Annotated in this window: 84 protein-coding genes, 2 tRNA genes and 1 other RNA gene (1 of these 87 running past the window's edge); 48 read left to right on the top strand and 39 right to left on the bottom strand. The window is 30.9% G+C overall.

Annotated features, from left to right (window positions below; translation table 4 throughout):
* Positions 1-179: the 3' end of a hypothetical protein gene (locus OF377_RS02815; RefSeq protein ID WP_263836370.1), read on the top strand. 3,046 nt of this gene lie to the left of the window's left edge; the window shows 179 of its 3,225 coding nt (coding positions 3,047-3,225); its start codon lies beyond the left edge, outside the window; it ends in the stop codon at positions 177-179.
* A gap of 97 nt (positions 180-276) precedes the next feature.
* Here OF377_RS02815 and OF377_RS02810 read toward each other — a convergent pair.
* From OF377_RS02810 to OF377_RS02770, 9 genes are all read right to left on the bottom strand, one after another.
* Positions 277-352: transfer RNA gene (locus OF377_RS02810), tRNA-Ala, on the bottom strand.
* A 1-nt stretch (position 353) separates the two neighbouring features.
* A tRNA-Ile gene (locus OF377_RS02805) sits at positions 354-430 on the bottom strand.
* A 128-nt stretch (positions 431-558) separates the two neighbouring features.
* On the bottom strand, positions 559-2,343 hold the full coding sequence (locus tag OF377_RS02800; protein WP_263836369.1) for an ABC transporter ATP-binding protein: 1,785 nt from the start codon (positions 2,341-2,343) through the stop codon (positions 559-561).
* Positions 2,333-4,138 (bottom strand): ABC transporter ATP-binding protein, encoded by a 1,806-nt coding sequence (locus OF377_RS02795; protein ID WP_263836368.1) that lies wholly within the window; start codon positions 4,136-4,138, stop codon positions 2,333-2,335. Before OF377_RS02795 ends, OF377_RS02800 begins: the two co-directional genes overlap by 11 nt.
* Positions 4,066-4,503: an SsrA-binding protein gene (gene smpB / locus OF377_RS02790; protein WP_263836367.1), complete on the bottom strand. Its 438-nt coding sequence runs from the start codon at positions 4,501-4,503 to the stop codon at positions 4,066-4,068. Before smpB ends, OF377_RS02795 begins: the two co-directional genes overlap by 73 nt.
* Positions 4,504-4,575: 72 nt before the next feature.
* Positions 4,576-7,116, bottom strand: coding sequence for a DNA topoisomerase (ATP-hydrolyzing) subunit A (gene gyrA / locus OF377_RS02785; protein ID WP_263836366.1), 2,541 nt, complete (start codon positions 7,114-7,116; stop codon positions 4,576-4,578).
* Positions 7,117-7,133: 17 nt separating this feature from the next.
* Positions 7,134-9,083 carry a DNA topoisomerase (ATP-hydrolyzing) subunit B gene (gene gyrB, locus OF377_RS02780; protein WP_263836365.1) on the bottom strand — a complete coding sequence of 650 codons (1,950 nt, stop codon included), beginning with the start codon at positions 9,081-9,083 and terminating at the stop codon, positions 7,134-7,136.
* Positions 9,084-9,105: 22 nt separating this feature from the next.
* Positions 9,106-9,333 carry an RNA-binding S4 domain-containing protein gene (locus OF377_RS02775; protein WP_263836364.1) on the bottom strand — a complete coding sequence of 76 codons (228 nt, stop codon included), beginning with the start codon at positions 9,331-9,333 and terminating at the stop codon, positions 9,106-9,108.
* A 98-nt stretch (positions 9,334-9,431) separates the two neighbouring features.
* Positions 9,432-10,577, bottom strand: coding sequence for a DNA polymerase III subunit beta (locus tag OF377_RS02770; protein WP_263836363.1), 1,146 nt, complete (start codon positions 10,575-10,577; stop codon positions 9,432-9,434).
* Positions 10,578-11,009: 432 nt separating this feature from the next.
* Here OF377_RS02770 and pth point away from each other — a divergent pair, with 432 nt between their 5' ends.
* Positions 11,010-11,573 carry an aminoacyl-tRNA hydrolase gene (gene pth, locus OF377_RS02765; RefSeq protein WP_263836362.1) on the top strand — a complete coding sequence of 188 codons (564 nt, stop codon included), beginning with the start codon at positions 11,010-11,012 and terminating at the stop codon, positions 11,571-11,573.
* Entirely contained in the window at positions 11,545-12,792 is a 1,248-nt protein-coding gene (gene tilS, locus OF377_RS02760) for a tRNA lysidine(34) synthetase TilS (protein ID WP_263836361.1), read from the top strand. The genes pth and tilS overlap by 29 nt, the downstream gene beginning before the upstream one ends.
* Here tilS and mnmA read toward each other — a convergent pair.
* On the bottom strand, positions 12,785-13,918 hold the full coding sequence (mnmA, locus tag OF377_RS02755; RefSeq protein ID WP_443080798.1) for a tRNA 2-thiouridine(34) synthase MnmA: 1,134 nt from the start codon (positions 13,916-13,918) through the stop codon (positions 12,785-12,787). The genes tilS and mnmA overlap by 8 nt on opposite strands.
* 78 nt (positions 13,919-13,996) lie before the next feature.
* On the opposite strand from mnmA, the gene OF377_RS02750 reads away from it, so the two are divergent.
* Both OF377_RS02750 and OF377_RS02745 read left to right on the top strand, forming a co-directional pair.
* Entirely contained in the window at positions 13,997-14,887 is an 891-nt protein-coding gene (locus OF377_RS02750; RefSeq protein WP_263836359.1) for a DUF6856 family protein, read from the top strand.
* Between the two features lie 128 nt (positions 14,888-15,015).
* Entirely contained in the window at positions 15,016-15,627 is a 612-nt protein-coding gene (locus OF377_RS02745; protein WP_263836358.1) for a class I SAM-dependent methyltransferase, read from the top strand.
* Positions 15,628-15,871: 244 nt separating this feature from the next.
* Here OF377_RS02745 and OF377_RS02740 read toward each other — a convergent pair whose 3' ends face one another.
* The 4 genes from OF377_RS02740 to dnaK form a co-directional block, all read right to left on the bottom strand.
* Entirely contained in the window at positions 15,872-16,234 is a 363-nt protein-coding gene (locus OF377_RS02740; RefSeq protein ID WP_263836357.1) for a hypothetical protein, read from the bottom strand.
* An 85-nt stretch (positions 16,235-16,319) separates the two neighbouring features.
* On the bottom strand, positions 16,320-17,036 hold the full coding sequence (gene rlmB / locus OF377_RS02735) for a 23S rRNA (guanosine(2251)-2'-O)-methyltransferase RlmB (protein ID WP_263836356.1): 717 nt from the start codon (positions 17,034-17,036) through the stop codon (positions 16,320-16,322).
* On the bottom strand, positions 17,036-18,343 hold the full coding sequence (gene cysS, locus OF377_RS02730) for a cysteine--tRNA ligase (protein WP_263836355.1): 1,308 nt from the start codon (positions 18,341-18,343) through the stop codon (positions 17,036-17,038). The genes rlmB and cysS overlap by 1 nt, the downstream gene beginning before the upstream one ends.
* A 96-nt stretch (positions 18,344-18,439) precedes the next feature.
* Positions 18,440-20,245, bottom strand: coding sequence for a molecular chaperone DnaK (gene dnaK, locus OF377_RS02725; RefSeq protein ID WP_263836354.1), 1,806 nt, complete (start codon positions 20,243-20,245; stop codon positions 18,440-18,442).
* A gap of 383 nt (positions 20,246-20,628) precedes the next feature.
* On the opposite strand from dnaK, the gene OF377_RS02720 reads away from it, so the two are divergent.
* Positions 20,629-21,372, top strand: a complete 744-nt coding sequence (locus tag OF377_RS02720) for a TIGR01906 family membrane protein (RefSeq protein ID WP_263836353.1) — start codon at positions 20,629-20,631, stop codon at positions 21,370-21,372.
* 119 nt (positions 21,373-21,491) lie between these two features.
* On the opposite strand, the gene OF377_RS02715 is transcribed toward OF377_RS02720, so the two are convergent.
* Both OF377_RS02715 and OF377_RS02710 read right to left on the bottom strand, forming a co-directional pair.
* Positions 21,492-22,274 (bottom strand): SDR family NAD(P)-dependent oxidoreductase, encoded by a 783-nt coding sequence (locus tag OF377_RS02715; RefSeq protein WP_263836352.1) that lies wholly within the window; start codon positions 22,272-22,274, stop codon positions 21,492-21,494.
* Positions 22,261-24,024: a ribonuclease J gene (locus tag OF377_RS02710; protein ID WP_263836351.1), complete on the bottom strand. Its 1,764-nt coding sequence runs from the start codon at positions 24,022-24,024 to the stop codon at positions 22,261-22,263. The genes OF377_RS02715 and OF377_RS02710 overlap by 14 nt, the downstream gene beginning before the upstream one ends.
* 184 nt (positions 24,025-24,208) lie before the next feature.
* On the opposite strand from OF377_RS02710, the gene OF377_RS02705 reads away from it, so the two are divergent.
* Positions 24,209-25,045, top strand: coding sequence for an HAD family hydrolase (locus tag OF377_RS02705; RefSeq protein WP_263836350.1), 837 nt, complete (start codon positions 24,209-24,211; stop codon positions 25,043-25,045).
* Between the two features lie 2 nt (positions 25,046-25,047).
* A complete protein-coding gene (locus OF377_RS02700; RefSeq protein ID WP_263836349.1) occupies positions 25,048-25,206 on the top strand; it encodes a hypothetical protein in 159 nt (52 codons plus the stop codon).
* Here OF377_RS02700 and OF377_RS02695 read toward each other — a convergent pair.
* Entirely contained in the window at positions 25,196-25,945 is a 750-nt protein-coding gene (locus OF377_RS02695) for a hypothetical protein (RefSeq protein ID WP_263836348.1), read from the bottom strand. The two genes, OF377_RS02700 and OF377_RS02695, sit on opposite strands and share 11 nt — an antisense overlap.
* A gap of 72 nt (positions 25,946-26,017) precedes the next feature.
* Between OF377_RS02695 and rlmH the strand changes: the two genes are divergently transcribed.
* Positions 26,018-26,494, top strand: a complete 477-nt coding sequence (rlmH, locus tag OF377_RS02690; RefSeq protein WP_263836347.1) for a 23S rRNA (pseudouridine(1915)-N(3))-methyltransferase RlmH — start codon at positions 26,018-26,020, stop codon at positions 26,492-26,494.
* A 2-nt stretch (positions 26,495-26,496) separates the two neighbouring features.
* Here rlmH and OF377_RS02685 read toward each other — a convergent pair whose 3' ends face one another.
* From OF377_RS02685 to OF377_RS02670, 4 genes are read right to left on the bottom strand one after another with little or no spacing between them, the layout of a single operon-like run.
* Positions 26,497-26,715, bottom strand: a complete 219-nt coding sequence (locus tag OF377_RS02685) for a hypothetical protein (RefSeq protein WP_263836346.1) — start codon at positions 26,713-26,715, stop codon at positions 26,497-26,499.
* A gap of 13 nt (positions 26,716-26,728) precedes the next feature.
* Positions 26,729-27,094 carry a PTS transporter subunit EIIB gene (locus tag OF377_RS02680; RefSeq protein ID WP_263836345.1) on the bottom strand — a complete coding sequence of 122 codons (366 nt, stop codon included), beginning with the start codon at positions 27,092-27,094 and terminating at the stop codon, positions 26,729-26,731.
* Positions 27,095-27,104: 10 nt separating this feature from the next.
* Entirely contained in the window at positions 27,105-27,899 is a 795-nt protein-coding gene (locus OF377_RS02675; RefSeq protein WP_263836344.1) for a hypothetical protein, read from the bottom strand.
* Positions 27,900-27,901: 2 nt separating this feature from the next.
* The gene (locus OF377_RS02670) at positions 27,902-28,282 is read right to left on the bottom strand and encodes a Spx/MgsR family RNA polymerase-binding regulatory protein (protein WP_263836343.1); all 381 of its coding nucleotides are present in this window, start codon (positions 28,280-28,282) and stop codon (positions 27,902-27,904) included.
* Between the two features lie 65 nt (positions 28,283-28,347).
* Here OF377_RS02670 and trpS point away from each other — a divergent pair, with 65 nt between their 5' ends.
* Together trpS and OF377_RS02660 are read left to right on the top strand one after the other, a co-directional pair.
* Complete coding sequence (gene trpS, locus OF377_RS02665; protein WP_263836342.1) at positions 28,348-29,355, top strand: tryptophan--tRNA ligase; 1,008 nt, start codon at positions 28,348-28,350, stop codon at positions 29,353-29,355.
* Positions 29,356-29,413: 58 nt separating this feature from the next.
* Positions 29,414-30,277, top strand: coding sequence for an HAD family hydrolase (locus OF377_RS02660; protein ID WP_263836341.1), 864 nt, complete (start codon positions 29,414-29,416; stop codon positions 30,275-30,277).
* A gap of 32 nt (positions 30,278-30,309) precedes the next feature.
* Here the strand turns inward: OF377_RS02660 and OF377_RS02655 are convergent, their stop codons facing one another.
* From OF377_RS02655 to OF377_RS02620, 8 genes are all read right to left on the bottom strand, one after another.
* Positions 30,310-30,882: a hypothetical protein gene (locus OF377_RS02655; RefSeq protein ID WP_263836340.1), complete on the bottom strand. Its 573-nt coding sequence runs from the start codon at positions 30,880-30,882 to the stop codon at positions 30,310-30,312.
* A 67-nt stretch (positions 30,883-30,949) separates the two neighbouring features.
* Positions 30,950-34,237 carry a hypothetical protein gene (locus OF377_RS02650; RefSeq protein ID WP_263836339.1) on the bottom strand — a complete coding sequence of 1,096 codons (3,288 nt, stop codon included), beginning with the start codon at positions 34,235-34,237 and terminating at the stop codon, positions 30,950-30,952.
* Positions 34,230-37,223 (bottom strand): M60 family metallopeptidase, encoded by a 2,994-nt coding sequence (locus OF377_RS02645; protein WP_263836338.1) that lies wholly within the window; start codon positions 37,221-37,223, stop codon positions 34,230-34,232. The genes OF377_RS02650 and OF377_RS02645 overlap by 8 nt, the downstream gene beginning before the upstream one ends.
* 14 nt (positions 37,224-37,237) lie before the next feature.
* Positions 37,238-37,900 (bottom strand): GntR family transcriptional regulator, encoded by a 663-nt coding sequence (locus OF377_RS02640; protein ID WP_263836337.1) that lies wholly within the window; start codon positions 37,898-37,900, stop codon positions 37,238-37,240.
* 91 nt (positions 37,901-37,991) lie between these two features.
* Positions 37,992-38,642 (bottom strand): MPN555 family protein chaperone, encoded by a 651-nt coding sequence (locus OF377_RS02635; RefSeq protein WP_263836336.1) that lies wholly within the window; start codon positions 38,640-38,642, stop codon positions 37,992-37,994.
* Between the two features lie 131 nt (positions 38,643-38,773).
* Positions 38,774-40,777 carry an excinuclease ABC subunit UvrB gene (gene uvrB / locus OF377_RS02630; RefSeq protein ID WP_263836335.1) on the bottom strand — a complete coding sequence of 668 codons (2,004 nt, stop codon included), beginning with the start codon at positions 40,775-40,777 and terminating at the stop codon, positions 38,774-38,776.
* On the bottom strand, positions 40,770-43,172 hold the full coding sequence (gene secA, locus OF377_RS02625) for a preprotein translocase subunit SecA (RefSeq protein WP_318032050.1): 2,403 nt from the start codon (positions 43,170-43,172) through the stop codon (positions 40,770-40,772). Before secA ends, uvrB begins: the two co-directional genes overlap by 8 nt.
* 16 nt (positions 43,173-43,188) lie before the next feature.
* Positions 43,189-44,091, bottom strand: a complete 903-nt coding sequence (locus OF377_RS02620; protein ID WP_263836334.1) for an ABC transporter ATP-binding protein — start codon at positions 44,089-44,091, stop codon at positions 43,189-43,191.
* Between the two features lie 135 nt (positions 44,092-44,226).
* On the opposite strand from OF377_RS02620, the gene tyrS reads away from it, so the two are divergent.
* From tyrS to rpiB, 4 genes are all read left to right on the top strand, one after another.
* Positions 44,227-45,474 carry a tyrosine--tRNA ligase gene (gene tyrS / locus OF377_RS02615; protein WP_263836333.1) on the top strand — a complete coding sequence of 416 codons (1,248 nt, stop codon included), beginning with the start codon at positions 44,227-44,229 and terminating at the stop codon, positions 45,472-45,474.
* Between the two features lie 14 nt (positions 45,475-45,488).
* Positions 45,489-45,582, top strand: an RNA gene (gene ffs, locus OF377_RS02610) — signal recognition particle sRNA small type.
* Positions 45,583-45,680: 98 nt separating this feature from the next.
* Positions 45,681-46,304: a uracil phosphoribosyltransferase gene (upp, locus tag OF377_RS02605; protein WP_318032049.1), complete on the top strand. Its 624-nt coding sequence runs from the start codon at positions 45,681-45,683 to the stop codon at positions 46,302-46,304.
* Between the two features lie 2 nt (positions 46,305-46,306).
* A complete protein-coding gene (gene rpiB, locus OF377_RS02600; protein WP_263836332.1) occupies positions 46,307-46,765 on the top strand; it encodes a ribose 5-phosphate isomerase B in 459 nt (152 codons plus the stop codon).
* A gap of 61 nt (positions 46,766-46,826) precedes the next feature.
* On the opposite strand, the gene rpmB is transcribed toward rpiB, so the two are convergent.
* The gene (gene rpmB, locus OF377_RS02595) at positions 46,827-47,024 is read right to left on the bottom strand and encodes a 50S ribosomal protein L28 (protein ID WP_263836331.1); all 198 of its coding nucleotides are present in this window, start codon (positions 47,022-47,024) and stop codon (positions 46,827-46,829) included.
* Positions 47,025-47,303: 279 nt separating this feature from the next.
* On the opposite strand from rpmB, the gene OF377_RS02590 reads away from it, so the two are divergent.
* From OF377_RS02590 to gatB, 29 genes are all read left to right on the top strand, one after another.
* Positions 47,304-48,953: a DAK2 domain-containing protein gene (locus OF377_RS02590; RefSeq protein WP_443080797.1), complete on the top strand. Its 1,650-nt coding sequence runs from the start codon at positions 47,304-47,306 to the stop codon at positions 48,951-48,953.
* 14 nt (positions 48,954-48,967) lie between these two features.
* Positions 48,968-49,975 (top strand): phosphate acyltransferase PlsX, encoded by a 1,008-nt coding sequence (plsX, locus tag OF377_RS02585; protein ID WP_263836329.1) that lies wholly within the window; start codon positions 48,968-48,970, stop codon positions 49,973-49,975.
* Positions 49,956-50,669, top strand: a complete 714-nt coding sequence (rnc, locus tag OF377_RS02580) for a ribonuclease III (RefSeq protein WP_263836328.1) — start codon at positions 49,956-49,958, stop codon at positions 50,667-50,669. The genes plsX and rnc overlap by 20 nt, the downstream gene beginning before the upstream one ends.
* A gap of 148 nt (positions 50,670-50,817) precedes the next feature.
* Positions 50,818-51,087, top strand: coding sequence for a 30S ribosomal protein S15 (gene rpsO, locus OF377_RS02575; RefSeq protein ID WP_263836327.1), 270 nt, complete (start codon positions 50,818-50,820; stop codon positions 51,085-51,087).
* A gap of 119 nt (positions 51,088-51,206) precedes the next feature.
* Entirely contained in the window at positions 51,207-52,688 is a 1,482-nt protein-coding gene (gene lysS, locus OF377_RS02570) for a lysine--tRNA ligase (protein ID WP_263836326.1), read from the top strand.
* Between the two features lie 10 nt (positions 52,689-52,698).
* On the top strand, positions 52,699-53,544 hold the full coding sequence (locus OF377_RS02565; RefSeq protein ID WP_263836325.1) for an alpha/beta fold hydrolase: 846 nt from the start codon (positions 52,699-52,701) through the stop codon (positions 53,542-53,544).
* Entirely contained in the window at positions 53,544-54,212 is a 669-nt protein-coding gene (gene tmk, locus OF377_RS02560; protein ID WP_263836324.1) for a dTMP kinase, read from the top strand. Before OF377_RS02565 ends, tmk begins: the two co-directional genes overlap by 1 nt.
* 9 nt (positions 54,213-54,221) lie before the next feature.
* Positions 54,222-54,950, top strand: coding sequence for a DNA polymerase III subunit (locus OF377_RS02555; protein ID WP_263836323.1), 729 nt, complete (start codon positions 54,222-54,224; stop codon positions 54,948-54,950).
* A gap of 9 nt (positions 54,951-54,959) precedes the next feature.
* Positions 54,960-56,279 carry a tRNA uridine-5-carboxymethylaminomethyl(34) synthesis GTPase MnmE gene (gene mnmE / locus OF377_RS02550; RefSeq protein ID WP_263836322.1) on the top strand — a complete coding sequence of 440 codons (1,320 nt, stop codon included), beginning with the start codon at positions 54,960-54,962 and terminating at the stop codon, positions 56,277-56,279.
* Positions 56,280-56,281: 2 nt separating this feature from the next.
* Positions 56,282-57,079, top strand: coding sequence for a TatD family hydrolase (locus OF377_RS02545; protein WP_263836321.1), 798 nt, complete (start codon positions 56,282-56,284; stop codon positions 57,077-57,079).
* A gap of 120 nt (positions 57,080-57,199) precedes the next feature.
* Positions 57,200-58,714 carry a BMP family lipoprotein gene (locus OF377_RS02540; RefSeq protein WP_263836320.1) on the top strand — a complete coding sequence of 505 codons (1,515 nt, stop codon included), beginning with the start codon at positions 57,200-57,202 and terminating at the stop codon, positions 58,712-58,714.
* A gap of 437 nt (positions 58,715-59,151) precedes the next feature.
* Positions 59,152-60,591 (top strand): BMP family lipoprotein, encoded by a 1,440-nt coding sequence (locus OF377_RS02535; protein ID WP_263836319.1) that lies wholly within the window; start codon positions 59,152-59,154, stop codon positions 60,589-60,591.
* Between the two features lie 49 nt (positions 60,592-60,640).
* The gene (locus OF377_RS02530; protein WP_263836318.1) at positions 60,641-62,203 is read left to right on the top strand and encodes an ABC transporter ATP-binding protein; all 1,563 of its coding nucleotides are present in this window, start codon (positions 60,641-60,643) and stop codon (positions 62,201-62,203) included.
* A complete protein-coding gene (locus OF377_RS02525; protein ID WP_263836317.1) occupies positions 62,196-64,370 on the top strand; it encodes an ABC transporter permease in 2,175 nt (724 codons plus the stop codon). The genes OF377_RS02530 and OF377_RS02525 overlap by 8 nt, the downstream gene beginning before the upstream one ends.
* Positions 64,370-65,335 (top strand): ABC transporter permease, encoded by a 966-nt coding sequence (locus tag OF377_RS02520; protein WP_263836316.1) that lies wholly within the window; start codon positions 64,370-64,372, stop codon positions 65,333-65,335. Before OF377_RS02525 ends, OF377_RS02520 begins: the two co-directional genes overlap by 1 nt.
* A 239-nt stretch (positions 65,336-65,574) precedes the next feature.
* The gene (locus tag OF377_RS02515) at positions 65,575-65,799 is read left to right on the top strand and encodes a heavy-metal-associated domain-containing protein (RefSeq protein WP_263836315.1); all 225 of its coding nucleotides are present in this window, start codon (positions 65,575-65,577) and stop codon (positions 65,797-65,799) included.
* 9 nt (positions 65,800-65,808) lie between these two features.
* Entirely contained in the window at positions 65,809-67,980 is a 2,172-nt protein-coding gene (locus OF377_RS02510) for a heavy metal translocating P-type ATPase (RefSeq protein WP_263836314.1), read from the top strand.
* 258 nt (positions 67,981-68,238) lie between these two features.
* Positions 68,239-69,834: a Vmc-like lipoprotein signal peptide domain-containing protein gene (locus OF377_RS02505; RefSeq protein WP_263836313.1), complete on the top strand. Its 1,596-nt coding sequence runs from the start codon at positions 68,239-68,241 to the stop codon at positions 69,832-69,834.
* Positions 69,835-70,018: 184 nt separating this feature from the next.
* Entirely contained in the window at positions 70,019-70,483 is a 465-nt protein-coding gene (rpsF, locus tag OF377_RS02500; RefSeq protein ID WP_263836312.1) for a 30S ribosomal protein S6, read from the top strand.
* A gap of 42 nt (positions 70,484-70,525) precedes the next feature.
* Positions 70,526-71,017, top strand: coding sequence for a single-stranded DNA-binding protein (locus tag OF377_RS02495; RefSeq protein WP_263836311.1), 492 nt, complete (start codon positions 70,526-70,528; stop codon positions 71,015-71,017).
* 29 nt (positions 71,018-71,046) lie between these two features.
* Positions 71,047-71,283, top strand: a complete 237-nt coding sequence (rpsR, locus tag OF377_RS02490; protein ID WP_263836310.1) for a 30S ribosomal protein S18 — start codon at positions 71,047-71,049, stop codon at positions 71,281-71,283.
* An 82-nt stretch (positions 71,284-71,365) separates the two neighbouring features.
* Positions 71,366-71,809 (top strand): 50S ribosomal protein L9, encoded by a 444-nt coding sequence (gene rplI, locus OF377_RS02485; protein WP_263836309.1) that lies wholly within the window; start codon positions 71,366-71,368, stop codon positions 71,807-71,809.
* A complete protein-coding gene (locus tag OF377_RS02480) occupies positions 71,809-73,338 on the top strand; it encodes a DnaB-like helicase C-terminal domain-containing protein (protein ID WP_263836308.1) in 1,530 nt (509 codons plus the stop codon). Before rplI ends, OF377_RS02480 begins: the two co-directional genes overlap by 1 nt.
* A gap of 18 nt (positions 73,339-73,356) precedes the next feature.
* Positions 73,357-75,135, top strand: coding sequence for a hypothetical protein (locus OF377_RS02475; RefSeq protein ID WP_263836307.1), 1,779 nt, complete (start codon positions 73,357-73,359; stop codon positions 75,133-75,135).
* Positions 75,099-75,743, top strand: coding sequence for a uracil-DNA glycosylase (locus OF377_RS02470; RefSeq protein ID WP_263836306.1), 645 nt, complete (start codon positions 75,099-75,101; stop codon positions 75,741-75,743). Before OF377_RS02475 ends, OF377_RS02470 begins: the two co-directional genes overlap by 37 nt.
* Positions 75,744-75,768: 25 nt before the next feature.
* Entirely contained in the window at positions 75,769-76,806 is a 1,038-nt protein-coding gene (locus OF377_RS02465; RefSeq protein ID WP_263836305.1) for a hypothetical protein, read from the top strand.
* A gap of 17 nt (positions 76,807-76,823) precedes the next feature.
* Entirely contained in the window at positions 76,824-77,096 is a 273-nt protein-coding gene (locus OF377_RS02460) for a hypothetical protein (RefSeq protein WP_263836304.1), read from the top strand.
* On the top strand, positions 77,086-78,519 hold the full coding sequence (locus OF377_RS02455) for an amidase family protein (RefSeq protein WP_263836303.1): 1,434 nt from the start codon (positions 77,086-77,088) through the stop codon (positions 78,517-78,519). Before OF377_RS02460 ends, OF377_RS02455 begins: the two co-directional genes overlap by 11 nt.
* A complete protein-coding gene (gatB, locus tag OF377_RS02450) occupies positions 78,512-79,942 on the top strand; it encodes an Asp-tRNA(Asn)/Glu-tRNA(Gln) amidotransferase subunit GatB (protein ID WP_263836302.1) in 1,431 nt (476 codons plus the stop codon). The genes OF377_RS02455 and gatB overlap by 8 nt, the downstream gene beginning before the upstream one ends.
* 512 nt (positions 79,943-80,454) lie before the next feature.
* Here gatB and OF377_RS02445 read toward each other — a convergent pair.
* The 9 genes from OF377_RS02445 to OF377_RS02405 form a co-directional block, all read right to left on the bottom strand.
* Entirely contained in the window at positions 80,455-82,452 is a 1,998-nt protein-coding gene (locus OF377_RS02445) for a hypothetical protein (protein WP_263836301.1), read from the bottom strand.
* A gap of 75 nt (positions 82,453-82,527) precedes the next feature.
* Positions 82,528-86,448 carry a DNA-directed RNA polymerase subunit beta' gene (gene rpoC / locus OF377_RS02440; protein WP_263836300.1) on the bottom strand — a complete coding sequence of 1,307 codons (3,921 nt, stop codon included), beginning with the start codon at positions 86,446-86,448 and terminating at the stop codon, positions 82,528-82,530.
* A 17-nt stretch (positions 86,449-86,465) separates the two neighbouring features.
* On the bottom strand, positions 86,466-90,788 hold the full coding sequence (rpoB, locus tag OF377_RS02435) for a DNA-directed RNA polymerase subunit beta (RefSeq protein WP_263836299.1): 4,323 nt from the start codon (positions 90,786-90,788) through the stop codon (positions 86,466-86,468).
* Between the two features lie 106 nt (positions 90,789-90,894).
* On the bottom strand, positions 90,895-92,325 hold the full coding sequence (gene pyk, locus OF377_RS02430; RefSeq protein ID WP_263836298.1) for a pyruvate kinase: 1,431 nt from the start codon (positions 92,323-92,325) through the stop codon (positions 90,895-90,897).
* Positions 92,326-92,346: 21 nt separating this feature from the next.
* The gene (gene eno, locus OF377_RS02425) at positions 92,347-93,654 is read right to left on the bottom strand and encodes a phosphopyruvate hydratase (RefSeq protein ID WP_263836297.1); all 1,308 of its coding nucleotides are present in this window, start codon (positions 93,652-93,654) and stop codon (positions 92,347-92,349) included.
* Positions 93,655-93,716: 62 nt separating this feature from the next.
* A complete protein-coding gene (locus OF377_RS02420) occupies positions 93,717-94,604 on the bottom strand; it encodes a hypothetical protein (RefSeq protein WP_263836296.1) in 888 nt (295 codons plus the stop codon).
* Positions 94,605-94,716: 112 nt separating this feature from the next.
* On the bottom strand, positions 94,717-96,189 hold the full coding sequence (gene gpmI / locus OF377_RS02415) for a 2,3-bisphosphoglycerate-independent phosphoglycerate mutase (protein WP_263836295.1): 1,473 nt from the start codon (positions 96,187-96,189) through the stop codon (positions 94,717-94,719).
* A complete protein-coding gene (locus OF377_RS02410; protein WP_263836294.1) occupies positions 96,182-96,928 on the bottom strand; it encodes a triose-phosphate isomerase in 747 nt (248 codons plus the stop codon). The genes gpmI and OF377_RS02410 overlap by 8 nt, the downstream gene beginning before the upstream one ends.
* A gap of 97 nt (positions 96,929-97,025) precedes the next feature.
* Entirely contained in the window at positions 97,026-97,517 is a 492-nt protein-coding gene (locus OF377_RS02405) for a ferritin-like domain-containing protein (RefSeq protein ID WP_263836293.1), read from the bottom strand.
* A 153-nt stretch (positions 97,518-97,670) separates the two neighbouring features.
* Between OF377_RS02405 and hpt the strand changes: the two genes are divergently transcribed.
* The 4 genes from hpt to OF377_RS02385 form a co-directional block, all read left to right on the top strand.
* Positions 97,671-98,201, top strand: coding sequence for a hypoxanthine phosphoribosyltransferase (hpt, locus tag OF377_RS02400; protein ID WP_263836292.1), 531 nt, complete (start codon positions 97,671-97,673; stop codon positions 98,199-98,201).
* On the top strand, positions 98,194-99,492 hold the full coding sequence (locus tag OF377_RS02395) for an adenylosuccinate synthase (protein WP_263836291.1): 1,299 nt from the start codon (positions 98,194-98,196) through the stop codon (positions 99,490-99,492). Before hpt ends, OF377_RS02395 begins: the two co-directional genes overlap by 8 nt.
* 1 nt (position 99,493) lies before the next feature.
* Positions 99,494-100,918 (top strand): adenylosuccinate lyase, encoded by a 1,425-nt coding sequence (gene purB / locus OF377_RS02390; protein WP_263836290.1) that lies wholly within the window; start codon positions 99,494-99,496, stop codon positions 100,916-100,918.
* Between the two features lie 331 nt (positions 100,919-101,249).
* A partial coding sequence (locus OF377_RS02385) for a hypothetical protein (RefSeq protein WP_263836289.1) occupies positions 101,250-115,343 on the top strand: 14,094 nt, incomplete at its 3' end.

The following is a 115,343-nucleotide window of genomic DNA, read 5'->3' as shown; positions in this document are numbered from 1 at the left end:
CAATTAAAATGGATAACTTTGGTTTAATAATTAAATCAATTAATAAACAAAAATACGGTTTAAACACCTTTATTAATTTAGAGGTTCAAATTGTTCCACAGCTTTCTAATTTAGATAATTCAAATAATTATTCAAAAGAAAGTAGAACATTCCATATTAAATTACTTAATAACAACTAATACAAAATAAAAAGAACCACTTGTCTATATGACTGTTTTTTGGTTCTTTTTTTAATTGAATAAAAAAACTAACCCAAAGGTTAGTTTTGAAAGTTAATGGTGGAGACGAAGGGGGTCAAACCCTCGACCTCCTGAGTGCAAATCAGGTGCTCTATCAATTGAGCTACGTCCCCATGGTGGAAGTAAATGGACTCGAACCATCGACCTCACCCTTATCAGGGGTGTGCTCTAACCAGCTGAGCTATACTTCCAAATACACCATATTATTATAGTGTATTTTTTGTTAAAAAACAAGTATTTTTCTATTTTTTGTTAATAGAACATTTTAATACTTATCCAATAATTATATAATATTCCTTAATTTCTTTGTTATTAAAATCTAGTTGTTTGCTTTAAAAAGTGCCTGATAACTTTTGTTTGTTGCTAGCAAGCTTTGGTGCGTCCCAACGCCAACAATTTGTTTGTTGTTAATCATTACAATTTTATCAGCATCAATAATTGTTGATAAACGGTGAGCAATTACAATTGCTGTTTTATTTTTAATTAATTTTTCCATTGCCAATTGAACGAGTTTCTCTGTTTGCCCATCAATGTTTGATGTAGCTTCATCCAGAATAATAATCGGAGCATTACGCAACATCGCGCGAGCGATTGTAAGCAATTGTTTTTGACCATTTGATAAACCATGTTTTTCATCAATAATCGTATCATATCCATTTTCTAAATCAATAATAGTTTGGTGAATACCTACTGATTGGCATATTTCTTCAATTTGATTCATCGTTGCTTCGGGTTTAACAATTAAGAAATTATCTTTAATTGAACGCTTAAACAAATATGGTTCCTGTAAAACACTAGTTAAATATTGGCGAACGGAGTCACGTTTTTTATTCAATATTGATTCATTGTTAAATAAAATGTCCCCTTGATTTGGGTCGTAAAAACGCATAATCAAACTAATTAGTGTTGTTTTTCCACTACCAGTTGGACCAATAATTGCTGTTTTCTTATTCTTAGGAATTACAAGATTAATATCCTTTAGGACATCATCATCCTTATATTTAAAAGACATATTTTTTATTTTAATCTCAATTCCACCGTCATTATTAATTTTTAATAACATTGACTCATCTTTTTCTTTTGGCATTGATAATAACTCATAAATCTTAAAAAATGCAGTTTTTCCACTAATTGTATTTGGTGCTATTTGCACAACATCTGTCACGTATTGACCTCATAAAATAGTACTAAAAGACAAAGTTACTAATGGTGCAAAATTTGGCACTTGCTGAATAATACCATTAATTGATTGCTGAATGAAATTACTCATAAAACCTGATGGCAAATGTACATTGTGCATTGTAAATAACAAATAACTAAATGCTATCGATGCGACCATTAAGCGGTTTGCCGCAACACTTAAAGGAAATGGTAATATACTTAAGAATTCCGAATTAATTCATGTTTTTTGAATATTATTAATTTTGTTTTTATATTCGTTTATAAAATATTTTTTAGCATTGTAATCATTAATGGTGTTTCTTGTTCGAATCATTTCTTCTACATAATCATTAACTTGCCCTGTTACGTCACGAGTTTTTTTCTTATAAAGATATGCCTTTTTAAAGATGATCAAACTAGGTAGCATAATTATCCCATAAACAGCGATAGATATTAGCATTACATATGGGTTAATTACCATTAGTGCAATTCCGAACCCAATTCCACCAATAACAAGTGCATTCATTTTTTCATAATACATAGTCAGTGAATTTTTAATCATTTGCGGATCCGTTAGTGCTTTTGTAAATAATTCTCCTGGTTTATTTTGTTCGAAAAAACTAATACTTAATAATTTTAATTTTTGATTAATCGTCATAGCTAAATCATTTTCGATTTTGTGTGCAACCTTATTGGATAGAAACATAATCCCAATATCAAATAAGGTCATTAGCAGATAACACATAATCGCAAAACCAAGAAAATACAAAAAGAAATATTCAATATTCAAAGCGTAGTTAGTCATTGTTGTCTGCATCAAAAATGCAGATCCAACATATCCAAGAATGTATAAAATTGTTAAAAAAGTTATTCCTAAAAAATATTTTTTATAATCTTTAAAATAAAACTTTATTAGGATACGGTTAATTTGTTTATTGTTCATAATTCTGCACCACATTGTAACTTTGTGTTTCATACATTTCTTGGTAAAATGGACAAGTTGCTAATAAAGTTGCACTATTTCCGAAACCAACAATTTTACCTTCATCAAGAACCAAAATTTTATCACAATCTTCTACATTGTTAATACGTTGAGAAACGATGATTTTTTGTTCAAAATTATCTAATGTTTTTAAACCATCCATAAATGCCTTTTCAGTTAACACGTCTAGTGCGCTTGTTGCATCGTCAAGAATCAATAAACTAGCATGTTTGCTAATCGCTCGAGATAATGCAATTCGCTGTTTTTGCCCACCCGATAAATTTGTTCCTTTTGTATTAATGACTGTGTTTTCTTTGTTTTTCAATAATGAAACAAAATTATAAGCTTGTGCTATTTGCAAATTCTTGATAAATTTTTCTTTGTCATAAGACACATCACCCATGCAAACATTATTTTTAATGCTATCGTTAATTAATGTAGGTCGAGCATCACAGTATGAATACTGATGTTTTCAGTATTCATAATTAATTTCTTTTAGATCGGTACCACCGATTTTAACAACTCCGCTTGTTGGTTGGAGTTTATGGGTTAATAAATATAATAACGTTGTTTTTCCAGAACCCGTTTTTCCAATAATACCCAGTGTTTCGTTTGCAGACAAACTAAAACTAATATTCTCTAACACTTTTTTATTTTGATCAGGATAACTAAATGATACGTTTTCAAATACAATTGATTTGTTCTTAACATTTTTTACACCAATATAATCAATTTTGGGTTGATAACGTAATAAACTATTTACCCGATTAAAATTAATTAATGAACGCATAAACATTTGTAACGATCCTGATGTAATGAAAATTCCTAAAACTAAAATATTAGTTGCCTGAAAAATGGGATAAATATTTTGGTAGGGTACTTTTGGTTGTGCATAAAACATAATCACTAAAATAATAGGTTGAATAATAAATGATAATTTAGTGATCAAAACAATTAGCAAAAATAATAATCTAAAACTTTTTTCCGAATGTTTTTTATAATTGTTTCATTGATTTTTTAAATCATTTAAAAAGAAACTTTGTAATACAAAATTCTTAATTGTTTGATAACCATTTGTATAATCCGTTGTCAAACTAATTACCTTGTTATTTTCTCTTGTCATTATTTCGAAACCTTGTCTAATTCAACGAAAGAAAATTGCTTCAATCCCAAAAATTAACAACATAAAAGAAAAAATTGTTAATCAAACACTATATGTTTGATAACTGATAATAATTAATGCAACAAATCCACCAATTAAATAAACAATACCGATTAGCAATCCTCTTGTTAAAGCACGCACTCCATCCTGGATTCGTGCTGTATCGTTAATTGTGATTGTTAGTAGTTTTTCTTCGCTAAAATAACTTTCATCCGCCTTACTAAAATCAAGTGTTTTATTTAAAATACTTAGCTGCAAACTCTTAGTTAAATTAACATCTACAAGGACAGATAAATAATTTCCTAGCATAGCTAATATTGCTCAAATAATCACAAGCGTAAGCATAATTAAAGAATTAATTAATAAATTGCTTTGACCGTTGTCTTGTAAATTTGAATCAAAACTATTCTGCATAGCTTTCATTACAATCGGTGATACCACCATTACACCCACTTGAATTAAATTTAAGAAAACAACAATTGCAATTAATCATTTTGAACGCTTATTAAGCGTGTTCCAGATTAATGAGAAAAGACGTGTTTTTTGATTTCCCGATTTTGATCTTGTTTTTTTAGATCCAAACGTTTGTCCCATAATTTTTTTCCTTTTCCTAGACCAACTAAAATTTTAATCTTGTTGTTTTTAAAATAAAGCTTTATTGGCACGAGATTAATTCTTTCAGTTTTTTGCCAATGTGCAAATTTAATAATCTCGTTTTTATGTAATAATAATTTCCTTTTACGTAGCGGATCATGTTCCTTGTGTTGAGCAAAATGATACATAGCAACGTGCATTTGGTAGATATAAGCTTCATTGTTTTTAATCATAATATAGGCTTCATTAATAGATGCATCATTGTTAATAATTGATTTTACTTCACTTCCCATTAAAGCTATTCCTACTTCAATAGTATCTGTAATCTCATAATTCCGATACGCATTTTTATTAGCAACATTCATTGATTTTACCCCCAAATATACAAACAAATTAACTTAACTTCCGTTAAGTTAATTTGTTGTTCTTTATTTAAATTATGCCGAAATTATTTCTTCACTTGTTTCTTGTATATTTTCGGTTTCTTCTAAATCGCCTTCGTCGTCCGTTTTTTTAAAGACAGTAATTGATTTAATTGCTTCTTTTTTCTCATGATCTAAATTAATCAGTTTCACTCCTGAAGTATTACGTGATTGTACGCTAATACCTGCAATTGGAATCCGAATTACCTTATTCGCATTTGTCATAATTAATAAATCTTCATCATTATTTACTAATTTAATCGCAACCAATGCTCCTGTTTTTTCGTTAACATTTAACGTTAACACACCTTTAGTTCCCCGGTTAGTAACATTGTAATTTTCAACACTTGTTAATTTCCCAATACCATTCGCCCCTACTGCGAGTACGAAATCACCTTGGGATAACAAACCAGCTTCAAGGACAAATTCATCATCAGTCAAACTAATCCCTTTAACACCAGCCGTATTTCGCCCCATCATCCGAACTCTTTCTAAGTCAAAACGCACAACTTTTCCGTTACTCGCAGCAATAAATAAATTATCATTTTCTCCTGCTTGTAAGACTGCAACTAGTTTGTCATTTTCGTTTAGTTTAATAGCGATTTTACCACGTGTTGGGATATTTGCATATTCTTTCAAATCGGTTTGTTTAACAATTCCTTTAGAAGTAGTAAAAACTAAAGAACCTTGTTCATAGTTATTAATTGCAATAAAAGTTAAAATGCGTTCTTGTTTTTCGATTTGTAAGAAATTTAAAGCCATAACTCCTTTTGCTGTACGTGAACCTAATGGAATTTGGTGACCTCGAATACGATACACTTTTCCATAATCTGAAAATAATAAAATATCTTTATGGGTGTTTGCGATTATAATTTTTTCCACATCATCGTCATCGTAAGTTTTAGCACCAATAACTCCTACGCCACCCCGGCGTTGAGCACGGTATGTATCAACATTTAAACGTTTAAAGTATCCACGTTTTGACATTGTAATCACAATATCTTCTTGAGGAATTAAATCTTCTTCCTTGATTGATGAACTAATTCCATAAACAATTTCACTTCGGCGTTCGTCACCAAATTTTTCAACCAAATAATCAAGGTATTCAACAATAATACTTACCTGACGATCGTAATTGCTTAAAATGTCCTCTAAATCAGCGATAATTGCTAATAACTCAGCGTGTTCTTTTTTAAGTTTATCAATATTTAATCCTGTCAATGAACGAAGTTTCATTTCCAGAATTGCACGTGCCTGAATTTCACTTAAATCAAATGTTTTTTGTAATGTAGTCATCGCAACATCATCATCGTTTGATTGCTTAATAATCCTTACAACATCATCAATATTATTAACTGCAATTACCAAACCATCCACAATATGGATTCTGTCTTTCGCTTTATTTAAATCAAATTTCGTTCGACGAACTAAAACATCAATTTGGTGTTCAAAGTAATATTTAATTAATTCTAATAAATTTAAAATTTTTGGTTCGTTATTAACTAACGCTAAATTATTAACACTAAAATTTGTTTGTAACGGTGTTTGTTTGAATAATTTATTAATTAAAACTTCTGGAATAACATCACGTTTTAGTTCAATCACAATTCTAATTCCATCACGCGACGATTCATCACGTAAATCAGAAATCTCATCAACTTCCTTATTGGTTACTAATTCCACAATTTTTTCAATTAATGTTTGCTTGTTCACCATATAAGGAATTTCTGTAACAATTATTGCTTGTTTTCCATGTGATAATTCCTCGATTTCGTATGTACTACGAATCGTTACTGAACCACGACCTGTTGCAAAATAATTATTAATTCCATCATCCCCGTAAATTAAACCACCAGTTGGAAAATCTGGTCCTTTAATTACAGTTTTTAATTGATCTATACTAACATCATGATTCAAAGCGTACATTTTAATCGCTGCACACACTTCAGTTAAATTATGAGGCGGCATATTTGTGGCCATACCCACCGCAATTCCAGTCGTTCCGTTGACTAATAAATTAGGAAAACCTGATGGAAGAACGGTTGGTTCTGATTCTGAACCATCATAGTTTGGTGCAAAAGCAACCGTTTCTTTATCGATATATTTTAATAATTCATTGGCAACTCTTGATAAACGAGCCTCTGTATAACGCATTGCAGCTGGTGAATCACCATCTATTGAACCAAAATTACCGTGACCATCAACTAGTAAATAACGTAGTGAAAATTCCTGTGCCATTCGCACAATTGTCGAGTAAACTGCACTATCCCCATGTGGATGATACTTCCCAATAACATCCCCAACCCAACGAGCTGATTTCTTATAAGGTTTATCATGTGTCATTCCGTTTTCATACGCTGCATATAACGCACGACGATGTACTGGTTTTAAACCATCCCGCACATCCGGTAATGCACGTGATACAATAACTGACATTGCATAGTCAAGAAATGACGTTTTAACTTCCTTAACAATTTGGTGATCAATTATTTTAGATACGGATAATTGTTCACGAATTTGTTCGGTTGTTAAACGACTTTTTTTAGTTTTTTTCATTGTTGACCCTCTCTTGATTAAGCATCAATATTCTTAGCATATTTAGCATTTTTAGCAATGAAATCTTTTCTTGGCAAAACATCATCACCCATTAGTAAAGAGAATGTTTTATCAGCTTCTGCCGCATCTTCTACATCAACCTTTAATAACATACGGTTTTTTGGATCCATAGTTGTTTCTCATAATTGTTCAGGGTTCATTTCTCCCAACCCTTTGTAACGTTGCAGATTAAAACGCGTTGTTCCAATCGTTTTTTTAATTTCATCTAGCTCTTTTTCTGTGTAGGCATAAGTTACTTTCTTACCATAACTAACTTTGTAAAGCGGTGGTTGAGCAATATAAACATTTCCTTTTTGAACCAGCTCTAGCATATAACGATAAAAGAACGTAAGTAATAAAATTCGAATATGTGAACCATCGACATCCGCATCGGTCATAATGATAATTTTGTTATAACGTAATTTCTCGTAATTAAATTCAGTTCCAATTCCTGCGCCGATTGCAGTAATCATATTTTGAATTTCTTCATTTCCAAAAATCTTTTCAATTTTTGCTTTTTCAACATTAATAATTTTCCCTTTTAAAGGTAGAATCGCTTGATATTCTCGTTCTCGTCCAGTTTTTGCAGAACCACCGGCTGAATCCCCTTCGACAATATATAGTTCAGTCACTGATGAATCACGATTTGAACAATCAGCCAGTTTTCCCGGTAAAGAATTTGATTCGAATGGAGATTTTCTACGTGTAGCTTCTCTCGCTTCGTTAGAACGACGCCGTGATTCTGCTGCAATTTTTGCTTTATTAACAATAATTTTTGCTTCATCTGGGTTTTCATTCATAAACTTCTCAAAAACACTTGATGCAACATCATTTACAAATGGACGAACTTCACTATTTCCTAGTTTTTTCTTAGTTTGACCTTCGTATTGTGGATTTGGGTGTTTTATCGAAACAATCGCTGTTAACCCTTCAACTACGTCGTCCTTCGTAAATTTTTCATCTTCCTTGATGAATTTTTTATCCAGTGCATAACGATTAATAATTTTAACAATTGCTAATTTAAAACCTTCTTCATGTGTTCCACCTTCTGTAGTGTTAATGTTGTTACAAAATGAATGTACAGATGGAGTGTATGAAGTGCTATATTGGAAAGCGAGATCACAAATTACATCATAAGTTTCATCACCATTATGCGCTTTAACAGTTCGTTCTTCTTCACCGAAAACTACCGTTTCAAACAATGGTGTTTTTTGTTCATTCAGATCCTTGATGTACTCAATTAATCCACCTTCAAACAATCACTCTTCTTTTGCGTTAGTAACTTCTGATTCAAATTGAATTCGAATTCCTTTATTTAAGTAAGCTAACTGCTTAAGCCGGCTAATGATTTTCATCTCATCTCAGTCATTTTTTTCCATAATGGTGAAATCAGGAAAAAATTCAATTGTTGTTCCGTGTTCTTTTTCATCATTTTCTTTAATAACACGCAATGGCTCAACAGCATGACCACCGTTCAAAAATTGTACATAGTGTACCGAGTGGTTTTTATTAACTCATACTTCGAAAGATTCACTCAACGCGTTTACACACGATGCACCAACACCATGCAACCCTCCAGACATTTTGTACGCATCATTATCAAATTTTCCACCAGCATGCAAAACAGTTAAAACAGTTTCAACACCTGATTTACCTGTTTTTTCGTGAATTCCTACTGGAATCCCACGACCATCATCTTCCACGCGAATTGCATTGTCTTTAGTAATTGTAACCCGTACATAACTTGCATATCCACCCATAGCTTCATCAATTGAGTTATCCACTATTTCTCAAATTAAATGATGTAATCCCTCAGATTGTGTACTTCCGATGTACATCCCAGGTCGCTTACGTACAGCTTCCAAACCTTCTAGAACTTTAATACTTGACGAAGTGTAATCAATTTTTTGTTGTTTGTCCTCAGTCATTTGATACCCCTAACTCTAATTTTTAGTTATCTGCACTTTGTGATAACACGATTTGAAATACTTGATCATCGATCAGAACTTTATCATAATCATAAAGTTTACGACCGCGACGTTCATCATGTTCGTTATTAACTAAAACTCGGTTGTGCATTAAAAAAAATTTAACCTCTGAGCCAGAACTAACGAAGTTTGCTAGTTTTAAAAATTGACCTAAGGTTATGTATGGTGTGTTTATTAAAACTTTTTTCATTAAAAATCTATTTTCTTCTAGATAACAAAAAATTATATTTGTGTAAATATACTTTTATTATATCATGGTGCTTAATTTTTAATATATATAAATATATATTATTCCTTGATTAATGAAATAATTTGCTTAAAATCAGGATCTTTTTCATCAACAAAGACAATAATATTTTTATTTTTATCTTTGTTGATAATAATTTCATCATGACTAAAACTTTTAAGTACACTCGCTAAAATCATTGGATTAATTTTAACACTCACATCGCTATCCGTATAATTTGAGATTTCAACTTGCTCTTCGAGATTTCCGATTTCATAAGTTTGGAATTTTAGAAAAGCATAATTTCCTTTAATTTCCATAGACATCTTAGGTTTTTTTTCTTGAGTCATAATAATCATTCCACGCTCAATTACTTCTAAGAAACTTTGTTTTGAGAAACTAATTTTAAATTCTAATAAATTTTCTGGAACGTCAAAAAGGCTTGTAATTTTTGGGTATTCTCCATCAATGGCCTTAGTTAGTAAAAATGCATCATTAAAAGCGAAAACAAGATTTTTGTCTTTCATATATAAATTAATTTCGGTATTATTGTTTGCGTTATTTTTTAAAACATCCAAAACAATCCGCATGGTTTGATAACTAACAATAAAATTGTATCCTTGTCTATCAAATGGTTTATTTAACATTGCTGCTCGAATTTTATCCGTTCCCAAAATAGTTATTTTACCTTCAGTTGTTGTTGTATTAATATTCACCCCAGCAAAACTTAGCATTTTTTCTGTTCCATTTAAATTCGGAATCACAGGTAATATTTTATTGTTAATTTCATTAAAAATTTGACTCGATAAATTAACTTGCTCGTAGTTTGCTAAATTTAAATCAAACATAGGAAAAGACTGTAAATCAATTGTGTTAATTTGTGTTTCGAAGTTTTTGGTTTTAATAATTAATGTATTATTATCAACAAGGCTTAAAATTATTTTTTCGTCTTTAACTTTATTAATTAACCCATAAATAATTTTTGCATTTACCAACAAAGCAAAATCATTACCATCAGTTTCAAAGTCATCTTTTGGAATATAAAAAAAACTTGATATTTGGGTATTTGTTGCTTTAACTTCAATTTTATTGTCTTTTAAACGTATCATCACTCCATTTAAAAATTGGTTTAGAGCGTTTAGATTTGCGATCGTCGTGTTAAATTTAATCGCTTGTATGAAAATTTTAGTTTTAATGATTAATTGCATATTACATCCACCTTGCTATATACTACTAATTTTATTATGAATATTTTACTTATTAATAATATTTACCCAGAATACCAAATTTTTATAGCTATCGTTAATTTTTTTGATTAATATATTATTTTATTAATATTTAATTTATTATTCACTATTACTATTATTATAGGCTCTGTCTAAAAGTCAATAACTCATTATAAAGCCAATTCATCAGGGTTTTACGAATAAAAGAATGTCTATAAGTGTTCGATAACACTGTTGAAACATAGTCAAAGAATGATTAAAACTTTTAATAAAATTTATTGAAAATACCAATTATAAACAAGAAAATAATTTTTTTCTCCGGCAAATTGTTTTTCTAAATTTTAATTAATTGCGAAAAATAACAAAAAAGTTTAAAGTATATAAATAAATAACTAATTTAAGGATATTAAACTGATGGATAAATATTTAATAGTGGGACTAGGGAATCCTGGTTCTAAATACACACATACCAGACACAATATTGGTTTTGTTTGTCTAGATTATCTTTTGGATACTTTGGATTTGAAGATTACAGATCATAAATTTAATGGTGATTTCACAAAAACGATTCTAGATAACAAAGTTGTTTATTTTGCTAAACCGACAACTTTTATGAATCTAAGTGGTGAATTTGTCAGTAAATTTATTAATTTTTATGAAATTCCCAGGGAGAATGTTTTAATCATCTATGATGACGTTGATACCAAAGTTGGTTTTTTTAAGATGCGTTTAAAAGGTACTTCAGGTGGACAAAATGGAATGAAAAACATTTTGTTACATTTTCCTAATAATGAATTGAAACGAATACGTGTAGGAATTGACAAGATGAAGACTGGTGATTTAGCAAATTATGTTCTTTCTCGTTTTAAACGCGAGGAATTCGCTCTTATCCAACCGGTTATTAACAAAATAACAAAAGCAGTTTTACAATGACTTAGAGGTGATAGTTTTGAAAAAGTTATGAGCACAAATAACTAATTGATTTAAGCCAAAGATGTATGCTGCAGGGGTTTCTGGTGGCCCTGATTCAATGGCTATGCTAGACATGTATAAAAAACAAATTAAGGTTGTTTGTCACGTTAACTACCATATGCGTTCAGAAGCGGATGACGATATGCAAATTGTGATTGATTATTGCAACCGATTTAAAATCAAATATGAAGTTTTACATGTTAATGAGGAGGTTTTAAAAAAATTTAATCATATTAATAATTTTCAAGCAAAAGCACGAGCTATTCGCTATGCATTTTTTGCTGAAATCGCTAATCAATACGGACTTAATGGTGTAATGATTGCTCATAACCAAGATGATTTCTTAGAAACAGCGTATATGCAAAAACAACGTAATTCTAAATCACTGTTTTACGGAATTCGCTCAAAAATAATTATTAACAATACTCTGATCTATCGTCCAGTTTTACAATTGCGTAAATCAGCGCTTTTACGTTATTGTATTGAACAAAACATTCCCTACGGAATTGATAAAACAAATTTTAAGGATATTTATGAACGAAATCAGGTCAGAAAGACAATTGCAAGTTGGGATCATGCTAAAATATTTGCATTTCAAAAAGAAATTAATCGCTATAACAAAACTCACGAAGCACAAAGTATTGTAATTGATAATACATATGCTATTTGATCGAAAAAATTATTTGATTATGATTTTTTTAAAGTTCAATCGGACACATTACAATATTATTTACTTTTTTATTTTCTAAACGAAAATAAAATTACAAATGTAAGCGAAAACAAAATTACTGGTTTAATTGAATTTTTGAATAAGAAAGACATTGCTAATAAGCAATACCGTTTAACAAACGATTTGTTTTTAACTATTAATAAAGAAAGCAATTTAGAAGTAATTATTGACCCAAAAACTGATCAATCTTTAATTGAAACATTTATCGATAATAACGAGCGAGATTACCATGAAATTTACCAAAATAAATTTATTGAATTCAAGGATAAACATTACCCATTAGCATTCTATTTATCTTTAAGTGATCATGAAAAATATCAACTAATCAAGGAATGATTAGTTGATATTGGTATTAAAGAACCTACAGATTATCATATTTTTCCATTAAAAATTTTTATGGATCAAAAACCCGCACCAAATGTGAAGTATAAAATTAATGATGAATTATTTATTTTTATTAACCAAAATGGATATTTTAAAGTAGCAACTAGTTAATTAACTGGTTGTTTTTATAAACTTCCGCAATTACTCCGCCGCCAAGACAAATTTGATCTTGATAAAAGACGGCATATTGTCCTGGAGTAATTGCTCGAGCATCTGGATATTTAATCATAATTTCGTTATTTTCTAAAAAAATAATATTTTCAAGATCGATCAAAGCTTGACGATGACGAAAACGAACTTGCAAAGGTAAATGTGGTTGAAAGTTTTGGTTTCAATTTAAATTAGTAATTTTTGCTTGATTAGAATTTAAATATTGGTCTTCTAGTTCGCTTGGTGCAACGTAAATGATTTTATTTTGTAAATCTTTTTTGCAAACAAACATTTTTGCCTTTTGGCCACCAAGATGTAAACCCTTATTTTGGCCGATAGTATAATACATTGTTCCAATATGATTTCCAATTTTTTTGTTGCTAGTAATATCGATGATATCTCCAGGTTGGTTAGGAATATAGTTGTTCATAAATTGGACAAAATTTCGCTCACCGATAAAACAAATTCCAGTTGAATCCTTTTTATTAAATGTTTTCAAACCATGTTCTTTAGCAATTGTTCGCACTTCTTGTTTTGTTAAATGACCAATAGGAAACAAAACGTTTTGTAGTTGATTTTGATTTAAATTGCATAAAAAATATGTTTGATCCTTGTTTTCATCAACTGCACGCAATAATATTGAACCGTTATCAGTGTGCTTTATTTGAGCGTAATGTCCCATCGCAATGAAATCACAATCAAAATGTTTTTTGGCATAATTTAAAAAAGAATCAAATTTGATATATTGGTTACATAAAATATCAGGATTGGGTGTACGGTTATTTTTGTATTCATTTAAAAAATGAGCGAATACATTGTCTCAATATTCATTGATGAATTCGACTGTATGGAACTCGATTCCAATTGTTTCTGCAACTTTTTGAGCGTCCAATAAATCTTTCTGATTATCACAACCATGGGCCTGTTGAGAAACAAAATTTAATTCTTGATTAACACTAGCATCTCAATTAGTCATAAACAAACCAATGACATGATAACCTTGTTGTTTTAACAAAAGTGCTGTTACAGATGAATCGACCCCACCACTTAATCCTACAACAACTTTTTTTGGTTTAGTTAACATAATATATCCTTGATTATATTCTTATATTTATATATATTATAATAATATAATGGACTCGTCTATTAATATTTAAGGAGTTTTATGAAAAAAGGAATTTTAATATCGACTGCTGTTTTAGCAGCGGTTGCCGGGATTGTAACAACAACATCTTTTGTAGTTTTAAAGAGCAAAACAACAAACTATGCAAAGTTCTTAAATCCCAACACCGTTGGTCAACCTTTGGTTTTTACATCTTTAAAAAATACAAAAGCAACATTGCATGAAGTGATTTTAGGGACAAATAAAATTAATAATGGCAACTATGTTTTATACATTGGAACACAAGCGAATATGCAACATTTAAATTTTATTTATGATAATGAAATCAATAATATCAGTAGCATTCAGTCTTTGAAAAACAATCCCTATTTAAAATTTAATGGTGCATTAAGTAAGGTTTTGAAAAATTTACAAGAATATAAGGATGAATATGATAATCCTCCGCAAATTGTTAGTCTAATCGATGTTATCAATGATGATGTTTTTAAACAAGAACAAACTTATAAAGAAACATATGAACGTTATAGTCAATCATCGATCGCTACGGAGAAGCGTTGAGCAAACAACGCAAGTGCAACTTATGTTTTTGATCCGCAAGCATCTTACCAAGATATAGATAAAAAAACCGTTTTCTATCGTCAAGACAACCAAGCATATTTAATGCGTGAAACTTTAAATTATTTAAAGGATTTTATTGGTGCGAATGAAATTAGTGATTTAAATAATCCCGAAAGCCCTGGAATCATTCTTTTTTATCGAAAAAACCAAATTAAACCACAAGTTTATAATTTATCAAAACCAAAACAAAACTCACAACAACCAAGTCAACCAAATAGTTATCCAAACGGAAAAATGCCTTGAAATTCAAATAATAAAGCTTTTGGTGGTGAATTTAACGCTGCTGTGGGCTCAATTTACCAAAAATCTGAATAACCCATTTAAAAACAAGTTCAATTATAGGTATTGAACTTGTTTTTTGTTTGCTATCTGGTTGCGTTGGTTATTTACATTCTTTAGAATTAAAATGTTTGTCAAAATAAAAAAACAAGGAGTAAATATAAATGAGTAATTCAGGAAAGAAGAACGAATCATATGGGAATCCAACAAATAATGAAGAGGGTTACAATATTTTAGTTGATATGAATCAACATCATAAGCCGATGGCTGATTGAGCTTTCCAACATATTGAAATTAATTCAAATGATATTGTTTTAGAAGTTGGTTGTGGTGGTGGAGCGAATATTAAACGCATTGCTACGATCGCAAAATTAGTTACAGGTATTGATATCTCTGAAATGTCAATTAAGGTAAGTAAAGAAGTCAATGAAGAATTGATTAAAAATAACCGAGTAAAAGTTTTTCAAACATCAGTCGAAGATTATAAAGCACCTGATGCTTCATATTCATTAGTCACAGCTTTTTCAACAATTTACTTTTGAAAAGATAGAAAAAAAGCTTTTAGCAATATTTTTGATTCACTAAAAAGAAATGGTTTTTTTAAAATTATTATGTCCGGAATTGAAACAATGTCTAAGTGAACAAGTGTTCCAGGTTTAAAATTAGTTGATCAATATGAATTATTAAAGGAATTAGTCGAAGCTGGGTTTAATGAAGTTAAAATCACACGTAACCCGAACGAAAACTGATTAGTAGTTTCTGCTCATAAAATATAACAAGTTTAAACAAAATAATAAACGAGAAATTTAACATAAAAGTTGTAAATAATCTCTAAAAATAAAATTTTTTATACTATTTTTGAAAAGAGAAATACACTTAAATATCATTGTGTATAAACTAGTAGTTAATTTTAAAATAGAGTTTATATAAAAAACCAACAGCAAGAATTGCTATTGGTTTAAATAAAATAAAAACTAACTTCACAATATGAACTAGTTATATGAATGAATAGTTGAACAACTATTCATTTTCTTTTGTTCTTAATTCCTTGATTTGAAATTCGATATCACTAATTTTACTTTCGATATTCTTGATTTGTGTTTCTAATTTTGTGATTTCGTTACTAATGTTTTTAACATTGCTTTCGCTGATTAAAACTTGATCCTTAAAGGGCTGCAGACTAATTATGTTGGCATTTGGCGTGTTCGCTTCTTGATTATAATTATTTCGGGCTGTCATTAACATGCTTTCAGCGGTCGTTAAATATGATTTTTTAGCAACCATAATTTTCTTTAATTCTTTTAAAGATAATCTTTTTGCAAGAGCAATAAAACTTAATTTTTGAATTTCTGTATCAAAACTATATGAAACTCGTTTGGACATTAATATAACCTCGTTAATAGTATATATTAATTATTAAATAATAAAATTCATGAAAATACTTATTTACAGCACCTAATTATTTGATTTATTTTTTAACATTACGTGTGATATATGATAATAAGATACCCGTTGCAACAGACACGTTTAGTGATTGGACATGTCCAGACATCGGAATATAAACCTGCTGATCAGCGTTTTTAATCACCAGTGGTGATACCCCCTTATTTTCATTACCCATAATAATAACTGTTTTTTGAGGATAATCTATTTGATCAAAAATTTGTGCTTTAGCATTTAGTGCGCTTGCATAAACTCAATAGCCGTTTTCTTGTAATATTTTAATTGATTGATTAAGATTGGTTACACTAATTAAATTTAGGTAATTAATTGCCCCCATACTAGTTTTGATAACAAGTTCGTTAATGTTTGTTTGATTGTTTTTTTTATAAATAACACCATTAACACCAAAAGCATCTGCACTCCGTAGAATTGCACCAAAATTGTGGGGATCCTGGATTTCATCTAGCATTAGAATTACACTTTGTGAATTATTATATTTTTTGATAAAGGTATTTAAATTAATTTCTTTAAATATTTGTTCACTCTCGAATGCAAAATGTTGATGGTTTAATGTTTTGTCGAATTGATTAAACCATTGCTTACTAACCATCTCATAGGGAATTTTATTTTCCTGGAGTAATTTAATGATTGTTTGATCGAAAAAAGCACAAAAAACTTTTTTAACTTTTTGATGGCTATTAATGGCATCTAATAGCGCTTTTTTTCCAAAACTATACTGCATTATAAAAGACCAATCTTAATTAAAATGGCACGAACTTGATCTGCTTGTTCATAATCTTTATCGGTTACTAATTGGCTTCATTTTTTTAATAATGCAATGTTTTCAGATGTGTGTAAATTTGTAAATTCAATTCCAAAGATTGATAAGCAATAATTTAGTTTTTCAAAAACATTAACCAATTGATGGAAATCATTTTGTTTTAATAAAATATTCGCTTCCTTAAGTAAATCAAATATTACTTTAACACAATTTGCTAGGTTTAAATCATTGACAATTTCGTTATCAAATTTATCAAAATTACTTAATTTATTTATTTCCAAAGAAACATCATTTAAACATAATTTGTTTCTTATTCTAATTAAAACTTCTTGAATTTTTTTGATATCATGTTCACATTGTTTTAGAGTTTCGTCTGAAAAGTTTAAGGGTTGAGAATATTTAGTTTGGTAAAAAAATCAACGTATTGCTTGGTATGAATATTTTTCTAACAAATCTTTCATTAAAATAAAATTATTTAATGATTTAGACATTTTTTCATTTTCAATATTAACTAATCCGAAGTGTAATCAAATTTTTGCAAGATTTTTATTATATAACGCATTATTTTGCGCGTTTTCATTTTCGTGGTGCGGAAATTTTAGATCCATACCGCCACCGTGAATACTAATTTGTTGGCCCAAATATTTGTTGATTAAACATGAACATTCTGTATGTCATCCTGGGCGGCCTGAACCTAATTTAGAATTCCAAACGATACCTTTATTTGTTATTTTTCACAAAATGAAATCATTTGGATTACGCTTGTTTTCAACATTTAGTACTCGTTTGCCATTAATATTTTCATCAATTTTAATTTTTGATAATTGCCCATAATTTTCAACAGATGATGTATCGAAATAAATATCCTGATTTACATAGTACGCTTTATCTTTCGCTAGTAGATTTTCGATATAATTGATAATTTCATCCATATGTTCAGAAACTTTAGGATTAAACATAGGTAGGGTATTTAATTGTTTTTTAATTTTTAAATATGCTTGAAAATAAGTTTCCGAAACATCAAGCTCTTTTAGATTATTTTCAAGAGCATAATTGATGATTTTATCATCGATATCGGTGATATTCAAAACGTATTTAACGTTTTTATTTTTAGTTAGTAAATAACGATACAATACATCCATTGAGATTAACGGTCGCGCATTTCCGATGTGGATATGATTATAAACAGTGGGACCACAGTTATAGATCGTAATTTGATCATCATCAAGAGTTTGTAACTGATTAGTGTATGAATCGAATAATTTCATTGTATTCCTAATTTCTTTTTTTAGTCATTGTAATTAATTATAGATAAAAAATGTTCCCTATTAAATAGGAAACATTTTTGGCAAATATTTTATTAACTATTTTTTATCAGTTTCTTCGTTTACTTTTGCTTCTGTCACTTCATCATCTTTGCTTGCTGTGTTAGAGTTATTTGCTGCTTGTTGAGCAAATTGTGCTGCTTGTGATAATAAAGTTTTAATTTCATTAACTTTTTTTTCTAAATTTTCAAAATCTTCGCTGTCTTTATATTTTTTTAAAGCAGCAATTTCTTCTTCAAATTTTGTTTTTTGTTCAGCTGGGAATTTTTCGTCTTTTGTAATTGTTTCTAATTGGTTAATTAGAGCGTCAGCCTCGTTAATTAATTCACGTTCTTTTTTAACTTTAGCATCTTTTTCTTTGTTATCTTCTGCTTCTTTAACCATTCGTTGGATTTCGTCTTCACTTAAACCTTGAGCATCTTTAATTGTTGTCATTGTTTCTTTTTGTGTTTTTAAATCCTTTGCAGTAACCGTGATAATACCATTCGCATCGATGTTGAATTTAATTTCGATTTGAGGAGTTCCCCGCGGAGCTGGTTCAATTCCTGAAAGTTCAAATTGGCCTAGGAATTTGTTGTCATTAGCCATTGGTCTTTCCCCTTGGAAAACACGTACATCAACTGATGGTTGGTTATCAGCGGCTGTTGAGAATACTTGCGCTTTTGAAACGGGTATCTTTGTATTTCTTGGAATTAAAGGAGTTGCCACACCACCCATTGTTTCAATTGATAAAGTTAATGGTGTAACGTCTAATAGCAAGATATCATCGATATCACCAGCTAATACCCCTCCTTGGATTGAGGCACCAAGTGCAACAACTTCATCTGGATTTAATGAACGGTTAGGTTCTTTATTTGTTAATTCTGCAACTAATTTTTGAACTGCAGGAATTCTTGTTGAACCACCAACTAATAAAACTTGGTCGATTTCACTTAAACTAATTTTTGATTCCTTGATTGCATCTAAAACAGGTTTTTTTAGACGTTCTACTAAATGAGCGGTTAATTTGTCAAAAGTAGCACGATTTAATTCGCGTTCAAAGTTTACTGGATTTTGATTTTCATCCATCGCGATGAAAGGTAATGAAATTACAGTTGAGTTAACACCTGAAAGCTCAATTTTCGCTTTTTCCGCAGCATCTTTTAAACGTTGTTTAGCCATTGTGTTGTTTGTTAAATCGATATTGTGATCTTCAACAATTGATTTTAATAATCAATTAATAATTACTTCGTCAAAGTCATCTCCACCTAATTCATTATCCCCTGATGTTGAAAGAACTTCAAATGTTCCATCTGCCATATCAAGAATTGAAACATCAAATGTCCCACCACCAAGGTCAAATACTAATACTTTTTGTTCTTTATCAAGTTTTTCAATCCCATAAGCAAGCGCAGCAGCAGTTGGTTCATTGATGATCCGAGCAACTTCTAAACCAGCGATCACTCCTGCGTTTTTTGTTGCTTGACGTTGAGCATCATTGAAGTAAGCGGGTACAGTAATCACAGCCTTCTTAACTGTTGTTCCTAATTTCTTTTCTGCATATTCTTTAATGTAAGTTAAAATTTTTGCTGAAATTTCTTCTGGTGTATAATCTTTATCGATGATTTTAACCTTTTTATCTGTTCCCATTAAACGTTTGATTGATGAAATTGTATTGGGATTTGTAATTTGTTGACGCTTTGCAGCATCTCCAATAATTACTTCCCCTTTTTTAAAAGAAACAACTGAAGGAACAGTTCGTTTTCCTTCGGGAGTTTCAATAACTGTTGGGTTGTTGTCATGGTAAACAGCAACACATGAATTTGTTGTACCTAAATCAATTCCTAAAATTATTTCTTTAGCCATAAATTTAATTTCTCCTTTTGATTAAACTAAATAAATTATAACATAAAATTAGCAAATAAGAACTAAGAGTGCTAAAAAAAATAAATTAACGGTTTCTGTTTTTAAAACAGATTGTAATATAATTTTTAAAGTAGATTAAAACAAATTAAAAACGGTTTGTTTTATTTTACTAACTATGAGTTATTTTTTATATATCAGTGGCTATAGTATATATTAAAGAATTAGTAGTTATTTAAAAGGAAATAGATTTGGTATCTATTAGATTTTTAAAAAAAGTAGCACAACTGTTTTTGTGCTACTTTTTTATTTATATATAAATTTATTTATTTAAATTAATAAAGCTATTTTAAACATTATAGTTTTATTTAATTTATAATTCATTTATGAATACAAAAGTTATAGTCCAACGAAATATTAAAACAAACAAAATTATTTTAAGTACCTTAACAGCAGTTTTTATTGTTATTTTAACAATTAGCTTTGCTGTCTTAGTGCCGATTGTTTTTGAACCTTTTTATTACTTGCACATTAAACCTTATCATTTAGAAGATGTATACCTAAACAACGGTCGCCAATTAAACTACAATGAAATTAAAATTGTTTATGATAAATTAATCAGATATTTGTTGTCTTTTCAAAAATTTGATTTGTCACCGTTAGAATCATCAGTTAACGGTGAGGCACACTTTGATGATGTGCGAAAATTGTTTTTAGCAACTTTTATCTTGTTCTTTTTAAGCCTTATAGGATTAATTACATTAATTATTCTTAATAAGAAATATGCAATTAAAATTCCCTGGATCAATATTGGCTTTTATTCGTTAATGATTATTTTTGTTATTATCATTATTATTGTCGCAATCGCTGCAAGTGATTTTGAAAAAGCATTTGAAGTTTTTCATAAAATTTTCTTTCCCGGTAAGAGTAATTGAAATTTTGCACCTAATAAAGATGAGATTATTAAGTATTTACCACAAGAGTTTTTTATGAATGCAGCAATTACTATCTCTTTTTTTCTAATTAGTCCATGAGTCATTTTTGTTATTTTAAAAATCATTTTTGATGTTAAGAAGCACAAACAAAAACAACAAGCCAAACAAAAAATGAATAAACAGTTAACGCATTAGTTTTCGTAAAAAACACCATAATGGAACCTATGGTGTTTTTTAAATTTAAAATGATTAATTAGTAAACTGAAAAGATATGGTTGCTTAAAATGCTTAAACATTAAACTTTTTATTAATAATTATTTCTTGATAAATTTCTTACTAAGAACTTTATGAACCAAATTTGGTCACAAGTTATTTAATTTAATGGCGAATCATAGTTTCTTGGGAACTATGATTCGATCTTTTTGTTTTTCAATTGCTTTTATAATTTGTTGAGCAATTAACAAAGGATTTACACTCCCCTTTTTATACTTTGTGTACAACTCATTTTTATCTGCATTAGTGAAAAAATTAGTTGAAACAGCGCCCGGGGTGATCAATAATGTCTTCACATTATATTTTTTTGCTTCAATTTTTAAAGTATTCACATATTGCTCAATGGCTGCCTTACTAGCGTTATAAATAGCACTATAAGGAATTGGTAAATGAGCCGCAACGCTAGATGTATATACCAACAAACCGGATTGTTGATTATACATGTAATTAATGACTGCTTTTGTTAAACTAATTGGAGTTAAAACATTTGTTTGTCATAGTTTACGTTCGTTTTCATCGCTGATATTTTGTGCTTCATCAAAAATACCATAACCAGCATTGTTAATTAAAATATCTGTTGATTCAATTGTGTTTTTTACATTTATAAGCATATTTGCATCATCTAAATTAATTGATACGATTTTGCAAGACAAAATATAGCTTTCATGAACTTTGGACAAGATTTCTTTTATTTTAATTTTGTTACGGACTAAAAGTGTTAAATGGATAGGTTTAGTTAATAAAAGTTGTAGTAGAGATAAACCAATGCCGCTGGTAACTCCCGTACATACAACTTTTTTCTTTTGTCAATTAAATTTGTGCATCTTTATTTTCAGTATCTTCTAAACAGTGTGGATTTTCAGAAATTTTTAAATAAGCACGATTTTTAACCTTTTTTGCAAACTCATCACTATTAAATAAACTAATATCAATTAAAGGATTTTTTTTACGTCAGAATCAAATAATTGATTTTACTTCCTTAATTAACTCTTTTTGGATATTTGTCAAAGATTCCTTTTTAGCTAACATCTGATTGGTTTTGTCTTTAACCGATGTTGATAATTTATTAACTAAATTAACGGATTCTTTTGCAAAAAAACAACCTCGTGTGCTAATTGTAGGATTACCAATAACTTTAGTTTTGTTTAAGCAGACAACAACATTTACTAAACCATCGCTTGAAAGAGTGTTGCGTTGAGTTAATAAATCGTTGTAGTTAGATGAAACGTCAGCCCCGTTAATATAGTTTGGGGTTGCATCAATAAATTCGTTAGTTGCCGATAAAACTCCGTTTAAAAGTTGTAATTTCTCTCCGTTAGTTGCAATAATTACTTTGTCTGCATCAAAACCTAAATCAATAGCGTTTTGTTTAATCCCCTTTAACATTTTGTGTTCACCATGAATTGGGAATAAATAATTTGGACTAACTGCTTGAATCATTAACTGTTGTTCACTTCGTGTTGCGTGACCAGATGAGTGTATTTTTTTATCACCTGAATTTTCATAGACAGTGACACCTAAACGGTATAGTTTATTAATCATTTTTTCAACTTGCATATAGTTTCCAGGGATTGGATTTGATGACAAGATAATTGTATCTGTTGGTTTTAGAGTAATGCGCGAATGCTCACCATTAGCCATTACATTTAGTGCGGCGTGTTCTTCACCTTGTGAACCGGTTAAAATAACACATATTTCTTCGTCTTTATAGTTATCAATTTCCTTGATTGATACAAACGATTTATCATTAATGTTTAGATAGTTAAGTTTACGTGAGGTTTTTACGTTTGCTTCCATCGATTTACCAGCAACCACAACCTTTCGGTTCATCGAAACTGCAATGGCGATAATTTGCTCTACACGTCCCAAATTTGAAGCAAAAGTTGAAATAAAAATTCGATGTTTTGCTTTTTTCATATAGTCATGAATGTTTTGAATGATATATAGTTCAGATTCTGAAAAACCAGGAATTTCTGCTGATGTTGATTCTGACATTAGCACAGCAACACCACGTTTTGCAACTTCAGCAATTTTGTGTAAATTTGTTTGGTCTCCTGCAGTCGCAAAATCAAATCTATAATCTCCAGTTTCAACAACGATTCCGTTTGGTGTATCTATAACAATTCCGAATGAATCAGGAATTGAGTGACAAACACGGAAGTAATCCACTTTAAAATATTTAGACACATAATGATCATCATCTAAAAATGAAATAATTTGGGGTGGTTTAATATCTTTATTTTCTTGCAAACGACGTTCGATTAATTTTACTGCTAATGGGGGTGCGTAAATTTTTTTAATGTTTACACGACGCAATAAATGAGGAATCCCTCCGATGTGATCCTCATGACCATGAGTAATAACTAATGAATGAATTTTATGTGCATTTTCAATTAAATAGTCATAATTTGCAACTAATCCATCGAAACCTGGCATTTTTGCGTTTGCAAATTTAATTCCACAGTCAACAATTAAAATTTCATCATCATGTTCGACGATGTATGTGTTTTTCCCTACTTCGTCAAGTCCCCCTAAGGCAAACAGATAAGTAGGAATTTGGTTATTTTGATTCATTTATTTCTCCTGTATTTCTAAAACACCATTTATACTTATAAATGGTTATTAAGACAATGTATATATAATTGTTTTGATTGGTATAACAAAATGGTATTTACCATAATAATGATATGTATATTATAATTTTATATGAAAAAACACTTCCTTGTGTGTTTAATTTTTCTTAATAGGATAAAAGACAATGAAACACCCTTATCTTTTTAGTGATTTAGATCAAACATTATTACAACATAATAAAAAAATTAGCTCAAAAAATTATGAATTAATCAAAAAGTTTGTTGCGAATAAAGGAATTTTAATTTTTGTAACTGGCCGGTCTTTGGAACGGACACAAGTGATTGCTGATTTGGTTTTTCAAAAAACAGGATATCAAGTTCCTTATTTTGTTTGTTTTGCCGGAAGTTTAATTTATGACAATATTAACAAACAAGTATTGTTTACTTCCTTGATTAACCCAAAGTTAGCTCAAGGTGTTTATGATTTTAGTTTAAATCATAAATTTGGCATTTGACCATACAATAATGCATTTTTAAATGAACAACGATTACAAATAAAAAACGTTTCTTATTGATGATTAATTAAAATCTGACATAAAAATTATACATTTGAAACGAAAAAACAAATATTGGATAACCAGGGTGTTTTTAAAATTAATATTTTATCCCCAAAACTGCATAAGAAAATTCCTAGTAGTTTTTATCAAGATATTAAAAAAACATTTGCAAATCAACTTGATGTGATCTTTACAAGCAACCGGATTATTGAAATTACTAATAAAGGAATTAATAAAGGTTCAGCAATTCGTTGACTATGTGAATATTTAAAAATTCCGTTATCTCAAACTGCTTCGATTGGTGATAGTATGAACGATGTTCCAATGTTTGAAATAACTGATTTACGGGCTGCAGCAAAAGTTCGTGATTCTAAAATTCTCAATTTTGTTGATAAAGTTATTAACAAAAAAAGCAACCGTAATAGTGTTGCTTTGTTCATAGAATATTTATTAAAGGAGTTATAAAAATGAGTAATCCATTATGAACTAGAAATAAAAATAAATTAATTTGTAATAATTGTTTTTACCAAATCGATATACTTGATGAGAATTATGAAGATTTAATGTTTACGCATAATAAACATTGTGCAGATGATGAAAATGCGTGCGCAGACTCTAATGCTTAGTAATTAAAAATAATTCCTCTTTATTTTTCATTCTTGTTGTTTGATGTGTATCTTGCCATTCTTGATACAAAGCAACGATTTTATCTTCTGGGGAAGCAACTAATTTACGAATAAAATCGTAAATTAGTTTTTTGTTATTGTTGAAAAATTCATTGCTAAAACCAACGTTTAGAAAACCGTATGCTCGCAAATGCATTACAAAAATATAACCGGGAAGATCGTTTTTTTTGGTATAAAAGACATCTTCTAAATAATTAGGATTTTTAACATGTGCGGGTTTAAAATCATATGTTGCAAATACTAGCCAACTATTAATTTGCATATGTACTGCTCAAAAATCAATAAACAAGACATAATCTTGAAAACGAACTAAAATTTCATTTAAAATCTTTTGTAATGTTTTAATAGGTTCATCTTCGTAAAATAATCACGGTGTATTAACTGTTTTTAAATGAAAATATTGTAATTCTTCAATGTGATTCGCTAATTCTTTTTGGTCAAAAATATTTGGCTTTTGATTGATTGTTGGCACATAAAAGTGCAACAATAAATCATTGATTTTTAAAGTAGTGATATTGGGCAATAAATCAATTCTTTGTTTACTATATTTTAATTTTAAAAACTCAATAATTTTGCTTGTCATCATTGAATTAACTTCTAAAATAACAGGCAAACTACTAATATATTTGTCATTATCAAGTTCTGGATAACTCATTTGGATATAAATTTTTTGGTTCATTATAGATCTTCTCCTGTTTATCTTTCTTATAAAAGTATAATTTAAATAGTCTTAATCTGACAAGGAGATATTATGTATATTAAAATAATTACCATTGGAAAAATTAAAACTGATTTTTGAAACCAAGCAATTAAAGAATATGCAACTCGTTTAAGTCGGTTTGTTAAAGTGGATGATGAAATATTGAATGATCAAAGGGAACCTAAAAATTTAACTCCCGCTTTAATTGAACAAATTAAAAAAACGGAATGTGAAGGAATTTTAAAAAAGATTAAACCTGAAGACTTTGTTATTTGTTTAGCTATTGAAGGAAAACAATTAACTAGTGAACAACTCGCCGATTTTATAGCAGTAAAGCAAAATTTATCTAGACCATTGGTTTTTATTATTGGCGGCTCTCATGGCGTTTCGGACGCAATTTATAAACGAGCGGATTTTTTGTTATCAATGTCAAAAATGACTTTTGCTCACAATTTGGCAAAAGTCATTTTATATGAACAAATATACCGAGCGTTTAGTATTATCAATAACACCAAGTATCATAAATAGAATTATTCAAAATCTTCTTCAATAATTGAACATCCGTTAGGTTCAAATCGAATTAAGCGGATTGTTTTGTTGATTTCAGGATTGATGTTTTGCAAATCAAACTCATAAAGGTTTAAGACTTTGGTATCATCAAAGTCGTTTTTAATGGTGATTTTGTCTTCATTGATCGCAATAATTTCGTAAATTTTATCATTGCGTTTCTGTGGACGAATCGTGATCATATATGTATAACTCCTAGTTATTTTTGATATGTTGATTTATAGTGTCTGCAAGACTAATTGCGTAATCACCAAAAGTCATTCGGTACGAATTAGCAGATTTTAAAACACCCTTAGCATCTATGGATTTTAGTTGATTGACATCTACTAATTTTTCGTTTTTAAAAACTAGTTTCAAAGAGTTTATAGTTGCAGTTGCTGATGTAATATTTTCTAAACCACCAACAGCAGAGTAAAACTTATTAATGTTAAATGGAATTTTATGACTGACTGTTAGTTGTTTGTTAACTTGTGTAGCTTTCTTTTTTGCTTGACTTTTTAAGATAAAGTAAGCAATTCCGAAAGTACATATTATTAAAAGAATTATTTTTCAGTTTTTCATTAGTTTTTTATTAGTCCTTAATAAATGCTTTGCGCAAAGCAGATATGTATGTAATTAAACGGTTTTTATTAAAAATTTTTAGGTTCGTTTCAATTATTTGACAGTAAATATTTTTAATTTTACTACTTATTAAAACGATTTGTCCATCATTTATCAATTTAATTTCGTTATCATCATTTTGGTTATTAAATATTAAGTGGTGATTAAAATGCAAAATAATAGGGTTAGTAATACTAAAATTGTTTTTGCAATTAAAAGGCAAAATCTTTGAATACTGATAAACATTTTGCTCGCTTATAATAATTGCTCCATTGTTTGATTTATTACTTGCAGATGAACCAATTTGGGTAGCAACCATTAAGCCCGAACCTTTATAGGTTTCTAGGTGAGTATCATTGATACTAACATCTAGTTGCATAATTTTATCTGTTCACAGCATCAATTCATTAACACTGTAAAAAACATCGTTATTGTTAATTTTGGTTTTCAAAACATTTATTGGATGAAAGTCGGTTTCGTTCATGATTTCTAACAAATTAATATCTTCAATCTTTTCATAAGCGGCATTGAAACCTAAACTCCCAAAATTAACCATAATAATTTTGGTTGGATAATTGTTTGTTATAAAAGGTTTAATTTGATTAATAAATGTGCCGTCTCCACCTAAAATAAATAAAAAATCAACCATTTTGCTGTCTGGCTGGAAAACAAACTTAAAAGACTGATTTAAGTGTTTATGTAATAATTGGTGGTTATTCGAACAAACACAATGTTTATAACAAAGAATTTGATAAGTAAAAGTCATTATTATTCACTACGCAAAAATATTTGAATTTCTTCACTGTCATAGCCAACCATTAATCGTAAGGGTTTATTAAACTTATCGTATTGAAAAATGATTGGTCGTTTTAAAAGTTCTGAATCCCGTGATAGAAGTTCTAGAACATCATTGGTATGCATTTCTGAGAATTCTTCTTTTGAAATATTTAGTTTTGCAAAGGCTTGTGTTTTGAAACTAAAAATCTCTTCATATCCATCAAACGTCAACTCTAAAATATCCTTAATTAATTGAATAGGGACTTTATCTTTTCCGAGTAAAATACGATTAAAATGAATTTGATGAGCTCTAAAAAAACTAATAACACGCTTACATGAGCGTGAATTTGATGAATATAAAACAAATATCATACCGTTAAAATTATCTATTTATTATAAAATATAAATAGAAAGTATATACAAAAAAAGGAATATTTATGAAAAAAAGACTTGTTTCAGGGATTCAACCTACTAATGATTTAACGCTTGGAAATTATTTAGGAGCAATTAAAAATTTTGTTGATCTTCAAAATGAATTTGATGTTTTTTTATTTGTTGCAGATTTGCACTCATTAACAACACAGAAAAAACTTGATAGTGATTTTGTTAGTGTTAAACGTAAAATTATTGCAACATATTTAGCGGCAGGAATCGATATCAACCGTTCGGTTTTATTTTTTCAATCCAGTGTCACTAGTATTCCTTTGTTAGCACACATTCTTTTATGTCTTTCTAATTTGGGAGAATTAGAAAGAATGACCCAATTTAAAGATAAGAGTCAAAAGGTTAAGCGTCAAGATAATAATACATTATCCATTCCGACTGGTTTATTGACCTACCCATTACTAATGGCTGCGGATATTTTAGCATTTAATGCAGATTTGGTACCTGTTGGTTTAGATCAAAAACAACATATGGAATTAGCACAAAACCTTGTTAATCGTTTTAACAAAAACTACAAAACGAAACATTTTCATTTTCCACAAACTTACATCAATCAAACAACATCTAAGATTATGGACTTGCAAGATCCGTTAAAGAAAATGTCTAAATCATCAGAAAATGTTAAAGGAACGATTTTTTTATCAGATGATCGAGCGACGATTAACAAGAAGATTAAAAGTGCGGTTACGGATTCATTGAATAATGTTAAGTATGACCCCGAAAACCAGCCAGGGATAAGTAATTTAATGGTTATTTACCATGCATTAACGATGAAATCTTTTGAAGAAATTAGTTCTTTATATCTCAACCAAAACTACGGAATTTTTAAAAATGATCTTGCGGATATTGTTGCTGATTTTATTGAAGATTTACAAGTCAAAACTAATCAATGATTGTCATCTGAAAAACTTGATGAAGTAATCGAACAAAGCAACAAACAAGCAAGCAAAATTGCGGATGAAATTGTATTTAAAGCGATGAAACTAATGAATTTACGTTAGTTTTTTGTATAACTTTTTTTATTGTGTTATTATTAATAAATAAAAAGGACTTTAAATTATGAGAGACAAACGCTACTTAATTGCATGTGACCTTGATGGTACACTGCTTCAAGATGATCAGACTTTATCAAAACGGACTATTAACGACGTAAAAAAAGTAATAGCTGATGGTCATATTTTTTGTATTATTACAGGACGACCTTATCGTGGAGCCATTAAAATTTATAACGAATTAGGTTTGAAAACTTTAATGGCTAATTACAACGGGTCTTATATTTCAAACCCTGCCGATCAAGAGTTCGCACCAATTAATATGAAATTCAATGCTCAAATTGTTTCATCAATTCTAAACGATCCATTTATTAATAAAAACATTGTTAATGCAGTTATTGAATCTGACGACCACGCTTGCATTTTCCATGAATCAGAGGATGAACAATTCCTTGAATCATTTAAACACTTTTTCCACATTCCATTTGAAAAAGAAGGAAAATTAGTTTTTTCTCCTGAAACTTGCAAACGTGATGTGAATTCACTATTGCTATATGTTAAAAACAAAGGAGTTTTTGATTCAATTGTTTATCACGTTAAAAAGATTGCGCCAACTCTTGCTGTTCGAAGTTGATCACTGCCAAACTCTGATAACTTTGAAGTAATTGAAATTAATTCAGCATTTGCAGACAAGGCTATGGCAATGCGTTATTTATCGTCATACTATGGAATTCCTTTGGACCGTTGTATTGCATTCGGTGATGGAGAAAACGATCTAACGATGTTAAACCAAGCAGGATACGGCTTTGCGATGAAAAATGGAGCACGTTCAGCAAAACTTCTTGCACGACACATCACCAAACACACCAACAAAGAAGACGGTGTAGTATGAGAACTAAACTACATTCTCAACCAACTAAACAGCTATTAAGAAAAAAATTGTTCTCTTTTGAGAACAATTTTTTATGCTATTTTTTCGCTTTCGTTTGCTATTCCTTTTCTCGCTCAAACAATTCCAGCAATTGCAATCCCATAGTCAAAGATAATGAACGGAAAAACAGTTGCAATCAGAGATAATACACCTAGAACATGTTTCTTTGCATAGTGGTAGTGGAATTGATCCGAAAAGAAGATGATACGAGTCACAATCAAAAAGAATGCTGCAAATCCTCATAAGGCAAATGATAAATAGCTTAATGTGTAAAAGATTGCGGAAGAAACAATCTTTTCTAAACCGTTTGAGAAGGTAATAGGATTTTTCTCGTTATTATGGTGAATTAATTCATAAACATGTTGGAAATAATCATACAACTCCTTATTATTTTTCATTGGATATGTATCTGGTGTATAAAACACATTATCATAAATAACTCTTATTGTTTTAATACTATAAAGAACTCTATCTTTGTCATCGTTAACACTGGTGTTAATGTGTTTTACAATACCCCATAAAGTAAGTAAAGCTCCTGCGATAAAGATCAAAATAAGTAATCACAAAATGATAATAGAAATACTATGTCTTTTGATTTTTTTCATTTTTAACTCCTTAGTTCTAAATAAGTATAACACACAACCAGATTACTTTGGTTGTGTGTTATCTTTACTAATGTGTTTTGCGTTTTTTTGGAAAATAAAATAAGAATAAATAAATCAAAATAATGATAGTAATTGCTGATAAAACAATTGCGAGGATTTCACCTGCTGTTAAATTAGATGAATAAGAAGGAATAACGTTAGTTTTAGTAACATAACCTTTTAGATATAAAACACTATTTCCAAGTTTAATTTTTTGGATAAAACTATTTGCTTTAATTTTAGCTGGTAATTGAACTAACATTTGATTGTTATCGATTTTAAAAGGTAAATCAAATGTTTTTGTAATCCCTGTTGTTTGTTGAATGAAAGTGATTGCGACTGTATTCGTATTGAATACAGAATTATTAGTGTCATTAATATCAAATAATAAGTAATTATTTGCTTCATTGTCTTTAAAAGTTGTGAAATTATTTACAACTAATTCATAATTAGTTACTTCTGGTTCAACAATAACTGTTGTTTCGGGTTGTGGTTTAGTTTCTGGGAGAATAACTTCTGGTTTTTGTTTATCATTAGGGCTATTTTCTTTGTTTGGTGTTACTATAGGTGACGTTGGATTTGCAGAATCATCTGAATTCGGTTTAGATTCCGAATCAGATTCCTTAGGGTTGTTTGTTTCGGCTTCTGGCTGATCAATTTTTGGGCTCTCACTAGTTTTGAATTTTATGGTGTTGGAATCATCATATTTGTAAAATTCCGTAATATCTTTTGTGGTTTCATCATTATACAATTTGATGTTATTAATGACATATTCAGTGTCATAATCAAGTTGTAAATTGTCAAGATGAATCATATTACTTGTTACCATTCTTCTTTCAAAACTAGTAACTGTTTGATCTTTTTGATTAACCAAATCGAAACTAATATATTTATCATTAAAATCACTAACATTTAAAATGAGATTTAAATTTTGATCATCATTAAGTGTGTAATTGTTATCAGATGATATACCGATTGTAACTGGTGCTGCATCATCTTTGATTTTAACTTCCTCTCCAAAACCTGTTATTCTAGCTCGTAAAGTTGTAAAAAAATGAGGGTTTAAGTATAGTTTGGTTGTTAATAAAACACTATTTGTTTCATTATCTACAATAAAGCTTGTTTCGTTTTTGATATTAGCGTTATCTAAACTAAATAATTGATCTGCAATCTCCTGATTGAAAAAACGTGCTTGGTACAGTTTTGCTGCTAGTAAATCTGGGTTATTAAATTTTCAATGATAACTAATAGCATTTTCCCCATTGTTTGTTGTAATTACTTGTGGATTTGCAAAACCACTATAAGTATTTTTATTAGTTAAATAAGGATAATTCTTTGTTAGTAGTGGATCATTATATTCAACAATTAATTGTTGATTAAAAAAGTTGTTAATTTTAATATAATCGGGGTTAACAGTTTGGTTATCCTTGAGAACCACTAGGTTGTTATCAATAATATCTTGAATTGTAATTGCATCTAAGGATTTTGTTTTAAAGGTTTGCAAACTTGGTTCATTATTTGTTTTAAAACTTGGGATTCGATTTTGGATATTTTTAAACCCTTTAATTTTTAAATTACGCTTAATCGGTTGGGGTTCAGTGCTATATCAAACACTGGTGTTAACAGTATAACTGACATTGATTTCGCCAAGTAAATCATTAGCGTTAATGCTAATATTATTAATTTGTTCAGGGTTTTTAAAAAACTCATTTTGATTAGCTGTTAATGTACTAAGAATCGATGATGGGAGTTGTGTTTTATCTAACTCTGGAAATTCATTAAAATCAGGATTAACAAATTCCTTTTGATTAATCTTATCAAAATGAACTACTGTTTTTTGTTCCTGAGGTGTTAAATTTAATGTATAAATTTGGGGAGATAAAGCATTAGAAACAAACATTTTATTTTCAATTTGGTTTAAAAAACCATAAAAATAATCATCATTTTCTGATTCAGTATTTGTTACGTTGTCTTGATCAGGGGCAATAAAACTTGCTAACTGATCATTATTGTTTCTAAAACCATCAAGTTCCATTTCATTATAGTTTTCATCAAACTTCAAAGTGACGATTCGACCCTTAAAATAAACGTCCGGAATGTTTACAGCATATTTTCATAAACCAAACCGGTGATTAGTGATGAACATTAAATAAACTTTATTTTCTTTAATGACAATTGATGGAATATGTGCGATTCGACCAGCTTCATTTAAATACAAATGAAATCGATTATCAGCGCTTAAATAACGGTCCTGACGATCACTTGATGTAATTTTTTTGTTCCCAAAATCCCGTGGTGACAATGTATAAGTATTGATTAATCTATTTTCAGCAATATTTGCTCATGAAAAAGTAATGTTGTTGCGTGCGATACTTGAGTAAGCGATAAATAGTTTATCATCCTCAGTGAAATTAAAGGATAAATTGATTCGATTTAAAACAAATATTTTTGTGCCATCATAATAATCATTGGTTGCTCATGCAGGAATTTTTGCGTCAACAAATAACGGGATATGTTCGGTAGATGTTGTACTTAGATTTAAAACGTCATCAACTGGGGATAAAAACAAATTAAATTTCTTTTGGTCTTTTGATGAGAAAGTTACGTAATAACGTTGCTTAGTTGTTGGGTTTTGGATAATGTCATATAAGTATGTGGCATTTGGGTTATACTGATTTTGAACTAAATTATTTGCACTAAAATTAATATTTGTTAACTGATTGGTTGTCAGATTTAAAACAACATTTCCAACATTATTTTGTAAATCACTAACTGTAATTTCATCATTCATTAATAGTACGTGATTATCGTCCATAATCATCATTTTATTAACAACTTCTGATGCTTGTAAAACAGGTGTAATTAGATCGTAATTTTTTGTTTGTAAATTATAAACACCCACATAACTTGATTTTTGATTTTCGTATTGATCAATTGAACCAAGGAGAATGATTAACTTGTTATTAATATATTTAAGGGTGATAAAATTAACGGCATCAATATCGAGATTTAGAATTTGAGCAAGGTCGCTTAATTCTAATTCATCTATAATTTCGTTATTGTTATTTCTAATCATTACCTTTTTGTTGGTGTTTAAAATAATATAACCATCCGCAACAATACTTGGAGTGTTTAAATCATAAAGCAATTGTCTTTTTTCACTATGACGAGCACGATCATCGGTTACAGTAACATGTAAAAGCGATTTATTATGACTAATTTGCTTGTTGATAAATAAACTAACAGGAATTGCTGCGACTAGTGTACTAGCGGCGAACAAAGCACCAATTAGCTTTTTGTGTTTAAATTTACGCATTTACTACCTCAATTTCGACTACATAATCATTATTTTTTTCGTCTGTAAAAGTTATATGGTATACTCCAACAACTGGTTTGTTTTGTTCATCAAAAATTAAATCGCTATCTTTGATGTTTTTTAAATTAACACTAATAGGCTCAACATCATTGTTGTCGGGAATATAAAGTTTAAAATTGTTCATAATTGTTACAAAATTACTATTGGTATTAACACTAATTTTGTTAGGATTTTCTGGTTTTCAGCTAAATAGTTGAGTACTGTATTTATTTAAATAAACATTGATTTGGGTAATCAACTCTGAATTTGAATTAAGTTCCATTAAACGATCACGGTAATAAGTTAAAATTGCTCGTTCATATGCAAAATACGTTTTATGATCTTTAATATCAATTTTTGAATTGTTTAATAAATCTAACAACGGTAAAGCGTATTTAATTAAATCTTCTTCGGTAGTTGGGAGATTTTGGTTTTTTGTTTGTTCTGCAATTCAAAGTGGTTGTGAATAAGTGTGATATTGAATATTTACACTAGTGAAACTGTTGTCAGCGACACTAAAAGTAGCAATTTCTGGATACTTTAAATCATCGTTTAAAGTGTATGATGGAGAAAGGATTTTATAAAGACCTGGTTGCAGGTTGTTAAAGACAACAACTTGGTTGATAATTGGTAATTTACTAATTTCTGTTACTGTATTGTCTTTGTTAATTTTTAATAATTTGATAATTTGGTTTTTAACGTTTAAATAATCACCACTATATGTTGATTCATTTGTTTCTGGATTAGTTGTTGTTTGGTTGTTAAAATAAACACTCAGTGTGGCATTCGCTGGACGATCTGCTTTTAATTCATCATTAGTTGCAATACTTGTACGGTAGAACAAATAATCATAACTATCAATAATACTTTGCAGACTCTTGTTATCAGTTGACATCAAATTTAACATATCTAGCTGTGGTCAACCTTTGTGTAACATTACATTTTTTAGTTCCGGATTAATAGTTACTCCAAAATGATCAAAGAATGTTGATAAATCGTGCTTAGTATACTCGCTCATAAAGTATACAAAGAAATCGTTGTTACTTGAATTCTTTGTAATTCCAGGAACATTTAAAACCCCTGCTAAAATTTCCCGATGTTTATTGTAAACATAAGTTAGCGCTTCTCACCCAAAACGAGCAAAGACTTTGGGGAAGATAACATGACGCATATCGTAATAGTTATAAAATTTGTTTGTAAAAAAGTATTTATAATAGCGCTTATTGCTTGGGATAGCGCTTTCATATGTGTTTAAAATTGGATTAACTTTAGTTGTATAAAAAGAAGATAAATAACGCATATCAGCTCAAGTATTTTTTGCTGCTAATTTTTTTTGTTCTTCTTCATCAAGAGATCTTGTATTTTCATTGGCTTTGATTTTCTTTAATTCTTCTTCATATCGAACCGTGTAGTCAACATATAAGAAGGAGAAAATGTTTGTAACTTCGACGAGATTACTAGCATTTTTTTGCAGTCGGTTTTGAAAACTGTGTCCATATTCATGTTTAAAGTAATCGGGGGCAATATCTCCGTTAGTTGTATTATTAATCCATAATCCACTAACATGGGCTATTTTGTTTTGGTTGACACTAAAAGTATCTTTGTTAAAGAAGAAACCGAAGTTTGGAAAACGTCATGCATCTGCATCGTTATTTTGTCATCAACCGGTCATTAAAGCTGACGAGTTAATTGCGACATTTCACGGTTGGTGAATAACATCACGGTGCATTCCATGAATTTTAAAATACATATCCTGAATGTATTCGTGACTTTTACTAATTTCTTTTAATTGATTTCCTGTAATTGGTTCAGGCGCAAAATTACGTCCTTCCTTTTTACCGCGGTATAAAGCAATATTGTCTTCGTTTAATGCCAATACAGTTGTTGCACGTGTTCGTATAACAGCACCATTTTGAGATGCTAGTCATTGTTGCATAAATGCATCTTCACGGGTTGTGTTGTCTGAATCTTTAAAAACAAAATAATTAACTAAAGTATTTTGACTATAATCAGCAACCTCTGAGCCATCTTGATTTATAACTTCAATTTCATAAACAGGATTTTGTTCTTCATATTCCATTCGTGGAGTATGGAAGATATAAATTCCATCATGGTTTCATCGTTCTTGTAATTGTTCAGTATATCAACCAGTTGCTGGATCATATGTAAAATTATTTAAATTTAACAACGGACGAGCCTTAGGTTTGCGTAAATTATTTGGTAGCGATGCGTATGAATTTAATCCACGATAAACAGAAAAACCCGATCTATTAATATCAAAATTAGGGTTTGTTTGTTTAAAACGAATCTTTTGGCCACGTTTAACAATTACAGGTAATGCTAGTTGCCAGTCTTCTGTAGTTGTATAATCTGATGCACTAACCGCTTGAGCGCTCATTCCACCATTTAAGACATAAGCACTATATTTAAAAACTCGTTTTTGATTAAACGTTTCTTGGTCAACAACTTTAATGGTAAAAGTTTTTGATGATTTTAATTTGTATTTATTAACAGCACTAATTGTAAAAGTATAATCACCAACAGTTGATAAATTTACGTTATCAATGCCTGTATAAGTAACTATTGGGTTTGGATCGATTGCATCATAAACAAGGTAGCCATAATCAAGAGGATTAAAAACAGTTGCTTCATCCTTTTTTAAAACTACATAATCTTCTTGTCCCGCAATACTAGGTCGAGTTACTTTGATATTATTAACTATTCTTGAAAAATCAGTTGATTCTTCAAGAGCATCAATTAATTCAGTTTCATCAGTGTAAGTTTTAGTTGGTGTAGTTTGTAAGTTTTCGTTTGTTTGTTTGATTGAAATTGTTTGTTGTTGATTATTTTGGTTTTTTAAACCAAAATAAATACTAGGCGCAAGAACACCAGTTAATAAAACTGGTGCAATTAATAAACTTGCGATTTTAATTTTTGCTTTTTTCATATGAACCTCTTAAATTAAGATGTAGTACTCTTGTGAGCATTATAGAGAAATTTGTTTTTCTTGATTTTAGTAAGTGACAATAATTCAACTTCATCATTACTATTAAAATATTTATTAACCAAAACTAAATAATTTTTTAAACCATCATTTAACTTCTCCTTTAAAGAAAGAAAAGGGTTGATTATTTGATCAGCAATGACGGTTTGAATGTTAAAAAAATCATTAATTCCGGAATGAATAAGTGCTTTAGAAATGTTAATATTTTCTGGTTTAATTAACAAATCTAATGTCTTTTTTGATCATAAATAATGAATTGCAAGAATATTGCTCCGCTGATAGAAAATGATTTGGTAACAATAATTAAAACAGTGATTATCAATTTGAATACTCGCATCATCAATGATATTAATTTTGATGTGATCAATATCTTTGTAAATATAAGCTAATGGAGAATGCAAATAAGCATCCAAGGTCATATCTACATAATAACCACTTCCTTTAATCGATTTTAGGATGTTGTTACTTTTCAGTTTTTCTAGTGCATTATGAATAGTAATGCGGGAGGCGGATAAATAATGAGCGAGGTTATGTTCGCTAGGAATAGATGTGTTTAAAGGGTAATCGTTATTAGCAATTTTAAATAAAATATAGCGTAAAATATATGATTTACTAGTCACAAAACCTCCTTATATGATTAGTATAAATTAAAATATATAACAAAACGCAAAAGTGACATCAATGCTTTGCACTGATGTCACTTGTGATTAATTATTTAGAATCCTTTGCTTCACCATTTTTGATTGCTTCAATTTGTTGATCTAGTTCCATTTTGTCTGCTAATGAGTCACGCAGTCGTTTTTCGTATTTACTTGTATCAATTGTGAATCGACCGATGATTTCTGCAATTGTTTTTTCTTCTAATAAAGTTTCACGTGCCGCCTCGTATTGTGCTTGGTTTGATTTAAAATTACGAATTGATTGGTTCGATTGTTCGTAATAATTTTCAAGAATTTTGTTTAATTCTTTATCATCTACTTTGATTCCTAAACTAGTTTGTAAGTCTTTGAAAATCAGTCCACGATAAATGATTTTCTTTAAAATTTCTTCTAGTTTTGTTTTATCGATTTCATCACCATAAACATGCTTAATTTTGGGACCTAATAAATCGATATCCTCACTGCTGAACTCTACATCATAAAAATTTACTAAGTAATCCATAGCAGCGTTGAATGCGTTTTCCCGAACAACGATATTATGAATTTGTTGAGCTTTTTTCTCTTCTGATTCTTTGGCAAAAACTTGGTTTACCCTTTCCTTGTGCATTTCAAGCATTTTTGGATCAACACGTAGTTCTTCGATTTCAATTGTATGCTTTCATTCAATTGGTTGTTTGTTTTTAATAACTGATTTAAATTCCATATTTGTATCATCCTTTACTTTGTTATTCGTCAAGTTCACAATTTTAATTATAAACTATTAAAAGTTATCCCTAGCATAATCTTTAATGATTGCCATATTATAAATAAGAATTGAAAATATATAATCTATCACTAATTTGCTTCATTTAATTTGTAATTTGCTTGAATTTCAAAAATTAAATCACGTAAATAAGCAGCAAGTTCATACTCTTGGTTGTTTGCTGCTTCTTGCATTTGTTTTTTTAGATCTTTAATTTGTTTTCTAACATCCTTATCATTTTTGTTTTTTGTATCAATAGTATATTTTTTGTATTCATTTTTTTCGGTTAAATCAAAAGGAATTGGTTTAATAATTGTTTGGGGAGTAATGTTATGAATTTCATTGTATTTTATCTGAATGTCGCGACGCCGATTAGTTTCATCAATTGCTGTTTGCATAGCATTTGTCATGGTATCGGCATACATAATGACTTTTCCGTTTGCATTTCGTGCTGCACGTCCAATAATTTGGATTAAAGATTTATCACTTCGGAAAAATCCTGGCTTATCTGCATCGAAAATAAAAACTGTAGAGACTTCAGGGGCATCAATTCCTTCTCGCAATAGATTAATACCAACAATACAATCAAAAATTCCTGCCCGCATTCGGTTAATAATATACGTACGCTCAAGGGTTTTTAATTCATTATGTAAAAAAGCGGATTTAATATCGGTGTTATTTAAATAACTAGATAGTTCTTCAGCCATTTTAATGGTCATTACATTGATAAAGGCACGTTCATTTTTTGAACGTAAAATATTTAATTCCTTGATTAAATCATCAATTTGATATTGGGTTGGCCGAATTTCGATACTTGGATCAACTAGACCAGTTGGTCGAACAATTTGACTAACAATAACATTGTTAGATAATTCCACCTCTTCATCATTAGGTGTTGCAGAGACATAAATAACATTATCTAATGCAGCGTTAAATTCTTGATAGTTTAATGGTCGATTATCAAGAGCAGATGGTAAACGGAAACCATAATCAACTAATGTTTGTTTACGAGAACGGTCGGTATTGTGCATCCCTTTTATTTGGGGTAGTGTATTGTGTGATTCATCAATAATCATTAATCATGGCTCATTTTTAAAACTAAAGAAATCAAAAATTGTTCAGGGCGTTTGTTTTGGTTCGCGATGTTCGAGGTGCCGGTAATAATTTTCAACTCCAGAACAATAGCCGAATTCTAAAATGGCTTCAATATCTTGATTAGTTCGTTGTTCAATTCGTTGTGCTTCAAGGAGTTTATTTTCTTTGTTAAAATAAGTAATTCTTTCGGCAAGTTCTGAACGAATATTTTTAATTGCAATATCAAGTTTAGCTTCATTAAAAATATATTCTGTTGCTGCATAAATATATAGCTCTTGATGAGTACTGATTGTTTTATTAGTTAAAGGTTCAAGAAAATTAATTACTTCAATTCTGTCAATATCTAAAATAATTTGAATTTTGTAATTATCAGTATAACCAAACATTAACTCAATAATTTCGCCTTTGATTTTAAAGGTTCCGGGTAATAAATCATTGGCCGTTCGTTCGTAACCCAATAAGATTAATTTCTTTTTGAAATCACTTAAACTAAGTGTTTGATTTACTTGCAAATAAATATGGTGTTTAATAAATTCTGCTGTGGAAACGGAAGCATAGATACAAGCTACACTGGCGACAACAATGACGTCATCACTTGTTGCAAGAGAATTAATTGTAGATAAACGCATTCGTTCAATTTCTTGGTTGGTAATCGCGTCTTTTTCGATGTAAGTATCTGTATTAGGTTTATAGGCTTCAGGTTGGTAGTAATCAAAGTAGGAAATAAAATATTCAACTTTGTTGTTTGGGAATAACTCTTTTAATTCGGTATAAAGTTGTGCAGCAAGAGTTTTATTGTGTGCAAGCACTAGCGTTTTCATCTGTGTTTGCGCAATCACATTTGCGACACTAAAAGTTTTTCCAGTTCCTGTTGCGCCCAATAACACTTGACGTTTAATATTTTTATGAACAATGTTATTTACCATTGTCTGAATTGCTTGTTGTTGGTCTCCTGCGGGTTGGTGTTTAGAAACTAATTGAAAAATTGGGGAATTAGACATTGTTAATTTGTGATAAATCTAGTGCAAATTGATCTAACATTGTATCATCATTATCAAAAGCGTAATTTCATTTACCAGCACCTTTAACTGTTAATCAAGCAACTTCGTGTTTGAGTTCTTCAAATAATTTATCTGTATCTTGAATATAAATGTTTAATGGAACTTTTTGTTCATAAGCTCGTAAGTTGACACCTTCTCGAACTTTTTGAGTGATATCCAAATGTTTTGTTCATTTGCTATCAATTATGGAAATCATTAAAGTATTTAGATCACGATGGAAAACTTCAGGTGTCATATTTTGCTCTTTTTGATCAAAATATGATACTAAATCATCCTTTAGTTGCTTCTTTATTGCGTTGTAATTCTTTCCAATATAGTTATTTACGTCTAATCGGTGGTTAACAAGGATCTCATCGGCAGTTAATGAAACTAATTTAGCAGGGTCGATGATATCGTTGTTAGGAATATTACGAGCTTGATAAACCAAATCATCAACAATAATATCTAGCATTCGATAAAATAGTGGTTTATTGTTTTTAGACATCAAAATCGCATCTCGTTGCTTATAAATTAATTCGCGTTGATTACTTAGAACACTATCATAGTCAATTAAATTTTTTCGAGTATCATAGTTTAATGATTCTACTCGTTTTTGCGTGTTGTTTAATAAACGAGTAAAGAACTTTGTTGATGTCACATCTTCAGAAAATTCCTCATCTGCCTTGTTTAAAGAATCAGTTGCAAAACGTGAAAACAATGTGTCTTCCATTGAGATGAAAAAACGGGACTCACCCACGTCTCCTTGTCGGCCAGCTCGACCACGTAGTTGGTTGTCAATTCGACGTGAATCAGCACGTTCTGTACCAATAACACATAGCCCTCCTGCTGCTAATGATTCCGGACTAATTTTAATATCCGTTCCTCGCCCGGCCATATTAGTAGCGATGGTTACTGCCTTAAATTCACCAGCACGAGCTACAATTTCTGATTCACGAGCGTGGTTTTTGGCATTCAAGACTTCATGTGGGATGTTAACTTTAGTTAATAATTGGTGCAAAATTTCTGAGTCTTCAACTGATGCTGTACCGATTAAAATCGGCTGTCCTTTTTCGTGACGACGCATCACATCAGCAATTACATATTTTCATTTGGTACGTTTATTATCAAAAATATAATCAGGATGGTCAATTCGCTGAATCGGCTTATTTGTTGGTATACTTACAACAACCATATTGTAGATATTTAAAAACTCTTCTGCTTCAGTAATTGCAGTTCCAGAAACAGCAGCTAGTTTTTTGTACAAACGGAATAATGATTGGTAAGTAATTGTAGCCACAGTTAGATTTTCAGGCTCAATGCTAATATATTCCTTAGCTTGAATAGCTTGCTGTAATCCTGCTGAATAACTCCGTCCATCCATAATCCGACCTGTTGATTGGTCAACTAAAGCAATTATGTCTTCACCATTTTCGTCTTTTTTAACGATATATTCCCGACCATTACTGAAAGTGTAATTTGCGCGTAAAGCATTGTTTACCTTATGAATATTATCTGAGTTTTCAATATTAAAATAATTATCAACTTTAAAATATTCTTCTGCCTTTTTAATTCCATAAACACTTAAGGTAACGGATTGTGATTCAGGATCAACAAGGTAATCATCAGATGTTAATGACTTGACAAATTTATCCGCTTTTACATAGTTTGATACCTCATCCTGCGGCTCTCCTGAAATGATTAACGGAGTTCGCGCTTCATCAATGAGCACAGAATCCCCCTCATCAATAATTGCAAAGTGTAGGCCACGTTGGACTTTGTTATCGTAATTAGTCACCATATTATCGCGTAAGTAATCAAAACCTAACTCTGAGTTAGTTGTATAAGTAATATCACAGTTGTAATTAATACGTTTTTCAAATTCACTCATACTAGCAAGATTAGTACCAACTGACATATTTAAAAAACTAAAAACAGGGGTACAGAAATCTGCACCCACCTTGACAAGATATTCATTAACAGTAATCATATGCACACCCTTTTTATAAAGAGCGTTTAAATAACCAACTAAAACAAGAGTTAGAGTTTTACCTTCTCCTGTCATCATTTCTGCAAAATCTCCGAAATAAACAATAATTGCTCCGATTAGCTGAACTTTATAAGCATATTTTCCGTGGACACGATAAATAACTTCACGAATTAATGCTAATGCTTCAACAAGGCGGTCATCGAGAGGATTATTTTCTTGTAGGTATGCAATGATTTCGTCTGATAAGTTTTTTAAATCTTGATCTGATTTTGCAGCAAAAACTTGTTCTAATTTTAAAACATCATTTGCAATGATATTAGCTTGGTTTAAAATCCGGTTTTTGGGTGAAATTTGAGCAAATATGTTCATTTAATCTTCTCTTTTCTTACGCATCTCATTTTAGTTCTTCGACAGTTTTCGGATTATCATTTCGAATTAATTCGTGAATATGACCATCTTTAACTTTAATAACTAATGTTCCTAGATCTGCGAAAATTGGGTTATGTGTTACGATAATAATTGTAGTTTTAAGTTCCTTGTTAACTTCAACAAAACGATTTAAAATCATTTTTGACATCGTTTCGTCAACTGCCCCGGTTGGTTCATCACCAAAAATAATTGTGGGGTTTTTTGCGAGGACACGAGCGATTGAAACCCGTTGTTGCTGACCACCAGAAAGTTCATTTGGATATTTATTTTGGTAATCCAACATTCCAACGCCTTCGAGCGCTTTTAAAGGATCGATTCGCAATTTTTTATCGCTTTGCAAATCGGCACCCATACGAACATTATCAATAACAGTTAAAAGATTTAATAAACCATATTGTTGGAACACAAAACCAATTTTATCTTTGCGAAACTTTGTTAATTGTGACTCGTTCATATTGATTAATGCTTTGTTACAAACTCGTACATCACCACTTGTTGCTCGATCTAAACCAGACATAATATTCATTAATGTTGTTTTCCCTGATCCACTAGGCCCAAGAATGATGACAAAGTCACCTTGTTTAATGTTGATGTTAATGTCTTTTAAGGCTTCATAAATCACTAATGAGTTTTCAAACGTCTTATTAACATTACGCAATTCAATTACATTTTCATCATCATGCATTGCGATGTCAATACTACCCTTATGCGGTTTGTTTGCTTTTTTGATTTCGGTAATCCGTTTTTTTAAAGCTTTTTTTTCATTTTTATCTAAACTTGAAAAAAGTTGTTTTTTTTGTGCACGTTTAGATAATTGTTTTGTTTTCTCTTTGAGTTTAATTGGTGTTTGTTCACTCATAACGACATCTCCGTATATCATATTGTTGTATAATACTAATATTAAATTATATTATATTATAATGTAGGGTTTTACTTTCATAGTCTTTGGAAGTAAAATCTCTTGTTACATAAATGAAGAAAACTAGGTTATATAATGTCAAATATTATTACTGATTTACAAGCACGTGGTTTAATTAATAACATTACTAACGAAGAAAAAATAATAAAAGCAATAAGTATTAATAAAGGGGTTTATGTTGGTTTTGACCCTTCGTTTGATTCGTTGCATTTAGGTAATTACATTATGATTATGTTATTGCGTCGTTTCCATCAAGCAGGTTTTCCAACGGTTGCAGTTATTGGTGGAGCAACTGGGATGATTGGTGATCCGAGCGGAAAAAATAAAGAACGGAATTTATTAGACAAGGAGACATTAATTAAAAATATAGCAGCAATTACAAGTCAATTAGAAACATATGCAAAAAGTAAGGTAATTAACAATTTTGACTTTTATGCGCAAATGAATTTTTTAGATTTTTTACGAGATGTTGGGAAAATTATTAACATAAACTATTTACTTGAAAAAGACATTATCGCATCACGTTTGAGTACTGGTTTATCATATACTGAATTTTCTTACAACCTTTTGCAGGGTTATGATTTCTGACAATTATACCAAAACCATAATGTTGCGATCCAAGCTGGCGGTTCTGACCAGTGAGGAAATATTACGACAGGAATTGAAATGATTCGTAAAATTTTTGGCGATGACAATTTAGCCTGTGGTTTAACAATTAATTTACTAGTTAATAAAGATGGTAAAAAATTTGGTAAATCAGAAAAAGGTGCAATTTTCTTGTCAGAAAAGTATACATCTGTTTATGAAATGTATCAATTTTTATTTAACCAAGCTGATGAAGATGTCGCAAAGTTATTAAAATCATTAACGCTGTTATCCATTAATGAAATTGATGCTATTATGCAACAACACGACACGCAAAAACACTTACGTTTTGCTCAAAAGAAATTAGCGGAAACAGTTGTTCGTGACATTCATGGAAGCGAGAAACTTGAACAAGCAATTAAAATTACAAATGCTTTATTCAATAGTAAGATTACTACTTTAACTTTGGCAGAGTTGGAAATGGGTGTCAAAAACCTAGATACTACTTATATTTCCAAATCTAATTTAAGTTTAGTTGATGTTTTAATTAGCGCAAACATCGCTAGTAGCAAACGCGTTGCGCGTGAATTAATTAATAACCAATCAATTACAATTAACGATGTAAAAATTATTGATGAAAACCATATTTTCGATATTAGTTCGTATTTATATAATAAATACCTACTAATCAGAAAAGGAAAAAAACACTACTTCCTAGTTATTTACAAAAACAACTAATTTAGTTTATAATATATAGGTTATCACAATATTAAGTGGCGTATCTTGTCAGGGGAGAGATCCAGCAGCAATAGCATAATCTTTTTATGTGTGGTAACACTTTAAAAACCAAAGTTAGCAGATTAATGCTAACTTTTTTTAATCTCTTTCTCGGTTTAAAATACTTTGAATTATAATAATAAGAAACAGAAAAAGAGGATTATATTGTGTACAAAATCATTGACCACCCTTTAATCAAAGATAAACTAACAAGAATGCGCAAAAAGGAAACTGTATCAACAGTTTTTCGAACAAATCTTGAAGAATTAACGCAATTAATGGTTTATGAAGCGACGAAAGATTTAACTTTAAATAATATTTTAATCGACACACCTGTTGTGGATGGCGCCACAGGGTTTAAATTAAAAAACAAAATTTGTTTAGTGCCAATTTTACGGGCTGGGATCGGAATGGTAGATGGTGTTAAGAATTTAATTCCAACTGCAACGATAGGTCATATTGGACTATATCGTAATGAAGAAACATTGAAACCGGTTGAATATTTTAAAAAATTCCCTCATAACATTAGTGAATCAGATGTGATCATTCTTGATCCAATGTTAGCAACCGGCGGTTCAGTCATTGCAGCAGTTAATATTATTAAAAAATACAATCCAAAATCAATTAAGTTCATTTGTATTGTTGCATCTCCAGAAGGTTTAAAAAACGTTCAGGCAAGTCATCCTGATGTTGATGTTTATGCGGGTGCATTAGATGAAAAATTAAATGAAAACGGATACATTACACCTGGTCTTGGTGATGCAGGTGATCGAATTTTTGGGACGAAATAACTATGTCAAAAAAACGTATTTATTTTGGAAATGATCACGCTGTTTACGAAGTGAAAGATGAAATTATTAATTATCTTAATTCATTGGGCTACGAAGTTGTTGATTTAGGTGCAAAAACTGAAGATGGTCGAGTAGATTATTCAAAATATGCAATTGAGGTTGGAGAAGCTGTAGCCCAAGATGAACAAGGGGAAGGTATTTTATTATGTGGTACAGGAATTGGGATGAGTATCGCTGCCAATAAAGTTCCTGGGGTAAGAGCCGCTGTTGCTTATAATGATAGTTCTGCGACTCTTGCAAAAGAACACAACAAAGCAAATATCATTGCATTGGGTGTTCGTGAACATTCAGTTGATGAAATTAAAAAAATGTTAAAAAGTTATCTTGAAGCTTCGTTCGCTGGCGGACGTCATATTAATAGAATAGCAATTATTGACGATTACGAACAAAACAAAAAATAAAAAAACAAAAACCTTGGATTTATCCAAGGTTTTTTATTTATAAAAATGAATTTTTGATCAATTACGCTAACATATTGTGTTTACGCAAAGTTTTCATAGTCTTTGCCGAAACTTTAACTCTTTGAGTACCACCATTATCAGTTTTAATGGTTACATATTGTAAGTTAAGATTTCAACGACGACGTGAGTGGTTCATTGCATGTGATCTAGTGTTTCCAGACATTGCTTTTTTATTTGTTAACTGGTCTCTTCGTGCCATATTGATCTCCTTTATTAAAAATTATTTGCATCATACGGATGTGCAAAATACTTTATTAATTATACTAAAAATCTATAATTTTTGGTAATAAATCGAATTTTATTCTTAATAATTTAAAATCTAGTGTAGTTTTTATATCTTAAAACTTATAATATATAAATGTTTATTATAATTCCTAAGTTCTGAATTTATGAGGAAAATAATGTTTTTTTAGGAATAATAGAAAAAGATTTGAGAATGATTTTAATGAAAAAAATATCAATTAATTTGTTCCGAAAAATGATATTTGCAGGAACAAAGGCACTAGCACAAGAATATGTTTATATTAACGAATTAAACGTTTTCCCTGTTCCAGATGGCGATACAGGTTCCAACATGAAAACAACTACTAGTGGAGCATTAGAATATGTGCAAGATGAAAGTTTAAATTTTGCCGAATTTGCAAACGCTTATGCAAAAGGCTTGTTGATGAACGCCCGAGGGAATTCGGGTGTGATTTTTTCTCAAATTTTTCGTGGTTTTTTAGATGCTTTAAAGGTCGATAATATTGAAATAGAAATAACTACATTACAAAAAGGTTTAGAATTAGCTGCTAAAAAAGCGTACGACTCTGTTAGCAACCCCATTGAAGGAACGATGTTAACAGTCATTCGAATTTTAGCGGAAGAAATGAACAAAACACAATATGACGATGTTATCTTCTTTTTTGATGAAATTGTTCGTATTTCATCCGATATCGTTACTCAAACAACTGAAATGTTAGAGTCTTTAAAAGAAGCAAATGTTGTTGATTCTGGGGCCTATGGTTTATTGACTTTTTTAAAAGGAATGTTATCAATTTTAGATGAAAAAGCGCTGGCAGAAACGAATGATAAGTGAGATAACTATAAAAAAACAAACACAAAAAAAGTGGAAACCGCTGTTCAACATACTAATGATGAATCATTTGGCTATTGTAGCGAAATTGTGATGACATTAAATCATAAAATTATTCCCGATGCCCCCAATAAACGTAATTTTAATTTGCCAAACTACCGTAATGAATTAGAACAAATTGGTGACAGTTTAGTTTTAGTACAGGATGATAACTATGTTAAAGTTCATATTCATACGTTAACACCCCATAAGTTATTACAAATTTCTCAAAAATACGGGGAATTTGACAAAATTAAAATCGAGAATATGACAAATCAATTTTATGAAACCTTAAAACAAAAAGGAATCCCGTTAGAAAAGAAAAATAGTACAGAGTTTGAACACAACCAACAAATTATTGTGAGTGTTCCGTCGCCAAAATTTAAATCACTATTTGTAACGGACTTCGGACTTGAACATATCATTGTAACTGAAACTAATAACATCCCTTCAATTCAAGATTATGTTGATTTAATTATTAAATCAAATTCCAAAAATGTATTTATCATTACTGATGATTCAAATTACATAATGGCAGCTGATCAAGCGGGTAAAATTGTTGCTGAACAAAATATTAATTGTTTTATTATTCCTGCGCGTAACGTTTTTGAAGCATTAGTTGCTGTTTCGTTCTTTGACGAGCGCAACCCTGCTACTAAAAATGCAAAAGATATGATTAAAGGTTTCAAAAAAGTGCACTCTGCAAAAATTTCACGCTCAATTAAAAATGTGACACTAGAAAATTTGCAAGTTAAGAAAAACGATTTCATTGGAATTATTAACAAAAAAATTATTAGTGCGAGTAATGATTCATACAAAAATATTGTTCAAACGATTAATATTCTTATTGATCGTTGTAAGCACCCTGAAATTTGTTATGTTTATGCTGGCGTTAACGCTCAACAAGAAGATATTGATCGACTTCAAGATTATTTGACTCAGCAACATAATATGTTATGTGAAGTGATCGAAACAGATCAAAAAATGTATGATTATTATATAGGAATTCAGTAAAAATTAAGGATATTATGTATAAGATTCTTTTTGATGTTATGGGCTATGAAAACCCACTGTCACATGCAATTGAAGCGGCTCGTTTATTTGTTAAGAAACATCGAGATGTAAGTATTACATTGGTAGGTGATGCAAATTTAATCAAACCACTTCTAAATAGTGAAAATGAATTTATGATTATTGATACCCCTGAATATATTAGTCAAGATGATAGTGTTTTTAGTATTCGACATAAACGAAATTCATCCTTAGCATTAGCTTTTAATGAATTGAAAACTAACAATGAATATCAAGGATTGCTTTCCGCTGCAAATTCAGCAGTTTTTGTCTATTATGCATATACGATTATTGGTTTATTAGATAATGTTAAAAAACCTGCTTTTATGCCATTCATACCAACTTTAAACGGTATTGGTTTAAACATGTTAGATGTTGGTGCGGCGATAGATGTGGATGAATATGATTTGATGAATTTTGCAATTATGGCTAATGTTATCGCCAAAAAAAGGGTCACAAACCCAGTTATTAAAACCTTAAACATCGCTAGTGAGGATGTTAAAGGGAATGATCTAACAAAAAAAACCAATTCTTTAATGAAAAACCATATGCAGGAATTGGGTTTAAATTACCAGGGTTTTATTGAACCTAAAAATATTTTAGAATACCCAGCTGATATTATTATCACAGATGGTTTTAGTGGTAATTTGGTTTTAAAAACAATTGAAGGAACGGCAAAAAGTATTAGTGGTTATTTAAAAAAAGAATATAAAAAGAAACGTTTTTTCCTAGCTGCTTTGTTTTCGTTACCGATTTTTAAAAAAATGAAACAGAAGTTTGATTACCGACATAATGCAGGTGCATTTGTTTTAGGTGCAAAAAGCATTTTAGTTAAAACACATGGATCAGCTGATCGAGAACAATTTGGTTCTTCGCTTGCAATGTTATATGACAACATTAAAAATAATGCCCTTGATGAAATTAACAACCAATTAAAACTTTTTTATGACAAGCAACAAAAATAATTCTTTAAAAATTTTACAATTTCTAAAACGTTTAAAAATAGAACCAAAAACGTTAAGCATTTACTTAGAAGCATTAACCCACAAATCTTATGCTAACGAACAACAATTACAACATGACTATCAACGATTAGAGTTTTTGGGTGATGCTTGTATTCAGTGAGTTGTCACTAATTTTGTTTTTAGTTATGTAAATAAAGACACTAACAAAAAACTTAACGAAGGAGAGATGACACGTCTGCGTTCAAAACTTGTTCGGCGTGAAACGCTAGCGAAAGCGGCTCAAAATTTAGGTTTAGACCGACTTATTATGGTCGGAAACGGTAGTGAATTCAAAAGTACAGCCAATATGGATAAGATTTATGAAGATGTTTTTGAAGCATTTATTGGAGCAGTTGCTCAAGATCAAGGAATTAAAAAAGTTAGTCGAATTATTGACCAAACATTGATTTCTTATTTTTTAACAGGAAATGTAAATTTACAAAAAGATTATAAGACCATTTTCCAAGAAGCAGTACAAAAAAACTCCATGGCTTCCATCCAGTACCGGTTAATTAGCACCGATGAACCAGTAAAAGAGGTACATTTATTATGAGATGGACTTGTATACGGAATTGGTAAAGGTCAAAACCGTAAAGAAGCAGAACAAAAAGCAGCAGCAGACGCTTTTAGTAAGTTTAAAAATAGTAATCATTAATCATAAGTTTAGGATTGTTTATTTACAAACCACTAATTTTAACATATAATATATAGTATGTATTTTTGCCTTTACTTTGTTAAATTCTCTCCAAATTTAACATTGTAAAAGGTTTATTTTTTTATGATTTGAAGGAGAAATTATTAACATGGCAGTTAGTAAAAAAACAAAAAAAGAATTAGCAATTAAATTTGGTGGTTCTGAAACGAATACGGGAAAAACAGAAGTTCAAATTGCTATTTTAACAGCTGAAATCGCTTCACTAACAACACATATGGTCGCAAACAAGAAAGATAAGATTTCAAAACGTGGACTATATATGAAAGTTGCACAACGTAAACGTTTATTAGCCTATTTACAACGTAAAGACATTACAGCTTACCGTAATTTATTAAAAGATTTAAACTTACGGGGATAATCCACTTAATACATTCTCAAAACCATTGAGGATGTATTTTTTATATAATAATTATATTGAGCACCCAGTATCACTGATGCTTTTTATTTCGCTCATAATCAACAAAGAAGGTATATTTTATGGAAAGAAAATTAAGTGATCAAGAAATTAATCGGCGTAATAAATTGAATGCGTTACAGACTAATAACCAAGATCCCTTTATAATTACTAAAGTTGCACGTACGCATAATTCACAAACGTTTATGCAAAAGTTTGATCAATATAGCAAAGAAGAGTTACATGATTTAGAATTAACAGAAGTTGTTCTTGCTGGTCGATTAATGAATGTCCGACGAACATTCGGAATTGTGGCTGATTTTGACGGTAAGTTTCAAATATATGTGAATAAAAAACAAGTTAGTGCTGAAGTTTTTGCATTATTCAACGATCTTGATAACGGTGATTTTATTGAGGTTCATGGAACACCAATGAAGACTAATACTCAAGAATTAACATTAAATGTGACAAACATTATTTTAATTAGTAAATGTTTAAATGTTTTACCAGAAAAATACCACGGTTTAGTGGATGAAGAAATCAAAGCACGTCATCGTTATTTAGATTTGATTATGAATGATAATTCCAAGCAAACATTTATTCTTCGTTCAAAAATTATTCGAGCAATCCGTAATTTTTTAGATCAAGACAACTACTTTGAAGTCGAGACTCCTGTACTAAATGATATTTTGGGAGGAGCTGCTGCAAAACCTTTTGTTACGTTCCACAACACGCTAGCGAAAAATTATTATTTACGAATTGCTACTGAAATTGCTTTAAAGAAATGCATTATTGGTGGTTTTGAAAAAGTTTATGAAATTGGACGTATTTTCCGTAATGAAGGAATGGATAGTACGCACAATCCTGAATTCACTTCACTCGAGTTGTATGCCGCATACGAAGATTTAAATTATATTATGGATTTAACTGAAAACTTGTTTAAACATCTTGTTCAAGTTTTAAAAATCAAAAACATTACATTCCGTGGTTTTGATATTGATTTAAATCAACCGTTTGCAAAAAAACACATGGTTGATTTAATTAATGAACATGTAGGTGTTAATTTTTATGATATTGAAACAGATGAGCAGGCATTGGCGTTAGCTGATAAATATGAAGTAAAATATGAAAAACACCAGCAAACTTATGGTCATATTGTTAATTTATTTTTTGAAAAATTTGTTGAAGAAAAATTAATTCAACCAACATTTGTTTATGGTCATCCTCTTGATGTTTCTCCTCTAACAAAGAAAAACAAAAATGATCCACGTTTTACTGAACGTTTTGAATTATTTATTGGTCAAAAAGAATTTGCAAATGCGTATGCAGAGTTAAATGACCCGCTTGACCAACGTTCTCGTTTTATGAAACAAATTGCTGAGAAAGATCTTGGTAATGATGAAGCGAATGAATTGGATGAAGAATTTTTATATGCTCTTGAATATGGAATGCCACCAACAGGCGGACTAGGGATCGGAATCGATCGGTTGGTGATGTTGCTAACATCAAATGATACAATTCGTAATGTTCTTTTATTCCCACATATGAAAGACAAAGCCAACTAGGAGTTAGAATATGGAATTAATTAAAACCAATACTCTGAACTATTTTTATCGTTCCGCAAACAATCATGAACCAGCCAAAGGGAATGTTTTATTTATACATGGTTATCATGCCAGCCCTCACTATTTTTTCTTAGTTGATAAATATTTTAAGGATTACAACTGCTATTATTTAGGTTTACCAGGCCATGGTTTAACTTCATCGACTATATTGTCTAAAATTTCAATTGTTGAAATGGCTAAAATTATTACCGAATTTGTTGAACAAGAAAACCTTAATGATTTTTACCTAATTGGCCATTCGTTAGGTGGAGCAATTGGTTGTCTAGTGAATAGTATGATTCCTCAAAAAATTAAGAAATTAGTGTTAATGAATAGTTATTATGAAGGTTTTAATAAGTACTTATTTAACTTAATTTATTTGTTTCCGCAATTTTTAAAGAAGCATCCGGCCAAAATTATCGAATTATTGTATTATGATTTCCGCAATAATTCTGATATTAATCCGGAAACGCGATTCGAAAAACAAAGTCGTTTATTTCATGAAAAACCCAGTTTTTTTAAGAACCTAATGTTAAATACGGGTTTTAACATAAAAACAAAACACACATTAAAAAAAGCACAAAGAAACCTAAACAACACCCCTACATTGTTAATTTATGGCGTTGCAGACAAGATTATTGATGCTCAAGGAAGTTATCGTCAATTTAACAAAGCGAAAAATAAGATTTACCAATTTCATTTTCGCGAAAGCGGACATCTCCCTCAAGTGGAACAACCATCCGCTTTTGCTAAAAAAGTTTTATGTTTCTTTGAGCACAATCATTTTGACGAAGAACATATCGAGTGTGATAATTAATGCAGCCAAAACTTTTTTCCAAACCATTATTCATTGTTTTTGAAGGGATTGATGGTGCTGGTAAATCAACTATTTTAAACAAACTTGCCGCAGAATTTAGTAAAAAACAATGATCATCACATTTTATTTTTACCCGTGAACCGGGAGGATTTAATAATTTAAATAGTGAAATCATTCGCAAGTTTACTTTACAAAACTTATCACTTTTTAATAATTTAACATTAGCTTATTTTTATGCTGCTAGTCGCAATGAACACATTTTACAAACTATTAAACCAGCTCTTTTAAGAAACAAAATCGTAATGTGTGATCGTTATGTACATTCTTCATTGGTTTACCAAAGCAACGAAGAAGTTAGCATGCAAACGGTATATGAAGTTAATAATTTAACTATTCGGGATCTTCCAATTGATTATATTTTTTATTTTGATGTATCTGTTCAAACGGCAATGCAACGCGTTAATGCCGATCTTTCTAAAAGTAGAGAATTAAACTATTATGATCAGCAGAAAATTGATTTTTATGAATCATTAATTCAAAAATATGAAAAAGCCTTTCAAGAATATTATCAACCACGTTATGAACGCATTGTTATTGATGCAAATCAATCACTAGACACAGTCTATCAAACAACATACCAACATTTACTTCGTATATTACAAAACTAGGAATTTTTTATGCACCACGCTTCTTTAATTGTAATCCAACAAAATACCGACTATCTCAATTACATAAAACAGATGATCTTTGATCTTTGGACTACTAGTCAGGTCAAAGATTTTGCTTTTTATCAGGACAAATTAAAAAACAATAATTATGCTGACTTTATTGTTTACGATGGTATTAGTATGAAGAAGCAGGATAGTCTAGAACTACAAAATCGTTATCTAAATGAAGGATTAGAAGCGATTGGACATAAGTTTTATGTGATCACAAATATTCATAAAACTTCAACACTTGTTTTAAATTCCCTATTAAAATTCATTGAACAACCGCCCGAAAATACCTTTTGTTTTTTAGTTACTAATCAGCTATGATCAGTACTGCCAACTATTCGTAGCCGTTGCCAAATTCACTTTTTGCATTCGCAAAAATATGATAAAACTAATGAACAAGAACTTGCGGTTTTTAATGATTATGAACTTTATTTAAAATTTAAAAATAATAATTATTTAGATATGTTTGCTGAGTGATTTACAGAAATCAAAGATTCGACTAATTTTGGTTTTTTTAAGGAAGAGTTTAAAAAACAAACGCACGAAGTTTTATTTTATTTTTTGAAATACTTATTTGTTTTCGGGGAAGAAAGACACCGAGCAGACATATATGAATGATTGACTTTATTTAAAAATTTAAACTTTAATAAAACCAGTTTATTAATTTTAATTAGCCATTTATTTTATTAAGGAGTTTTTATGTTTTCAACAATTGTTGCTCTTGCAACAGCAAACTTAAATGCAGCAATTCATGTGATTCGCATATCAGGACCAAAAGCATTCTTAATCATCAACAATGTTTTAAATAAACCAGTTCCCGATGTTAGTCACCGAATTTTCTACCGTTTTATTGTGGATAATAATCGCACATATGACGAAGTGCTGATTAATACTTTTAAAGCGCCAAACACTTTTACAGGCGAAGATGTTATCGAAATTAATTGTCATGGGGGAGTAGTTGTTGCAAACCTAATCATTGAATTACTAATCAAATATGGTTGTGAATACGCACAAAGAGGTGAATTCTCGCGTCGTGCATTAATGAATAATAAAATGGATTTAACTAAGGTTGAAGCTATTAATAATTTAGTAAATGCAAAAAATGAGTTAGTTGTAAACGCTAGTATGAATGCGTTACGAGGTTATGTTAGTGACGATATCAAAAATATTCGTAATCAATTGTTTTTATTAATTGGTCAAATGCAAGTTAATATTGATTATCCTGAATATGATGATGTGCCCGAAATCTCAAATTCTGATTTGATTAAATCCTTGCAAGATATTAATCAACAAATTGATATATTATTAACTCGTTCGCAACGTTATATGCCAATTAATGAAGGGATTAAAGTTTTAATTATTGGTCAACCAAATGTTGGAAAGTCAACATTATTGAATGCTTTAGCAAATGAAGAAAAAGCTATTGTTTCAAATATTCCGGGAACAACACGGGATGTCATTGAAACTTTTATTAACATCGATGGGTTTAGTTTAAAAATATATGACACAGCAGGAATACATGAAACTAATGATGTGATCGAAGGGATGGGAATCAAAAAAGCGATTAACTTAATTGACCAAGTCGATTTAATTCTCTATTTAATCGATAACGAAAATCTTGATTCTTTAATTTATGACCAGATTAAAGATCATAAGCATTTAGTTGTACATACCAAAAAAGATTTAGTATCATCATTTAACAAAGATTATATTTACATTAATGCTAAAGCCAACGAAATCGATCCTCTAATTAAAACAATTAAAGAACAATTTAAAATTAATGAATTTACGGATATTAATTTAAATGTTCTTGCTTCTCACCGGCAAATTGGATTGTTAAAACAAGTGTATGAAATTATTAATCGAGTACTTTTTAATTTAATCCAAAATAATGCAACAATCGATTTAATCATTGCTGATCTAGAAGTTTGTAATTTAAAACTCTTAGAGTTATTAGGTGATAGCAAGGAATACGATTTTTTAGATGAATTGTTTGCGAATTTTTGTTTAGGAAAATAAATATGAAAAATTGAAAACAAATTAAAATTATTGATACTCATACACACACGAATATGTCCCCATTAGAAGAGGATTTTCACACTATTGCTCAACAAGCATTAGCGAAGGGTGTCGGTTTTAATATTGTATCCTGTGATCGTAAGATGTGTGATTTAGCAATTTTCCAAGCACGGCAATATGACCATATTGTTGCATCGGTTGGCTATCATCCGACCGATTTAAAGGATTTAAAAGATGAAGATTTAGATTATCTTGAGCAATTAATTATTAACCATAATGACCAAATTGTGTGTGTTGGGGAAGTTGGTCTAGACTATTATCATGAACTAGAATATAGTCGAGAATATCAAAAAGAATGATTTATTAAACAAATTAAACTAGCTTTAAAATATAATTTAACACTAAATTTGCATATTCGTTATGCGCATGATGATGCGATTCAAATCCTACAAAAATATCAAGTTAAAAAAGTAATTATTCACTGTTTTACTGATGCTTACCGATTCATTCCTATTTATAACCAACTAGGTTATTACGTTTCTTTTCCGGGTGTAATTACTTTTAAAGCAACGCCAAAAAATAATATTCTAGAATTGTACGAATGCGTTAGAGCTGTTGATTTAGACCGTATTCTTGTGGAGACAGATGCCCCGTTTTTAACTCCTACACCCTATCGTGGAAAAACAAATTATCCTTATTATGTCATTGAAACTGCTAAGAAAATTGCAGAGATTAGAAATGTTTCAGAAGAGGAAATGTTTGCGATTCTTAAGAAAAATGCACTGAGAAGTTTTGTGTAAGCACACAAGACTTCTTTTTTATCTTTTATTTTAATAATCTTGTATATACAAATAAAATTATAATATAATATTTTTGAGTAGGTTGATACTCGTTTATGTTGAATTAATTAAGGAAATATAATGAAAAAATTAAAATTAAACAAAAAAATTTTATTTGGCTTATTTGGCGCTTCTGCTGCTTTATTAGCAGTTGCAGCAGTTGCTGCTAGTTGTGCTAAAGACGATAAAAATGATACAAAAAAAGGTGGAGAATCAGGCAAAACAAATAACGATAAAGGGAACACTCAAGCAGAAGTTTCTCCTTATGTTTTAAATACATTTTATAGAGCAACTGCCGGAAGTGACACAGCTGCTTTCCAAGCAACATTTAACTCATTAATCGATGATGGTGCACGTTATTTAATTACGACTGGTTTTAGTTTTACTGGGCCATTAAGCGAAACGATGGGTAAAAAAGAGGGATTGGCAAAGAACACAGTTGTCGGTTTTGTTGACTCTAAATATAATGGGGAAGCAAACAAGGATCGTGTAGCTTCTGTTGAATTTAGATCAGATCACGGTGGATTTGCTACAGGAATTGCGGCCGCTTATTACCTAAACGCCAACCAAGCTGCGTTTATGAAAACTAAAAGCACTCTTAAATGAGGTGGGTTTGTTGGGCAAGGCTACGCTTCAACTTTAAGTTTTATTAAAGGTTTTCAAGAAGGTGTGAAGTATGCTAACACTTTATTAGCAAACAAACAAGTTCCACAAGCAAACGATAAAAATGTGACAAAAACTTGAGTTCAGGTTGGCCAAGCAACAGCTGGTGAATCTTTTGAAAGCGGTGCATGAGGACCGGGTGAAGGAAAAGTTGCAACAATTTTAAGTAGTTTAGTTTCAGATGGTGCTGATTTAATTCTACCAGTAGCTGGTGGACAAACAATTGATGCTGTAAATACTGCTTCTACAAACACAACGCGTCCAATTTTAGTAATTGGGGTTGACGTACCACAGGAAGACAACGCTGCGCTAAATAAAACAACAAACTTTGCGGATCTTAATGGTGGAAAATCTGTTTTATTTTCAATTACTAAACGTGTAGATTTAGCTGCACAAGCTTTAATTGATAATGCCACAAAAACTACTGCATTGACTGCAAAAGCTGAAGATAACCAATTCCGTTTGGGAACACACTCATTAGTTGGTTTTGACGAAAAATCATATTACAACGGACAACCACTTGTTGGTGTTTCAAAAGCTGGGCAACAATATTTAATTGATGCATTAAAATTAGCTGGTAAATCAACAGTGACTGATTACGTTTCTGCAATTCGTGAAATTCAAAACTCATCTCAATATAACGAATTGGCAACAACTAGCACATATACAGGTGCTAATCAAGTCTCAAAAGAATACACTTTCAATGAAACTTCTTTCCTTGACAACTCATCTTCTAGAACTTCATCAACAGCTTTTGCTACTGTGTGAAATTCAGCTGCAAACAAAGATGAAAAAGCAAAACTTGTTAAATTAGCTCTTGGTGATGCTGGTTCAAGAATTGATGATCAATCATTCAACCAAACAACATATGAGGGTCTTAGAGCTTTCTATAAAGCAAACGGAATTATTCTTCCAAAACCAACTGGTAACTAAATTTATTATTTACTAACGTAAGAGTTTTGAAACGCTAAATAGTTGCAAACTAAAATTTAATTTCAATTATAAAAATTAATAGTATTCTATTAATGATACAAATTGTAAAGAGATGCGCAACGACATAAAGTTGCACATCTCTTTATCTTAATATTTACTCTTTTATTTAAGAAATAAATTAATTAAAGTAGTTTCTTATTTAAAAGCAAATAAGTATAGAATTAGTAAAACTTACCAATTATCCTAAATATCTTTATATTTCTTAAAAAGTTATTCAAAATATTTTTTCTTGACTTTTCATTCATTTTTAGTACCAAAAAATATGCATAAAACATCAATCCATTATTTTAAAAAGTGGAATATTATTGTTATATAATATTATTTCGAATAAATTTTTTATATTCAATTTTATAACTAGATTTTAGAAGGAAAAAGTAATGAAAAAATTCCAGTTTAGGAAAAAAATCTTTTTTGGTTTTTTAGGAATAATAACTAGTTTTTTGGCTCTCACAGCAATTGCTGTAAGTTGTACAAAACAAAAACCAAAATATGAATTAAATAGTTTCTTTAGAGCGACACAAGGCGGAGATACATCTGATTTTGCAGCAACATTTAAATCTTTAATTGATGATGGTGGGCGCTTCTTGATCACGACCGGTTTTAGTTTTATTGATGCTTTAAACCAAACAATGGGTCAAAAAGACGGATTAGCAAACAACGCGGTTGTTGGTTTTATTGACGCAAAATATACGGGTGAAAAAAACCAAGAACGTGTAGCTTCTGTTGAATTTAGAACAGACCACGGTGGATTTGCTACAGGAATTGCGGCCGCTTATTACCTAAACGCCAACCAAGCTGCGTTTATGAAAACTAAAAACACTCTTAAATGAGGTGGGTTTGTTGGGCAAGGCTACGCTTCAACTTTAAGTTTTATTAAAGGTTTTCAAGAAGGTGTGAAGTATGCTAACACTTTATTAGCAAACAAACAAGTTCCACAAGCAAACGATAAAAATGTGACAAAAACTTGGGTTGAGGTTGACCAAGCAACAGCTGGTGAATCTTTTGAAAGTGGTGCATGAGGACCGGGTGAAGGAAAAGTTGCAACAATTTTAAGTAGTTTAGTTTCAGATGGTGCTGATTTAATTTTACCGGTATCAGGTGCCCAAACAATTGATGCTGTAAATACTGCTTCCACAAACACAACGCGTCCAATTTTAGTAATTGGGGTTGACGTACCACAGGAAGACAACGCTGCGCTAAATAAAACAACAAATTTTACTAGTGTTAACAACGGAAAAGCAATATTGTTTTCGATCACAAAAAGATTAGATTTAGCAGTGCAGGCATTAATCGAAGGAGCAATAAAAACTACTGCATTAACTGCAAAAGCTGAAGATAACCAATTCCGTTTGGGTACACACTCATTAGTTGGTTTTGACGAAAAATCTTATTTTAACAACCAACCCTTAGTAGGAGTATCAACACCTGGTCAACAATATTTAATTGATGCATTAAAATTAGCTGGCAAAGCAGTAACAGACTATGCGTCAGCAATTGATGAATTAAAAAACTCAAACGAATTTAATAATTTAACAACAACCAATACTTATACTGGTGCTAACAATAAGACAATGGAATATAAATACAATGAAACAAGTTTTTTAAAAATTGGTGGAAACAAAAAAACATCAATTAAATTTGCAGAAGTATGAAATGCTGCAAATACCGATGAAGAAAAAGCAAAACTTGTTAAATTAGCACTAGGAAATGCGGGATCACGAATTGATGATCAATCATTTAACCAAACAAGCTATGAAGGACTTAAAGCTTTTTATAGTTCAAAAGGAATTAATATTCCCAAACCAACTGGTAACTAGTATTTTCCTACATTAGTTATCTTATAATTATGGAGAATGAGACAACAATATGCAAAACAACAATAACCAAACCGTTTTTGCAATTGAGATGCATAAAATTACCAAAACGTTTTTAAATGGTAAAATCGTTGCAAACAAAGATGTTGATTTATTTGTAAAAAAGAACGAAATTCATGCAATCATTGGTGAAAATGGCGCAGGAAAATCAACATTGATGTCGATCCTTTTTGGTATTTACAAACAGGATTCAGGTTCTATTAAAATTAATGGAGAAACCATTAATTTCGCATCTGCTAAAGATGCAAGTAAATACGGTATCGGTATGGTGCATCAGCACTTTAAACTGATTGATACTTTAAGTGTATTAGATAATATTATTTTAGGAAGTGAAGAAGCAGCAATTACAAACGTTATTCCTCGACGAAAAATTGCTCGCAAACTAACTAGTATTATTTCATCATATAAATTAAAATTAGATCTGAAAAAGAAAATTAGCAACTTAACAGTTGGTCAACAACAAAAAACAGAAATTTTAAAATTATTGTATAAAGATATCGATATTTTAATTTTTGATGAACCAACTGCGGTTTTATCTGAGGATGAAATTGCATCTTTCTTACAAATGCTTTTGGATTTCAAAAAAGACGGAAAAACAATCGTTATTATTACCCATAAATTCAATGAAATTAAACAGGTTGCAGATAGCGCAACTATTATTCGTCGCGGCCAATTTATTGATCGTTTTGAAGTTAAAGATAAAAGTATTGCAGAAATGGCTGAATTAATGGTTGGTCGGAAACTTGTTGCTGTTAAGAACGACCAAGTTTATGACAGAACAGATAAACCAGTAATTTTAGATGTACACAATCTTGACATTTATCGCCAGTTAAAACCAACAAGCAAGGATCAGACAAAAGCATTGAATTTTCAAGTCCATGCTGGTGAGGTCTTTGCAATCGCTGGTGTAGAGGGTAATGGACAAAGCCAATTAGCTTTAACTATCGCAGGCTTGAATAACGCTAATCCTGGCGCTAAAATTATTTTAAACAATAATGATATAACTAAAGAATCAATTGCTAAACGTTATCTAAAGGGTTTATCTCATATCCCAGAAGATCGCCACAAACATGGTTTAATTTTAGATGATTCAATTATGATGAATACGGTTTTGCAAGAAATTAACAAAAAACCTTATAGCCATTCCGGATTCATCAATAGCAACAAAATTGTTGAAAAAGCAATTGAAATTATTAACAAATACGATGTACGTGGAACAACAATTGGGGATAATTTAGCTCGTGCATTAAGTGGGGGAAATCAACAAAAATTAATTGTTGGTCGAGAAATTCAACGTGAGCATAATCTCATTATGATGGTGCAACCTACAAGAGGACTTGATTTAGGGGCTATTGAATTTATCCACGAACAAGTTTTATTAGAAAAACAAAAAAATAATGCTGTTTTATTGATATCTTACGAATTAGATGAAATTCTTGCGCTTGCTGACACAATTGCAGTTATTCATGATGGACATTTCATTGGTTTAGGAGACAAAACAGAAATGACAAAACAAAAAATTGGAGAACTTATGGCAGGTGAACACAATGCATAAATACGCTCGCAAACTCGCATGGCATAAGGTTTTCTCTACTTTGCCAGCGAAAAGTAATTACAAAAAAGCTTTATCAACTATTTTTGCAATTTTTATCGCGATTATTGCAGTTACTATTTTTGTCGGTATTTTAGGATACGATCCTAAAGATTTTATCCACCGATTATTTACTAGATGAGTTGGATCATACGATATTTATTTAAATAAAGTAGCGGTTGCAGGGATTGCAGCTCTCTCATTTATTTTTGCTTTTAAAGCAGGTTTATTTAATATCGGAATTTCTGGGCAGATGCTTGCTGCAGGTCTAATTATGATTGTTGTCGTCCGGCATTTGCAGATTAGTCATCTTAATGTTCCAATTGTCGTTGGGCAAATCTTGTTGTTCATTATTGCCGCAGCAGCAGGTGCTTTAGTTACTGTTTTTATTGGAATATTAAAAATCTTTCTTAAAATTAACGAAGTAGTGTCATCAATTTTACTAAACTGAATGATTTATTTCCTTGCAAAATATACAATTTTAAAATCAAATAACGGACTATATGCTCAAAACGCTTCTATTCCCCAAGGTTCAGCCACTATTCAGTGAAACTTCACTTTAGATGGTTTAGCACCAGGATATGGTTATTTATTTGCACTAGGAATTTTTGTTTTAGTTGCAGTGATTGTTTTCATTTTATTACGGTTTACTGTTTTTGGTCAAAAAGTTCTATCAGTTGGTCGCTCGTTTGAAGCTTCGCGCTATGCTGGTTATAAGACAAAAACAATCGCAATTGCTACATTTGCAATTTCTGGAATGATTGCGGGGATTTTAGGATTTGTCTTATATACTGCTAATAGTCAAGGACAAGCGATTGCGATTAAAGAAAACGTAGACATCCTACCTAATGAGGGATTTGATGGTATTGCAATTGGGTTAATTGCATTAGTGCACCCGCTTGCTGTTATTCCAATTTCTTTCCTTGTTGGAATGTTACAATTTTCTGCTGACTATTTAGGAGGGTCATTCCCTTCAGAAGTAAGCGGTTTAATTATTTCATTCATTATGATTGGTGCAGCAATGTTTGTTTTATTTGAAAAAATTTCACCAATCTATTTAATGTTTAAATGGATTTATGCTAAAAAAGGTCTTGAGGACTATAAACATTATGAAAACGAATTGAACAGTATTATTTCTACATATAATGGGACTTATGTTCGACTAAAAAAAGCACATAAGGATGCTCTAAAAGCAGTTCGTATTAATACGACAAAAACAGATAACCCACAACGTGTGCGATATTTACAGCAATTAATTAATCAATACTATAATGCTTTATATAACCAAGAGTATTTAGCATATGTTAATGCTGTTGAAAAAAACTATAAACAATTGCGTAAACATCTGTTAATTCAAAAAGTGAATCAAGTGTTCTTTCCGGAACAAAGAATTTTACACAAAGCTAAGATTTTTCACCACCGTTTATCATTAAGAGAATCAAAAAAACTAAGTAATTTAAGAGATAAAATTTACTTAGATCAACAAAATTTATTAAAATTTGCTTTCCAAAACCTTAAGCGATATGCTGAAAAAATTGGTTTTGATTACAATGAATATTTAGCTTATCTTCGTAAAAACCCAAGTGTTGATTGATTAATTAATGAAGAGAACCGAAGCTCTTATAAAAATATTTTTTTAAATTCAACATACCAAAAACTAATTAATCAAAAAAATATGAGCAATGATGACTGAGTATTGTTGCAAGAACAAACTGACCCAACTATTTATATCAATGCAATGGATGAAGATGTTAAGGGAGTTTACGAATTACTTGTTTATAAACAGAAAATAACTCATGAACAATGAGTTCATATTGCAAATATAATGAGCAATCGAGATCCACACTTTAAACAAGTGTGAAATATTTATTTGAAGAATTACAATACATATCAAGAGTTATTGAATCAAGAAGATAAAACAATTCAAGAAGCAAAAAAATATATGCACAAACATCTGCGTTTGTCATCTACTCAAAAAATTAAACAAACATATGAAACTAGCTTAAATAAAATTAAACAAATTAAACTAGATAACAAGCAAAATCAACTACTATTAACTTGATTGCAAACTTCATATGAACAAGCATTGAATGTAGATCAACAACAAATTATTGAAAGGGCTGTTATCTAATGTCATATACTGCAATTGATTTTAACTTAACAACCCTTGTCTTATTTATTGGGATTTTTGCTTTAGGTGCCTTGAGTGGTTATTTTAGCGAACGTGTAGGAATTGCTAATATTTCTATTAACGGACAAATGATTTTTGGAGCACTATTTTTTAGTATTGTAGCATTTAGTATGAAAAACAGTGCAGGGGTCTTGAATGATCAAAAAAACTTTGAATATAGCCTTATTTTACCGTTAATTGTCGCAGGGATCGCGACAATTCCTATGGGTTTATTATTTGGTTTTTTAACAATTAAATTAAAAACGAATCAAATTATCGCAGGGACTGCGATCAACTTACTTGCATCAGGGATTGCCACTTTTGTTTCCAATCCGATTGCTAAAGCGATTACCAATAATGCAAAAACAAGTTTGACCAGTGATTATCGTGGTTTTTTGGAAATTACAAATACAAATGGCCAACCGGTGTTTTATTTCAGTGGCTTAATTATTTTAATCGCAATTATTTTAATCGTAATGGCGTTTTATTTTATGATGAAAAAAACACCATTTGGACTTCGTTTATATGCAATTGGAGAAAATCCTAATGCGGCTGATGCCCAAGGGATTAATGTTTATAAATACCAATGAATTGCAATTTCGATTTCAAGTGTAATTGCAGGAGTTGCTGGCGGATTGTTTATGTATCAGAAAGGGACTGGATTTTATGGTTCAGTAGATGGGATCGGTTTCCTATCGCTTGCAATCTTAATCGCTGGTGGTTGAAAAATACCTTTAATTCTTGTAATGTCAATTGTCTTTGCAAGTATTAAAAACATTATTCCTGGTCTAGTGAAAAACGAACACTATACCCATTTGATCAAAACAATTCCATATGCAATTACTCTAATCGGAATGGTTGCATTTGCAAAATATTCTACTGCACCCAAAAATGTGGGGAAACCGTTTGACAAAACCAAACGTTAACAAAAAGAGAGGTTTCATATTGCAACCTCTCTTTTTTATTCTAAAAATAATTTTTTATTTCTAAAAAGTAACTAATAATTATAACTTATTTATAATAAAAAATCTTTTAAATAACACTATATTGAATAAAAATGTTTATATTAAAGAAAAAATGGAACAAAACAAGCATAGTTATTAGATTTTTTGGGACAATTTATTTTATAATTTAAACAACAAAATTAATGAATGAGGAATATCTTATGACATACATTAAATTAACTTCACAAAATTTACGTTGCGGTTCTTGTCTTACATCACTACGGTCTGTATTAGATAAAATTAGTGTAGAAAATGTGAACATTAACTTTTTGGATAAAACGTTTTCCTTTGAATTTGACGAACAAACAAATAAACGAGAAAATGTTCTGCAAAACATTAAAGCCAATGGTTTTGATAACATTATACTTGAAGAATATATTTACTAACAATAGCATATGCGAATATTATCTTCATTAACGTTAAAATGAAAAAAATGGTCTCTTGTTAAAAAACAATATGTTAAAGAATTAAGTGTTGTGTTGCTTGCTCTAATCATTAGCATTCCCTTAATGGTTTTAGAGATGGTTATAATGTTCTCTAAACATACGCTTTTTAGTCCCAACCAGTATTTAATTTACAGTTGAGTGATTTTTGTTCTTAGTACTTTTGTGATTTTCGGAATTGGATACCAGTTTTACCGGGATGCATTTTTTGAAGTTTTTAAGTGAAAGAAAATTGGGATAAATTTATTGGTTGTAATTTCAACATTGGTTGCATATATTTATTCTTTATATGCAACAATTAACAATCAAATCCACTATGATGTCTTAACAATGGGTTTTTTCGAAACTGCTTGTATGATTATTGCAACAATGAGCGTTGGTCATGTGGTTAATGCTCGAATTAAACTAAAAGCCAACCAGGATATTGAGGAATTAAATAACCTAGAAGTTAAAACGTATAATGCTTATGATGAAAAAACTAAAAATTACACAACTAAAGTAGTATTTTCTGCAAAAGTCAACGATTTAGTTTATGTGCGCAAGGGGGAAGTAATTCCTTTTGATGGACAATTAATATCTGCGTTTGCGGATGTCGATGAGTCGACATTAACTGGTGAAGCACGACCAATTTTAAAATCTGCTGGTCATGATTTAATCGGAGGTTCGGTTAACTTAGGTGAATCCTTTGTTTTTAGAATAACAAAGCGTTATAATGACTCAACAATTCACAAAATCTTAACAAGAATTAGTAATATTGAACAAACTAAACCAAAAATTCAAAAATTAGCTGATAAAATTGCGTTATGGTTTACACCCTTAATCATTTTAATGTCTATTTTATCTTTTGTCTTGCAGGTTGTATTTCCAAGTATTCAAACTTGAGATGTTTATTTTTTAAGCAAAAACCACAACATTGGTCATTTAATGGTCGATAAACATTATATTAGTTTAGAAGGCATAGTTGTTGATTATAATAAAGCTGTACATATTGCGATTTCTGTGCTTGTTATTTCGTGTCCCTGCGCCTTTGGAATCGCTATTCCACTTGCTGTTTTAATTGGATCGGCGAAGGCGGCAAAAAATGGTATTGTTTTTAACAATGCGAAAGTTTTTGAAAAAATTAAAAAGATTAATGCAGTTGCTTTTGATAAAACCGGAACCTTGACCACTGGGGTTTTAGTAGTGGATAAAATTTTAGGCAACAAGGACTACCTATCTTTAATTTACCAACTTGAAAGTGTGTCTTTGCATCCACTTGCCAAATCGTATGTATCATATTGTTTACAAAACAATATTCCAATCGGAACAAATGAATTAGAAATTAAAGAACAATCGGGAGTAGGGGTTATTGCGCACGATTATCAAAATAATGAATATTTATTAACTAATCGTCATTACTTAGAAACTAATAATTATGATTTTTCAATGTTTAGGGAAACAGAATTAAATTCTGTTATTAAAAGTGAATTAATATCTACTGTTTACTTAGCAATTAATCGTCAAGTTGTTAGCATCATTGTTTTTACTGATCAAATTCGCGATGATGCTAAAGATTCAATTGCTTTATTAAAAGCACGAGGAATCAGTACTTATATTATTAGTGGCGATAACGAAGCGACGGTTAAATATCTTGCTGATGAATTAGGTGTTGATGCATATTACTCACAAGTCAAGCCAGAAGAAAAAGCAAACATTGTTAGTCAAATCCAACAGACAAATAAAGTGGTAATGTATGTGGGTGATGGCATTAATGACCTCCTCGCTTTAAAACAGGCAGATCTTGCAATTTCCATTGGTGTGCATAATCAAGCAGCTAACGCAGTTTCAGATATTAATTTAGTAAATGCGGACATTATTAATATTTTTAAATTAATTATGATTACCAAAAAAACAAAATTTTTTATATGAACAAATTTGTTTTGAGCATTTGCATACAATATTTTGTTTATACCATTAGCTGTTTTAGGAATTATCCCACCATTTATTTCGATTTTAATTATGACTACATCAGACATTGCTGTGGTTTCTAACTCTTTGTTGTTTAGAATTTTAAAAATTCACTTAGTCAGTAAAAAAGAGATTAAAAAATACCAGTTAACAAAATTAGTTGATCGCTATGTTTAAATCAAAAGCAACTGTTAGTAAATCTAGAGATCCACATTTGGTTTTATTTGTTGGCAATTAGTTTTATTGTTCTAAAGCATATTTTTAAACTTTTTGACAGAAAAAATTAGTTTTTTTGCTGAAAAACGAATTTTTTTCCAAAAAAATAGTACATTTTATATGCACAAAAATAGCTTAATAACTATAATATTAGCAGTATTTTACAGAAACTGTCTAATACGAATTTTTTAGAATAATTAATGAAACGAAAGGAATATTATGACTAAAAAAACGAAAAAAATTTTATGAAGTACTTTTGGGTCACTAGCTGCTGTTGCGACATTTAGTGCTATTGCTGCAAGTTGTAAACCAGCAATTAACAGCAAACAATCTAACGTTCAAGTTGATGCAAAGTACATTAACCGTTTATTAAATAAACAAATGGAGGATGAAGGAGAAATTGTAAGTGTTTACAACACATGATGAAATTCTCCGATTGCTCAATTAAGAAATACTGCAAAACAATTAGATGAAGCAATTGATCTATCAAAATCAACTACTTTTGCTCCGCTGATTAAAGAAGGTAAATATGCAGCAACATTTAGTGCACAAGCAGAAAAATTAATTGCAGCATTAAAAAAAGATATTAAAATGTATGCAGATTCAGCATTCTGAAAAGGTTTGCGTGATGCAAAAACGACTGTTCTAGTTGGTGTAAACTTTGGGGGAGAGAATGGATTAACTACATTGAGCTCTGAATGAGCTAATAATTATGCAATCTTCCAACCTTCAACCTTCCCATTGCTATATGCAAAACCAACAAATGCAGAATTACCAGGCTTGGGAATGTATTTCCCAGTTCCTAATACAAGCAATGAATCAGCGTTTAATTTATTAGATCCTTGATTCTCTTATGGAGATACAATTGCTGAAGGTTCAGATGCTGCTGCTAGAAATTCTTTACCTCAAAAAATTGACCAAGCATTCATGAAAACTGCTGATAAAGTTGTTTATATGTGATATGATGCAGGCTACAAAGATGGGTATACTGTATCTGGAACAACTTATACTCGTGATACGGCAAAAATGGAAACATTTGCAAACACTATTGCAGGATATAGTGATTTTACAGCACCTCGATTATTAAAAACAGCTGCGAATAGAGATAATAACTTTTTCATCACACCAATGTCTGATACTTGATATTCTAACTACGGTTTAATTGGATTATTAAACAATTTGGATAAATTATCTCGTGCATTTGGGATGGACAAGACAACCGCTGATGCATTAAAATCAAAATCAGAATTAATGAAAATCTGAAAAGAAGTTCCACCTATGAGTTTATATAATGAATCTGATAAAGTTATGGTATCAGAAGGAAAATATAAACTAAACGACAATGCTAAAGGTGTGTTTAAGAAATATATGCGTGAAAACAACACAGATATTAAAATTTGAGCAACATCATCACAGTCTCTAGACCAATTATTTGCTTTAAGTTTAAAACCAGATCTAACAGTATCTTCAAACTTATCAACTTCAGGACATGAAACTTATCAAGGTGCATTGCATTTAATTGATTGAAAAGAAAAATATTTAAAAAATGTAACAGAATTAACTGGAGATAATGTTTTCTCGACGAAAAATTTACCAGAAATCGAAAAACTAGGTGTAAATATTATTATTCGTGGAAGACACGCTCACGCTGCTGATAAGAGTGGAGAAGTTTCTGACCAAGCAAAAGTATTTAGTAAAGTCGTTGAAACTTCACGTGCGTTCAATAGTGCAACTCGTTATGAACCAACCAACGATCTTGACACACCAAAAAATGTGTGAACAATCGATTTAGAGACAATTAAAAACGCCAAATAAAAAACAAAAACAAACATCTGAAAAAGATGTTTGTTTTTGTTTGTTGCTTTCTCTTTTATCGATTTATCCTTTTTTTATGTCGTTCTTTTTGATATAATTAAATAGTTTATTTTGCAAAAAATAAACCCTCTTGTTAATTTAGATAAATTAACTATTTATAAATATCCAAAGGAGTAATTAGACTATGGCAAAATATGAAATTATGCTTGTTGTTCGTGGAGATTTAGATCAAAACGAAGCTAACAAGGTTGCTAACGAATTAAAAGCAACATTAAAAGATACAAAAATCGAAGAAAATAACTACGAAGGTGTTCAACCTTTAGCATATGAAATTAAAAAACTTAAAGTTTGCTACCGTTATGTATACAACTTCGAAACTGAAGATGCATCTTTAATTAATGAATTCCGTCGTTTGGCTGTGATCAATAAAAATGTTTTACGTCACATTATTATTAACTTAGAAAAAGATTACGGTTATAAAGCGACAATTAATCCGAAGAAAATTCTTCGTAACGAAAAGAAAGCTGTTGTTTTTGAAAAACAACAAGCAGAACAAGCGCGTTTTGCTGCAGAACGTGAAGCCGCATGAAAAGCAATGAAGGCTGAACGTGAAGCACAACGTAATCAATCAAACAACGAAGAAAACTAGTTTTCTTTTTGCTTAATATAACATTATACAAGGAACAAAACAATGATAAATAAAGTAATTCTTGTTGGAAATCTTGCGAAAGATCCACTTCCAATTACACAAACATCTTCTGGTAGTAATTATTTTACTCGTATAACAGTTGCGACGTCAACAAGCTTTTCAAGCGATAAAACAGATTTTATTCCGTGTATTGCGTGAAATCAACCAGCAGACTTTATCACAAAATATTTACACAAAGGTGATATGGTTACAATTGAGGGTTCCCTTGTATCAAGTAGTTATATCAATAAAAATGGTGATAAGGTATATGACTTAAGTGTAAGGATTCAATATATTAGAAGTATCCGGCGTAGTCAAAACAATGCGTCATTTAATACTTATCAAGGTAATGAATCAACAGACTTTTCGTCAAATGACCAGTTTACAAGTAAGAACCAATTTTATCAATCATCAAATTTTAATTCAAATCCATCAACCTTTGATGTATCTGATTTAGACGATGATGATTCATATGATTGAATTGACAATAAATAATTTTTTTAAATCTTAAAAAGGAGAATAATATGGCTAACTTTAATAACTTTAAACGCCGTCCACGTAAAAAAATCTGTGTTCTATCTGCAAAAGGAGTAGAACATGTTGATTACAAGGATGTTGAATTACTTCAACGTTTTATTAACAATAACAACAAAATTTCACCTCGTCGGGTAACAGGATGTTCAGCACGTATGCAAAGACGTGTTGCTAATGCCATCAAACGAGCTCGTTTTGTTGGTTTATTACCATTTGTTAAAGAATAAAAATATTACGAATAACAAACAAAACGAAAATATCGCTAAGGTGTTTTCGTTTTATTTATAATATAAATTAAGAGGTGTTATTATGAAAGTTATTTTATTAACTAATGTTCCCAAGGTAGGGAATAAAAATGACGTTGTTGAAGTTGCAGACGGGTATGCAAAAAATTTCCTAATTAAAAATAAGAAAGCAGTTTTGTATACTCCCGCGTCTTCACACCACTTAGCTGATGATCTTGATAAATTAGATGCTATTGAACAAGAAAAACGTTTGCAAGCAGTAATTGTTAAGAAAAAATTAGAACAAGAGGTTTTGAATTTTACTTTAAAAACAAATAAGGAACAAACTTTTGGTCATATCACAAATAAACAAATTATAGACAAACTAAACACTTTAACAAACAATTCTATTACAAAACATATGATCAAAAATCCCCACAATCTGGATATTGGGATTTACACAATCCAAGTTGTTATTTACAAAGATATTGTTGCAGAGGTTAAAGTTAACGTTAGTTCAGCTAATTAATGCCGTTGAAAAAAATACCCTCTGATTTAGGGGTCGATTATGACCAAGATGAGCTTGTTCAACAAAACCGCAATGAATTGGATTTTGCAGAAAAACATATTATTGCAACATGCTTACAGCAAAATGAATCTGTTGATGATATTAGAGCAAACTTGCAACCTTTTCATTTTCGTAATAAAATTGCTCAAATTTTTTATGAGCAAATTTTAGCATTAAATGAAGATAATAATATGAATGCAATTAATGATGTTTCGCTATTAAATCAACTACGAACAACTAAAGAGTTTTTAAATGACCAAAACAGATTTTTGCTTTATTTAAATCAAATTAATGAAATTAGCTATTACTATAGTTATGTGCATACTTCAATTCGAATTGTTAAGAATGCTTATATTAAAGATGAATTAGATTTGTTAGCGTCTAAAATTCTTAAGAGCAATATTGCTATTAGCAATTCTAAAAATAGTTATGATCAATGGTTATCTGATTTTCGAACTATTTTACTAAACCAAGATGCCGAAAAAATAGATGACATGCGAACTATTACTAAAAATTATTATGAAAAGATGATGTTGGTTCGGGAAAAAGGCCATAATCAGGATGCGATTTTTTCTGGTTATCGACATTTAGATAAGATGACCAATGGTTTTAAACCAGGCCAGTTAATTGTGCTTGCCGCACGGGCTGGGATGGGGAAAACATCTTTTGCTTTAAATATAATTAAAAACAATATCACAAAAATCCAAGAATATAATGCATCACAAACTGATGAAAAAATGAAAAAAATCATTTTGTTCTTTTCTTTAGAAATGAATAAGAGCCAGATTTTAGATAAACTTGCCGCTTTGGAAACCAACATGATTCCGCGTAAATTTTATTCTAAAAATATTAGTAATGCAGATTATCAAATAATTGATCATGCAATGGAAAAATTAATGGATTATCCATTGCAAATTGGCGACCAAAATATTAACACAATTAACAGCATTGAATCACAAATTTATGATTTACATAAACGTAAAAAAATTGCCTTAGTTGTTATTGATTATTTACAACTAATTAGCTCTGAACGTAAAAACAACCAGTCACGAGCAGAACAAGTTGCAAAAGTTTCTAATACATTAAAGCGTTTATCACTAGATTTAAATATTCCGATTATAGCTGTTGCTCAATTAAGCCGAGCTGCTGAAACTAATAAGCCGTCAGCTCAGCCACAAACAACACCATGACAAAAATCATATAACAATCAAATACCCCAACAACCAAGCTTGCAACCACCTCTTTTATCGGATTTAAAAGAATCAGGTGCGATCGAACAAGATGCAGATAGTGTAATTTTTATTTATTATGATCGTTATCAACAAATTAATTTTAATTCTAAAAAAGGTGAAGAAGCGAACATTGATGTAGATGATGATGGGAATAATATGATTGAAACTCACGTTTTATTAGCAAAAAATCGTGATGGCCCAACTGGTCAAACAAACATTGTTTTCCAAAAAAATATTGGGAAATTTCATGACAAATAAAGGTAAGGAAATATACAAATGAAAAAAACTACCAAACGTAAATTGTGACTGACCAGTATCACTGGTTTAACACTTTTGACTACCACAATGATTGCATCCGCATGTTCGGCGACGGCAAAACCTGGCGTCCCTTATAACTTTGTAAATTTAAAATCTACAACCAATAACAATTATTTTGGCCACGTAGCCGTTAAGGTTAATATTGACAACAATCGTAAAACAACACATGAATTTGTTTTTGGAAACCAAAATCAAATTTTAAATAATGCATATTATGCAATTGGCGATTTAAATTATACATATAATAAAGACAATAAACGTTATGATGCAAAAAATGAGGAAATTAACGCAGATGGTTTTTTATTAAAAAATGATGTGTCCAATACTTTAGCAAAGCAAGAAGTATGAACAGCAAGTAACTATGATAAACCAGGATATTTGAAACCATTTAATACAGAAATGATTCGAAACGAACTAGTAAGATTAGTTTATAACAAACTAACTTATCCTACTAGAGAAGAAAAAAATATTACTGACCCCAACGCATTATTACCAACTAATTTAGAGACAGCAACAGGTTTTAATGTTGAACTTTTCAAAAAGGATCAAGCTAAAATTAATGAGCTAGCTAGCTTATACAACCATTTATTAGTAACTGATAGTGTTTATACTTACATCTCATCATTTACAGATCAATTACTACAATATATTAACTTAGATATGGGAACAAAAATTTTTGGTTTCTATAACAATACAGATAATGAAGTTGCTAAAGAATTTTTAGTAGCACTTGCAACTGGCGTTGGCGAAGGTCGTTATACTTATAAATTAGCTTTATACAATATGGATTTTGATTACGAAATTTATCCAGTAAATCAAGGAAGCGATTTAAGTCATGTAGATGCTTTTGGTTTTGGCACTAAGGTTAGTGATGATTTGCTAATTAATCCTGAAAAAAACAATGTTTTAATAAAAATTAAGAATTTAAAATTACAGTATGCTTGATATGATTCATCAGGTAAAACTGGTGGAAATTTCATTCTTCCAGTTAATGATGAAGCGCTGAAACAGGGTTTAGAAAATATTAATTTCCGTTTATCAGAAGCCAATAAAAAAACATATCCCAAAAAAGAAATTAGTAATTTGGTTTACAATATTCCGTTAGCAGATATTGTGTTAAATTTCCGACCATCCGTTCTAACAAGTAATAAACTAAACGATCAAGCAACCCAACAAAAAATAATGCAATGAAAAGCCATGTTAAAACGGGATTTAACTGAAGAAGAAATAAAAGCAGCGAATGTTTATAATCAATATTACGCAGGTTCACTAGTTAAAGTAGATGCTTTCAATGTAACTGGTTTTGAACTTAAAAAAGCATTAACGGCAAATAACACCAAAACAACAGCAGATGATGATAAATTCAATGATTTAGCATATTATCCACATGATCGTGGGCAAGATGCTGTTTATCCATATGCGATTGATTTTAATAATGCCACTTTACAACGTGATAATTTTGTTCAATCCGCTTTATTTAATGAATATATTAAAAAAGCGGTGGCAAGTAAAACGATATATGGAAATAATGGCGTAATTCAATATGCTAAAGTCGCAGGATATAGTTTGATTGATAAAGACATCAAACCAGAAATGGTATTTGATGAACAAATGATTAATTTGATTAGATCAAAAATTGCATTATTGCTTGATTTAAATAACATTACACCAGTTGATAAAGAGTTTGACTACGCTAACGAATGAAATCTTGAAAAACATTTATTAAGCAAGAATTAGAGAAGCCATACTTACAAAAAATTATTGCAACCTTAGATGAATGATCAAAAACTAAGATTATTTATCCAAAAAAGCAAGATTTATTTGCGTGTTTTGCTGATTTTCCAATTGATGAAACGCGGGTAGTAATCCTAGGACAAGATCCGTATCATACTCCGGGATATGCACATGGATTGGCGTTCAGTGTTGTGAATTCAAAATTACCTCCCCCTCCTTCATTGGTTAATATTTTCAAAGCCCTTGCAAACGATTTACAAATTATTCGTACCAATACCAATCTGTCCGATTGAGTTGACCAGAAGGTTTTATTATTAAACACAATTTTAAGTGTTAATGCTAATGAGCCTTTGTCACACAATCAATTAGGTTATGAAGAACTGATTCAGCATGTTTTTGGTGCTTTACGGCACACGAAGCATGTTGTTTATCTTTTGTGAGGAAAAAATGCCCAAGCATATTTGCCTTTTATTAATCAAACAGAAAACCTTGTGATTCAATCATCACACCCTTCGCCTTTAAGTGCTTTTCGTTCTTTTTTAGGCACAAAACACTTTTCAACTGCTAACGAATATCTAATAAAACATAAGAAGGGGTTTATTAAATGGTAAAATTAAAAAGACAAAGGAGAGGAATATGCGAAATTGACAAAGTGTTTTAGCTAGTGCAACTAGTACAAATCCAACGGACAATGGTATTGCTGGTTGAAAAATTTCCTTGATTTTTTTGGCCTTTCTGATTGTGTTTATTTTTGTGACAGTTATTAAAAAAATTTACTATTCAATTCGTTACCAAAAACGATATTATATTATTCCTAAAGTATCGGTAAAGGGGATTAGTAATATCGCAATGGTAATTTCGATTTCTGTTGCGGTTATTATCTTACTAACGGTTTTATCTGCTAATACGGCATCGGTTATTTTCCGTGCTTGGCCTGGAACTCGGGTAACATTAGAAGGGATTTTAATTAAGATTGGTGGCTTATTGTTTGGACCAATTTTAGGAATTTTTATTGGGGCAATGACCGATTTATTATCAGTAGCTTTAACTGCAGGTGTTTTTCACTATGGTTATTTAATTGCGGCGATGGCGTTCGGATTAATTGGTGGTTTAATCAGAATTGTATTAACAACTAGCAAACGAAAAGATATGGTCTTTGCAATTTATAGTTCATTAACTACTTTAGTGATTGGCGCAGGGATTTTGTTATTCTTAAAATTTGCCACTGGTAATGAAGGTTTTAAAATCGATTTATTTGGATTAAACTTATCACTAACAACCGACAGAATGTTGATTATTATAGGTGTATTTTTTGGATTATCAATTTTAATCATTTGATTAGCTCTAGGATTAAAAATGTTACTGAAAAAACGCTATAAAAACCATAAAAAGAAAAGTAAACAAGACTGGTTTATTATTTTTACTCCTGTGTTTGTGACGGTAATTTTAACAGAAACTGTGGTGAATGTTATGATGTTGCCATCATTTGATGCCGAATTATCAAGTTTGAAATATTCACAATGATTATCAATTCGTTCTATTTCCTTGATTCCAATGGTTGTCTTTAATTTGTTCTTAATTTACCCAATTTTTAAAATTGTAGTCCCTTTAATTAAGTACGATTATGAAAATGATACGATTGAGGATAAAACAGTTCCTGTTTATATTGACTAAAAAAAGGAGAAATATCTATGTCTGATTCGTTTAAACAAGCAATTGATGCAGCAATGTTTAGTGCAAGTGAACACGATTATGAAGTAATTGTTAAAAAAATAAATAATTTAAAGGTAGCTGTTAGTGCTTTTGATGCTTTTATTACCCCAGATACCCCTTGGCATGTCTATATTGCACCAAGTCAAACCAATAAGTTTCGTGATGATAAATTAGTTTATAACAATAAAGAGGCGTTAAATACTTACATTGAAGTGCACAATCAATATGGGGTTTTAAAAAATGAAAAATAAAACAATATTAGAAATTCACGAAGCATTACTTAAAGAGCAGACAAGTGTTGTTCAATTAGTAAAAGAAGCGATTAATTTAGAAAAAGAAACAGCAGCATACAATGCTGTTATTACTAATAATCACGAACAGGCACTATTAGATGCCGCTCGCTTAGATGCTTTACCTGCAGAACAAAAACAAAACCCTTTATTTGGAATTATTTATTCGCTGAAGGATAATATTTCAACGAAAGGGCTAAGAACTACTGGTGGCTCATTATTTCTGCAAAACTATACTCCAATGTATGACGCGACGGTGCAGGAATTATTGCAAGCAGAAAACGCAGTATTATTAAATAAGTCAAATTTAGATGAATTTGGTTTAGGTGGTTCAGGATTATATTCAGGTTATAATAAAGTAGTTAACCCTTTGAACCCTTTACAAGTAACAGGTGGTTCGTCAAGTGGTTCAGCTGTCCTAGTTCAGCAAGGCGTTGTCCAATTTGCAATCGCAACTGATACAGGAGATTCAATTCGTCGTCCTGCTTCAATTATGGGTATTGTTGGTTATAAACCAACTTATGGATTAGTTTCTCGTTATGGCGTCCTTCCATATGCACCATCGATGGATCATGTAGGCATCCTTGCGCGTTCAGTGCAAGATGTTGCAGTCGTTTTGAATACGATTGCTACATATGACCCAAAAGATAACACAAGCATTAAAGCAGATAAAAATTATTTATCACTTTTGGAAAAAAGAGATATTTATACAATTGCGGTTTTAAAACCTTCACTGGCGGAATTGCATAATCCAGAATTAAAAAAATTATTTAAACAAAAAATTGACCAAATTGGTTTTGAATACACAGTACGAGAAATCGATTTTGATTATGAAATGATCAAGACAGTAAATACGGTTTACCAAATTATTTCATATACCGAAGCGTTGAGTTCGTATGCTAATTTATCTAATATTACATTTGGTCAACACAATGTTGAATACCATAATTATGAAGATTTAATTAAACAAGTGCGAACAAATTATTTAGGTAGTGAAATTAAGCAACGGTTTGCAATTGGTGCATATGTATCAGCACCCGATCAGTTCAATGAGTACTTATTAAAAGCTATGCAAATGCGTCATATATTAGTTACAGAAATTAATAAGATTCTTGAATCATATGATTTTGTTTTATCACTAGGTGCATATGATTATGCAGAACAAGTACAAGATGTATTAGATCACACTTACAACGCTCCTATACTAGATAATATTTTACAATTAGCAAACTTTGCGGGTCTGCCATCGTTAACGATTCCTTTTATTAGCAATGATCAAGGAAATATTGGTTTAAATATTATGAGTGGATATAATAATGATGATATTTTATTAAATATTGGTCACCAAATTAGTTCATTAAACAATGGAGAACACAATGCGTAATTTTGAAGTTATTATTGGAATCGAAGTCCACTGTGCATTAAACACAAATACAAAGATGTTTTCATCAGCATTATTGGATCATAATGCAGCAGTAAATACAAATATCAATGAAATTGATTTAGCATTAGTAGGGGCGATGCCCACTGTTAATATGCAGGCTGTGCACAAAGGTCTTTTTTTGGCTCGTGCATTACATATGCAAACGAATCACGAATTTATTGCGTTTGACCGAAAACACTATTTTTATTTAGATTTACCAAAAGGTTTTCAAATTACTCAGCAATATCACCCAATTGGTTATCAGGGATATTTAGAAGTTAAGAATGAACAAAAACAAGTGCAAAAAATTCGGATTAATCGAATTCATCTTGAAGAAGATACTGCAAAACAAACTAATATTGACCAAAAAGTTTTATTAGATTATAACCGTGCGGGTTGACCATTGATTGAAATCGTAACCGAAGCAGATATACGAAGCAGCTATGAAGCTGCAGCTTATTTGGAAGAACTAAGAAAAATTCTTTTATTTCACAATATCTCTGATGCAAAAATGGAGGATGGATCTATGCGTGCAGACATTAATATTTCTGTACGGTTATTTGGTCAAAAACACTTTAATAACAAGGTGGAAATCAAAAATATCAACTCTATTTCTAATGTTATTAAAGCTATTGAATTTGAAAAAAATCGACAAATTGCCTTATTGTTGTCTGAACAACCGGTTGTCCAACAAACCCGTCGCTATGATGACCAAACACAATCTACAGTTTATATGCGTGATAAAGGGGATGCAATTGATTATAAATATATTCCTGAACCAAACATTGCGCCAGTTAGGTTATCAGATGATTATTTAAGGGAGTTATATAAAAAACAACCAAAGATGATTAACGACTTGCGTGATGACTTAATTGCTGATCAATTAAGTCCCGAATTTATTGAAAATTTATTGAGTGATGCATTATTGTGACAGGTTTTTAGTTATGTTAATGATCAAACTAAATCAACAGTTAGTACTTATAAATGAGTTTGTTTAGAATTTTTAGGCTTAATAAAAAAAGATAATTTATCTTTAAATGATGTTCCAAATGATTTGTGAGATTTGATTGCAAAGTTAATAATTTTATTTGATCAAAATAAAGTTAACGGTAAACAAACAAAGAGTTTATTAGAAGCGATTTATCAAACCAAAAAAGATCCTGAAGTTTTAATGAAAGAATTAGGATACGAGCAAATTAGTGATCCTGTTGTTTTAGAAAAATTATTAAAAAACATTATTGCAAACAGTAGTGACAAAAAGGAACAATTTGCTGACCGGATGGACCGTTACGAAAAATTTGTAATGGGAATGCTGATGAAAGAGACAAAAGCACAAGCTAACCCAGTAGTTAGTTACGAAGTTTTGAAAAAGATATTGGGTTAGTGTTAACAATTACAAACATGATTATTTTAAAAACAGAGTACAAAAAGTACTCTGTTTTTTATCTGTAAATAGCAACTTATGGCAATTAAAAACTTTATCCTATATGCTTATGACTTATTTTGAAATAAATGTCTTTATGATTAAAATCATCATCGATGTTCTTTATATATATGTAAAACATGTTTCCTAAAAATAGAATAATTTTCATACGGATGGAATAATCTGTGTCATTATATTATGGTTTTCTAATTGTATAACCTTGTATTAGTTAAATAATATATATTTTTGTACTATCATTAGAGTTTTTTAGATTTTTTAAGTTGATTTCCAAAAAATGATTGTATCTTTGCAACTATTAAAAATATTTTTAGGAACACTTTCTAAAATTAAATAATGTATTAATATTCACAATAAAAGATGTTTTGTAGGGCTATGAATTAATACTAACCTATGAACCTATATATTTTACGCAACAAAAAAACAACGTCTTTGAACGTTGTTTTTGTAAATAATTAACGATTTTTTAAATTGTACTCAAACGTGAATTGGTTTTTTTCGTTCGCTGATTTAAAAAACTGCTTTAATGTTGGGTCTAATTGATCTTGATCATTATAAATTTGCATCATTACAAAATTGTAGACTCTTTTCACTAAATAAAGATCATTTGCGGATGTTTTTTTATTATTTAGTTCAGTAATTAAACTATTTAATTCATTCATTTTTTCTTGAGCTTTATTTTGTTTAATAAAATCTTTTAATACTTGCACACTAGGGTTTGTATCTGTTTGTAATGCTTTTAATTTTTCTATTTGTTCTAAACTTGTTTGTTCATCACTTGAACGTTCGTACTTAGAAGATAAATTACGAGTAAAGAAGTTGATTAAATCAATTCCCATTGTTTTTAAATCTGCTAATTGGATATCCGTTTGGATTGTTTCTAATAAAGCATTATATGTTTGTTTTAGATTTTGTTGAGCTAGTTGAACGTTGGGGTTATTTACATCAGTGAATGTTGTTAATTGGGTTTTTAAATCAATTAATTTGTCTTTTAGGTTTGTTAATTGAGTGAACGATAAAGCTAGTTCGTTATTTGTTAATAACGTCTCTAGATCTGTTAATGTAATTTCTTTTGTTAATAAATTTTTAATTTCTTCTAATGCGTTATTTACTAGTGTCATTTTTAATGACACCAATTGTTTGTCATAGATTTTTGTTTTTTGAATTACATAGAAATCATATTGATAAGTTCATTGATAGCCAAGCAGATTTTTAAATAATGAAACTAACAATTCATTTTGTTGGCCTTCGTTTAATGAATTAACATAATTAATTACACGGTCTTTAAAGTCATTACCATTTTGTTGGTTAATGCTGGTCAATAAATTTGTTGGTAATAATTCATTAGCTACTGTCATTAAATTATTTTTAAAAGTTGTTAGTTCATTCGTTTTTGTTTCATCGCCACTGAAATAGTTAATGTTAATTGCCTTAGCTAAATCAATGTATTTAGTTGTTAAGTAACCATATGGAATTTTAGTTTCAGCGTTATAATAACCAATAAATTCAGCTAGTAAGCTAATTAGAAGTTTATCTAAAGCTAAATTGTTTTTAATGTCATATGTTTCAACTAAATTTTCCGCGAATTCTTTTAAAATTTTACTTTCATTTGTACCATATGCTTTCTTATTAATGTAGTTCACTAATAAAATAGCGCGACTTTTTACATCATCAATAAGAGTTGAATTGTTGATTTTTTGTTCAACATTTTTGGCTGATGCCAGTGCTAAATTTGAAAATAACAAATCAGTTAATTCTAGTTTTTCGTCTAGATCATTATTTAATCCTTCAATTAAGAAGTTTTTAAAGACTGCATCATATGTTGTCTCATTATCTAACTTTGTTTTTTCGGATGTGTACTTTTGTTTTGTTTTGACATCCATAATGATTGTTTCAATACCAATATTATTTGCATTTTGCACATTAAAATTTAGTGAGGTATCAAGTTTATTAATACTCATTTTATTTGTACTTGCTTCAAGATCAAGAATTTTGTATAAGTCCTTGTTGGTCTTTAAAGTAATTAATTTAAATGTGTCTTGGGGGCTGATGACAATTTCTACTTCGTTTGTAATAGTGTTGTATTTGTCATTAATTTTCGGGAATTCAATTAAGAAACTAACACTTTGTTTAGAATCATCTTTTTTAATTGATTCAGGTAATGCTTTTGATTGTAGATTCCCATAATTTTTGAATTTTTGATTATCGGTTGGTACAGAGTTAACAACGACATTAAAGGTAGTATTACGCACTTGTGTTAAAGTGTTTTCATCAACATAAGGTACAGAAACTTGTACATATAATTTGTTGTTTTTAACAGTTGTTTCATTGGTTTGCAAAACCAAATTTGTTCTGTCCACACCACAAGCAGAAGCAACCCCGATGACCACCGCTCCAATACTTACCGAAGCAAGTGTTAGAGCAAGTAGTTTTCTGTTACTTTTTCGTTTCATAGTTATATTTTCTCCTTGTTTGTGTAGGTTTTTATATTATACAATAAAAGTTTATTTTTACTGTATCAATATTGATTAGTATTCTTTCGAGTACATTTCTTCTCCGAAAGCAATAACTTCGCTTGGTTCTTTTAGACCTGTTCCTGCTGGAATTAAATTTCCCAGAATAACATTTTCTTTCAAACCAAATAAGAAGTCTTTTTGTGAACGAGCAGCAGCATCAGTTAATGTTTTCTTTGTGTCTTGGAATGATGCAGCCGATAAGAATGAACCTGATTTTGCAGGTGCATGATCCAATCCAAAGACTTGGTTAATTGCTACAGGCGGTTTCTTATCTGCTTGTAACATTTGCTGTGCAATCTTATTAAAGTGATTAATTGTTACAGTTTCGCCGACAAATAGACCAGAGTCACCCGGGTTAGTAATTGTTAACTTATTTGTTAATTGAGCAATAATAACTTCAATGTATTTATCTGAAATTTCAATCCCTTGCAGTCGATAAACTTTTTGTACTTCTTTAATAATATAGTGACGCACATTTTCAATTCCTGATGTTTTTAATAATTCATTAACATCGATTGAACCATCTGCTAGTTTTTGACCAAGAATAACTTCATCACCTAATTTTACTCGTAAAATTGGCGAAGGTCGAGTTGTGTAAATTACACTGTCATCATTGTTATTATAAGCGATTTCAATTTCATAACTTCCGGTTGCTTGATCTTTATCCAGACGGATAATTTTTCCCTTAACTTCAGAAATTAACGCTTTTTCATTATCTTGTGGTTGGATGCAATCAAATAATTGTTTAATCCGTTCAAAACCTTGGGTAATATTACTATCACCTGCAACCCCACCGGTATGGAATGTACGCATTGTTAATTGTGTACCTGGTTCCCCGATTGATTGGGCAGCAATTACTCCGATGGCTGTTCCTTTTTCAACAAGTTTGTTTGTTGATAAGTCAATACCAAAACATTTTTGACACAATCCATACTCACTCATACAGTGTAGTGGTGAGCGAACTTCAACTTCTTTGATTTCTGCAGTTTCAATTTCTTTTGCAATTTCAAAAGTAATTAAGTGATCTTTTTCCACAATAATGTCTCGTGTGTTTGGGTAATAAACATTGCTGATTGCGAAACGACCAACAATTCGGTCACACAACGGTTCGATGGTTACATTTTCTTTTGTATTTCTAATTTCTCTAACAATAATACCATTACGTGTATTACAGTCTAATTCGTGAATAACAACAGATTGTGTTGAGTCGACAAGTTTTCTTGTCATATAACCTGACTTAGCTGTTTTCATTGCCGTATCGGTCATCCCTTTACGTGCCCCGAAAGAAGAATTAAAGTATTCAGAAACAGATAGCCCTTCGATGAATGAGTGTTTAATTGGAATTTCAATTGTATCACGAATAACATTTGATTGACGTTTTTGATCATAGTTATAAGATTTTGACATCAATCCCCGCATCCCAGCTAGTTGGGTGAAGTTTGACGTATTCCCCCGAGCACCAGATTTAGCCATAATAACGATTGGGTTTTCTGCATATTCAGGTGATTTAATTAGAGACTCAATATCCTTAGTTACCTTGTCTTTAGTTTGTGATCAAATGGCAACAACTTGTGTATATCGTTCATCATCAGTTAATTTACCATCTAGATAGAATTCTTTCAGTTTTGCAACTTTTTCATCAGTTTCTTTGAAGTATTCGTATTTTTTATCATATGATGGAATATCAAAGGCGGAAATACTTGTTGCTGAAATCATTGAATAATTAAACCCAAGAGTTTTAATTTTATCCATTGTTTTAGGAACAAACTCTAGTTCGTATTTTTTGTATAGACGGTCGATTACTGTTGATAGTGTTTTTTTAGTCAGTGGTTCAGACAATTTATAACCCATAAAGAATTGGTTATAATTTTCACCCATTCCAATAATTTCATTTTTATTTTCATCATATAAGTTATTAACGTTATTGATATATGGAAAATCATTTGGGAATGCTTGGTTGAAAATAATTTTTCCAACTGTTGTAACTAAAATCCCTTGTTTAGCAAAACGTTTTTCTGCGAATGCGCTTGTTTTAATACCAATTGTTTCGTGAATTTTTACATTTTTTACTTCATATGCGCGTAGTGCTTCATCAATACTGGCAAACACACGGAAGTAATTACGTAAGTTTTCATTAAATTTGTTATCAAAAATTAGTGCTTTAATTTGTTCGTTGAATTTTTCTTTGGTTAAGTAGTAAATTCCTAACACCATATCTTGTGTTGGTGTAATAATTGGCTTACCATCTTTAGGCCCTAGAATATGTCAACTTGCTAATAAGATCGAACGAGCCTCAGCAACCGCTTCTTTGCTTAATGGAATATGCACAGCCATTTGGTCCCCATCGAAGTCTGCGTTAAACGCTGTAGTTACCAGAGGGTGCAAACGAATTGCTTTTCCGTCTACCATTTTAACCTCAAAAGCTTGGATTCCTAAACGGTGTAATGTTGGAGCACGGTTTAGAATTACTGGACGTTGTTTAATTACTTTTTCAACGACCGGTCAAATAATACTATCTTGAGCTAGAATTTTTTGTTCAGCAATTTTAATATTAGCGCAGATTGGTTGGATGTCAAAGCCATCGTCATCTTTTTTACGAACAAGTTCGGAAATGATGAAGGGACGGAACAGTTTTAAGATCATTAAAGCAGGAATCCCTACCTCATACATTTTTAACTCTGGACCAACAACAATTACACTACGACCTGAATAATCTACTCGTTTTCCTAACAAGTTTTGACGGAATAAACCTTGTTTCCCTTTTAAGTGGTTTGATAATGATTTTAATGGCCGCTTGTCTTTTCCAACTACTGGTTTTTTTCGTGAGTTATTATCAAACAATGAATCCACAGCTTCTTGCAATAAACGCTTTTCATTATCTAATAAAATGTCAGGTGCATCAGTTCCGATTAACGTTTTTAAACGTTCGTTTCGGATGATAATTTTTCGGTAGAAGGTGTTGATATCACTTGTTGTGAAGCGACCACCATCTAAAGAGATGATGGGACGTGCTTCACTTGGGGTAATTGGAATACGAGTTAGAATCATTCATTCAGGTTTTGACCCAGAATCTTTAATTCAACGGACACATTCAAGACGACGTAATAAACGACGTGTTTTTTGGTCATTTGCGTTTACTGAGCCTTGAATTTCTTTTTTGATTTCCTCGTGTTCTTTTTCCAAATCTAAATTAGCTAGTAATTCGCGAATTGCTTCTGCACCAATTCCAAACCGGATTCCGGTTTGGTCCTTAATGAAATTCATAATTTCCTTAATTGAGAAAGGGGCATTTGAATCTTTTAATATCAGATCATAAGTTACGGCAAGACGATATTCAAGATTATTTTTTAAATCCTCTTTTTTGTTAGTTGAACCTGCAATTCGTTCTTGAATATTTCTTAATACCCGACGTAATTTGTTACGCGAAGTGATTGAGTTTTTAGCAGATGTTAAATCTAAAACTTCTTTTCGTTTAAAGATTGTTAGGTCATTATATTGGTTATCTTGGAAACCATCATCTAGTACAATGTAATTTACAAAATAAACTACTTGGTCAACTTCTTTATAAGTAATATCCAACAATAAAGAAATTTTTGATGGTGAAGGTAATTCTTTGGTAAATCAAATATGAGCAACAGGACTCGCAAGCTCAATGTGTCCCATACGTTCACGACGGACAATTGATTCGGTAATTTCTACCCCACAACGTTCACATATTTTTCCTTTGTGTTTAACTTTTCGGTATTTACCACAGTAACACTCATAATCTTTACTTGGACCAAAGATTTTTTCATCAAATAATCCATCTGGTTCAGGTTTTAATGATTTGTAGTTAATTGTTTCTGGTTTAGTTACTTCCCCATATGATCACTTTAAAATTTGTTCAGGAGAAGCAATCCCTAATTTTAGTGATTTAATACTTTTGCGTTTCATATATGTTATCTCCTATTTTAAAAGTTTTCATCCAATAAATCTAAATCATCGTCATCATCGTAATGATTGTTGTTAAATGAGTGCTTTAAAGTGAATTGACGCACTTCTTGTTTGTGTTCTTCTTCGTCTAAACGATCTAGCTCTTCTTCTTTTTGTTTATAGTCATTAAGTGTATATTCATTGATGTCCATTTCTCCATCTTCAGTTTCCACAGACATACATAATGCTAGACCTTGAATTTGTTTAGTTAGTAAGTTGAATGACTCAGGCATTCCGCTTGATAAAATTTCGCGATTTTTAATAATTGCATTATAAGCTTGGTTACGCCCTTGAACATCATCAGATTTAATTGTTAAGATTTCAAGTAAGTTATATGCTGCACCATAAGCTTCTAGTGCTCATACTTCCATTTCCCCGAATCTTTGTCCCCCATTTTGTGATTTTCCACCTAAAGGCTGTTGAGTAATCTTTGAGTAAGGACCAACTGAACGTGAGTGGATTTTATCATCAACCATGTGGTCTAGTTTTAACATATAAGTTAAACCGATTGAGATTAAACCATCGAACGCTTCACCGGTACGCCCATCAAACAATAATTGTTTTCCTTTTTTTTCTTTGATGTCGATGTTAGCTTCATTCATAATATCTTCAAGATCGTTTGTTTTCACACCATCAAATACTGGTGTTGCGACTTTAATTGCAATGTCATCATATGATAAACCTAAAGAGTTTAAAATGATTAATTGGTCAAGAACATCAACTTGCTCAGCTGACGTAATATTTTGGTTTTTAATCAAGGTTTGGATTTTGTTATATAAACGTTTGGCAACAATGTCATTTAAGCCAAACAGTGAAACATACTTAATATACCCTTCGTTGTTTAAGGGAATATTAATCAATTGTTTTTTTCCAATTTCGCTTGCTGCATAACCTAAGTGCAATTCTAAAATTTGTCCAATATTCATCCGTGATGGCACCCCTAATGGGTTTAGCATAATATCAAGTGGTGTTCCATCAGCAAGGAATGGCATATCTTGGATAGGAACAACCTTAGAAACAATACCTTTATTACCATGTCGTCCTGCCATTTTGTCCCCAACTTGAATTTTACGTTTTTGAACAATGTAAATTTTGATAATTTCAATAACATCATCGGGCAATTCGTTATTATTTGTTTCATCAGCTTTAATCCGTTTAACAGCGGCTACAATACCTTCTTGACCGTGTTTAACTTTCATTGATGAATCTTTTACACTTTTAGCTTTGTCACCAAAAATAGTTTGTAATAATTTGTCTTCTGGGTTGATGTCAATGTTTCCTCGTGGAGTTGTTTTTCCAACCAGTACATCACCTTCGTGGACTTCTGCACCGACAAACACGATTCCATCTTTATCTAAGAAACGTTTTGCATGGTCAGATACATTTGGCATATCTCGAGTAATTTCTTCGTCTCCGTTTTTTGTTCGCACACATTGTACAGTTAATTCATCAATATGAATTGATGTAAATACATCCATTGAAACAAGGCGTTCAGAGATGATAATGGCATCTTCGAAGTTATATCCTGATCATGTTGTATATCCAACTAACACATTACGTCCCAATGCTAATTCAGCATTTTGCATTGCGGGACCATCGGCGATTGTTTCATTAGCACTAACTTCTTGATTTAAAGAAACAATTGGTGTTTGGTTGTTGCAAGTATCTTGGTTTGATTTACGGTATTTAATTAATTCGTAAGTGTGGTCATTATCATTGTCATCAGTAACAATAATTTTTTGAGCATCAACATAACTTACGATCCCATCAGTTTTAGAAATTACAGCCATTCCTGAGTCGTGAGCAATATTATATTCTGTTCCCGTTCCCACAATTGGTGCATAGGGTTTGATTAGTGGAACTGATTGACGTTGCATATTTGATCCCATTAATGCACGAGCCCCATCATCGTTTTCAATAAATGGAATAGCAGATGCTGCAATGGAAACTACTTGACGCGGAACAATGTCAATAAAGTCTACTTGGTCCGGACTGAAAAGACCTGTTGATCCACGATAGCGACATACAACTTGTTCATTTAAAATTTTGTTATTTTGATCTAAATCAACCGCAGATTCAGAGATGATAAAATTATCATCCTCATGTGCAGTTAGATAAACGTGTTCATTAGTAACTACTCCATTATTTACTTTAAAGTAAGGCGCAACAATGAATCCGTTTTCATCAACTTTTGCAAGCGATGCTAATGACATAATTAATCCAATATTCATCCCTTCTGGGGTCTCAATTGGACAAATACGTGAGTAGTGCGAGTGGTGAACATCCCGGATATCTAGGTTTGGGTCTTCCCGACTAATCCCGCCTGGACCCATCGCAGAAATCCGTCGTTTATTTGTTAATTCCGCAAGTGGGTTTTGTTGATCGATAAATTGAATTAGTTGGTGCGAGTTAAAGAAATCTTTAATTAAAGTTTGGAATTGTTTTGTGTTTACGATAGACTTAACCGTAATTGCACGTTTTTTTTCTTCTTCCGCACTTAATTCTTTTTCGTCATCGTTTAATTCATCATCATCATCAAGATTTGAATTATCCGTATAGTTTGTGATGTTTACATTTGAACCATCAGAGATAGCTAATTTTTCGTTGATGAATTTTTCAATTCGGCTCATACTTGTTGCTACACGAGCACGTAATAATTCATGAATTAATTTTAGACGTTTATTACCTAAGTGATCTACTTCATCAAAATCACCAATGTCATAGTTTAAGTTATAAATATAACTTCCTACAGCAATTAAATCAGAAATAGTTAATGTTTCAAGCTTATTATTTACACCAACACCTACGATTCTAGTTGTTTCTGTTCGCTTATCATTGTCCTTGTAAACATCAACAGCTTCATATTCTAAATATTGTTTTAAAGATGAATCAAGAGCACTAGGTAATAAGTTAATTTTTTTTGTTCATTTTAAATTGTTTGCTTTGGCAGCTGTTTTAATGATTTCGATGTGTTCTTTAGTAATTAGTGTGTTTTTAGGAATTAAAACTTCATTATCTTTAGTTAAGATATCTTCTGCAACGACACGCATAAATAAACGTTCTGTTAAGAAGAGTTTCTTTTCGAATTTATAACGTCCTGCCGAAGAAATATCATATAGACGTTTATTAAAGAAATGGTGTTGTAATGCTAATTGGTAAGAGATTTGGCGATTTTCAACTAAACCTCGTAAGTATTCAGTGTTTTTGATGTTAATAGCTAAGGCTTCAACAACATCTTTTGCGGCTTTTTCAGAAATAATTGCTTCTGTCAACATTGAAATTTCATCATAAATTTTTTTGTTGGCTTTTTTAAAAGCTGGTGTCTCTTCGTTATTATTTTCGTGCAGTAGATCTTCAAGTTTATTGCTTGCAACAATATAATCGAACACTAGAGTTTTTAATTTTCCAATCAGAGCGGTGTTATTGCCGATTAATTCTTCTCGTAATTCTTCAATTGATTTATGGTCGTTACGTTCGATAAACTCATTTGTTTCCACCATCATTTTATTGATAATCTCATCGGCAATTGTACTTTCAAAGATTTCATCAGGGTTATATTTTTCTTGTCCTAATGATTCATAGATTTCTTGTTCACTATCATAGATATTTAAAATTTCTTTGGTCGTCAAACCAAAAGCTTTTAGAATGGTTGTTAGTGAGAAAATAATTGCATTATCACCTGAAGAGTCCCGAGCAACGACTTGGATGTAGTTTTTATCTTTCGGAATAAATCCTAGCATCAATGTCCCTTTAGATGGGAAAATTTCACAAATACGACCTTCAAATAAACGTTTGCGAGAACCGTTTAATTTAATAGCAGATTTACTTAAAACATAAACCCCTGGTGAACGTACGATTTGTGAAATAACAAATTTTTCAATTCCGTTAATAATAAAGGTTCCTTGTTCGGTCATTTTAGGAATTGCTCCTAAATAAATTCCTTCTTCATCGCGTTTTTTTGTTTTTTGAACCTTTTTAACTTCTCCGGTAACATTATCAATTAATTGTAAGTCGATATAAACCGGTGTTTCATATGTTTTTCCTTCATTTCGACAAGTTTTTTCGTCTTTACTTGGTTCTTTAACTTTTAAATCAATGAACTTTAGTGTATAACGACCTTGCGGCGAATTTAAAGGAAAGATGTTTGCAACAACTTCACGTAGGTCCTTTTCCATAAAACGCGCAAAAGAGTTGACTTGGACTTGAAGTAAATTTGGTCCTTCAAATTGTAACTTCGTTTTTGAATAGTCACGACGAACTGTCTTTCTTGTGATTTGTTTTTCTCGGTAATTTTGAATCATACTCTAACCTCTTTATAAAATGAAAAAGTCTATTATAACACAAAAATGTTAAATAGACACAATACTATAAAATTATACTATATATTAAATAAATAATGATAAATTATTATATATTTATGATAAGCAACTCAAAAGCATCAATATGTTCTTGCAGAATATCCGCAAGTTTGTGTTTATCTTGAATTGCTTCACTGTTAAAAATTAAATTTACATCTCGTAGAATTAAGTTACTTTTGACAGTGTCAGTGATATTGAAAATTGTTGTAAATCCAAATTCATGCTGAGCAATATCTTGAATTGTTCCAGACTTTGTTTGAGAAGTGTTGACCAATAAATATTTTGGTTTCTTAGATTTTAATAAGCTAAAATCTAATACTTGTTTTTTTAATTTTCGTTCGATTTCTAAGTGACAAATATCTTTTTGAATAATGTTGTGGTTAAAAAATATTTTCTCAGTTTCAAAAATAATTTTATTCATTACTTTGACTGCATTTACTGGATCGATTCCTGCTGCTGTTTCCCCTGACAACATTACCGCGTTGGCACGCGCTTTAACTGCTTGGTAAACATCATTGACTTCTGCACGGGTTGGTAAAATATTTTTTTCTAATGAATCTAACATTTGGGTTGCAACAATAACGGGTTTATTTTGTAAACGGCACAATTTGATGATTTTTTCTTGATAGAAAGGAATACGAGCGTAATTAATTTCTAATCCCAAGTCACCCCGAGCAATCATAATGGCATCAAATTCAGTAATCAAATCATTGATATTATCAATTGCTTCTTGGTTTTCGATTTTTGCAATTAATTTAATTCCTGTAGGATAATTTAAAGAATTAATATAATCATAAACTTGTTGTAATTGACTAACGTTTGAAACAAAAGATAAAGCAAGGAAATCGATATTGTTTTCAATGGCTAATTTAATATCTTTTTTGTCTTTTTCGCTTAGAAAAGGCAGAGAATATTTAGTTTGCGGTAAATTAATTCGCTTATTTGTTTTTAATTCATGCTTATTGTATGCTTCCGCATATATAATGCCATCTTCCCGATTCACATCGATGACTTTAAATATTAATTTTCCATCATCAACAAGAATTTGTGAACCAACTCGTACATCATCAGCCATACTATAAGTCTTTGTAACATCAGTTACGAAAAACTCCTTTGCATTACCGATGATTTCTTTTTTTGTATGAATCATTACAACCGAGCTGGTTTCAATTACGGTATTGGGCTCCATTTGACCGACACGAATTTCTGGTCCTTTGGTGTCGAATATAATTTGAACACTAATACGAATACGTTTAGCAATTTCACGGATTCAGTCCGCTACAAATAAGTGATCCTCTACTTTATTATGGGATAAATTCATTCGAAAAATATTGACACCGTTTAGAATTAAATCAATAAACTTTTGCTCAACAGCTAGACGTTGTTCACGGTATTTTTCATCATGAAAACGTTCAGTATTAGTAATTTCACCAATAATTGCTGGGCCAACAGTAGCAATAATTCTAGTCTTTGTAAACATATATGTTGTATTTCCTTGTTTTTATTTTTTGTGTGGTTGATAAATTAAATTATTTTTTAGATCAGTTTGAATTTCAAGAATGCGGTTGTATTTTGCAATTCGTTCACTTCGCGATAAAGAACCGGTTTTGATCATATCTGCACCAACACCGATTGCTAAATCGGCAATGAAGTCGTCTTCTGTTTCACCTGAGCGGTGTGAAATAATAACTTTGATATTATTTTGTTGAGCAAGTTGAATGGTTTCTAATGTTTCAGAAACAGAACCAATTTGGTTAGGCTTAATTAAAATTGCACTAGTTGCTTGGGTATCAATTCCTCGTTGTAAATAAACCTTATTTGTTGTGTACAAATCATCACCCACAACTTGGACTTTTTTAGTTTTTGTCAAATTAGTAAATGCTACTCATTCGTTTTCATCAAAAGGATCTTCGATTGAAAGAATAGGGTATGCTTCAACAAGATTTAATAAATATTTTGTAAATTCTGCTGAATCATAAAACACTTTTTGGTCGTTTATGTTCAAGATATATTTCTTTGAATTATTATCAAAGAATTCAGAACCTGCAACATCTAATGCAATACCAACAGTATAGGGTTCTATTTTCTCGTTTTTTACTGGGGTATAATTAGCACTTGTAATAGCTTTGCTAATGTAATCAAGGGCAACTTGATTGGTTGATAAAGATGGAGCATATCCACCTTCGTCTCCCTTCGTTGTTGCAAGTTGATCCTTTTTTAAAATTTGGTGTAATTGATAAAAGATTTCAGCTCCCATTTGTACTGCATGAGCAAAATCATTGGCACCTACAGGCATAATCATAAATTCTTGAAAAGTTAGATTATTGTCGGCATGGGCACCACCGTTAATAAAATTCATCATCGGAATCGGTGCATAATAAAATGGTTCAAAGTTATTTAGCAAATCCTCTTTAATATATTGATAAAGAGGTTTTTGGGCTGCGTATGCTGAAGCTTTAAGAAAAGCAATACTTAATGCTAAAATTGCATTTGCGCCAAATATGGATTTTTGTTCATTATCTTGATCGATAAGCAGTTGATCAAGTTTTTTGAAATCATTTAAAGGTTTGTTAATGAATAAGGGTGCAAGAGTCTGATTAATGTTGCTGATAGCTTTTAAAACGGACTTATTAAAAAAATAATTTGGATTATTATCACGTAATTCCAAAGCTTCACGTGTTCCGGTTGAAGCACCAGATGGTACTTTTGCATAAACAAAAGTTTGATCAGACGTTTGTAAACGTACAGCAACTGTGGGGTAACCACGAGAATCAAGAATTTGGTAGGCAAGGATATTTTTTATGTACATTTGAAATTATTTCTTTGATTTTATAAATGAGAATGTTAAGTAAAGTATTTTAAAATAATTTTTTATAGATTAAGTTCTTGAAAAATCCGTTCTAAGTCTGCATCCGGAGTTGCAATTAGTTGTTTTTTGTTTTTTTTGGATTTATCAATGTTTAAACTATTAGGTTTTTGTTTTTTAGGTTTTTTAACTTTTTTAACTGTTTCGGGTAGTAAGTTAATAAGTTGGACAATTTGGATCAAGTAGAAAATAAACATTGTGATAAAGACAAGCGCACTTAACACATAAGTAAAGTAAATTAAGGGTGTACGACTAAATCCATTGTAATATGCATATGAACCGTTATAGAACGCAAAATCATTATTAATTGTAGTGTTATTAATAGCATTTAGCATACTTGTATTATCGTTAATGGTTGGTAAATGGTAGTGACTAATAAACGAAGTTAAAGCACTAACCTTTAAAGTTTCTGTTAAACTAGTATCATTCAAAACAACTGTGCGTTGGTAGTTGTAATATTCATTAGCTGCATTGGTTATTATATGTGGTTGAACGGTTGCAATAATAAACAAGTAAAGCATTGTTGTATAAAAAATTTGCACCAAAATAACTACAATTAATGTTTGACGTATTAGTTTCAATTTAATAGTTAATGCTAAATAATAAATATAGGCAAGGACAGCGAAAATTAGTAAAACTACCATTGTGATTCCGTGTCCATTTAAAACTAGATAACCAGTAAATGCTTGATTCACACCAAAAAGATAATTTTTAGGTTCAACAATTAGGTTGTACATAAAACTAGCGTTATGTGTTATTTGTTCCTGGTCGGCTAAAAAATTTAGTTCATTTGGAACGCTAATACTCGCTACAAAAAAATAACAAAACCCAAGCAACGAAAAGATTACAAGAAGATAAATTGATGCTTGGTAATGTTTAATTCATTTATTCATATTTTCACCAATATTTCTAATTAGTTATGATAGCATTTTTTAGTATTTTTTTCAAGGGTTAATGCAATAAAGATATATTAATTATGTGTAAAGTTTTGGTACGATATTAATATTATTTTTTAATCATTGAATGCAGCATTACATTAGGAATTGGAAGTTTTAGATAATCAAGTAATGTTGCTGCAACATGACAAATTGAGTAGTTAGGATTAGGATTTAGCGTTACATTTTGATCAGTGATAATAAAATCTACTAAATTTGTGGTGTGACTTTTAATGATTTGATTATTTTCAATCATCAAATCTGCGTTTCCGTGATCTGCGGTTATCATTAAAGTTTGTTTCTTTTTTTGAACAAAAAAATCAAACAAGCGCTTTATTTCGTCGTCTAGAGCTTGGATTGCTTTGATAGATGCATCAAAATTACCCGTATGACCAACCATATCTGCATTTGCATAATTAATGATAAAAATATCAAAGTTACTGAAATTATTGATTAAAGTATCGGTGAGCGCTGAAGCATTCATTGCAGGAGCTTGATCATAAAATGCTACCTTTGGGGAAGGAAGATGAAAGTTTTCTTTGAACGGGTTAGTTGTTTTTCTTTGGGCGTCAAAGAAATAGGTCACATGAGCGTATTTTTCAGTCTCTGCAATTCTTGCTTGTTTAATTTGGTGTTGGACAAAAACATCATCAAGGGTATGGGTGATTTGTGGTTGGGAAAACAAATAAGGGAGATTAGTTTGTTTAAGTTCAGAAATGCTAATGACATTCAAATTGGGAATATGATGAGGATTAGTGTAATTAAACATTGTTTGGGGTGTTAGCAAATGAATTAATTGCAGAATTCGATCTGCGCGGTAGTTAGTAATGATAACTGTATCACCGGGGGCGAGCGTATCTTTTGTTAAGGATGTGGGAGTCATAAATTCATCACTGATGTTTTCGCTTTTTTGTTTTTCAAAAATGGTTTGTAAATCGTTTATTTGTTCATCAACAAACATTGCATTATACGCCTGCTGAACACGCTCTCACCGCTGATCACGATCCATTGCAAAATAACGTCCAGATACCGATTTGATTATAACGTTATTAGTTTCAACTAATTCTAATAATTCCTCGAAGTGTTCGTTTAAAACAATTGGTTTAGTATCTCGCCCATCAGCAATTAAATGCAAGACAACTTTTTTCTTGATACTGTTTAGATATTTAACCAACATTAAAATGTGTTGATAGTTTCCGTGGACCTCACCATTTGAATAAATTCCAACTAAATGAATTTTTTCGCTTTTAATTTTATCTAGTAAGGGATGACGAAAATTATCTTGTTTTAACTGTTTAGTAATAAAATTATTATCACTATAAATGACTCGTCCAGCACCTAAGCACATATGGCCATGTTCAGAATTTCCGAACTGATCTTTATTCAATCCCACCTGTAAACCTGATGCATGAATAGGTAGAGATGGGTATGTTTTGCGCAAATAATCCATAAATAATGGTTTTGCAGCATAAATGGCATTAGAAACATCGTTTTTTCCGATTCCATAGCCATCTAATATAACTAATGCTACTTTTTTATGCATCATTTGTCTCATCAATATTACTTAAAATATCTACCATATTATTAACGTTATTGACATCTAGACTTGCACTTCCCACAAGCACACCATCAATTGCTTTGTTATTCATTAAATCTGCAAGGTTATCAACCTTGACACTTCCCCCGTATAAAACAGGTATCGGAAAATTAGTGCAATTATAGAAATAACCCTTAATTCCTTTAATCATATAATCAATGTGTTCGCTAGAAGCGATTTGGTTTGTTCCAATGGCAAAAACAGGCTCATAAGCAATAATTAAATTTTTATAGTTCGCATAATTGACAACTTCTTTAATTTGATTAATGACAAATTCTAGACTTTGTTTTTGTTCATAAACAACTAGAGATTCTCCTACACATAAAACAACCTGTAATCCCTGTTTTAAGGCAAGTTTTGTTTTTTGATCAATTTCATTTTGACTACTATATACTCGTTGTTCACTATGTCCAATCAACGTTCCTGGAATATTGTTTTCAATTAGTTGGAAAACACTAGTTTGCCCAGTATATGCGCCATTAATTTGGTTTGATACATTTTGGGTATATAAGGGAATTTGTAATGCATTAAATCGTTCTTGGTTTTTTAAAATATATAAATCATTAATTGCAAGTATTAGTTTTGTTTTTGTTTGCTGCTCTTTTTTATAGGTTAATTGTTTCGCAAACTCATCTAGAAGTTCATTACTTGTGTTTAATTTAAAATTAGCAATAAAATATTTCATTTTTTTCTCCTTATTATTTATTTAATTATACAAAGATTGTGATAAAAAATAGAAGCGCATAAACGCTCCTATTTCATAAAGATAATAATGTTTTAGTTTATTCTTCTAATTCACTAATCAAGTGGTCAGCTAACGCAGTGTTATTTGACTCAGTGATTAGATCAATGACTGCTTGTACATCACTATAATCTTTTACACCATCTTTAATGAATCATTGTAAAAATTCAAATGTTTCATAATCTTGTGCTTGTAAAGCAGCTGTTGCCGCCTCTGCTAGTTCCTTACGTACAGCTAGTTCGTTTGCAAGTACTTTTTCAAAAACACTTAAAGCATTGTCAAATTCATTATTGTTTGCAGTGTATTGGATATTACTTGTTAAAGGAATATCAGCTGTTGTAAAGTAAGTTAATAATTTATCTTTATGTACCCCTGTTTTATCTGTACTTAGAGTTTTTAAAAATTTACCAGCGTATGGCATTTTGAATTTTGTTTCCACAAGATGTGCCAATTGAGCATATTCTAAACCTAAACTAAAATTTACATTATAATGGTGATTTAAAGCACCAATAACTTCTTTTGTTTTTAACATATTATCATCTCCTCTACCATATTAAAAACAATAATATTTTAACATATCTCAAATAATTAATAAGTAATTATTAAATGTGATAATTTGCAAAACTAATTAGAACAGTTTTGCCATATAATATACATTTTAGGATAACAGAAAATAGGGGTTAAAATGGAATATAAAATTGAACAAATGATTTCTGCACAAGAAATCAAAAAACAAGTTCAGAAAATTGCTGATCAAATCAATAATGATTACAAGGATGAACAGATTATTTTGGTTGGTTTATTACGTGGATCATTAATGTTTTTGGCAGACCTTGCTCGAGCAATTAACAAGGATGTTATTATCGACTTTATGAGTGTTTCTAGTTACGGACATGAGATGCAAACAAGTGGAGAAATTAAGATTTTAAAAGATCTTGACGAAAATATTTACAATAAACATGTGATTGTAGTTGAAGATATCATCGATACAGGATTTACATTAGAAAGAATTACACAACTACTAAATGCTCGTGAACCAAAAAGTTTAACGGTAGCAACTTTATTGGATAAACCAGAAGCACGAATTAGTCGTGTAGATGTTAAATATATAGGTTTTAAAATACCTAATGAATTTGTGGTTGGATATGGAATTGATTATGCACAAAAACACCGTGCATTACCATATATTGGAAAGGTTGTAATTATTAATGAATAGAAAAAATTACCAAACTTATGTTGTTGTTGGTTTGCAATTCGGAGATGAAGGAAAAGGAAAAATTATCGATGTTTTAGCAGATCAAATGGATATGGTTGTTCGTTATCAAGGAGGGAATAACGCAGGTCATACTGTAGTTGTAAATAACGACAAATTTATTTTGCACTTGCTCCCTTCGGGAATTCTGGCAAAAAACGCCCAATGTTTGATTGGGGCAGGTGTTGTTGTTGATCCAAAAGTTTTGTTAGAGGAGATTAATGGATTAAACGCACGTAATTGAAGTACAGATCATTTGCTAGTGGATATGCGTGCTCACATTATTATGCCTTATCATTTAAAGATTGATCAATTAAATGAAAATTTATTGGGGAATGAGAAAATTGGAACTACGCTAAGAGGAATTGGACCTTGCTACCAAGATAAATATAATCGCGTAGGAATTCGCGCTGCTGATTTATTGGATAAAGAAGTTTTAACACATAAAATAAAAATTAATGCATTATTAAAAAACCCAATTTTAAGTAATTTTGGTTATGAAACAATTAATGTTGAACAACTTGTTGATGAATACTATGCTTATGGACAAATATTAAAAGATAAACTTGTAAATGGAACCGAATTAGTGAATCAACAAGTGAATGCTGATAAAAAAGTGTTGTTTGAAGGGGCCCAAGCACTAATGCTAGACGTTGACTATGGTACATATCCTTTTGTAACATCATCTTCGCCAACTGCGGGTGGAGTAGCAGTTGGTACAGGGCTTGCGCCATATAAAATCAACCGTGTTTTTGGTGTAACCAAAGCGTATATGACACGTGTGGGTTCTGGAGTCTTTCCTACACAACTAAATGATGATATTGGTGCACACTTGCAAACTAAAGGCCATGAATTTGGAGCGACAACTGGTCGAAGTCGAGCATGTGGGTGATTAGATTTATTAATGTTAAAACATGCTGTAATGATTAATGGAGTAACGGATTTAGTAATTACTAAACTTGATATCTTGACTGGTCTAAAAACCATTAAGGTCGCTACTAATTATATTATCGATGGAATACGTTATGATGTTTTTCCACCAATTTATTTAGATAACAAAAAAATTGAAGTGGTTTACCAAGAGTTTGCTGGATGAGACACAGATATCAGTAGTATTAAAAACTATGCTGATTTGCCAGAGAATGCCAAAGCATTCATTAATTATTTAGAAAGAGCATTAAGTGTAGATGTTAGTTTGATTTCAATTGGTCCAGAACGAAATCATAACATTTATAAGAAAGTGCAATTACTTTAATATGAAATATTACAATAACCCCTTAAACACAAGATATGCATCAAAAGAAATGTCATATATTTTTAGTGATGATTTTAAATTTAAAACCTGACGATTGTTGTGGGTTAGTTTAGCAAAAAATCAACAACGATTAGGTTTAGATTTAATCACCAATGAACAAATAAATGCAATGGAAAAAGTTGTAGACGATATTGATTTTGCTCTTGCCCACCGGTATGAACAACAATTCAAACATGATGTAATGGCACATATACATTGTTTTGGAGACCAGGCACCTAGTGCAAGAGCAATTATCCATTTAGGGGTTACAAGTGCTTTTGTTCAAGATAATACGAATTTAGTTCAGATTAAAAAAGGATTAGAATTGATTCGTTCACAACTTGTAAAAGTGTTATTGCTATTGTGTAAATTTGCGAATAAGTATGCGGATTTACCCACTCTTGGTTTTACGCATTTTCAACCAGCACAACTGACAACTGTTGGAAAACGTGCAACCTTATGAGCTCATTCCTTGTTTATGGATTTAAAACAACTTGATCATTTATTAGCTACGTTAGAGTTTCGTGGTGTTAAGGGAACAACTGGAACACAAGCAAGTTTTGCCAATTTATTTGAGAATGATTATTCAAAAGTTATTGAACTTGATAAACTAGTTGCTCAAGATTTTGATTTTAAAAAATCTGTTGGTGTTTGTGGGCAAACATATGATCGTAAACAAGATACTATCGTATTGCAACTACTAGCAAATATTGCTGCATCAGCCCATAAATTTACTAATGATTTTCGCTTATTGCAACATTTAAAAGAGTTAGAAGAACCGTTTGCAAAAAACCAAATCGGCTCATCTGCAATGGCTTATAAACGGAATCCAATGCGTTGTGAACGAATTTCATCACTTGCAAAATTTGTAATGGCAAATGAACAGAATGGTCAATGAGTATCAGCGACTCAATGATTTGAGCGAACGTTAGATGATTCAGCTAATAAACGTTTATCTTATCCTCAGTCATTTTTAGCTATTGATGCAATTTTAAATATTTATGCTAACGTAATTGATAATTGTGTAGTGTATGAAAAAATGATTCGTAAGCATATTGATGATGAGTTACCTTTTATGTTAACCGAAAATATTATGATGCAAGCGACTAAAGGCGGAGCAGATCGTCAAGTTGTGCATGAAATTATTCGTGAAGCAAGTATGCGTGAAAGTTATTTTATCAAGCACGAAGGACAACCAAACCGCTTAATTGAGCATTTATTAAAAAAGAAGGAACTAAATCTAGATAAAGAAGTTTTAGAAAAAACATTAGATCCAAGCTTGTACACAGGTTTTAGTGCTGAACAAACTCGTTCCTTTATTCAAGAAATTTATAACTATATTGGTGAAATTCCCACTAGTGTATCAAGCGAAGAGTTTGATTTATAAAAAATAAAAACACTAAAACATTAATTGTGGTTCGATTTTAGCATTATAGATGCTAAAAAAGGAAAAATATGATTTTAACTTTACACTATTTATGTATAAAGTTAAAATTTTTTGAACCCGATAAAATTCAGCAAAATAGTGAAAAACCAATATAATAATAGTTGCCTTTATTTTTTAATGTTATAATAAAGTAATTTATTTTTTATAAATATTTATATAATGTTTAATGACTTATCAAAGTCGCAATATAATATATATATATATATATAGAATACAAAATTAAAAATATATAAATTTAATGATAATATCATTTATCTGAAAGAATTAAACGATGAAAAAGAAAAAGGGTCTTGTTATTACTGGGTTACTTGCTAGTGCGGCCGCAATCACGGCTACTATTGCAGTAACTCAATGTAAAACAAACACAGGAAAACATTTTTGAACATTACCAGAGGTAATGGCGAAAATTGCTGAATTAAAAGATCAAATTAGCAATAATCAAGGAAATTTAGACCAACTAAAAACAGAATTAAATGAATTTGAATCATTAAAAAATGTTTTAATTGCTCAAATCACATCTGATGAAGGTAATATTAATCCAAAAGTTTTTGATCAACAATTAACAGATGCAATTAAAAGTGTTGCTGATTTACCGTTATCACAAATGAAAGTTGATCAAAACGATATTCTTCAGAAAATCATTGATGATAACCGTGATTATTTAGCTGCCCGTGATGCAGTTATGGCCGCATTAAAATACACAAAAAACGATCGCGCTTCGTCAAAAACATTAAAGAACAAAATTGATCTTGCACAAGATTTAGTTGATGAATTGAGTGATGAAAAGTACACTGCTGCTAAGAAATATTTAAACGATATTCTTGAAGATGTTAAAGCGTACAATGACGCATTAAAATTAGTGGAGGCAGTTGAGCAAGGATACAAAAAAGATCCAAAAGATCCTGCGTTAGTTAAAACACTAAAAGATGCTTATACAGCGGTGAATGATTTAAACGATCCAGATAGTAACTTATATAAGCGTTTAGACAAAATGAAGGAAATGTTGTATCCTGAAATTAGTGATGCTTATAAGAAGGTTAAAGCAGCAGAAGAAGGTTTTATCAATAAGAAACCAAATACAGAGTTGCAGGAATTAATCAATGCCGCACGAACGGCAATTGAAACGGAAGAAAATAAATTCCGTAAACAAGATTATATTAAGCGTTTAGATAATCTGCAAAGTGTATTAGATGCAAACACAAATAATGATCCAAAACAAGCAAAAACATTATTAGATAAAGCGTTTGCTGAAACTGCTGAAAACAATAATCCAGTTTTAAAACAAGCATTATTAGATAAATTAGTATCACCTGTCAATGACATTGTGGAGCGTGCGAAAAAGTCTATTATTGATAATCCATTAGACAAGGAAGCGTCAGTGGCAATTGTAAATCTTGCTGATCAATATGTTGAAAAATTAACAAATGAAACAGTGGGAAAACAAGATTTAGTTGATCAGTTATCTTTAATTCATCAAGCTCAAAAAATTCAAGAATTATATAAAAACGCTCTTTTATTAGCTGATGATCCTACATCATTAAGTACAAATTTAGAAACATTAACTGATGATTATGCAACTGAAGTTAATGATTTAGCAAATAAATTTGATGCTTTAACTGAAAAGAAATATGCTGATTTAATTGAGACATTTAACAATGTTGTTAAAGCGAAAAAGGCGAATGAATTAGCTCAAATATCAGCTCAAGCTTATGAACCTCTTGCCTCTGCAAATGATCTTTTAAACCAAAAACAATTAGTAGAAAAAGCAAAAGAATTATTGTCTAATCAAGATGTTGGTTCTTCGAATGTTAGTGTATTAGAAGAAACAATTAACGAATTATCAGCACTAGCTAATGCTGATAACATTTACCATCAATTACTACCAGTTGTTCAAGACAAAACATTGACTAAGACGGAAAAACTTGCTCAAATTGAACAATATATTTCTGCAATTAATGCAGCTAAAAAACTAGCAATCACAGAAGATGTCAAAACAGCATTAGATAAACGTCTAGCGATTTTAAATTCTCTTGTTGATCTTGAACAATTGCATAATGATGCACAAAAAGCAATCAATAATTCAATTAGTCCTTTTGATGTTTTAAATAATTTATTAGACAAGGTTAATAATGCTGTCGAGGCAATCAAAGATAATCCAGACCAGGCCGATTCATTAAAAAAATTAATGGCTGATGCGGCACAATTAAATCAACTTGTTGATTTCTGAAATCAATATAATACAGCGAAGGCAAGCATTCAGGTAGATGAATTTAATAAAGAAAATACTGATCAATTAATTAATTCATTAGCTACAGCAATTACCAACCAAACAAGTAACTTACCACAAGACGTTATAGCCCAATGAAACAAACGTAAAGAAGCGTTAAAAATCGCAAGTGATGCACGGGATGTAGAAAAAACAGGAGCAAATATTATTGTTCAACACAACCCATTTGTGACTGAAGAGACAGTTGTTCCTCCATCAATTACAGATATGGAGCAACACACAACTACAGTACGTGCAAGTGAAGATTTAGATTTAGATCCAGAGTTAAAGGATTGATTAGTAAATAAATTGGTTTCAACAACTGATAAAACTAAAGCTTACAAGAAAACGAACGACGCACTTGCTGTTGCAAAAAATGGTTTGCTGAACACTAATATTCCCAAAGGTTCAAGTTTTGAGGCAAAACAAGACAAGGATAGTGCAAATATTATTGCGTTTAATAACGCTATAACTGCAGCTGAAGCAACTGGAATTAACGAAGATGTTGTTAATGCTTGAAAAATAAATTTACAACGTTTCGAAAACTTAAAAGAAGCGCAAAAAGTTGATCATAATTTTAATCGAAATTTTGAAAATGTAAATCCCGTTTTATCAAAAAATGAAATTAATACATATAAAGATGAATTAACAACATCTCTTGCTAAACTAGATACTGATAGTATTAACGATACAGTTAAAGAACAATTGCGTGCTGATCTAGCTAAACTTGCTGAATATGAGGCTATTTATGATAGCTATCAAGCGGGGTTAGCATTAGCAAATGACCCGATTAGCAAAGCTGAAACTTTGCAAGAGGCGATTAATACTTTAACTGAAAAAATAGCTGCTGGAACACATATTCCCGATAATGTGAAACAACATTATAATACACTGAAAAATTACTTAGAAACTGTTAAATCTGCAAAGACAATCAATGAAGCAGCTTTAGTTGTTGCTACAACAGTTCCTATTCCTACAAATGATGTACTAACAGCAGAAATTACTAAAATTGATAATGCAAAAACAACATTAAATAGTGATAATGTTGGTTTAGAAAACAAAGCGATTTTAGATAAAACAAAACAACTTCTTGAATCATTAAAACAAATTAATGATAAAGTTACTGCCGCAAAAGAAGCAGTAACTAGTGGAACGCGTCCAGATGAAGGAACTGATCCGGTTAAATCAGATGCTGACATATTAGAGAAGATAACAGAATTAAACAACGCCTTAAGTGATGCAAAAGATGTGTTAAATAAACTGAAACTTAATTTATCATTTGGACAATATCAAGTTCAAAAAGATAATTTAGATAATTTAACTAACGCATTTGATGCACTAGATAATGCACGTAAGGTGCACAATACAGTTAATCCATTATTAACAAGCAATCCTCGTCCGTCAAAATCAACTTTCCTTGCAAAAATAGCAGAAATTGATGCTGCAATAGCAGAAATTGATGGCTTAGCAGATTTGGTCAATCCAACAGCAACTGAATTAAAAGCAAAACTTCTTGCTGATAAAGAAAAGATTGAAAAAATCACAAATATTTCATCGTTATATGATGCTGCTAAAAAAGTAGCTATACAAGCAAATTCAACAGCTGAATCTTTAAAAGAAAAAATTGATCCATTTGTTGCAGCGTATACAAATGATGATACGTTAACCGATGAAGAGCGTAGAGACTGAACAAATAAACATGATGAATTAACTAAGGTTTATACAGCAAAACAAAAAACTGAAACTGCAGAAAACGCAATTGGTTTAAATGAACCAAATGTTGCAACTGCAGCTGATTTAGGGACTATTAAATCAGATTTAGAAGCACAGCAAACAGCATTAGCAAACAACTCTGTTGGTTTAAATCAATTGGAAAAAATTAATGGTTTACTTCCGAAAGTTGATGCTTTAAAACAAGCTGTTGACGCGCGAAACACAGCAGAAAATAGTATTCGTAATGGTACTACTGATAAGGCGGGAAATACTGCGTTAATTGAAGCGTTAACCTCAAAAATAGACGCTGCTCGTGATGCAGGTATTACTGAACTGGTTATTAACAAACTCGTTCTAGCGCGTGATGAGCTAAAAGACTTAAATAATGCTTATGATCTTCATAAGAGAATTACTAATTTAATTACAGATACATCAGCGAAACTTGAAAATCCACAAACTATCACTCGGGTAGTTGATCATTTTGATCCGTTATTTGATGAAGTTGATCCGACAATTGCTCTATTAGATGCAGATATTAAGAATGATGATATTCGTAATAAATTAACTACTGATAAGGATCAACTAGCTAAATTAAAAACAATCTTAGATAATTTAAAAACAGCTCAAACAGTAGCTAATTCGCCAACTTCAACAAGCGATGAATTGCAAACTAAAATTGATACTCTAGCAACTTCATTATTAGCTGGCACAACTTTACCAGATACTTTAAAAGAAGCGTTAAACAACAAAAAAGAAGAATTAGAAAAAATTAAAACAGCTAAATCTGTTGATGAGCAAGCTAATGAGGTTCTTGCCAAGATTGATCCACGAGCGACAGTTGCGGAATTAGAAACTGAGATTGGAAAAGTTAATCAACAAATTACTAATTTAAACTCTTCTATTTTGGGGGAACCGACTAAAGAAAAATTAACACAAACACTGGCACGTTTAGAAAAACTTAAGGAAATCGAAGCTACACTAGTAAATGTGAAAGAAATTGTAGCAGATAAAACTAAAACCCTTGATGAAAAAGGTACTGCAGTTGATAATCTGGAAACTTTAATTAAAACGGCTGATGATTTGGGTGTTCCAAGCCCAGTTATCGATTCATTAGATAAAGAAACGGTTGAATTAAATTTATTAGTTGAAGCACAACGTGTTTATAAAAAAGCGAAAGCAGTACTGGAACAAAATAACCCTAATATTGCTTCTAATCGTGATATTACTCGAGAAATCAACAAGGTTGATGAGGCATTAAATAAGATTCATGAAATCAAGAAAATTTTGCCAAATGAAAGAACGCAAGTTAAGAATAATTTAAATGACTTAAAAACAAAGCTAACAGCTTTTAATGACTTGTGAGCGAAATACAATGCTGCACAAACTAGTGCGTTAGACGATAGTCAGGATGCAAGCGAATTAACTCCTTTGATTCAGGCATTAAATGAAGCGATAGTTGCAAATTTTGCTGATGATAATTCCAAAGCTTTAACTAATTTGACTAAAGCGGTTTGAGACAAGAAAAAAGCAGGTCTTGATGAAATCAAGATAGCAAAAACTAAAAATAAAAATGCAAATGTTTTAGCAGATAACACAAACCCATTAATTACAAACGAGCAAATTGATGCGCAATTAGCTATTTTAAACCCTGCCAAAGAAACAGTTTCGACAAACGATGGTATCGCTCTGGATGAAGAGCTAAAAACAGCATTTACTAGCAAGTTACAAACAACAATTACTAAATTACAAGGTCTTAAAACTTTATATACTGAAATTGAAAATGCACGTGCAACAGTTCAAGGTGAAAATGTTTCATTAGACAATAAAAACCAAGTAATTGACGGTTTATTGGATAAATTTGCAGACGCTCGTGATGCTGGCGTAAGTGAACCAGTATTAGCTAAATTAAAAGAAGAAGTTGAAGTATTAAGACGTTTACGAGACGCTTATGAAAAACACAAGCAAGCAGTTACTATCTTGCAACAAGATCCGACTCTTAATTCATCTGTAACAAAAGTTAATGAGTGATTAGATACTCTACAACCGGTTTTAGATAGCATTGCTAATGATAACCACACAGATGCTATCAAAACAAAACTTGATCAAGATCGAACAAAACTAACAACTTATAAAGATTTATTAGACAAAATGAATAGTGCTGTTGTATCAGCAAATAACATTGCTGACAACTCGACAGTAACTGAAGGTTTAAATGGTACATTTGCTAACGCGATTGCAGCTGCAAATGATTTAGATCCGAAAATTATAAATGGTCTAACTAATTTTAAAGACAAAGTTGCTAAAGTTGTTGCTGCTAAAAAAGTTAGTGAAGATGCAAACAATTTATTAGCTCCTAATCCGTTACCAACATATGACAATTTAGTAGAAGCAATCAGTAAGGTTGATGAACAAATCGGCAAACCTGCTGCTAATAGCACTCCGGCAGTTGAAGCATTGTTAAACGATCCATTAATTGGTCAACCAATCAAGGAACAATTGACAGTTTTACGCCCTAAACTACAAGCTATTGCTAATGTCTTGAAAGTTCGTGATGATAATTTAAACACTGTCAAAAATTTGCCTGATAATAAAACTGATAATACTGCCTTAACAAGTGACTTAGCAAATACAAATGATGCAATTACTAAACTTGCTGCATCAATAATCGATGCACAAGAAGCTGATGTTAATGAAGCTGATTTAGCTAACTTAAACAAAATAAAAAATGATTGAACAACGGTTCGCGATGCAAAAGAAGAACACATTAAATCAAATAATGTGATTAACAAAACACCTCACGCAACAAGCGGCCAGGTTGCTGAACGTATTGCTGCAATTGACGCATTAATCCCTACACTAGATGCAGCAAATAACCTTGAATTAACAAGCGTTATTAAAGAACAATTAAATGCTGATAAAGAGAAATTAAAAGCATTGCAAACAGTAGTTGATAAATTTGATGAAACAGTAACAAGTACTGAAGATGCAAATACATCAGCAGCTATTTTAAATGACAAGCTTAATGCTTTTGAAAATGCACTCACAACAAACAGTAACCAATTATCAGAACCAGTAAGAAATGAATTTACAAATAAACTTGCACAGTTAAAAAATATTGCAAGTGCAAAAGCTGTTGATGAAGCGGCCCAAACAGTTATCGCCAACACCCCATTAACTACAACTGCCGATAATCCATTTACATCAGAAAAAACAAAAGTTCAAGCAGCTATTAATTCAGTTGATAATGATAATCCTTATAAAGAACCAACATTAACTGCTCTTAATAAAACGAAAAAACAACTTGAAGCCCTTGAAACATCAAATACAAAATTCAAAGAGGCTATAGAAGCATTAAATGATCTAGATGCTAATCCGGATCAAAGCACAAATAAAATAAATGCATATGCAAATACAATTCCAACAGTTGTTAATACCAATGTACCAGAAACAGTTAGCGAGCGTCTAGAAACATTAAAAGACCAATTGGATGCATTACAACTTGCAAAAGTAACCCATAATGAGGCTAAAACGTATTTAGCAGATCCAACTGATACTGCGCAGGCTGCTGATCTTTTAGCACGCGTACGTGAACGAATCCAAGCCATCGATTCAATTCAGGATGAAGTTTTAAAAACAACATTATTAAATGCATTAAAAGAAGATGAAAGAAAACTTGATGCTATTAACAAACTACATGAACTTTATGAAGATGCGAAAGCGATTGCTAAAAACCCAACTAAAACAGCAGATGATTTATTGGAAAAACTAAATCCTTTAAAAGCAGAGTATGAAAAAGATAACAATGCTAATGTTCTTTTACAAAAGGATCTAGATGCTTGAAAAACAAAAATTGATTATTTAGAAAAAGTTAAAACTGGTAAAGAAACAATTGCTGATACTAAAGCTCTATGAGCAAATGATCAAATTCCAACAAAACAACAGATTGTAGATGCGAAGAACAAAGTCACTGCTGCAAAAGCCGCTTTAGAACAAGATGACGTTGGTGCTGAAACACGCCAAGATCTAGAAGATTTACTAACAAAATTAACTAAACTTGAAGAAGCAAATGGTAAATATGAGGATGCATTAACTAAAACACAAGCATTTGAAACAGAACCAACAGATCAAAAACTTCAAGATGCACAAGCAGCAATTACTGCCTTGACAGATAATTTAAACGCTTTAAAAAATCCGTTATTAGTTCCTTCACACCTAGTTAGAGATCTTGAAGCTAAACGGGATGTTTTAGATTTATTAAAAGACAGTTCAGTTGGTCATAAACATGCTCAGGATGTTATTACTCAAACTAATTTACAACCTGTGAATGTAATTGAACAAGAACTAGAAAAAGTGGCTCAATTAATTTCTAATTTACAAGCTAATTCAAATAATAGTAATCCGTTGCTAAGCAGTGTCAAAGAAAAATTATTAGAAGATCAAAAACAATTGCGTCAATACAAAGAAGCCGCAGAAGCGCTTGCAAATGCGGTTACAATTGCAAATGATGCTAATTCAACAGCAGACGCACTAACAAGTGCAAAAAATGCGTTAGTTAATGCTAAAAATAATGGCATTGATTTACCACCAGTTGTTAAGGATGCGATTGTAAAAAACGAGCAGGCTCTTGAAAATGTTATTCGAGCAAAACAAGCTCTTGAAAACGCAAGAAACTTTGTTAACACATTAACAGAAGATAATCTAGACAATAACACAGATCTTTCTAACCATATTACTGCATTAGAAGATGCTAAGAATAATTTAGAAAACAATGTTAATCAGAATGGTTTAGGTGATTCAACTAAACCATTATTAACAGGGATGATTGATGATTTAAGAGGCTTAAAAGCGTTTAATGATAAATACAACACTTTGAAAGCAAAAATCATTGATCCAAATACATCTAAAGATGAATTAGAAGCTGCAATTGCCGAAATTAACAAAGAAACAGATAATGGTTTAACTAAGCATCTAAATGATTCTCCACAATCATTGAGTAACATTTTGAATAAAAAGAAGGATGATTTATTAAAAGTTACCCAAGGTCATATTGAAGATAAAAAAGCTGTTGCTTTAATTGGTAAAACGAATCCAGTTGCAACTATTGATGAAATTAATCAACAAATTGCTGCGATTGATAATGCAAACAATAATCTTGCGGATAACAACTCACCCGAAGCGATAGCAATTAAGGAAAAATTAGCAAGTGATAAGAGTGCATTAGAACAATTACGTGCAGCTGTTACTAACGTTAATGCTGCGCAGACGCTTGCTAATGATACAAATTCATCTGCTGATGATTTAGAAGAAGCAATCAATCAAGCAGAAGCAGCAATTGCAAACGCGAATAATGTTCCACAATCTGTGAAGGACGAATTAACTGAACAAATTAATGCTTTAAAAGAGGAACAAAAGAAAAAAGACGAACAAGAAACTTTAACAAGTAATTTAAGCGGATTATCAGTTGCTAATCTAGATAGCAATCGAGCAACTAACGCTAGTAGTGTTGAATTAAATCTTAGTGTTGTTAAAAATGGTTCTGGTCTAAAAAATAAATTCTTAACTCTTGTTTATACGGACAATGCAGGTGCTCAAATTAAAACTACGCCTGTTCAATTAAATGACCAAAAAGGAACAGAAGAAATTACAAGTACTTTAGCTGATTTACACGCAAACCGTAAATATACTTTAACATCGGCTTATTATGCACCAACAGCTGATGCTGCTGAAGGTGAACGTGTTAACTTAAGTATTGCAGATGGTTTAGCAGAAGTTGATAAAACATTTACTACAAAACCAACTCCGATTGTTACTGTACGTAGTAGTGATGGCACAAAAACGTATAATGAACAAACGAACAAATACGACATTAATAATGTTGTTTATACATTAACTGATCCGGACAATAGTTTAAATAATGGTGACCAAGTAACTGTTAGTTATGTTAAAGAAGGAACTACTGATAACCAAACGCTGAGCGCTTCTGTGTCAGTTAATTCAGACGGTACAAAAACAATAACATTAAACTTAACTGGCTTAGATTTAGGGGCAACATATAAAGTAACGGATATTACTCCAGTTGCTAAAGACTCATACGCACCAAACTTTGCAGCTCCTGTATTTGCAGATGTTCCTGAAAATCCTTTTGTAATACCTAGCCCTATTAATAAATTAACAGCTGTAAATGTCCAAAGCGCAAACTTTGATTCAAACACTAATGCAAGTTTAACGGTAACAGCAACTCTGAAAAAACAAGGCAACACGCTTGACAATAAATATGTCAAACTTGTATACAAATACAAAGATACACCATATACAGATGGGCAATATAAATACATCACTAGTGACGCGACACAATTAACACAAATTAACCAGGAAAATCTATCTCTAACCTTTAATTTCCCTGCGAATAAATTTACAGTTGGAAACAGAACATATGAACTAGTTGATGCTTATTATGGTGATAATGCAGATTTTAATGTGGATGAGAATACTGGCGCAATTACCAATGGAATTCTAATGGATAAACAAGCTGGTGTACGAGCAGATATTAATATCGCTGCCCACAATATTACATTAACTCAAAAAGACACACCTGCACCTGTTTATAATAATGGTACTTATAGACAAGCGGTAATGTTTGATGTGACAAATAACACAGACAATACATTAGTTAACAACCAAACAGTAACTTTAAGTTATCAAAAAGCTGGTTCAAGTGAAACATTAACGGCTCAATTGACTTATAACGACGGGGTTCTAAGTGGTGAATTAGTTGGATTAGAACAAGGCACAACGTATAATTTCACTGGTATTTCAAAAGAAAAAGCGAATGCAGAATTAACTACACCTGTTTTAAATTTTGCAGCAAGTTCAAAAACAAACATCGAAACTCCACGCGACACAATTACAGCAACAAGTATATCTGTCGCAAATCCTGATTTACCAGTTTATACAGACCAAACTGTAACGGTTAATTTCACAACACTAGGAACTTTCTACAATAATAAAAAAGTAAGACTTGTTTATGTAAACGAAGCTGATCAGCAAAAAATCGTTTCAAATGAACAGGTTGTTGGGGCAAACCCATTAACATTTACATTGGCTGCAAACACATCAGCATCAAATGATTCAAATAAACTAAAAACAAATAAAATTTATAAATTAGAAAAGATTATTTGATCAGAAAATACAATTGATGATAATACAGCAATTAGCAGCGCACAGACCGTTCCAAACTCATTTACTGAACAAAATCCAGGAACATTTACTGTTGCTGCACGTCCAGTTGTGTTGACTTATGTAAGTACACTAAACAACACATTACAAACAAATAATCAAACATCATTAACGGTTCGTTATAGTGTATCTGATCCGGATAATTTATTAACAGATGTAAACCAATTAACTTACAAATACAGTGATGTAACAGCAAATTCGCCAGTTACCAGCAACACAGCTAATTTAAGTACATCAAACGGCACTAAAACGCTTGATTTCAATCTAAGTAATTTAGTGTTAAACAAAGAATACGCAATTACAGAAGTTGGTTTTGTAAATAAACCAGCTAACCTAAAACCCGCATATGTGTTAACAACTAATAAGGACAATGAGGCTAAGAAGCTTGTTTTCTTTGATAAACCAGCTGCAGTTAGCCGAGATGATAAATTTGCTAACCATTTAGCAGTTAATAGCGCCACTGTGCCGGCTAATCAGGCTGCAAGCGTTAATCCAACTTTTGCAACAACAGTTGCTTTCACAAACAACATTGGAGCGAATGCTAATATCCACGCTAAATTAAAATTTGTGCGTTTAAACACCGATGGTTCTGAATCAAACGATGTAGTGTATAGTGAAAATAAACAACTAAGCGCAAACAATTTAAGTTTTAACACATCAACAAATTTACATAACAACCGCAAATATAAGTTAAAAGGTTTCTACTGATCAACTAATAATACTGTGGGTGAAGATGATACACACTTCGTTGCTACTCCAGCAACAGTTGACCAAGCAATTGTTATTGCTCCTAACCCAATTACTCTTACCCGTCATAGTTCTGGAACAAGTACATACAATGAAACATCAAACAAATTTGATGTGACGAACGTAAGTTACACATTAACTGATTCTGATGACTCATTAAGCAATAACGACACAGTTAGTGTCACTTATAGTAAGCAAGATGGTTCTGATCCGCAAACAGCAACCTTTAATGTTTCTGTACATAATGGCACAAAAACAATTACTGGTAATTTAACAGGTTTAGATTTAGGGACAACATATAAAATTGCAGCGATCACAACTACAAATAAAAAAGCTGCTGATTTTGCAAACCCTGTTTTTGCTGCAATACCAAATGATAGTAACAATAACTTTATAATTCCCGCAGCTGATAACAAAGTTACAAATGTAAATGTTACAAATTCAACATATAACTGATACACAACTACACCAAGTGTTGCTGTTAGAATTCAAAAACAAGGTAGTTTATTGAATAACAAATACATAAAAGTTGTTTATAAATATAAAGAAGAGCCAACAGGCACAACTTATAAATACATTATTAGTGATGCTAACCAAATTACAAACCCTAATTTACAAACACAAACACACACGTTTAATTTTGTAAATACCAAATTCCCAAGAGCAAACCGTGTTTATGAATTAGTAAATATTTTCTACGGAAATAACAATAGTTTTGTGGTTGATACTAACACGGGGAATGTAACTAATGCCACTGTACTTCATAATAGTGCAACTAACCAAGCAAACATAACAATTAATGCTGATCCAATCAGTATTACTCGTTCTAACAATAATGTTCAACCAGTTTACAATAGCACAACAAGCAAATATGACCAACCTATTGTTTTAACTGTTACTAACAATGATCACCATACATTAAAAAACAACGACCGTGTTTCATTACACTATACAAAAAATGGTGAGAACCATGACTATACAGTAGAGCTAACCTTTAATAGTACAACTAACCAATTATCAGGCACAATGACTAATCTTGATTTGGGAAGTACATACACATTAAACCGTATAAGCACAAGCAAACAAACTAACGAAGTTGCAGGTTTAAATGTTAATTTACCAAGCAACACAAATGTAATAATCCCTAGTGACTCTTTACGGATTACTAACATCAATGTTCAATATCCTAACTATGATAAACAAGCTAACCCAAGTGTTAAACAAGCTGTTACAATTACCCTTGCTAAAACTGGTAATAGATATAACAATAAACACTTAAAATTGGTTTATAGAGAAAAAAATAACGCAAACAACAAAGTTGTGTTTGAACAAGGGGATGTCCCAAGTTCAGGTAATACCGTTCGTTTCGAATTAAGTCCAAATAGTTTTGCGGGTAACAAAGAATATGTTTTTGATAAACTCGTATGGTTTGATGGTGAATTATATGACCAACCAGCTAAGGACAATACAACTCAGAATGTGGAAATAGCTAATGGGGTAGGATCTGAATTCACTGTGCTACCTGCACATATTACCGCAAGCTTCCATAGTGTTTCAAATCACCACATTATTAACAATAATAACACTTACCTAACAGTTCGTTACAATATTAATGACCCAGATAACGTTTTAATAACACTACAAGATAATGATCCTAATCATGCCGATCAAATTGCTGTTTATATGAAACAAATTTCAAGCAATGAACAAGCTCAAAATATTATGGGAATTGTGCGAAAAGATACAAATAATCAGAAATACATTGAAGTAACATATAAACGAAGTGATGGTAATGGTTTAATGTATCTAAATCAGGAATATGCAATTGAAACTATAAAACTAACAAGAAAACCACATCGACTTGTAGGTGAATATTTATATGGTAACCAAACGGGAGATAATAAGTATGATATTTTCCATGTTTCTAACATTTCAAATGCAACACAAAACAAATTTGGTAATTTTTTACAAATTGATTCTGCATCATTAGGAAATAGTGCTATAAATAATTTCATCGGTAATGCGAGATTTAGCACCGGTGCTCATGCTGCTCCAAATATTATAGGTTCATGAGCAAATACATATGTGAAATTAAAATTTGTTAAACTAGATGCTAATGATCACGAAACAACAAATTTTGTTTACAGCAATGTGCACCAATTAACAACAAATATGATTAGTTTCAGCGCTAATAATGGGGTAGAGAGTAATAGCAAATATAAACTAAAAGGTGTTTACTGAGCAACAAGCAGAAACGTTACTTTAGATAATTCACATTACATAACTTATACTCCTGAACTAATTATTTCAACACCAACAAAACCGGTGACAATTAGTAGTTTTACAAGTGAGGATGTTAATGGCGGACGAAACGGAAACCAAGTTAAGGTTAAGTTTACACTT

Origin of the sequence: Ureaplasma sp. ES3154-GEN (assembly GCF_025780075.1) — a bacterium.
In the GTDB taxonomy this organism is placed as follows: Bacteria; Bacillota_I; Bacilli_A; order Mycoplasmatales; family Mycoplasmoidaceae; genus Ureaplasma.
The sequence above is the reverse complement of the archived record's forward strand: the minus strand, read 5'-3'. Positions and strand labels throughout refer to the sequence as shown.